96 protein-coding genes and 2 tRNA genes (2 of these 98 running past the window's edge) are annotated in these 115,343 nt (G+C 43.9%); 51 read left to right on the top strand and 47 right to left on the bottom strand.

The features are described from left to right. On the bottom strand, positions 1-577 hold the 5' portion of the coding sequence (locus OQY15_RS11445; protein WP_265791732.1) for an isoaspartyl peptidase/L-asparaginase. Its footprint begins 464 nt before the window's first position; only the first 577 of its 1,041 coding nucleotides appear in the window; the start codon lies at positions 575-577; the stop codon falls past the left edge of the window. A 71-nt stretch (positions 578-648) separates the two neighbouring features. On the opposite strand from OQY15_RS11445, the gene OQY15_RS11440 reads away from it, so the two are divergent. The 5 genes from OQY15_RS11440 (at position 649) to OQY15_RS11420 (ending at position 10,530) form a co-directional block, all read left to right on the top strand. Further along, positions 649-4,581: a hybrid sensor histidine kinase/response regulator gene (locus tag OQY15_RS11440; protein ID WP_265791730.1), complete on the top strand. Its 3,933-nt coding sequence runs from the start codon at positions 649-651 to the stop codon at positions 4,579-4,581. A 63-nt stretch (positions 4,582-4,644) separates the two neighbouring features. Further along, entirely contained in the window at positions 4,645-5,340 is a 696-nt protein-coding gene (locus OQY15_RS11435; protein ID WP_265791728.1) for an ATP-binding cassette domain-containing protein, read from the top strand. Positions 5,341-5,353: 13 nt separating this feature from the next. Further along, a complete protein-coding gene (locus OQY15_RS11430) occupies positions 5,354-7,687 on the top strand; it encodes a TonB-dependent receptor (RefSeq protein WP_265791726.1) in 2,334 nt (777 codons plus the stop codon). Positions 7,688-7,708: 21 nt separating this feature from the next. After that, complete coding sequence (locus OQY15_RS11425) at positions 7,709-9,151, top strand: DUF3526 domain-containing protein (RefSeq protein ID WP_265791723.1); 1,443 nt, start codon at positions 7,709-7,711, stop codon at positions 9,149-9,151. After that, a complete protein-coding gene (locus OQY15_RS11420) occupies positions 9,046-10,530 on the top strand; it encodes a DUF3526 domain-containing protein (protein ID WP_265791720.1) in 1,485 nt (494 codons plus the stop codon). The genes OQY15_RS11425 and OQY15_RS11420 overlap by 106 nt, the downstream gene beginning before the upstream one ends. Positions 10,531-10,588: 58 nt before the next feature. On the opposite strand, the gene OQY15_RS11415 is transcribed toward OQY15_RS11420, so the two are convergent. Continuing rightward, positions 10,589-11,113 (bottom strand): DUF2911 domain-containing protein, encoded by a 525-nt coding sequence (locus OQY15_RS11415; RefSeq protein ID WP_265791718.1) that lies wholly within the window; start codon positions 11,111-11,113, stop codon positions 10,589-10,591. Positions 11,114-11,297: 184 nt separating this feature from the next. Between OQY15_RS11415 and OQY15_RS11410 the strand changes: the two genes are divergently transcribed. The 8 genes from OQY15_RS11410 (at position 11,298) to OQY15_RS11375 (ending at position 22,379) form a co-directional block, all read left to right on the top strand. Then, complete coding sequence (locus OQY15_RS11410) at positions 11,298-11,564, top strand: helix-turn-helix transcriptional regulator (protein ID WP_265791716.1); 267 nt, start codon at positions 11,298-11,300, stop codon at positions 11,562-11,564. A gap of 53 nt (positions 11,565-11,617) precedes the next feature. Continuing rightward, on the top strand, positions 11,618-12,187 hold the full coding sequence (locus OQY15_RS11405) for a sigma-70 family RNA polymerase sigma factor (protein WP_265791714.1): 570 nt from the start codon (positions 11,618-11,620) through the stop codon (positions 12,185-12,187). Between the two features lie 77 nt (positions 12,188-12,264). Then, on the top strand, positions 12,265-13,275 hold the full coding sequence (locus OQY15_RS11400; protein WP_265791712.1) for a FecR domain-containing protein: 1,011 nt from the start codon (positions 12,265-12,267) through the stop codon (positions 13,273-13,275). Between the two features lie 135 nt (positions 13,276-13,410). After that, entirely contained in the window at positions 13,411-16,827 is a 3,417-nt protein-coding gene (locus tag OQY15_RS11395) for a SusC/RagA family TonB-linked outer membrane protein (RefSeq protein WP_265791710.1), read from the top strand. Positions 16,828-16,838: 11 nt separating this feature from the next. Beyond that, positions 16,839-18,332 carry a SusD/RagB family nutrient-binding outer membrane lipoprotein gene (locus OQY15_RS11390; RefSeq protein WP_265791708.1) on the top strand — a complete coding sequence of 498 codons (1,494 nt, stop codon included), beginning with the start codon at positions 16,839-16,841 and terminating at the stop codon, positions 18,330-18,332. A gap of 32 nt (positions 18,333-18,364) precedes the next feature. Beyond that, positions 18,365-19,852 (top strand): DUF5689 domain-containing protein, encoded by a 1,488-nt coding sequence (locus OQY15_RS11385; RefSeq protein WP_265791706.1) that lies wholly within the window; start codon positions 18,365-18,367, stop codon positions 19,850-19,852. Position 19,853: 1 nt separating this feature from the next. After that, positions 19,854-21,266: a calcineurin-like phosphoesterase family protein gene (locus tag OQY15_RS11380; protein WP_265791703.1), complete on the top strand. Its 1,413-nt coding sequence runs from the start codon at positions 19,854-19,856 to the stop codon at positions 21,264-21,266. A 48-nt stretch (positions 21,267-21,314) separates the two neighbouring features. Beyond that, positions 21,315-22,379 (top strand): cytochrome c peroxidase, encoded by a 1,065-nt coding sequence (locus OQY15_RS11375; protein WP_265791701.1) that lies wholly within the window; start codon positions 21,315-21,317, stop codon positions 22,377-22,379. Here OQY15_RS11375 and OQY15_RS11370 read toward each other — a convergent pair. From OQY15_RS11370 to OQY15_RS11360, 3 genes are all read right to left on the bottom strand, one after another. Next, complete coding sequence (locus OQY15_RS11370; protein ID WP_265791699.1) at positions 22,376-22,876, bottom strand: molybdopterin-dependent oxidoreductase; 501 nt, start codon at positions 22,874-22,876, stop codon at positions 22,376-22,378. The genes OQY15_RS11375 and OQY15_RS11370 overlap by 4 nt on opposite strands. Positions 22,877-22,884: 8 nt before the next feature. After that, positions 22,885-24,891: a TonB-dependent receptor gene (locus OQY15_RS11365; protein ID WP_265791697.1), complete on the bottom strand. Its 2,007-nt coding sequence runs from the start codon at positions 24,889-24,891 to the stop codon at positions 22,885-22,887. 107 nt (positions 24,892-24,998) lie between these two features. Then, positions 24,999-28,703, bottom strand: a complete 3,705-nt coding sequence (locus tag OQY15_RS11360; protein WP_265791694.1) for an ATP-binding protein — start codon at positions 28,701-28,703, stop codon at positions 24,999-25,001. Positions 28,704-28,893: 190 nt separating this feature from the next. Here OQY15_RS11360 and OQY15_RS11355 point away from each other — a divergent pair, with 190 nt between their 5' ends. Continuing rightward, the gene (locus tag OQY15_RS11355) at positions 28,894-29,652 is read left to right on the top strand and encodes an SDR family oxidoreductase (RefSeq protein WP_265791692.1); all 759 of its coding nucleotides are present in this window, start codon (positions 28,894-28,896) and stop codon (positions 29,650-29,652) included. A 13-nt stretch (positions 29,653-29,665) separates the two neighbouring features. Beyond that, on the top strand, positions 29,666-30,571 hold the full coding sequence (locus OQY15_RS11350) for an AraC family transcriptional regulator (protein ID WP_265791690.1): 906 nt from the start codon (positions 29,666-29,668) through the stop codon (positions 30,569-30,571). Positions 30,572-30,574: 3 nt separating this feature from the next. On the opposite strand, the gene OQY15_RS11345 is transcribed toward OQY15_RS11350, so the two are convergent. The 5 genes from OQY15_RS11345 to OQY15_RS11325 form a co-directional block, all read right to left on the bottom strand. After that, positions 30,575-32,269 carry a hypothetical protein gene (locus tag OQY15_RS11345; RefSeq protein ID WP_265791684.1) on the bottom strand — a complete coding sequence of 565 codons (1,695 nt, stop codon included), beginning with the start codon at positions 32,267-32,269 and terminating at the stop codon, positions 30,575-30,577. Positions 32,270-32,277: 8 nt separating this feature from the next. Then, the gene (locus tag OQY15_RS11340) at positions 32,278-33,258 is read right to left on the bottom strand and encodes a FecR domain-containing protein (RefSeq protein WP_265791682.1); all 981 of its coding nucleotides are present in this window, start codon (positions 33,256-33,258) and stop codon (positions 32,278-32,280) included. A 6-nt stretch (positions 33,259-33,264) separates the two neighbouring features. Then, a complete protein-coding gene (locus OQY15_RS11335; protein ID WP_265791680.1) occupies positions 33,265-33,849 on the bottom strand; it encodes an RNA polymerase sigma-70 factor in 585 nt (194 codons plus the stop codon). A gap of 140 nt (positions 33,850-33,989) precedes the next feature. After that, complete coding sequence (locus OQY15_RS11330; protein ID WP_265791677.1) at positions 33,990-34,712, bottom strand: hypothetical protein; 723 nt, start codon at positions 34,710-34,712, stop codon at positions 33,990-33,992. Positions 34,713-34,737: 25 nt separating this feature from the next. Further along, the gene (locus OQY15_RS11325; protein WP_265791675.1) at positions 34,738-35,622 is read right to left on the bottom strand and encodes a DUF808 domain-containing protein; all 885 of its coding nucleotides are present in this window, start codon (positions 35,620-35,622) and stop codon (positions 34,738-34,740) included. Positions 35,623-35,806: 184 nt separating this feature from the next. Here OQY15_RS11325 and OQY15_RS11320 point away from each other — a divergent pair, with 184 nt between their 5' ends. Together OQY15_RS11320 and OQY15_RS11315 are read left to right on the top strand one after the other, a co-directional pair. Next, the gene (locus OQY15_RS11320; protein ID WP_265791673.1) at positions 35,807-35,974 is read left to right on the top strand and encodes a hypothetical protein; all 168 of its coding nucleotides are present in this window, start codon (positions 35,807-35,809) and stop codon (positions 35,972-35,974) included. Between the two features lie 81 nt (positions 35,975-36,055). Then, on the top strand, positions 36,056-36,526 hold the full coding sequence (locus tag OQY15_RS11315) for an Lrp/AsnC family transcriptional regulator (protein ID WP_265791671.1): 471 nt from the start codon (positions 36,056-36,058) through the stop codon (positions 36,524-36,526). Positions 36,527-36,826: 300 nt separating this feature from the next. Here OQY15_RS11315 and OQY15_RS11310 read toward each other — a convergent pair whose 3' ends face one another. Both OQY15_RS11310 and OQY15_RS11305 read right to left on the bottom strand, forming a co-directional pair. Next, entirely contained in the window at positions 36,827-39,277 is a 2,451-nt protein-coding gene (locus tag OQY15_RS11310; RefSeq protein ID WP_265791669.1) for a TonB-dependent receptor, read from the bottom strand. Between the two features lie 149 nt (positions 39,278-39,426). Next, complete coding sequence (locus tag OQY15_RS11305) at positions 39,427-39,573, bottom strand: hypothetical protein (protein ID WP_265791667.1); 147 nt, start codon at positions 39,571-39,573, stop codon at positions 39,427-39,429. Positions 39,574-39,822: 249 nt separating this feature from the next. Between OQY15_RS11305 and OQY15_RS11300 the strand changes: the two genes are divergently transcribed. The 5 genes from OQY15_RS11300 to OQY15_RS11280 all read left to right on the top strand — a co-directional run bounded on the left by OQY15_RS11300 (position 39,823) and on the right by OQY15_RS11280 (position 43,886). Continuing rightward, positions 39,823-40,848: a GntR family transcriptional regulator gene (locus tag OQY15_RS11300; protein WP_265791664.1), complete on the top strand. Its 1,026-nt coding sequence runs from the start codon at positions 39,823-39,825 to the stop codon at positions 40,846-40,848. A 157-nt stretch (positions 40,849-41,005) separates the two neighbouring features. Further along, a tRNA-Pro gene (locus tag OQY15_RS11295) sits at positions 41,006-41,079 on the top strand. Positions 41,080-41,215: 136 nt separating this feature from the next. Further along, entirely contained in the window at positions 41,216-41,563 is a 348-nt protein-coding gene (locus tag OQY15_RS11290; protein ID WP_265791651.1) for a hypothetical protein, read from the top strand. After that, on the top strand, positions 41,496-42,761 hold the full coding sequence (locus OQY15_RS11285) for a dienelactone hydrolase family protein (RefSeq protein ID WP_265791649.1): 1,266 nt from the start codon (positions 41,496-41,498) through the stop codon (positions 42,759-42,761). The genes OQY15_RS11290 and OQY15_RS11285 overlap by 68 nt, the downstream gene beginning before the upstream one ends. 78 nt (positions 42,762-42,839) lie before the next feature. Next, complete coding sequence (locus OQY15_RS11280; protein ID WP_265791647.1) at positions 42,840-43,886, top strand: hypothetical protein; 1,047 nt, start codon at positions 42,840-42,842, stop codon at positions 43,884-43,886. Here OQY15_RS11280 and OQY15_RS11275 read toward each other — a convergent pair. Beyond that, positions 43,854-44,756, bottom strand: coding sequence for a helix-turn-helix domain-containing protein (locus tag OQY15_RS11275; protein WP_265791645.1), 903 nt, complete (start codon positions 44,754-44,756; stop codon positions 43,854-43,856). The two genes, OQY15_RS11280 and OQY15_RS11275, sit on opposite strands and share 33 nt — an antisense overlap. Before the next feature lie 150 nt (positions 44,757-44,906). Then, positions 44,907-45,953: an alpha/beta hydrolase gene (locus OQY15_RS11270; protein ID WP_265791641.1), complete on the bottom strand. Its 1,047-nt coding sequence runs from the start codon at positions 45,951-45,953 to the stop codon at positions 44,907-44,909. A gap of 168 nt (positions 45,954-46,121) precedes the next feature. On the opposite strand from OQY15_RS11270, the gene OQY15_RS11265 reads away from it, so the two are divergent. Together OQY15_RS11265 and OQY15_RS11260 are read left to right on the top strand one after the other, a co-directional pair. After that, positions 46,122-46,919 carry a helix-turn-helix domain-containing protein gene (locus OQY15_RS11265; RefSeq protein ID WP_265791639.1) on the top strand — a complete coding sequence of 266 codons (798 nt, stop codon included), beginning with the start codon at positions 46,122-46,124 and terminating at the stop codon, positions 46,917-46,919. Between the two features lie 50 nt (positions 46,920-46,969). Next, positions 46,970-47,446, top strand: a complete 477-nt coding sequence (locus OQY15_RS11260; protein WP_265791637.1) for a VOC family protein — start codon at positions 46,970-46,972, stop codon at positions 47,444-47,446. Positions 47,447-47,495: 49 nt separating this feature from the next. Here OQY15_RS11260 and OQY15_RS11255 read toward each other — a convergent pair whose 3' ends face one another. Beyond that, positions 47,496-47,939, bottom strand: a complete 444-nt coding sequence (locus OQY15_RS11255) for a hypothetical protein (RefSeq protein ID WP_265791635.1) — start codon at positions 47,937-47,939, stop codon at positions 47,496-47,498. 272 nt (positions 47,940-48,211) lie between these two features. Here OQY15_RS11255 and OQY15_RS11250 point away from each other — a divergent pair, with 272 nt between their 5' ends. The 5 genes from OQY15_RS11250 to OQY15_RS11230 all read left to right on the top strand — a co-directional run bounded on the left by OQY15_RS11250 (position 48,212) and on the right by OQY15_RS11230 (position 56,647). Continuing rightward, a complete protein-coding gene (locus tag OQY15_RS11250) occupies positions 48,212-51,391 on the top strand; it encodes a carboxypeptidase regulatory-like domain-containing protein (RefSeq protein WP_265791633.1) in 3,180 nt (1,059 codons plus the stop codon). A gap of 631 nt (positions 51,392-52,022) precedes the next feature. After that, entirely contained in the window at positions 52,023-53,201 is a 1,179-nt protein-coding gene (locus OQY15_RS11245) for an acetyl-CoA C-acyltransferase (RefSeq protein ID WP_265791631.1), read from the top strand. Continuing rightward, the gene (locus OQY15_RS11240) at positions 53,201-54,115 is read left to right on the top strand and encodes a hypothetical protein (protein WP_265791628.1); all 915 of its coding nucleotides are present in this window, start codon (positions 53,201-53,203) and stop codon (positions 54,113-54,115) included. Before OQY15_RS11245 ends, OQY15_RS11240 begins: the two co-directional genes overlap by 1 nt. A gap of 100 nt (positions 54,116-54,215) precedes the next feature. Further along, complete coding sequence (locus tag OQY15_RS11235; RefSeq protein ID WP_265791626.1) at positions 54,216-55,748, top strand: peptide MFS transporter; 1,533 nt, start codon at positions 54,216-54,218, stop codon at positions 55,746-55,748. A gap of 170 nt (positions 55,749-55,918) precedes the next feature. Then, a complete protein-coding gene (locus tag OQY15_RS11230) occupies positions 55,919-56,647 on the top strand; it encodes a polyprenol monophosphomannose synthase (protein ID WP_265791624.1) in 729 nt (242 codons plus the stop codon). A 3-nt stretch (positions 56,648-56,650) separates the two neighbouring features. On the opposite strand, the gene OQY15_RS11225 is transcribed toward OQY15_RS11230, so the two are convergent. From OQY15_RS11225 to proS, 4 genes are read right to left on the bottom strand one after another with little or no spacing between them, the layout of a single operon-like run. Beyond that, positions 56,651-57,157: a YdeI/OmpD-associated family protein gene (locus OQY15_RS11225; protein WP_265791621.1), complete on the bottom strand. Its 507-nt coding sequence runs from the start codon at positions 57,155-57,157 to the stop codon at positions 56,651-56,653. Positions 57,158-57,181: 24 nt separating this feature from the next. Beyond that, complete coding sequence (locus OQY15_RS11220; RefSeq protein WP_265791619.1) at positions 57,182-57,961, bottom strand: TIGR02757 family protein; 780 nt, start codon at positions 57,959-57,961, stop codon at positions 57,182-57,184. A gap of 24 nt (positions 57,962-57,985) precedes the next feature. Continuing rightward, a complete protein-coding gene (locus OQY15_RS11215; protein ID WP_265791617.1) occupies positions 57,986-59,125 on the bottom strand; it encodes a cystathionine gamma-synthase in 1,140 nt (379 codons plus the stop codon). 18 nt (positions 59,126-59,143) lie between these two features. Next, the gene (proS, locus tag OQY15_RS11210) at positions 59,144-60,616 is read right to left on the bottom strand and encodes a proline--tRNA ligase (RefSeq protein ID WP_265791611.1); all 1,473 of its coding nucleotides are present in this window, start codon (positions 60,614-60,616) and stop codon (positions 59,144-59,146) included. Positions 60,617-60,709: 93 nt separating this feature from the next. Between proS and OQY15_RS11205 the strand changes: the two genes are divergently transcribed. After that, positions 60,710-61,630 (top strand): hypothetical protein, encoded by a 921-nt coding sequence (locus tag OQY15_RS11205; RefSeq protein WP_265791609.1) that lies wholly within the window; start codon positions 60,710-60,712, stop codon positions 61,628-61,630. Positions 61,631-61,646: 16 nt separating this feature from the next. Then, on the top strand, positions 61,647-63,164 hold the full coding sequence (locus tag OQY15_RS11200) for a hypothetical protein (RefSeq protein WP_265791607.1): 1,518 nt from the start codon (positions 61,647-61,649) through the stop codon (positions 63,162-63,164). 65 nt (positions 63,165-63,229) lie between these two features. Here the strand turns inward: OQY15_RS11200 and OQY15_RS11195 are convergent, their stop codons facing one another. Both OQY15_RS11195 and OQY15_RS11190 read right to left on the bottom strand, forming a co-directional pair. Next, a complete protein-coding gene (locus OQY15_RS11195; RefSeq protein ID WP_265791605.1) occupies positions 63,230-65,038 on the bottom strand; it encodes a UbiD family decarboxylase in 1,809 nt (602 codons plus the stop codon). A 97-nt stretch (positions 65,039-65,135) separates the two neighbouring features. After that, the gene (locus tag OQY15_RS11190) at positions 65,136-65,615 is read right to left on the bottom strand and encodes a DNA starvation/stationary phase protection protein (RefSeq protein WP_265791603.1); all 480 of its coding nucleotides are present in this window, start codon (positions 65,613-65,615) and stop codon (positions 65,136-65,138) included. Positions 65,616-65,798: 183 nt separating this feature from the next. Here OQY15_RS11190 and OQY15_RS11185 point away from each other — a divergent pair, with 183 nt between their 5' ends. Continuing rightward, on the top strand, positions 65,799-67,145 hold the full coding sequence (locus OQY15_RS11185; RefSeq protein WP_265791596.1) for a LysM peptidoglycan-binding domain-containing protein: 1,347 nt from the start codon (positions 65,799-65,801) through the stop codon (positions 67,143-67,145). Next, positions 67,120-67,776 carry a uridine kinase gene (locus OQY15_RS11180; protein ID WP_265791594.1) on the top strand — a complete coding sequence of 219 codons (657 nt, stop codon included), beginning with the start codon at positions 67,120-67,122 and terminating at the stop codon, positions 67,774-67,776. The genes OQY15_RS11185 and OQY15_RS11180 overlap by 26 nt, the downstream gene beginning before the upstream one ends. Before the next feature lie 4 nt (positions 67,777-67,780). On the opposite strand, the gene OQY15_RS11175 is transcribed toward OQY15_RS11180, so the two are convergent. Genes OQY15_RS11175 through OQY15_RS11155 form a run of 5 tightly spaced genes read right to left on the bottom strand, consistent with a single transcriptional unit; the run spans position 67,781 to position 73,285 of the window. Beyond that, positions 67,781-68,440, bottom strand: coding sequence for a 3-oxoacid CoA-transferase subunit B (locus tag OQY15_RS11175; protein WP_265791591.1), 660 nt, complete (start codon positions 68,438-68,440; stop codon positions 67,781-67,783). 14 nt (positions 68,441-68,454) lie between these two features. Next, positions 68,455-69,156: a CoA transferase subunit A gene (locus tag OQY15_RS11170; protein ID WP_265791589.1), complete on the bottom strand. Its 702-nt coding sequence runs from the start codon at positions 69,154-69,156 to the stop codon at positions 68,455-68,457. A gap of 29 nt (positions 69,157-69,185) precedes the next feature. After that, positions 69,186-70,283 (bottom strand): PQQ-dependent sugar dehydrogenase, encoded by a 1,098-nt coding sequence (locus tag OQY15_RS11165; protein ID WP_265791586.1) that lies wholly within the window; start codon positions 70,281-70,283, stop codon positions 69,186-69,188. Between the two features lie 49 nt (positions 70,284-70,332). Then, positions 70,333-72,705 carry an endonuclease MutS2 gene (locus OQY15_RS11160; RefSeq protein WP_265791584.1) on the bottom strand — a complete coding sequence of 791 codons (2,373 nt, stop codon included), beginning with the start codon at positions 72,703-72,705 and terminating at the stop codon, positions 70,333-70,335. A 1-nt stretch (position 72,706) separates the two neighbouring features. Beyond that, positions 72,707-73,285: a DUF4296 domain-containing protein gene (locus tag OQY15_RS11155; protein WP_265791582.1), complete on the bottom strand. Its 579-nt coding sequence runs from the start codon at positions 73,283-73,285 to the stop codon at positions 72,707-72,709. 70 nt (positions 73,286-73,355) lie between these two features. On the opposite strand from OQY15_RS11155, the gene OQY15_RS11150 reads away from it, so the two are divergent. Genes OQY15_RS11150 through OQY15_RS11130 form a run of 5 tightly spaced genes read left to right on the top strand, consistent with a single transcriptional unit; the run spans position 73,356 to position 77,772 of the window. Further along, positions 73,356-74,042 carry a YggS family pyridoxal phosphate-dependent enzyme gene (locus OQY15_RS11150; RefSeq protein ID WP_265791580.1) on the top strand — a complete coding sequence of 229 codons (687 nt, stop codon included), beginning with the start codon at positions 73,356-73,358 and terminating at the stop codon, positions 74,040-74,042. Continuing rightward, complete coding sequence (locus OQY15_RS11145) at positions 74,043-74,501, top strand: GNAT family N-acetyltransferase (protein WP_265791578.1); 459 nt, start codon at positions 74,043-74,045, stop codon at positions 74,499-74,501. A 1-nt stretch (position 74,502) separates the two neighbouring features. Continuing rightward, entirely contained in the window at positions 74,503-75,321 is an 819-nt protein-coding gene (locus OQY15_RS11140) for a DUF3298 and DUF4163 domain-containing protein (protein ID WP_265791571.1), read from the top strand. A gap of 2 nt (positions 75,322-75,323) precedes the next feature. Then, a complete protein-coding gene (locus OQY15_RS11135) occupies positions 75,324-76,598 on the top strand; it encodes an aspartate kinase (protein ID WP_265791569.1) in 1,275 nt (424 codons plus the stop codon). Next, positions 76,591-77,772 (top strand): hypothetical protein, encoded by a 1,182-nt coding sequence (locus OQY15_RS11130; RefSeq protein WP_265791567.1) that lies wholly within the window; start codon positions 76,591-76,593, stop codon positions 77,770-77,772. Before OQY15_RS11135 ends, OQY15_RS11130 begins: the two co-directional genes overlap by 8 nt. 51 nt (positions 77,773-77,823) lie before the next feature. On the opposite strand, the gene OQY15_RS11125 is transcribed toward OQY15_RS11130, so the two are convergent. The 5 genes from OQY15_RS11125 to OQY15_RS11105 form a co-directional block, all read right to left on the bottom strand. Next, positions 77,824-78,021 (bottom strand): cold shock domain-containing protein, encoded by a 198-nt coding sequence (locus OQY15_RS11125; RefSeq protein WP_265791565.1) that lies wholly within the window; start codon positions 78,019-78,021, stop codon positions 77,824-77,826. Positions 78,022-78,101: 80 nt separating this feature from the next. Further along, the gene (locus tag OQY15_RS11120; protein WP_265791563.1) at positions 78,102-78,737 is read right to left on the bottom strand and encodes a peroxiredoxin; all 636 of its coding nucleotides are present in this window, start codon (positions 78,735-78,737) and stop codon (positions 78,102-78,104) included. Positions 78,738-78,897: 160 nt separating this feature from the next. Further along, positions 78,898-79,815, bottom strand: coding sequence for a DUF72 domain-containing protein (locus OQY15_RS11115; RefSeq protein WP_265791562.1), 918 nt, complete (start codon positions 79,813-79,815; stop codon positions 78,898-78,900). A gap of 139 nt (positions 79,816-79,954) precedes the next feature. Continuing rightward, entirely contained in the window at positions 79,955-81,055 is a 1,101-nt protein-coding gene (locus tag OQY15_RS11110) for a serine protease (RefSeq protein ID WP_265791560.1), read from the bottom strand. Between the two features lie 6 nt (positions 81,056-81,061). Then, on the bottom strand, positions 81,062-81,628 hold the full coding sequence (locus OQY15_RS11105) for a sigma-70 family RNA polymerase sigma factor (protein ID WP_265791558.1): 567 nt from the start codon (positions 81,626-81,628) through the stop codon (positions 81,062-81,064). Between the two features lie 143 nt (positions 81,629-81,771). Here OQY15_RS11105 and OQY15_RS11100 point away from each other — a divergent pair, with 143 nt between their 5' ends. The 3 genes from OQY15_RS11100 to OQY15_RS11090 all read left to right on the top strand — a co-directional run bounded on the left by OQY15_RS11100 (position 81,772) and on the right by OQY15_RS11090 (position 84,065). Further along, positions 81,772-81,990 (top strand): hypothetical protein, encoded by a 219-nt coding sequence (locus OQY15_RS11100; protein WP_265791556.1) that lies wholly within the window; start codon positions 81,772-81,774, stop codon positions 81,988-81,990. Positions 81,991-82,090: 100 nt separating this feature from the next. Next, positions 82,091-83,437: an adenylosuccinate lyase gene (gene purB, locus OQY15_RS11095; RefSeq protein WP_265791554.1), complete on the top strand. Its 1,347-nt coding sequence runs from the start codon at positions 82,091-82,093 to the stop codon at positions 83,435-83,437. A 76-nt stretch (positions 83,438-83,513) separates the two neighbouring features. Continuing rightward, on the top strand, positions 83,514-84,065 hold the full coding sequence (locus OQY15_RS11090) for a NifU family protein (RefSeq protein ID WP_265791551.1): 552 nt from the start codon (positions 83,514-83,516) through the stop codon (positions 84,063-84,065). A 60-nt stretch (positions 84,066-84,125) separates the two neighbouring features. On the opposite strand, the gene OQY15_RS11085 is transcribed toward OQY15_RS11090, so the two are convergent. The 4 genes from OQY15_RS11085 to OQY15_RS11070 all read right to left on the bottom strand — a co-directional run bounded on the left by OQY15_RS11085 (position 84,126) and on the right by OQY15_RS11070 (position 88,129). Further along, positions 84,126-84,920, bottom strand: coding sequence for an inositol monophosphatase family protein (locus OQY15_RS11085; RefSeq protein WP_265791549.1), 795 nt, complete (start codon positions 84,918-84,920; stop codon positions 84,126-84,128). Positions 84,921-84,930: 10 nt separating this feature from the next. Then, positions 84,931-86,085: a prolipoprotein diacylglyceryl transferase family protein gene (locus tag OQY15_RS11080; protein ID WP_265791547.1), complete on the bottom strand. Its 1,155-nt coding sequence runs from the start codon at positions 86,083-86,085 to the stop codon at positions 84,931-84,933. Positions 86,086-86,113: 28 nt separating this feature from the next. After that, positions 86,114-87,433 carry a tRNA (N(6)-L-threonylcarbamoyladenosine(37)-C(2))-methylthiotransferase MtaB gene (gene mtaB, locus OQY15_RS11075; protein ID WP_265791544.1) on the bottom strand — a complete coding sequence of 440 codons (1,320 nt, stop codon included), beginning with the start codon at positions 87,431-87,433 and terminating at the stop codon, positions 86,114-86,116. A 123-nt stretch (positions 87,434-87,556) separates the two neighbouring features. Further along, positions 87,557-88,129: a UbiX family flavin prenyltransferase gene (locus OQY15_RS11070; protein WP_265791541.1), complete on the bottom strand. Its 573-nt coding sequence runs from the start codon at positions 88,127-88,129 to the stop codon at positions 87,557-87,559. 405 nt (positions 88,130-88,534) lie between these two features. Between OQY15_RS11070 and OQY15_RS11065 the strand changes: the two genes are divergently transcribed. Together OQY15_RS11065 and rnhA are read left to right on the top strand one after the other, a co-directional pair. Then, positions 88,535-88,610, top strand: a tRNA-His gene (locus tag OQY15_RS11065). Positions 88,611-88,691: 81 nt separating this feature from the next. Beyond that, positions 88,692-89,165, top strand: coding sequence for a ribonuclease HI (gene rnhA / locus OQY15_RS11060; RefSeq protein ID WP_265791539.1), 474 nt, complete (start codon positions 88,692-88,694; stop codon positions 89,163-89,165). A gap of 1 nt (position 89,166) precedes the next feature. On the opposite strand, the gene fbp is transcribed toward rnhA, so the two are convergent. From fbp to OQY15_RS11035, 5 genes are read right to left on the bottom strand one after another with little or no spacing between them, the layout of a single operon-like run. Continuing rightward, a complete protein-coding gene (fbp, locus tag OQY15_RS11055) occupies positions 89,167-90,195 on the bottom strand; it encodes a class 1 fructose-bisphosphatase (protein ID WP_265791537.1) in 1,029 nt (342 codons plus the stop codon). Positions 90,196-90,219: 24 nt separating this feature from the next. Next, entirely contained in the window at positions 90,220-90,711 is a 492-nt protein-coding gene (locus OQY15_RS11050) for a metallophosphoesterase family protein (protein WP_265791535.1), read from the bottom strand. A 40-nt stretch (positions 90,712-90,751) separates the two neighbouring features. Further along, positions 90,752-91,459, bottom strand: coding sequence for a methyltransferase (locus OQY15_RS11045; protein WP_265791533.1), 708 nt, complete (start codon positions 91,457-91,459; stop codon positions 90,752-90,754). Continuing rightward, the gene (locus OQY15_RS11040; protein ID WP_265791531.1) at positions 91,459-91,842 is read right to left on the bottom strand and encodes a VOC family protein; all 384 of its coding nucleotides are present in this window, start codon (positions 91,840-91,842) and stop codon (positions 91,459-91,461) included. The genes OQY15_RS11045 and OQY15_RS11040 overlap by 1 nt, the downstream gene beginning before the upstream one ends. A gap of 49 nt (positions 91,843-91,891) precedes the next feature. Next, positions 91,892-92,722, bottom strand: a complete 831-nt coding sequence (locus tag OQY15_RS11035; protein ID WP_265791529.1) for an energy transducer TonB — start codon at positions 92,720-92,722, stop codon at positions 91,892-91,894. Positions 92,723-92,984: 262 nt separating this feature from the next. On the opposite strand from OQY15_RS11035, the gene OQY15_RS11030 reads away from it, so the two are divergent. Together OQY15_RS11030 and OQY15_RS11025 are read left to right on the top strand one after the other, a co-directional pair. After that, positions 92,985-95,168: a glutamine synthetase III gene (locus OQY15_RS11030; RefSeq protein WP_265791527.1), complete on the top strand. Its 2,184-nt coding sequence runs from the start codon at positions 92,985-92,987 to the stop codon at positions 95,166-95,168. Between the two features lie 105 nt (positions 95,169-95,273). After that, the gene (locus OQY15_RS11025) at positions 95,274-96,455 is read left to right on the top strand and encodes an AIR synthase-related protein (protein WP_265791524.1); all 1,182 of its coding nucleotides are present in this window, start codon (positions 95,274-95,276) and stop codon (positions 96,453-96,455) included. Between the two features lie 52 nt (positions 96,456-96,507). On the opposite strand, the gene OQY15_RS11020 is transcribed toward OQY15_RS11025, so the two are convergent. From OQY15_RS11020 to OQY15_RS10995, 6 genes are all read right to left on the bottom strand, one after another. Beyond that, positions 96,508-97,479, bottom strand: a complete 972-nt coding sequence (locus OQY15_RS11020; RefSeq protein ID WP_265791522.1) for an alpha/beta hydrolase — start codon at positions 97,477-97,479, stop codon at positions 96,508-96,510. A 151-nt stretch (positions 97,480-97,630) separates the two neighbouring features. Then, a complete protein-coding gene (locus OQY15_RS11015; RefSeq protein ID WP_265791520.1) occupies positions 97,631-100,804 on the bottom strand; it encodes a multidrug efflux RND transporter permease subunit in 3,174 nt (1,057 codons plus the stop codon). 22 nt (positions 100,805-100,826) lie between these two features. Continuing rightward, positions 100,827-101,990, bottom strand: coding sequence for an efflux RND transporter periplasmic adaptor subunit (locus tag OQY15_RS11010; protein WP_265791518.1), 1,164 nt, complete (start codon positions 101,988-101,990; stop codon positions 100,827-100,829). 5 nt (positions 101,991-101,995) lie between these two features. After that, positions 101,996-103,345: a TolC family protein gene (locus OQY15_RS11005; RefSeq protein ID WP_265791515.1), complete on the bottom strand. Its 1,350-nt coding sequence runs from the start codon at positions 103,343-103,345 to the stop codon at positions 101,996-101,998. A 48-nt stretch (positions 103,346-103,393) separates the two neighbouring features. After that, complete coding sequence (locus OQY15_RS11000; protein ID WP_265791513.1) at positions 103,394-103,978, bottom strand: TetR/AcrR family transcriptional regulator; 585 nt, start codon at positions 103,976-103,978, stop codon at positions 103,394-103,396. A gap of 165 nt (positions 103,979-104,143) precedes the next feature. Further along, entirely contained in the window at positions 104,144-107,530 is a 3,387-nt protein-coding gene (locus tag OQY15_RS10995; RefSeq protein ID WP_265791511.1) for a carboxypeptidase regulatory-like domain-containing protein, read from the bottom strand. Between the two features lie 336 nt (positions 107,531-107,866). On the opposite strand from OQY15_RS10995, the gene lpdA reads away from it, so the two are divergent. The 6 genes from lpdA (at position 107,867) to OQY15_RS10965 (ending at position 113,874) form a co-directional block, all read left to right on the top strand. Beyond that, positions 107,867-109,255: a dihydrolipoyl dehydrogenase gene (gene lpdA / locus OQY15_RS10990; RefSeq protein ID WP_265791509.1), complete on the top strand. Its 1,389-nt coding sequence runs from the start codon at positions 107,867-107,869 to the stop codon at positions 109,253-109,255. A gap of 79 nt (positions 109,256-109,334) precedes the next feature. Beyond that, entirely contained in the window at positions 109,335-110,171 is an 837-nt protein-coding gene (locus OQY15_RS10985; RefSeq protein WP_265791503.1) for an MBL fold metallo-hydrolase, read from the top strand. A 53-nt stretch (positions 110,172-110,224) separates the two neighbouring features. Continuing rightward, positions 110,225-111,025, top strand: coding sequence for a metallophosphoesterase (locus tag OQY15_RS10980; RefSeq protein WP_265791501.1), 801 nt, complete (start codon positions 110,225-110,227; stop codon positions 111,023-111,025). 37 nt (positions 111,026-111,062) lie between these two features. After that, entirely contained in the window at positions 111,063-111,596 is a 534-nt protein-coding gene (locus OQY15_RS10975; RefSeq protein ID WP_265791499.1) for a hypothetical protein, read from the top strand. Between the two features lie 274 nt (positions 111,597-111,870). Continuing rightward, a complete protein-coding gene (locus tag OQY15_RS10970) occupies positions 111,871-112,731 on the top strand; it encodes an RNA polymerase sigma factor RpoD/SigA (RefSeq protein WP_008242129.1) in 861 nt (286 codons plus the stop codon). A gap of 204 nt (positions 112,732-112,935) precedes the next feature. Next, entirely contained in the window at positions 112,936-113,874 is a 939-nt protein-coding gene (locus tag OQY15_RS10965) for a M20/M25/M40 family metallo-hydrolase (RefSeq protein ID WP_265791483.1), read from the top strand. A gap of 2 nt (positions 113,875-113,876) precedes the next feature. On the opposite strand, the gene OQY15_RS10960 is transcribed toward OQY15_RS10965, so the two are convergent. Further along, positions 113,877-115,343, bottom strand: partial view of a S41 family peptidase gene (locus OQY15_RS10960; RefSeq protein ID WP_265791481.1) — the 3' portion only. 186 nt of this gene lie beyond the right edge of the window; the window shows 1,467 of its 1,653 coding nt (coding positions 187-1,653); its start codon lies beyond the right edge, outside the window — the gene reads right to left on this strand; the stop codon is at positions 113,877-113,879.

Below are 115,343 nucleotides of genomic sequence, written 5' to 3'. Positions count from 1 at the left end.
GGTCTAGCACCGCTTTCGCAGAATCTTCACGGAGGGCCTTCTGCAGACCATCCCAGCGTTCTTTGGTGTAAAAATAAGAGGGATCTACAATTGCCAGTCCGGCTTGTTTCGCAAAGGCCTCTGCTCCCGGGCCTGCCATCATTACGTGTTCAGATTTTTCCATCACCGCCCTCGCCGCAGATATCGGGTTCCTGATCACGGTCACTCCTGCAACTGCACCGGCCTTCATTGTTTTGCCATCCATCACAGCGGCATCCATCTCATTCCTGCCCTCATGTGTGAATACAGCGCCCTTACCGGCGTTAAAAAGCGGGTTATCTTCAAGTGTATGAATGGTAGCTTCCACAGCATCGAGACTCGACTTTCCGGATTTTATTGCCGTATAACCTGTCTGCAAGGCCAGTTTCAGCGCCGCACGATAGGCAGCTTCCTTTTCAGGGCTCATATTTTTGCGGCTCAGGGTGCCGGCACCACCGTGGATAACCATCACATATTTTGGCCCTCCGGTTTGGCCAAATGTTACATCCGACAATAAACATAACAAAAGTACGGTAGCAGTTTTTAATGATTTCAACATAAAGATGAAGATATTGAATAATATTCTTATTTATCACACAATAACACAATTAAGTGTTATCTTGTGTCTGATTGCCAGAATCTTCCAATGGCTTCACACTAAACCATTTATTGACCATTCCATTGACCTCCAAATTTAAACCACTGCTGTTCATTTTGCTTCAGGCAATCTCTGTATTGGCATTCTCACAATCTCAGCAAATACACTTTTCTCATATCGGATACAGGAATGGCCTGTCCGAAAGAAATGTGAATTTTATTTACCAGGGAAACCGGGGTTTTATGTGGATAGCTACGCGCGATGGATTGAACAGGTACGACGGATACAGGATCAAAGTATTCCGCAACAACCCGGATGACCCCAGCACCATCAGCAACAACTATATTTCTCACATTGCCGAAGACAAACAGGGCAATATCTGGGTGGCAACAATGGGCGGCGGACTGAACAAGTTTGACCGCAGGACCAACAAGTTTACGCATTACAAACATGAGCGTGGAAATCATCGTACGATCGCCAGCAATTTTCTTCCAAAGATCACCTTTGATGAGGAAGGGAAGATCTGGATTGCTACTCAAAATGAGGGGCTCGACTGCTTTGACCCGGTATCAGCCAGAGTGATACATTACCGTAATCAAAAGCTTGACCCCGGCAGTATCAGCGGGGATAACATCATTACGGTTTTTAAGGACAGCCGCAACAATATCTGGGCGGGCGACCAAAAGAACGGGCTGAACCGCTTTGACAGCAAGACCCGAACCTTCAAAAGGTTTTTACATGAGGACCGTGTTCCGGGCAGCATCTCGGGCAATAAGATCACTTATCTTTTTGAAGACAGCGGCCGTAAGCTCTGGATCGGGACAAACGACAGTGGCTTAAACCTATATGATTACAGCATCGGTTCTTTCAAAAATTTTAAAACGGATAAAAAGGCAAAAAATTCATTACCCGGCAATAGTATACAGAGCATTGCCGAAGATGATTATAAAAATCTCTGGGTGGGTACAGAAAACCAGGGACTCAGTGTTTTCAACTATGAGAAGAACACTTTTGAAACTTATGTCCATGATGAGATCGACGAAAGCAGCCTCAGCACCAATTCCGTAGATGCGCTTTGTAAAGACCGTTTTGGCAATATGTGGGCAGGAACATTTAGCGGGGGCCTTCATCTTTATAAAAAATACAGCACCAATTTCTCGCATTATAAACACAGCCGGAACCCAAACAGCCTTTCCAACAACTTTGTGCTTAGTATTTTCGAAGACTCCGAGCACAACTTCTGGCTGGGAACTGATGGCGGCGGCCTCAATGCTTTTAATAATGCCACGGATGAATTTAAGGCCTATAAACACCAGGAAGGAAAGAACAGCATCTCCGGGGACTATGTGCTGGATATTAAAGAGGATAAACTGAAGCAGCTCTGGATAGCCACCTGGGGTGGCGGGATCAATGTGCTCGACCTGAAAACGAAGCAGTTCAGATCGTATAAACACAATAGTAAGGATGATAATAGTCTGGGCATCGATAATATTTACACCCTCCAGCCGGATGCTGACGGCAAAATCTGGATAGGTACCTTTGGAGCAGGGCTCGAGCTGTTTGATCCTGTTACCAATAAATTCAGTCACTACAGGCACAATGATGATGACCCGACAAGCATTGCGAGCGACCGTATCAACTCCCTGTTAAAAGATAGTAAGGGTAATCTCTGGATAGGCACCAATGATGCCGGACTGGATATTCTTGATATCAAAACAGGCCGCTTTAAACATTTCAGGCATAGCCCTTCCCGCACAAGCATCAGTAACAACACAGTTGTTGATATTAAGGAAGACCATGACGGCAGGATATGGCTCTGTACTTTCAATGGACTTAACTTGTATAATCCGGCGACGTCCGACTTCAAACGTTTTTCTACCGAGGACGGCCTGCAGAATGATTTCACCTATGCTATTCTGGAAGATGACCACCACAATCTCTGGGTAAGTACCAATAGTGGCTTATCAAGGTTTAACCGCAAGTCGGCTGCTTTTACCAACTTTACGGAAGAAGATGGTTTACAGGAAGATGAATTCAAACCCCATTCGGCACTGAAAAGCAGCACGGGCGAATTATTTTTTGGTGGCGTAAATGGTTTCAACAAGTTTTATCCCAGCCAGATCATGGTCGGCAAGTCTACTGCGCCACTGTTGCTCACCGGCTTTCAGCTGTTTAATAAGGAGGTGCCCGTAGCCAAAGACAGCCAGGATACTTCGGTGCTGAAGCAGGATATTTCTGAAGCCCGGTGTATCACTTTATCTTATGAGCAGTCTACGTTATCATTTGATTTTGCATTGCTGGACTTCCTCTCCCACGGGAAGAAAAATTACTCCTATATGCTGAAGGGTTTTGACAAGGGCTGGAACAATGTCGGCCGCAAAAATTCTGCTTCCTATACCAATCTGCCGCATGGCAACTACACGTTCCTGGTGAAATGCCGTAACAGCGACCAGCGCGGATCTGTAGAATCTGTCATCAGCCTTAGAGTGACTATTGTGCCGCCTTTCTGGTTAACCTGGTGGTTTAAAATGCTATCGGTCGTCATCATTTCCGGACTGATCTACCTCATCTGGTACCTCAGGGTAAACGCTATTGTTAGTCAGAAGGCGACGCTGGAGCAGCAGGTTGGCGAGCGTACCTCCGAAGTACTGAAACAGGCACAGGAGCTGCAGGCCATCAATGAAGAACTGCAGGTACAATCTGAGGAACTGCAGGCACAGTCGGAAGAACTGATGATCCAGTCCGAAGAGCTGCAGCACCAGAAGGAACAGGAACACCTTGCCCGCACCGAAGCGGATAAGGCCAACCAGGCAAAAAGTACTTTCCTCGCCAGCATGAGCCATGAGATCCGCACGCCGATGAACGGTGTGGTGGGTATGGCCTCCCTGTTAACGGAAACGAATCTTACCGAAGAGCAGAAAGAATATACAGACGCGATTATCAAAAGTGGTCAGAACCTCCTGAGTGTGATCAATGATATCCTGGATTTCTCCAAGATTGAATCCGGAAAAATGGATATCGAACAGCAGGATTTTAACCTGAGGACTTCTATCGAAGAGGTGATGGACATGTTCTCACAGAACTCTGCCCGCCAGAGGGTTAAGCTCAGATACGACATCGCCTCCGAACTGCCGCAGCAGATTACCGGCGACAGTCTGCGTCTGAAACAGGTGCTGATCAACCTGATCAACAATGCCCTCAAGTTCACCGAAAAAGGTGAAGTATATTTACAGGTACGCCTCAGCAAAATTCTTGAAGACCAGAAATTACTGATTGAGTTTAGCGTAAAAGATACGGGGATAGGTATTCCTGCAGATAAACTGAACGACCTCTTTAAACCTTTTTCGCAGGTAGATTCTTCTACCACACGGAAATATGGAGGGACCGGTCTAGGGCTGGTCATCAGTGAACGAATTATCAAACTCATGGGCGGAGAAATCTGGGTAGACAGTGTCCTGAATGAAGGTTCTGTCTTTCATTTCAATGCTGTGGTAAGGGCCAGTATGCAGCAGACATCCGCAGCGGCACAAGAGCAGACCGATGCTGCCCGCAAAAGGGAGCAGTTACTCAGCGAAAGTTTCAGTGAAAACTATCCCCTGAAGATCCTGGTGGCAGAGGATAATCTGATCAACCAGAAGCTGATTGAAAGGGTACTTCAGAAACTGGGCTACAGGATTGAGATGGCAAACAATGGTAAACAGGCAGTGGAGCAGCTGATGCTGCATCATTTTGATGTGGTGCTCATGGATATACAGATGCCTGTGATGGATGGTATGGAAGCTACAAGGCTTATCCGTCAAACCCTTCCCTATCAGCCCTATATCGTGGCGCTCACGGCAAATGCGATGCCCGAAGAACGGGAAATTTATCTGAAAGGTGGGATGGATGAATACCTGTCGAAACCCATGAGCCTGGAAAAACTGAAAGACATATTTAAAATTGCATATGAAAGTTTGAGATATTAAAGTAACTTTGTTGCATTTACAAATACTAGATGCAACATCCTGTTTTTTAATTTTTATCTCATTATGCTCAAAGCAGTATCACTGTCAAAACAGTATTCTTCGCACCTGGCGCTGGATCAACTCAACCTTGAAGTCAAAGCCGGGGAAATCTTCTGCCTGCTGGGGCAGAACGGTGCCGGAAAAACGACTACCATCAACCTTTTCCTGGGTTTCATTACGCCAACTTCAGGACAGATCCTGATCAACAATACGGAAATTACGGCCGACAGTGCCGAACGGCGTAAACACCTGGCCTATATCCCTGAGGTGGTCATGCTCTATGGTAACCTGACCGCAGTAGAAAACCTGGATTATTTCAGCAGACTTGCAGGATTCAGCTATCAGAAGGAACAACTCACAGCCTTTCTGTCGCAATGCGGATTACAAAAAGAAGCACACTATAAAAACCTGGCAGGTTTCAGCAAGGGTATGCGCCAGAAGGTTGGCATCGCGATCGCCCTGGCAAAAGATGCCGAGGTAATCCTGATGGATGAACCTACCAGTGGTCTGGACCCAAAAGCCACCAATGAGTTTACAGCGCTGGTAAAAGAGCTGGGCCAGCAGGGAAAATCTGTGCTGATGGCCACGCATGATATCTTTAATGCTGTTAACGTAGGCACCGATATCGGCATTATGCGCAAAGGACAACTGATACACACGCTGAAAGCGGCAGATATCAATGCCAGTGACCTCCAGGAACTGTACCTGCAAACTATCTAAGTGATCTCTCTCCATGATTAAACTCTCTCCATCTTTTGATAAAATATTCGGGCTGCTTTGCCTGCTGTTCATCTGCAATTTCAGTCTTTCGGCACAGGTTAAGGATAGCCTCCGTGTGGATACAGTACCCAGAAAGGCTGTCCCTGCCATTCAGAAAGATACGGCAAGGAAGCTGGCCGAAAACCTGCAGACCGTAGAAATAGTGGGTAACAAGGGACGCAAGTACTTTACCGATTATTCCTTCTCCGCTACAAAAATTGCTGCTGTGAACAAGGAAATACCACAGGCTATTTCTACGGTTTCCAAGGAACTGATCGTCGACAGACAGGCGTTTACCCTGGCAGACGCAGTAAAGAATGTGGCCAGTGTATCACAAAGCAGCTTTTACAACCAGTTTACCATCCGCGGTATCAACCAGAATGAAGAAGGTTCCATCATCAACGGGATGCGTACGCGCCAGCCTTTTTTCAACCAGCCATTAACCAGCAACCTGGAAAGGATTGAGGTGATCAAGGGCCCTGCCAGTGCTAACTTTTCCAGTGTTGACCCCGGTGGAAGCATCAACATGGTCACCAAAAAGCCGCTCAATGAGGACAGAAAGCAGATCAGCGTTTCTGCCGGCAGCTTTAGCACCATCAGGTCTGCCCTGGATTTCACGGGTCCGATGAATGCAGAAAAAACTTTACTGTACAGGCTCAACATCGGGTATGAAGACAGCAAAAGCTTCAGGGATCTGCAATTTAAAAAGGCCTATCTGATCGCTCCGTCGTTTTCTTATATACCTGATGCCAACACCAATATCAATGTGGAGCTGGTGCTGAACAATAATAAGTCGAGGCTCGACCGCGGGCAGGCGATCTTTGGTGCCATAGCGGGAAAAACTGACCTGAACAGTACTCCCTCCAGCTTTAACATGGGGGCCAGCAATGACTATTACCATGCGCAGGACCTGATGCTGATGACCAACATGTCGCACACCTTCACACCAGACATCGTGTTCAATGTGGCCTACATGAAGCAAACGATGAACGACGACCTGATCGAACACCGAACCACGAATGCTTTCGCCGTTGATGAAAACAATATCGCCATTCCCAGCCTCGCTGCGATGCGGGCGATACAACGGCAGCAAAAATGGAGCACAGATAACCTGAGCACCTATTTCAGCATCAATGCCAATACAGCTGCGGTAAACCAGAAACTGGTGATCGGGTACGACCTGATCAGCACGCAGAAATACCGCGGCAACGGCGAAAACGGCGCCGCAGGCTACAGGCTTAAGGATGGTACCATCGCTGCAAGGTATGACCCGGCAAAGAAAGACCTGTACCAGCTGCAGGTAATCAATGGCGTTAGCGGACCGGTACCCAATGTGCCACATTTCAATCTCTCCAGTCCCAGTTATACTATCCGCAACCTGAGCGACTATATCTTTACGAAGACTGAGATACCTCCATCCTATTACCTGGTAAATGCCCTGTACCTGCAGGATCAGATCAAATACAAAAAACTGACGGTAACGCTGGGCCTGAGACAGGAATGGTATGAGGACTACAGCAACTACAAGCTGAGCAATGAAAGTAAGATCTCCCGACATAAATTGTTGCCGAGGGCAGGCATCACGTATGCAGCTACCTCACACATCAATATTTACGGTACTTACCTGCAGGGTTACCAGCCACAGGGCAATACCTCGGCACTGGTCATCGTTCCGCCACCTGCGGGCAGCAATTACAAACCACTGGAGAGCAACCTGAAAGAGATCGGCGCGAAATCAGAATGGTTTAACAATGCGCTGATGGTCAATGTAGCTGTGTTTGAGATCAACCAGAAAAACCTGTTGCTGAACGCCAACGACCCTGTAGATGTAAACCTGCTGGTAGAACGTGGCGCACAGCGCAGCAGGGGGATTGAGTTTGAAGCTTCGGGATTTATCCTGCCCAACTGGCAGTTTAATGCCAGCTACAGCTATATCGATGCGGTAGTCACAAAAGATAACGACAAAACTTTAATCGGTCAGCGGGTACAGAATACGCCGAAAAACAGCGGCAGCGTATGGACAAGATATGATCTGCGCGATAACAAGCTGCTGAAGGGTATCGGCTTTGGTGCCGGACTGCAGTATAGCGGCGACAAGCTGCCGTTGTACATACGCAATTTCAACCTGCCGGCTTTTACCATTGTAGATGCCGCGGTTTACTATTCACCGGAAAAAAGCAATGTACAACTGGCTATGAATATCAACAACGTGTTCGACAAAACCTATTGGGTGGGCGCCCAGAATTACCTTCGCCTGTTCCCGGGAACGCCGAGAAACGTGATGTTCAATGTGATATACAAATTTTAAGGAAAACCAAAAAATATACAAATGAATCCAATACTGATCATAGCAGCGAGGACATGGAAAAATGCCTTTCAGAACAGGGCCACCCTGGCACTTACCCTGATCCTCGGACTGGCGCTGTGCCTGGCCACCTATATTGGCTGGCAGAATTTCAGCGCCCAGAATGCCCAGCGCTTAAAATACAAAGAGATTGTCCGCGAGCAATGGCTGGCAAAGCCTGATAAACATCCGCACCGCATGGCACATTATGGCTACCTGGCTTTCAGGAACAAACATGAACTCAGTTTCTTTGATTTCGGTATAGAAAGTTTTGCCGGAGTTTCCATATTTCTGGAGGCGCACAAGCAAAATACGGTAAATTTCAGTGAAGCGGGTTTCTCCAACGGGATGTTACGCTTTGGTGAGATGAGTGTAGCGATGGTGCTGCAGCTGCTGGTACCGCTGCTGATCTTCTTTATGGGGTACAGCAGTATCTCCGCAGAACGTGAAACGGGCACACTGAAGATCCTGCTCTGTCAGGGCATCAGCTGGCGGCAATTAATGGCAGGAAAAACTTTAGGGATCATTGCACTGAGCTTCAGCCTGTTTATCCCGGTGATCCTGCTGACGATCGTTCTCTGGGCTGCGTTGAGCAACTGGCAGGTGTCGGCAGATGCTACACTTCGCCTCTTGCTGCTGATCCTGGGCTATGCAATGTACTTTGTGATCTGTTCCGGCATTGCCGTACTGGTATCTGCTTTTCATCAGACTTCGAAAGCGGCATTGACTACCCTGCTGGTGCTCTGGGTATTTTTTATGATTGTGATGCCCAGGATTACACAAGCTGTAGGAGCAAGTGTGTACCCTGCCCCATCCAAAATAGAGTTTGGTGCCGCGATAGAATCGGATCTGCAAAAGCAGGGCGACAGCCATAACCCGGACGACCCGCATTACGCAAAATTTAAAGCGGATATCCTGAAAAAATATAAGGTTGATGACGTGAAAAAGCTGCCCTTTAATTACGGGGGAACGGTAATGGCCGAAGGGGAAAGAATCTCGGCAGAGATCTATAACCGTCATCAGAAAGAGCTGATCGGAACATTTGGCAAGCAGAATAGCTTTGCGGTAGCCGCCAGTTATTTTAACCCCTTTCTGGCCATCAAAAACTTGTCGATGGCCCTCACGGCAGCGGATTTTAAAACCTATACAGATTTCCAGGACCAGGCTGAAGCCTATCGCTATGAGCTGGCGCAGCATATGAACCAGCTGCAGATTGATCATATCAGCAATGAAAAACCCGGTGAAAAAGACAAACCGCTCAGCATCAGCCGCAGCAACTGGGCTTCACAACCGGACTTCAATTATCAATTTAAGACGATCGGATGGGTAATAGATCAGCAGCTGATGACGATCCTGTCGCTTCTTTGCTGGTTTATCCTGGTGATTACCGGGATTGCAGTTTCATCAAAATGGGTAAAAACCTTATAGATTATATTATGAATAACAGTACATATCAATTAGAATTCAAAATATTCTTCCGCAATAAAGCAGTGTGGTCGGGCATACTGATCCTCCTGATCAGCGGTTTCGCAGGTCTATACTTTGGTAAAACCTTTATAGAAAAACAGGAAGCAGTGATCGGAAAGGCCAATGCCTTGCAACAGGAAAAAACACAGCATAACATTGATCTTCATTCCGAAGACCTGGGGCTGCTGCTCTTTTATAACAAGTTCTCGATAGCAAATATGCCCAGCCCATGGGCAGCTTTTGCAAATGGCCAGCGTGATATCAATCCCTACCTGATGTCGGTCTCTATACTCGGACTGGAAGGACAGATGTATGATACCGACCTCAACAATCCCACAACCCTGCTGCTGGGTAATATGGATCTGGCCTTTGTGATCATCTTTCTTTTTCCGCTGGTGATCATTGCGTTCAGCTACAATATCGTATCGGCAGAACAGGAATCGGGCATCTGGGGACTGGTCAAATCTCAGTCGGGATTGCCGCTGAGCATTATTCTCCGCAAGTTTTCTATCCGGTTAATCACTGTGTTCGCCACCTTACTGATCCTCATGGCCGCAGCAGTTGTTTATCTGCAGCTGGCGGTCGACCGCCACTTTATGATGGTGCTGATGGTGGTGAGTTTTTATCTACTCTTCTGGTTTGCACTGTCCTTCTGGGTAGTTTCCAGGAACAAATCCTCCAGTTTTAATGCTGTAAGCCTCATCGCCTGCTGGGTAGTATTGAATATTATTGGTCCGGCAGTGCTCAACGTATGGCTGACGAAAAAGTACCCCATTCCTGAAGCTATGGAAACCGTGATCCATCAGCGCGAGGGGAACCACGAGAAATGGGATAAGGAGAAACATGTCACGATGGACAAGTTTTTTGAACACTATCCGCAGTTTAAAAAATATCCCTTCCCATCAGAACTTACATTTAGCTGGTACTGGTATTATGCCATGCAGCAGATGGGTGATGATGAAGCTGCAGAAAGTGCAGGGCACATGATGAAAAAACTGGAAGAGCGCCAGGGTTTCAGTTCGATCAGCGCGCTGCTGTTCCCCGGTATACAAACCCAGCTGGGACTGAACGAGCTGGCAGGATCAGATTTACAGAGTCACCTCAACTTCCTCAAAGCCCTGAAGGCTTATCACGAGAAGCTGCGCTTGTCCTTTTATCCTGTGATCTTTACCAACGGAACGGCGAAGGATATCGACTGGAAAAAGATTAAGGCAGAACACCATGTTAATGCGGTAGAAAGCGGAAAAGTAGTGCTGAACTTATTTGTGGTGGCTATCTTTTCCCTGCTGCTGGCTATGGCAGGTTTTTACAACTTCAGAAAAAAACTGCATACCTTTTAAATCAAAAGCCCGCTTTTCTCTATTGAAAAAAGCGGGCTTTTTTGATCAGTGAATGATCTTATTTGATCGGCACAAGCACCGATTGGTTTTCCCATGCCAGTGTAAATCCTTTTGGTGTTACATCATATTTCAGACGCTCTACCAGTTCAGGAGTTTTAGTCGTTTTTACGTCGATCGTCAGCACATCTTTCTCAGCAACTCTTGTAGATCCTGTTCTTGAAGTACCCCATTGACCGGTTTGAGAATTAAGAATTACCTTCCATGATTTTTCAGAAGGAATTACATAAATACTGTAAGCACCTGGCTCAAGAGGAGTTCTTCCTACCATTACCTTTTTATCGGTTTTAAATACTGTAGCCTCATTTGCACCCGCTCTCCACACCTTCTCATAAGGTACAAGTTCGCCAAAGATCTTACGGCCTTTTACCGCAGGGCTGCTGTAGCTGATGGAAATATTTGCGCCATTGATGGTTCCCGTAGCTGTTGCTGCCGGACTAGGTTTGCTGTCCTGTGCGCGCATAGCGGTGGCCGACAGGATTAAGGCCAGGGCCAGTACCCCGGATTTGATTGTTTTGATAGTCATATGTCAGTTTTTGAATTGTTGCTGTAATGATAAATAAATAATATCATAGATAAGATCAACAGCATGTAAAATCTATGGGATGTGGTTTAACGCAATCAATTTACGTATTTACCACATGCATAAAAGGTATTTATACCCTGCAATAATCTAAAATATCCCAATATATTTGCTATAACGTAATCTTATGGCCAAACAGCAGCCTCTACTTGATCCCATTGAGCAATATACTATTGACGTTACCATTATGCTCAGACGGAAACACAATCTCAAACAAAGTGATATTGGTAAAATCATCAATACCAAGACTTCTTTTATTGGAAACGTGGAAAATTATAAAAATCCTGCCAAGTATAACCTGAAGCATATCAATGCCCTGGCGAATTATTTTGATATTACTCCCAAGTTCTTTCTTCCTGAAAAGCCCCTGACTAAAACTGAGGACTTACGTTAAGCTTAATATTAAGTTAATATCACAACTCTAGTTTTGTAGAAACAATACTGGGTATGTATCCTGAACTTACTGATGAAGCTTTAACGGATCTCTTACAGAAAAATGACCACCTGGCTCTTGAAACACTTTTCAACCGCTACTACAAACCGTTGTGCCAGTTTTGTGCCGTATACACCCGTGAATATGTGATTGCTGAAGAGATCATTGCCAACCTCTTTATCAGGGTATGGGACAACAGACAGGAAGCGGTCATCCTGAACATCAAAAGTTATCTTTTTATATCTGCTAAAAATCAGGCACTCAACCATCTCCAGAAAAAAAAGGAGCCTGTGGATTTTATTGAGGACATCCAGATTGATCATTACAGCATCCAGGATCAGCATAATCCTTTTCAGCTGATGTCCAGCAGAGAGTCCTACAAGGGGATCCTGAGTATCATTGACACTCTGCCTCCCGGGCAGCGGCAGGTGCTCCTGATGAGCCATATCGACAGTCTGGACAACCGTCAGATTTCCGGCATTCTGGGTATTTCCGTACGCACGGTAGATACCACTTTGTATAAATCGATCAAAAAGCTGCGCCTGCTCCTCAAAGATTTCCGTCGTCCTGCTTCGGGAAATTAATGATTTGTTAATATAAGCTTAACGCTTCCGGATACGTAAAGCTGATCAGAATTCTGTCTTTCCCTATAGAGACAGTAATGGAAGATAACAGCTACAAATTAATTATTGCATATTTTGAGAAGACCATCAGCGATGAAGGTCTTACCCAGTTACAGGAATGGATCGAAGCAAGTCCGGAGAACCTTACGCAGTTCAGTGAGACCATCCATATCCTTGAAGCATCAAAGTCCTATTTCAAACAGCCCCTTCATCCCGAAAATGCCTGGGCAAAGGTACAGGCACATATCGACCGCGAAGAAACATCAATGCCGCAAAAAAAGCGCAGATGGATACCATTCCTGGCAGCATCCCTGATCTGCTGCATCCTCGCTTCGGTAGTTTACCAGTATCATTCGGCCACTACGGAGGAATATGTGCTGCTGAGCAATACCAATGGGAGGCAGGCCCGATACCTGCTGCCGGATTATTCTGTGGTTTACCTCGGCGGCGGCAGCAAGCTAAAGTACCTGAAAGATTTTACAGGGAAGACGCGCAAAGTGCAGCTGGATGGGGAAGCTTTTTTTGATGTGGTACACCAGGAGGAACATCCCTTCAGCGTTGCTACGGGCGACATCACGACGGTGGTGCTGGGTACCTCCTTCAATATCAAGGCCTATGAACATGAAGAAAAAGTTGCGGTAACGGTAAAAACCGGGAAGGTAGCCGTGATGGCAAAAACAAAAGGCCATAATGAAGTGATCAGGTACCTGTTGCCGGATGACCAGATCAGCATCAACACCCGCAATGGCTTGTACACATTCAGTGAAACCGATGCCGATGAAGTAGTTTCATGGATCAACCGTGATTTCATCTTTTACAATACCTCCTTGCAGGATATTGCCACATCGCTGGAGCACCATTATGGCGTAGAGATCGAATTTACTGACCCGGAGCTCAGCAAAGTGCGCCTGACGGCAAAATTTAAGAATATCTCACTCACCGAAGCGATGGAAAACCTAACCATCCTGTCGGGACTGGCCTATACACAAAACGGAAATCACCTGTATATCTCAAACAACAACCAAAAAGGAGGAAAGATCATGAAATAAGATTACTCAAGGAAGGCAAGATCATTAAGCCCGGAATTGCGCTAACAATCCCAGGCAAGACATTTAAACTCACCGCTAAGCAAGAATAAATTACATAAACATATGAAACATTTGTGGTTTTGTACCATACTTTTAATGCTATATATCCCCTTTGGGGTCTTCAACGCAGACGCACAGCCTGTAAGCAATAAAAAAATCACCTTCGGGGCGGAGCGAATTCCGCTCAAAAATGCATTTCAACAACTGGAAAAGGCGGGTGGTATTACCATCAGCTATAACAATACACTGGACGATAACCGTGTGGTTAGCCTTGCCAGAGCCAGCCGCACAGTAGAAGAAACCCTGGGGCTACTGCTAAAAGGCACGGGATATACCTTCAGACAAACTGCGGGTCAGAACATCCTGATCGTTCCTCAGGCACAGGGCAAGGGCCGCATTACAGGTAAGGTGATGGACGAGCAGGGGAATACCATTCCCGGTGCATCTATCCGCATCCGCTCCGCAGGTGTTGCCGTGATGTCTGTAAACGATGGCAGTTACAGCCTGAGCGCTGACGCCGGGGTCTACAACATCGAGTTCAGCTACCTCTCTGCGGAAACTAAAATCATGAATGGGATTTCCGTAAGAGCCAATGGAACAACTACACTCGATGTGACACTGAAAGAAGCTGATAACAGTCTGACCGAGGTTGTCGTTACTGCACTGGGTATCAAACGTGAGCAGAAAGCCCTGGGGTATGCTGTAACTGAAGTGAAGGGCGAGCAGCTGACCAATGCACTGTCCGGCAACTGGACGGACGCTTTGTCGGGCAAGGTAGCAGGATTAAATCTGGTACGCTCAAACAGCGGTCCTGCAGGTTCCAACAAGATCATCCTGCGTGGCGAAAACAACCTGACAGGCGACAATGAAGCGCTGATCGTGGTAGACGGGGTGGTTATCAACCAGGGTAGCGGCAGGCGTACTTCCAATGCGGGAGAAACGGCCTACGGTACGGGCAGCGACAACATGCCGGCGGATTACGGAAGTAACCTGAACGACCTGAACCCTGAAGATATTGAGAATGTAAGTGTGCTGAAAGGCCCTGGTGCAGCCGCATTATACGGACAGCGCGGAGCCAACGGTGCGATCATCATCACCACCAAATCCGGTATGAAAAGAAGCGGACTGGGGATTACCTTCAATTCCAATACCTCTATGGAGTCTGTAAACCGCTGGCCGGATATGCAGTATGAATATGGACAGGGCACCGGCGGATCAAGATACTACTCCTATGGTGCAGGGCCTGATGGGGCGAGTACCAGCGGAACCAGCTCTGCTTACGGACCTAAGTTTGACGGACAAATGTTCTTCCAGCTGGACCCGCTGACACAAAAACAGGGTACGGTAAGAACACCATGGGTACCTTACAAGAACCAGAGCCGCGACTTTTTTGATGTAGGACGTACCTATACCAACTCCATCAGCGTGGATGGCGGGACGGACAAAACATCAGCGCGTTTCTCGGCCACCAATGTGACCAACCACTGGATTACACCAAATACAGGATATACCCGTAACAGCATCGCGCTGTCGGTAAATTCGAAGATCAACGACAAGCTGACGATCAGCTCCAAAGTAAACTATAACAATAAAAACAGTGCTAACCTGCCCGGCGCGGGATATGGTAACCAGTCGATCATGTACTGGTATATCTTCTGGCAACCGAGTGCCGACCTGAACTGGCTGAAAAACTACTGGGTGAACGGTATGGAGGACAGAAAGATCTTCTACCCCTTCAGTACTTTCCCTGAAAACCCGTATGCGATCTCAGAAGAATTCATCAACAGGTCGAACCGAAACTCGGTAACGGGTAACGTACAGGCCGAATATAAGATTACCGACGCATTGAGCTTCCAGGTAAGGGCTACGCTCGATATGGGTTATGAGCAGCGTGCCCAGGAACGTCCATATGATGCAGGAACGAAATACCCGAAGGGATCTTTCCGCACACAGAACATCTATTCACAGGAAGCCGGCGGCGATTTCCTGTTGCGCTATAACAAAAAGGTAACGCGTGATTTCAATGTGACGGCAACAGGTGGTGGAAGCATGCTCCGCAACAATTACAACAGGGATGAAACCCGTGCAGACTCACTGGTATATCCGGGGGTGTACACGATGGCCAATAATGCAGGGCCGCTGATCACCGCACCTTACAAGTCGAAATATGCGATCAACAGTTTCTACGGATTATTATCGACCAGCTTCAGAGATTACCTGTACATGGATTTAACGGCGCGTCAGGATTGGGTAAGTACGCTTGCCACTGCCAACAGAACCGATCAGGTGGGTTTCTTCTACCCTTCGGCAAGTTTAAGTTTCATCGCCAGCGAAGCGTTTAAACTTCCGGAAGCGATCAACTACGCCAAAGTAAGGGCATCCCTTGCTGGTGTGGGTAGCGGAACAACAAATCCTTACCAGACAACATTTAACTATGTGACTGCCGGCAGTACCTATGCCGGAGGATTGCAAAATCCGCGTATCCTGGCGAACCGGGATCTGAAACCTTTGCGTACTACTACTTTTGAGCTGGGTGCAGAGATGAAGTTCTTTAAAAGCCGCTTAGGGTTCGACGTAGCAGTATACAGCGGTAACACCAAAAACCAGATCCTCAACCGCACCATCGATCAGTCCTCAGGCTTTAGCCAGGCGGTGATCAACGTGGGCAGGGTGAACAACAAAGGTCTGGAGATCTCACTGAACGGGGTACCGGTACAGGATCCGGGGATCTTCAGCTGGTCGGTTTTCGGTACTTTCAGTGCGAACAGGAACAAGATCCAGCAGCTGGCAGACAGCGCTGTAGTGTTGCGTAACGGCCCTACAGGTGGCGCACAGATTGTGGCCCGCGTAGGTGGTAGCATGGGCGATATGTTTGGCCGCGGTTACCTGCGTGCGCCGGACGGACAGATAGTATATGACGCTGCTACGGGTTTTGCGAAGCTGTCCAATGACCTGGTTTACCTGGGTAACACGACTGCGAAATGGAAAACGAGCATGGGCCACGATTTTAAGTACAAGCAGTTTGGCCTGCACCTGTTGTTTGATGCACAGTTTGGTGCTTCTGCATACTCACTGTCAAACTATAAACTGGCAGAACAGGGTAAAACTACCAACACCCTGCCGGGAAGATACAATGGAATTATCGGTAACGGGGTGATTCAGAATGCCGATGGTACCTACCGCAAGAATGATGTGATTGCTACTGATGTGGATGGCTACTACCGTTCGCACTACGGAATTGACAATGCTGAAGGGAACACCTTCTCTACCAACTTTGTGAAGTTCCGTGAAGCAAGGCTTGATTTCAGCATCGGCAAAAACCTCACACATCGCCTGGGTATACAGCGTGCCACGGTAGGGGTTTATGGAAGGGACCTGTATATATGGTCGAAATGGCCAATTTTCGACCCTGAATTTGGAACGCTGGAAGGCAGTGACATTGTACAGGGCTTCGAGGTTGCCCAGTTCCCTTCAACACGCACATTTGGTTTTAACCTGGTTATCGGTATCTAATATTTAAGAAAATGAACACAAGTTTTAAGATTATAAGTATCCTGATGTTAGTCGCCCTTGGACTATCATCCTGTAAAAAAGACTTTGAGGAACTCAATACAGATCCCAATGGTACGCCAAATGCTCTGCCGCAGCAGTTGCTGGCACCGGCACTGGTGAATACTGTGGGCACCAATATGCTGCGCAACAGGAATTTCAATAACGAACTGATGCAGGTGACGGTGGATTTCGGCGATGGTGAAGGCAGGGTTTTCCGCTACGACATCAGACGTACCTGGGCAGATTATACCTGGAACAACTGGTATACGCAACTGACCAACTTTAAAGATATTTATACCGTGGCAAGTCAGCCGCTGACATACAGCAAAGCGTATATGGGTATTTCCCTGATCTGCCAGTCCTGGGTATACTCCCTGCTTACGGATACCTATGGCGATATCCCCTATTCTGAATCCAATATGGGCAAGGAAGGTAATTTTACGCCAAAGTTTGACAGACAGAAAGATGTATATATGGACATCTTTAAGAAGCTGGAAACTGCGGACACGCTGCTGATTGGCGCGACGAACGTCAATGGTGCGAGTGACCCGGTGTTTAATGGCAATGCTGCGAAGTGGCGCCAGTTTGGGAACAGTCTTTACCTGCGTTTGCTGATGCGTCTATCGGGCAAGGCCGAAGTATCTGCAGCGTGTATCGCCAAGATCAAGGAAATTGTAGACACCAATCCTGCAGCTTACCCGATCATGACCAGTAATGCCGATGCAGCGATCCTGCGCTGGACGGGTGTGGGTTCATTGACTTCACCTTTCATTGGCGGTGTGCGTGAGCAGGACTGGCGTTCGCTGGGTATCACGGAGTTCTTTATCAACAACCTGAACCGCTGGGCTGATCCGCGACTGACACCAAACAACCGCTTCTCCATAGCGACCTGGCAGGGTAGTTTTGCGGGTGTGCCGAGCGGATATGCACCGGGACAGGGAGCAGCGATCAAATCTTACTTTTTGTCGACCACCTCTACCACGACTACGCTGATGAATGAGCCTTTGATGGGTAACATCATGAACTATTCGGAGCTGCAGTTTATACTGGCAGAGGCCGCTGCAAAGGGATGGATATCCGGTGATGCCAGGACCTATTACAACAACGGTACACAGGCAGGAATCTCCTTATGGGTACCTACATTTACCACTCCTATAGAGACGTATCTTGCCAATGCAGATATCAGCTGGAACCCTGCGGCAACGCTGGACCAGAAGATGGAGCTGATCCATGCGCAGAAGTACTATTCGATGTTCGCGACAGATTTTGAGCAGTGGTTTGAGTACCGCCGCACTGGGCACCCGGTGCTGCCAAAAGGTACCGGCCTGGTGAACAACGGGGTGATGCCTGCCCGTTTATACTATCCCGTATATGTACAATCTGCAAACCCTGACAACTACAGGGCAGCAGTAGCAGCACAGGGAGCAGACGAAATCAGCACGCAGGTGTGGTGGCAAAAACCGTAATCAATCAAACAGAAATCCAGATCATTCAACAAATGAAGAAGATATATTTATTCCTTACGCTTACTGCCATGGCTGCATTCTCGGGATGCAAAAAGAACGAGTATGCAGAAGGAACGCTAAGCCCGGTAATTGCCGTGGTAGATTTAAAAGACTTATATAAGGGCAGCGACCTGACCCTTAACGCTGCAAACCTCTCGGGTGCCAAACAAATTGGCGGTGTGGTGATCTCCGATCCCCGGGGCGCAAACACACAGGCGGGAGTGATCGTAGTGCAGAACCTGCGCCGTAATGCCCTGCGGGGTATCGCCATTGAGATGGGTGCTGCCGCAGCAGACTATAAAGTGGGCGACTCCCTGAGTATTGAAGTCACAGGCGCGACGCTGACAAGGGTAAACGGCAGTATGCGCCTCAGGGGTGTAGCTGCCGCTGCAGTGAAGAAGATAGCGGAACTGAAGGTATTAAACATGAGAACCGTACAGTCGCGCGTGCTGATTGCCGATCCCGATGCCTATGAAAATACGCTGGTAACGATCAGCAAAGCCGTTACAGAACCGGAACCCCAGCCGGGAGATACGTTCAGCGGTGACAAAACGATCAATGATGGTTTTGGGAAAGTGACAGTACATACTGAAGCTACGGCGGGATTTGCCGGGGAGGCTTTCCCTGCAAGTGCGAACTTTACGGGTATCCCAGTGATTGCAGCATCAGCTGTGCAGCTGTGGCCGCGTACCATCAACGATGTTTTTGAGCTTCCGCTGATCAAACCTTCAGCGGTGATTATCGCAGGATACCTGACAGACCCGAATGGTGCCGACGGAAATTATGAATACATACAGCTGATGGCCACTCAGGATATCGATTTCGCGGTTACGAATTATGCGGTGGTGACCTGCAACAATGCCGGAACAAACCCTGCTCCTGCCAATGGCTGGGCAGTGGGTGCGACACGCAGCTACAAGATCAACCTGGTAGCAGGAAAAGTAACCAAGGGGCAGTTCTTCTATGTCGGGGGCAACAAAAATATCTGGGGCGCAGGCTCTACGGATATCAGCGCAGCACCATGGATCAGCAGCACGCAGTATGCAAATGTTGCGGGGGCCGACTTTGGGACAGCGACATCGAACCTGCTGGCAAACAGTGGTAATGTGGCGGGTATTGCGGTATTCCGTGGTATTGTGGTGAATGCGACGACTGTGCCGCTGGATGTGATCATGTACGGTGGTAATGGTACGGTATACGCACCGGGGCCTCCTGAAATTGGTTACCGCATTACAAATACGGACTACTATAGTACGATCAACCCGGCGACGCGTTTAACACAGGGTTTCTATGGCGGCGGAACGAACACGTCGAAACTGACGCTGCCGGCAACGGGCGCCTTTACGCAGCTGGGCGGTGTATACGACGCTGTTACAGGACAATGGGTTGCGGGCAGAACGGTGACGAGCATTCCGCTGACAAGAACATCGCCGCTGAGCACGATTGAAACAGGTACAGGATTTACTACATTACAAAACTAATATGAACAGAAGAGATTTCCTCCGCAGTGCGGGACTCATTGCGGGAAGTGCATTTATTGCGCTGAACACAAATGCCTTCGGACTGGCAGATTCGGCGACGATGATCAGAGGCAGGGTAACTGCCGGAAAAAAGGGCATCAGAAATGTGGTTATTTCTGATGGCTTTACGGTGGTGCTGACGGATAAAAACGGCCGTTATGAGCTGATGCCGAATGAAAAGGCGAAGAGTGTGTTTATGAGTACACCTGCGGGATATCAGTTTAAAAATGATTACAACATCGCAAAGCAGTATGAAAAGCTGGGTACTGCAGCACAGTATGATTTTAACCTGCAGGTGCTTTCTGTGGATGACAATCATCACCACTTTATCATCTGGGCAGACCCGCAGGTGAAAAACAAAAAGGATGTGCAGCAGATGATGGAAACATCGGTACCGGATACGATTGCAACGATCAAATCTTTGGGAAAGGACGCACTCGTACATGGGATCTGTGTGGGAGATATGGTGTGGGATAACCACGGCCTCTTTCCAGATTATAACGCGGCGATCGATAAAATGGGTATTCCCTTTTTCCAGGTGATCGGCAACCATGATATGGATTACCGCATGGGGGGTGATGAGACTTCAGATGTGACGTTCAAAAACTTTTATGGTCCGACCTACTATTCCTTTAACCGCGGCAAGGCGCACTACGTTGTCTTAGACGATGTGCGTTACCTGGGAACGGAAAGGAACTATGACGGGTATATTTCTGAGGAGCAGCTGGCATGGCTGGCGAAAGACCTGCAGCATGTGGCGAAGGATCAGCTGGTGGTCATCAATCTGCATATCCCGGTATACCTGGGGGTGAAGAATAATGCTGCTTTTTACGAGGTGCTGCAGGGCTTTACAAATGTTCATGTGATGTCTGGTCATACGCATTTCCATGAAAACAATATCACCAATGGGGTTCATGAGCATAACCATGGTACGGTATGCGGAGCCTGGTGGACGGGGCCGGTTTGCACCGACGGTACACCAAGGGGTTATGGGGTATATGAAGTAAGCGGTACCGACCTGAAAGGTTATTACAAATCTACGGGTTTACCCAAAGAACATCAGCTGAGCCTGCATATAGAAAAACAGGACAGCGGGTTACGCCTTACGGCCAATGTATGGAACTATGAACCAGCCTGGAAACTGAAGTATTTCCTGGATGGCCGCGATGCTGGTGAGTTAACACAGGAAAGGGGGTTTGATCCGCTATCGGTGGAGCTGTACCGTGGCGAGAATAAACCTGAGGGTCGTCATTTTGTTGAGCCCCATGAAACAGGGCATCTTTTTACCGCGCAGATTGATGCAATGGTGAAAAAGGTAAAGGTTGTTGCTACTGATCCATTGGGAAATCAGTATTTTAGCGAAAAGAATATATAACAAATCAAACAGCCCCGTATTGGGGCTGTTTTGTTTGCATCGCTGGAAATGGGTTTTAGTAAAGTACGCAGAATCAAGATAGTTATCATGCTGGTCATGGCTGGCTTTGTGCTGGGGATGTCTTCTTACAGGACTCTGAGCACAAGGGATGGCGATCCGGAGCTGATGGAATTGCGATTGCCGGCCAACTTTCCGAAACCGGTGTATGACTTTGAGAAAAATCCAGTGACCAAAGCGAGGTTTGAGTTAGGAAAAGCCCTGTTTTATGCGCCCGTCCTTTCATCTGATCACAGGATTTCCTGCAGCAGCTGCCACCAGGCATCGGCAGCCTTCGCCAATCTGAATACAGCGATCAGCAGAGGTGTGAACGACTGCCTTGGAGAACGCAACGCACCTCCCCTCTTTAACCTCGCCTGGCAGAAAGAGTTTATGCTCGACGGCAGGATCACCAACATTCTTGAAGTACCTACCAATGCCCTTACCAACCCATGTGAGATGAACAACCATCCTGACAGCATTTTGAAGGTGCTGAAGAAAGATCCGGATTTCCCGCTGTTGTTTGAGAAAGCTTTTGGCAGCACAGGCATCAGTACAGAAAATATACTTACGGCCCTGACTCAATTTACGGTGATGATGATTTCGGCAGATACAAAATATGACCGGTATATCCGGAAAGAACCGGGAGAGCAGCTGACACCGGATGAACTCAGAGGTTACACACTATATAAAGAAAAATGCAGCTCCTGCCATACAGAACCCCTGTTTACTGATGGTTCATATCGCAACAATGGCCTGGATGAACTGTCGAAGGACAGGGGCCGTGACAGCCTTACTCACCTGAGCACTGATCAGGGTAGATTCAGGGTACCGACATTGCGCAACATCGAAATCACCAGACCTTATATGCATGACGGCAGGTTCGGCTCCCTGAAAAAGGTGTTGCAGCATTATGCTGCAGATGTAAAAAATCATGCGAATCTTGATCCCATTCTGAAAAAAACAGGATCAAGAGGTATCGCATTATCGGCGGCAGAACAGGCAGAGCTGATCAGCTTCCTGAAAACCCTGACAGACATCAATCTGATGAACGACCGCCGCTTTATTAACTTTTAAGGTTTTCTGGCATCCAGCACCTCTATCGAGGTTACCCGCATTACGCTTCTTGCAGGTTTCTTATCGCCCGGAACAATCAAACGGTATGGACCCAGGTTGGCGGCCAGTGCTTCGCCATCTTCTTTATCGGCCAGCACAATCACCCTATCGGTAAATGCAGGATCAAATTCGGGAATGGCCAGTACCACCTGATAGTTATCTGCGGCAGTGATCAAAACGAATTTAGCCATAGTTTTCCCCTTGAGCATGTTGCCCGGTACAGCCTCGGCTTTGCTGATGATATCATACAGTGACACCCCACTATAGTGATGATCCTTCGCATCGTGATCTTTCACCGTCACATCCACCTTTTTCAGGGTTGAGAAAGTAGCTGCGTTGAGATTGTAGGGCTTGCCTACACTGCCCGCCACACTTACTTCAGCAGTTTGGGCCTGTACCGCAGATAAGCTGCACAGCAAGATCGCCAGCGTGCTTGTCAACAGAAATTTTTTCTTCATCGTGTGTATTAAAAAATGTAATGTAAGTTAGCAAAATAATTCCTTCCTGCCTCGGGAAAACCTTCTACCAGCTGATAGTTGCGGTCGAAGATATTGTTTACTCCCCCATCCACAGAAAAACCTTTGATCAGCTCTATCTGTACCCTGGCATTCGTCAGGTAAAAGCTGCCGGCAATGGTGCCATAGCTGGTGCTGTATCGTCTGGAATTGTATTCTTCTGAAGCAATTACAGATACGCGTTTCACAGGCTGATAAGATACCGATGCAAACACCTTATTTTTTGGCACATCTGTAAGGAAGATCAATGGGTTACTTTTGTTTTTGCGGATGGTGAGGGTATAGTTTGCATCCATTCTCAATGCAGGCATCAACTGATAGCCCAGTCCCGCTTCTGCTCCGTAATATGCTGCCCTGCCCACATTTTGTGCCTGTGCCAATGCCACATTCGTTATAGGATCTACAGCTACGTTACTCACGCTCTGAATGGTATTTTGCAGTTTACTGTAGAACGCGGAAGCCTCCAGCGACAAATTTCTGAAGAAATGACCCTGGTACACCAGATTATAATTCAATGCATTTTCTGCTTTAAGATCCGGGTTGGGCAGCGCTGTACCCATACGGTACGAATAGCGGTCTTTGATGGTAGCGAACCTGGTTTTCCTGGCTACAGAGAAACTCAGCAGTTGCGTGCTGTCGATATCATACTGTACCAGACCCTGCACATTCCAGGCGCTGTTTTTATTTTCCGGCAGGTTGGAAACTACTTTTGTCGTACTGTTGTACTGCTCTGCACCATCGCTTTGCCTGTCCATATAACTCACACCTGCATTCAGCTTCAGTTTCGGCGTCAGGTGGTAGGTATCTTCAGCGCCGAAAGTATAGTTCTGGTCGGCCGCCCGGCGCGTAGGTTCTCCCACATTATGTTCGCGGTGCACATCCTGCTTAAAATGCCCGGCAAGGCTAAAGTTATTGTTTTTGATATCCGTATTTTCATAGGTAACACTTGTTCCCAGGGTATAGTCATCATAAATACTCGTAAAAGCATATGGCCTCAGCATCGTAGAATACTCTGCGTTGTCATAACTCTCCAGCTGGTTTTTGAACTGGTTATAATACCAGCGTGTTTTGATCACATTGGTTTCATTGATCTTGTTATTACTCAGCACATAGAGACTCTGCGTATCCCATTTGGGCCATTTCCAGAAACGGGGATTCCTGAACAGTGCGTTTTGGGTATCTGTACCCGTATAGACAGGTGTTCCTTTTTTACCGTGCTGGTAACTGTATCCTACCACATATTCCTGGTTTACGGTTGGGGTAAAGCCGATTTTTCCACTGAAGCCGATATCATCGCGGTAAGAATTGTTGCGGCGGCCGCCATCTTCATTTGCTGTAGCATTGAAGTCGCGCGACATCGGCACATAATCCTGTTTCAGCTGCGAAGCGGATAACTGGTAGTAGATCTTGCCGAAAGTGGAACCGATATTAGTACTAAGGCGGTATCCTCCGTTGAGCCATCCTGCTACGACATCTGCTTCAAAAGGATTAACAGGCTTGCGCGTAATCAGGTTGATCGCTCCTCCTTCGGCATTTGGGCCGTATAATACTGAGGAATATCCTTTGGCGACCTGGATCTCGGAGAGGTTGAAAGTGGTATAGCGTGCCAGATCCACGTAACCATCATAGGGAACGTAAAGTGGCATCCCATCCAGGTAAATGGGTACCTGGCGCATATCAAAACCATGGATACTTACCGCAGATTCGTTACGCGGGCCAACGGCCGAAAGGGTTACTCCCGGCATGAGGTTGAGCGCCCTTGACACATCCATACGGTTGTAGCGGCTGATAATTGAAGAGCCAATCTTGTTGGAGCGGAGGCTGTCCCGATTTCCTTTGATAGAGATTTCTCCAAGCCGGAATACCCGGCTGAGAGTGTCGGCCTGTTGCGCCTGAACTGTTTGAGCAAGTGCTGAAGCAAGTCCCAGCAGCACGAAAGAGCGTAAATATTTGTTCATAAATCTGATTACGTTATACATATCAATGAATAACGAAAGTAAACAGATAGTTTCGCAAATAAAAGCTGCGATTGTCAGGTTATTATACCATTTTTACGGTTTAGCTATTACTGGAGTGGCAGTTCTACATAAAATGTAGAGCCCTTGCCTATTTCGCTTTCTGCCCAAATTTTTCCATCATGCCTATTGATAATCTCTGCACATAAATACAGGCCGATTCCAAACCCGCTGATATGCTCCATCTGTTTGTTTTCTGCACGGTAGTAGCGCTCGAACAGCTTTTGCAGATCCGCTGCTGCAATGCCCATACCTTGATCTGTCACACTGATCAGCACCGAATGTTCTTTTACGGTACTGCTGACCTCAATCTGCAGCGCGGCGGGTGAATATTTCACCGCATTGCTGAGCAGGTTGGACAGCACGGTACCAATTTTATCTCTGTCGGCCACTATATTCACGTCTTCACCGGGCAGGAAGTTAATCTGATGTGTCTCAGAACGGAGACCCAGGTCATCGATCGTTTCGCAGATCAATGCATTCATCATAAAAGGCTGCTTATTGACCTGGATCTTACCTGATTCAAGTCTGCTCACATTGAGGAAACCATTGATCATGGTACTCATCTTTTTCACCTGACTGAGCACCTTTGCAATTTTATCCTTTGCGAAGTCGTCATTCGTGCGCTTTGCGTGTAAACTCAGGATCTGCGAATACCCGGCAAGGGAGGTTAATGGTGTTTTAAGCTCATGGCTCACTATTCCGATGAAATCATCCTTCCTGAGATCATCTTCCTTTGCTTCGGTAATGTCCAGGATCGTACCGATGACTGCCTTTACACTACCGTCATCATTCAGTTCGACCTTTCCGGTGGTGTTGAGCCATTTTTTTCTGCCTCCGTTATAAGGCTGGATCTGGTAATCTTCATCAAATCTACCTTTGGTATCTACAGCCTGTTGTATGCTCTGTACCACGCGCTCGCGGTGTTCAGGAATAATCATTTCTACCGATTGCTCAAAAGAAATTTCCAGACCATCGGGCAAGCCGTGGATCAGCCTTGTCTGCTGCGAGATCTCCAGGTTTCCTTCGCCGATAACAGATAGCCAGTTACCCATCCCCGCAGCGTCCATCGCGAGCTGAAGCGTATCTGTAGTTTTCTCCAGTTCTTTCCGTGCAATCACTTGCTCAGTAACATCGGCTGCCACTGCCATCGTTCCGATGATGACACCTTCATCATTTTTCAGTGGCTCGAGTGTGAGACTGGTATATACAATATCAATGTGGCCATAGCGGTTCACTGTGATAGGGATTTCGTTGATGGTATAACGTTGTCCGGATTGGTTCATGCGCTCCATCAGTCGCTCAAAGCCCTGGCTTCTCAATTCCGGAATGGTATCGAACAGCGGTTTATTAAATGCCTGCTCTGCGGTACGTCCCCAGTATTGCAGCATCCTTTCGTTGGCCATTTCTACCACATGCTCTTTCCCGCGGTAGATGGCAATAGCCACCGGGGCCTGCATCAGGAGATCTCTCAGCTGCTGCTCTGCGAGTCCCCTGGCAGTGCTGATTTTAATCTGGGCCCTTACCTTGGTCAGTAATTCTGCAGCGGAGAAGGGTTTTACCAGGTAATCATCGGCCCCTGCCTCCAAACCAAAAATACGAGCTTCCTCCCCTGCCCGTGCAGAAAGAAAGATCACCGGCAACCTGGAGCTGGAAGGATTGGCACGGATATGTTTGAGCATCGTGGTGCCATCCATAATGGGCATCATGATATCGCTGAGTACGAGGTCGGGATTTAAATGTTCAATTTTAGCGAGTGCATCTTCGCCATTAATGGCAAGTACAATGGTAAAATAGGGATCGAGCAGACGGCGCAGGTAATCCCTCATATCGACATTGTCATCCACAATGAGGATACGTGTTTCTTTGCTCTGCGTGACATCCTGTGTTTCCAGGCTTTCAGCAGTTTTTGTAGACTGCACATCAGGGTGCGACAGCTGGTCCTGCAGCAAGGTATAGGCTTCTTTAATAAATGCACCTGTCAGCGCCGTAGAATCTACATCCTTTGCCTGCTGCAATACCTGTTCCTGCGGGAGATGTGCTTTTCCAAGCGGAATTCTTACGGTAAAGGTACTTCCCTCAGCTTCCACACTCTGCACGGAGATCGTGCCGCCATGCAGCTGAACGAGCTCATGCACCAGTGAAAGACCAATACCGGTGCCTTCATGGGTACGCCCTGCGGAATTTTCAATGCGGTGGAAACGCTCAAACATATGAGGGAGTTCCTTTTCGGGGATACCTACCCCCGTATCTATGAGGTTGAGCACTGCGAAATTACCTTCCTGTTTTAAGGAAACCTCTATGGAACCTTCCAGGGTATATTTAAATGCGTTGGACAACAGATTGAGGACAATCTTTTCCCACATCTGGCGGTCGGCATACACCTGACCATTGATCTCCTGGCAATCTACGCTGAGCGTCATACCAGCTTTCTCGATGATCGAGCGGAAGCTGCTGGCGAGATCTGTAGTGAGTTCTGCCAGGTCGAGCTGCTGATAGGCAGCCTGTGCGCGACCAGCCTCGACACGACTGTAGTCGAGCAGGTTATTCACCAGCTTTAACAGACGCACAGCGTTACGGTTTACTGCATCCAGGGGCTCCCTGACCTCTTCGGGCAGGTTTTCCTTGTGCAGGATATCGTCCAGAGGTCCCAGCATCAGCGTCAGCGGTGTGCGGAACTCATGACTTACATTACTGAAAAATGCAGTTTTTGAGCGATCGATTGCTGCCAGTGCCTCGGCGCGGTTCTGCTCCTGCACATATGCATATACGCTGGAAACCGCAGTATTATAAGTATTTACTAAGAGATCATAAAAGCTCAGGTATTCCTGATCCAGCGCACGCCGGGCACTGATGCCCGCCACCATGAACCCAAAGATCTCCGGTTGTCCGGAAATCCTGAGCGGAAGCACCATCGCCTGTTTTGGCGGTTCAGGAAAAGGGCCGACAGTAGAGTTGCCGATCCATTGCTGCACATCCGTTTGTCCGCTGAGTCCCGACTGCAGTATTTCATATAGGTTCCAGCTGTTTGCGGGATCATTGATATCGATATGGTCAGGGATCTGAAGCTCAGTTTCCGGGATACCGGCGCTGCTGACCAAACGGGCTTCCCCGCTGGTGTAATCGATCTGATACAGCAGCAGAAAAGGAATATCATTGAGGTAATCTTCGTATTTGTCTGCTGTCATCTGCCCGATCTCCAGCACGGATTTTGCCTTGGCCAGATCGGCGCCAAGCTCTCTGAGCACTTTGGTACGTCTGGCGTTGAGCATCTTTTCCGTAGATTCTGTAATCGGGTGGAAGATTCCTCCGACACCGCCAGACTCATCCCTGATGGGCGCAAAGGAGAAAGTCATGTATGCCTCTTCCATGTAACCATAGCGGTCGAGGAACATCTGCTGGTCCTTGATATACGTGCCCTCCCCCTCCTGTCCGCGGGTAAAGGCGTCACCTACTACAGGCAGGGCCGTTTCCCAGCAAATACGGAAGTTCTGCCCCATCGATTCCGGGTGTTTTGCCCCACAGATGGGACGATAGCTGTCGTTATATATTTGTATAGTTTCCGGTCCCCAGGCAATGAGGATAGGAAAAGTTGAGGACAGGCAGAGGCTGACAGAAGTACGTAGACTTTGCGGCCAGTCTTCAACCGGCCCGAGGGCAGTTTTTGACCAGTCCATGGAGCGTATCAGCTTTCCCATCTCTCCGCCACCGGAGAGGAATTGTTCAGTGTTGGTGGTGTGTTCGTTGGTACTCATCCGAAAATTTCTGAGTAAAGATATATAATATATCAATATCACAATAAATTTCCATTCTCCCCTGCTGGTTTTACTAACTGCATATGTGTGGATTAGATTGATTGAAATTCTCAAACATCCCTTTGATTTCAGCAAACACAGCATCCTGCAGCCGGGTAACTTTGTCTTAACAATTTCAAAGACATTTAAAATGGCAACACATAAAATCGCACTGATTACAGGTGGCAGTCGTGGTCTCGGCCGCAATACCCTCCTCAACCTCGCAAAGAGAGGTGTAAACTCTATTTTCACTTACAACTCCGCAGCTGATGAAGCAGACAAAGTAATCGACCTTGCCCAACAGGAAGGTGCACAGGCCATAGCCCTGAAACTCGATACCGGCGACAGCAGCACATTCGATGGTTTTGTATCGCAGGTAAAAGAAATCCTGAAAGACTGGGCTGCTGAGGGGATAGATTACCTGGTCAATAATGCTGGCACTTCGCATCACAACTCAATTTTGAAGACCACAGAAGAAGAACTTGATCTCTTGTACAACGTTCATTTCAAAGGCGTTTTCTTTTTAACCCAAAAGCTGCTGCCCCTCATCAATGATGGCGGAAGCATTGTCAATATCTCCAGCGGCCTGACACGGGTTTGTGTTCCTGAAAGCGGGGCCTATGCAGCCGTAAAGGGTGCCGTGGAAGTGCTCAGCCGTTATATGGCTAAGGAACTGGGGCCCCGCGGGATCAGAGTAAATACCGTAGCGCCGGGCGCCATCCAGACAGATTTCAGCGGAGGTATTGTTCGTGATAACCCGGAAGTGAATGCTATGGTTTCCAGTATTACTGCTTTGGGCAGACCGGGATTACCTGACGATATCGGGCCAATGATCGCCGGCCTGTTATCAGATGATAACCGCTGGGTAAACGGGCAGCGGATAGAAGTTTCAGGAGGTATGTTTTTATAGTATCTTTACAGAAATGACCAATACCTCACTGGACGATTTTTATAAACGGAACGACGCTGCCCAACCTGGAGGCATGCTGAAGGAGATTGGTCATTTCAATATTTTTGAAAGCGAAAAGCTTTTTAATCAGGATGGCAGTCGCGAGATGCCCTACAGTCGTCGTGCCTATTACAAGATCAGCTGGCTGAAGGGCAATAGCAGGGCAGAGTATGCCGATAAGGTAATAGATATCCAAGGCAATGGCTTACTCTTTGCCACGCCCAAGATCCCTTATCACTGGATTCCGGAGAACAGCCAACAACGAGGTATCTTCTGTATTTTTACCCCTGAATTTTTAGGCTCTGGTAAAACAGGCATACAGCTGGATGAGCTGCCGATCTTCCAGGCCGGACAGACGCCAATATTTGAGCTCAGCGATGAAGAACAGCAGGAGATTGAATACATTTTCAGAAAAATGCTGAAAGAGATCGGTTCTGACTACAGGTTTAAATATGACCTGCTGAGAACCATGGTACTGGAACTCATACACTATGGTCAGAAATTGCAGCCTATGGCGGTATTGGCCAGCACACAAAATGCATCTGAGCGCATCTCCTCGTTGTTTCTGGAACTATTGGAGCGCCAGTTTCCACTTGATTCTACGGAGCAGCGCCTGAACCTGCGCAGTGCGAAGGACTATGCTGACCGTCTGGCGGTCCATGTAAACCACCTGAACAAGGTTTTAAAAGATATTACGGGAAATACCACCACGAGACTGATCAGCAACCGTGTGGTCACCGAAGCAAAGATCCTGCTGAAGCAGACCAACTGGAACATTGCGGAGATTGCCTATACCCTGGGCTTTGATGATCTTGCACAGTTTTCGAATTTCTTTAAAAAGGAAACCAGCTTTTCACCAAGTTCGTTCAGGACCATTTGAGCATTACAGGAAGGACATCCCTACAGTCCATCCTATCCAGGCCTTATTCTTCCCGATATTCATCAGCACAGGTTTGTTTTTTGTGATCTCCTCACGTTCGGCCGCCAGTCCTTCATTGTGCAACAGATTGAAAGAAGGTCCTGCAAATAAGGAAAGACTGCGGTACGCTTTATAGGTAAACACTGCGCTCAGCCGGTCCACAGAATACGTTTGTTTCCAGTGACTTGCCAGCAGGTTGTTAGAAGACAGTTCCGTAGCGATGAAGGAGCGCTTATTGAGCACAAAATCATGTCCTATGCCCCAGCCCAGGTTGAAATAGGTTGTATTTCTGCCCGGGTTGACCCCCGCAGAGAATACGGAATACAGTCTGTGGTTGCCGGATTTGAAACCCAGATTGAACGGTGCCAGGTCACTTGAATAAGCCATGATTTTATGATCGCCATTTTTTGATAAGTTCAGTACCCCCAATGCATAACCGTTGAGGGTATCAGCAATATTAATAAGACCAAAGGTAAATCCATTCATGACCCTGGCTTTATTCAGGATTCCTGCGATTTGTGCCCCCTTTGCGGTATCGCCAGTGATATTCGCTATGCCTGCGAAGCGGAAGCCCGAACTGTTTCTGCCTGCATAATTCAAGACTGCAGAAAGCTGCAGGCCATTGACACTGCTTTTGGTACTGTTGAAAATCCCTCCTACCTGCATTCCTTTTACGCTGTCGGTCACCATATTATAGGTAGAGGCCAGCTGCAGCCCGTTCACCTTTTTCAGCACATTATTTCCTATGCCCCCGATCTGTACACCCTGGAAGTTTCCGCCGGTGACGTTGAAGAGTCCGGCCACCTGGATATACCTGACGTCAAGCCTGTTGATATTAAAGATATAGGCAAACTCCACCCCGTCCAGTCCGGCCGTATACCCTCCGATTACATTGAGTGATAGATGGTTGACCACCTGGCTGCTCATCATCCCCCTTGAACTTAAACCAGGTGTAAGGGAAGTCTGAAAAGGCGCATTGGCAAAGTAGTTCCTGAGGTTTACCCCCTGCTCTCTCAGTTTTGAAGATACAAATATCCTACCCAGCCAGCTTCTGGCCGCCTGATCCGGGTTCGATTCTTTGTTATAATCAGGTTCCCTCGGCTTGAGGCCAATGGTGACATCACTGAGAAAATTTAAGCTGGCATCTTTGTAATACTCCTTACTCACTGTGAGCGTGATCATGCCCGCGGTTTTGATCCTGATCTTAAAATATCCCATATGATCGCTGAGCGTAGATACCAGCAGCCTCTTCTCATAAATACTCGCATTGGGGATACCGAGGCCTGTACGTTCATCCAGGATATAACCGCTGATCACATAGCTTTGTTCCTTACCGGTGACATTTTCCGCTTTGATTGTGAGGTTGTTAGGTGCCAGCCGAAGGATCACATATCCGGGACTCTCCTTATATTCTACATCTCCTTTGAAAAGAGAGTCTAAAACCGTCCGCAATGGCTGATGATCAATTGATATATTCACCAGGCTATCGGCATTGATCTGATCGTTGGAATAAGAAAAATAAAAGCCATTCCTTTTCCCGAGGGTATCAAGCAAAGTTGAAAGCCGGGCATGTTTTATATGGATGCTGATATCCTTATCCAGTTTACTCTGAGCCTGGGCCGTGGATATCAGCAATATCAAAAGACAGATATACTTCATACGCAAGACTACCGGATGATAATTTTATCTGCCTCATGTACAATTTGTGCATTGAAAGCGATGGCAATGATATCCAGGATCGGATCCAGGCTTCCCAGACGTAGCGTCGTAGTAAGCTGTCTGTTGGCCAGGTCGCGGTCGGGCACCTGTATATTCACTTTATACACATCATTTAATACTTCTACAATACGCCACAGCGGGGTTTTATTGGCAACAAATTCTTTTGTGCGGTAGTAGTTATAAAACTGATCAGGATTGATACTTTTTTTCAGTTCATTTGTCCGATAGTTGATCTCAGCTTTTTCTGCGGGCTTCAGTCTGACGATGACCTTTTTCCTGCTGACTTCCACAATGCCGGTCTCTACAATTACCTCTGCCTGGTCCGTATGATTGCGGATGTTAAAGGAGGTACCCACTACCTTTACAGCCGCATCCCTTACATGCACGATAAAAGGTTTTTTTCGGTCATGCGCGATATCAAAAAACGCTTCACCGCTGAGCAGTTTCATTTCCCTGGTGCTGCCGGAAAATTTCGTCGGATATTCTGCCCTGGAGTTTTTGTTCAGTGTGATCACTGAGCCATCGGATAAGGTATCTGACTTTACCGTATCAAAACTCTGCAGCGTTAATAATTCCGGCTCTGCGGGAAAATAGCGGCTGAATAAAAACGCCGCAGTACCCAGAATGACCAGCCATGTAGCTGCAATCTGAATCCAGCTTTTTCCTTTTTTCAGGGTGTAAACAGGTGGTTGGTGACCAGCCTCCTTTTGACCATGTTCCCTATCGCTGCGCAACTGTTTGAATTCCTGCCAGCTGGAATCTTCGTCCAGTGTACTCTCCGGCTGCAGCGTTTTGCTAGTTTCCCAGATCAGCCTGAAATGCTCAAGGTACTTTTCATTCGCTTTATTTTCTTTTGTCCATGCGAGAACCTGCTGCTCTTCTGCTGCTGTAGCTTCACCAATGACAAATTTTACTAAAATCTCGTCCATATCCTTCTAATTAAATATGATAAACTGGTGGCTGATCAGCCAGATGATCACAGGCAGATAATCCACCAGTTCGTGCCTGAGTATTTTCAATGCTTTGCCCATCTGTGCCTCTACTGTTTTCACAGAAATCCCCATCTGATCGGCAATTTCCCTGTATTTCAGCTCTTCGAACCGGCTCAGCTGAAACACCGTCCGGCATTTCTCCGGAAGATTATTCAGCACCTGCTGCAATTTGTCCTTTAAGTCGCTGAACTCAATTCCCTTGTCTTGTTCCTCGGTATTTTTCATCGTGTAAACCAGATGATCCTGGTGGTTGAGCTTAACTTTCTCGTGACGGATGTAATTGAGACATTCATGATAAACAGCGCTGTACAGATAGGCCTTGATGGAGCCGTTAAAGTTAAGTGTATGCTTTCGTTCCCATAACTTCAGGAAGATATTCTGTACGGTTCCTTTTGCCGCCTCTTCATCCCTGAGAATGGTAATTGCATAACTATGGAGGGGCTTCAGAAAATGTTTATACACGCTTTCGAAAGTACTTTCATCGCCTGAAAGCAAGAGTGGTATAAGCTGTTCGTTATTCAAATCCAAAATTCCAGCGTTTAGGGTTAAGCATTGTTTAACAATTATAGTTATTTGCCAGGAAAGGATATTCAGTTTTCCCTGTCTGCTTATCAAACACGCCAGAATGGTTTTACCCTTACGCGGGTATCAAATATTTTTTTAGAAGATCAGCCGGCAGTTAATACCCTGTAGATGACGATACATCCCACTGTCGCCGATCCTACCCCTGCGATGCCGTTGATCCATTTAAATACGAACATATTTTTTTGCAGGTACCTGCTCATGGTGGATATCAGAATATAACTATAGATGCTCATGGCCAGAATGATGCCGGCAGATTCAATAATCAGCACCATAATGGAAGCCTGAATGGTAGTGGCGCTGATCACAAGCGCTGTAGTCAAGGCCCCACCGGTTCCGGCGAGGCCGTGGATCATGCCCACCCAGAAGGAACGTGTTAAAGGATTCACCGGGATTTTTGCGCCATTTTTTCCATGAACGTGTACCGAAGGCCGGCCCACATGCGTATGCTGAGGGGCTTCTGCTGTTTCATTGGCTTTGATCAGGTCGTCGATTTTGGAGTTGCTCCTGAGTGCTTTTACACCCAAAAAGATCATGATGGGACCAACCGCAATCTCTGCCCACTCGGAAATATTGGTGACATACTGGTGCAGGGAAGCCTTGAAAGCAAGGGCGATACCGCCAAAGATCAGCAGAGTTACTGAATGCCCCAGCGCCCATTGAGAGGCTCTGAAGATCACGCCCCAGGATATTTTCTTTTTCCTGATCGCCTGTTCTGAAGCTAGCACAGATACCGCAGTGATATGGTCAGGCTCAAATGAATGTAATATACCCGCCAGTAAAGGACGGCTGAAATTAATGAAACTCATACTTTTCGGTGGGCCGAATTTACCATTATTGTTTAGCTAATGCAATGACTTTTTTGACGAGTGTGAAGAGGCCGACGGCAAGTAAACCTGCAATTAATCCAAAACCAAACTCCTTGATGATGGAAGGTACATTCGGAAAAAGATCATGTATGTAGTGGATATTATGTACAAAAATACCGCCTGAAACCAGGATAAGAGCGATTGTACCGACAACGCTAAGGACTCTGATGATCACTGGTAAAGACTTCACCAGCAGATGCCCTAGCTTTGCTACTACTCCCTTATCATTTGTCCGGGCAATTAATTTCAGTCCGGTATCATCCATGCGAACAATCAGCGCAACAATTCCATAAACCCCAATTGTAGCCAGTATGGCAACGATGGAAACTGTTGCGATCTGCAACATCAGGCTTTCTTCCAGCACTGTACCCAGTGCGATGATGACAATTTCAACCGAGAGGATAAAATCTGTGGTCACTGCAGATTTTATCTTCGTTTTTTCTGCTTCATTGTCATCCTGTTTCTGATCAGGAGCTTGAGCAGCTGTTACAGCTACCCCTTGTGGCGTATGAGAACGGTGGAACAGGTACTCTACAATTTTTTCAACTCCTTCAAAAGCAAGATAGAAACCTCCGAGAATCAGGATTACGGTAATCGCTACAGGAAAAAAAGCATTGAGCAGCAGGGCGACGGGAACGATGATAATCTTGTTAATTAACGAGCCTTTGGTGATTGACCACAATACGGGCAGCTCCCTTGAAGACACAAAGCCTGTAGCTTTTTCGGCATTCACCGCAAGGTCATCTCCCAGTATACCCGCAGTTTTTCTGGTAGCTATTTTCGCTGTCAGTGCGACATCATCCATTAAAGCAGCTATATCATCTAAAATCGCAAAAAAACCTGACGCCATATTTAATTATTATCTGCCTGCAAATTATACATATCATTTGATTTATAAGTCATCCTTTACCAATTGATAACATGAATTTATATTTTGCCTTAAACAGCCCCCGGCGATTTTAGTTTTAAATCTTATGTTTTGAGCCTTAGCAGGTATTTTGTTATTTTGTGCAAATTCCTATAAATCAATAAAGATGACAGAAAGTGATTTCCTGGTTTATTGCCAGAGCCAGGTAAAAGGTCCGCTAAAAGACGAAGATATTATTTTGATGCTGACAGCCTGGGGCCAGATCAGTTATAATCTGGGTTACAATCAGGCACTAAAAGAAAAAAATGGCGATGCCGAAACTCAACAAGAATAAAAAAATATATTATATTTGATACACCAACCAACCGCATCATCAACCAAATAAACCTATTCAAAGTTAAAATCGATTCAAAAGATGAACCCGCATTTAGACCCTACGGATTTGGGTATATTAAATCTTCTGCAGGAAAACGGAAGGTTAACTAATAAAGAACTCGCATATAATCTCAACAGGACAATTTCTCCGATATTTGACAGAAGAAAGCGTCTGGAAGAGATGGGATATATCAAAAAATATGTTGCTGTGCTGGACAGGGAGAAGATCACTTCAAGTATGGTTGCATTCCCTCAGATTGTCCTGAATAACCACAGCGAGGATTCCCTGGCCTCTTTTCAGAGAAGTGTGATTGTTTTTCCTGAAGTCCTGGAATGTTATCATATCACGGGTAATTTTGACTTCATGCTCAAAATTATCATTCCGGATATGCATGCGTATAACGCTTTTCTCAGACAGAAGATTGCAACGCTTGATAATGTAGGGAATGTACACAGCTCCCTGGTCATCTCGCAGGCAAAAGCTGAAATTGGCTTACCTATTTTACTATAAAGGCCGGAGAATTCCGGCCTTTATCGATTATTAACTATTATTTACCTATTACCTCTGGCATCCGCCCTCGGGCAATTTTCTTTTGTCTATCTGTGATGATGTTCTGTATTTATAACGTAAAGTTGGTAAGAGAAATTATAAAAAAATAGTCTTCTTTTCACTTTAGTAAATTTTTCTGCTATGAACACTTCTGGTAGTAGAATTTTCCGATTTGAGTATCCCAAAACAGAGAAAGCAAAATAAAATTATTCTCCCTTTCAGTCAGATAGCGTTTAGGGGGCATTTGGGACAGCATATTCTTTATCCACCCGATTTTACACGACTCTGTTCTGCTGCAGAACCTTTGCTGCGCTGTCTTGCACCTTTGATATCGCTGCTGCCAAACCTGTAGGTACAGGTAAATCTGAATACTCTGCTCTCTTCCTTCTCATTCACGGTATAGTTCTGACCCGGCAAGGCGCTGGTGATGCGCCATCTCTGCAGATTGAACACATCATTTGCGGCAAGTTTAACCATCAGTTTTTTGTTGATGAAAGACTTGCTCAAGCCCAGATCGATGCCATACTGAGGTTTCATTGCCAGGGTACCCTCGACCAACGATGACTGATAAAAACCCGACATTTCTATGTTGGTACTTGGGTTAAGGGTAATGGTGTGGTTTGTGTTCGCATTGAAGGCCAGTTTACCACTGCTGTAAGGAGAACCAAGCAGATTAGGTGTGCTGAATTTGTTGTAAAATACGGTCAGGTTATTATTGGTAGTCCACCATTTGAATATATTCAGTGGTGAGTTGATATTTAGGTTATAAGCATCTTTTACAGCGAGGTTTCGCGAAGTAATGAAAAGCGTTTTCTGCACAGTATCTGATAACAGTACCCGGGTAATCGCATCACTGGTATGGCTATAGCCAAGCGTTGCATTGATCGTCTTTTTGAAGGAGTATGATAATTCAAAAGAGTTCGTATACTGCGGATTGAGGAAAGGGTTTCCAATACCATAAGTATAGAGATCCACAAAAGAGATGAAAGGGTTCAGGTCTCCGTAGTCGGGTCTGTCTATTCTTCTGCTATATGAGAAGCCGACCTCGTTGTTTTTTGATAACACCTGGTTGACGAACAAGGTTGGGAACAGGTTAAAATAGTGTCTTTTGGACACAATCTGCTCGGTGATAGAGTTACCTTTTGAATTGGTCTGCTCCCCTCTCAGTCCTAGCTGAACGGTGGTACTTTTAAATTCCCGTTTCAGATTCACATAGGCTGCATTGATGTTTTCATCGTACTGGAACTGGTTTGTACGCAGCGCATCAGTCTGCCAGCTGTTGTTTAAGAAATTCTCAAAGAGAATATTGTTATCGGTGCTGACCACACTGCTTTTAAGTCCTGCATCGAGTTTCATCTTTTTGCTGAAGGGATAGGTGTAATCTGTTTTTACAGCGAAGACATTGACTTCTGAAGGGGCCGCACTCCTGAAGATCCCGGGAGCTTTATATGGTTGTCCGTTGATATCAAGAAAGTTGTTCTCATAATAATTGTCATTGTTATTTTTATACCTGGAATAATCAATGTCGGCAGTAATCTCCTGACCGGCAGTGTCCAGTGTACCTTTATAATTCAGATTGTACGTGGTACCGCTATAGGTCCAGCTATTTGGGGTGCTGGCTTTTACAGAAGAATCTGTACGCATAGGCTGGCTTCCAATCAGGGTTAACACTTTTGTTTCATTGTTGCCACCTCCATTATATCCGTTTATGGCGAGCCCAATCGTATTTAAACTATCAATAAAGTAATCGAGTCCGGCTTTAAAATTGTAGTTACGTCTTGGTCCAATCCCCTCGCTGGTCTGATCGAAATACGTTTGATCTGTAGCAGTCTCATTTACGCGTCGGATATCAAGGTTATGGAACTGTTTGCGCCGTGAGTAGTTAAAGTCACCAAAGGCATTGAATTTCTTTTCCCTGTGGTTGAGGGAGATACCAGTATTAGCTTTGTAGTATCTGCCATATCCCGCTCCTGCGTTTACCGAACCATTGGTGCCGTAATTTTTGTTTTTCTTGAGCTTGATATTGATGATTCCCGAATTACCTGCCGCATCATACTTTGAGGAAGGATTAGTGATCAGTTCGATAGACTGCACGGCGTTTCCTTCAGTAGATCGTAACAGGTTGGCAATTTGCTCGCTGGACATGTAAGTGGGCTTGCCGTCCAGCATCACCAACACCCCTTTTTTACCACGTAAACTGATGTTACCATCTTTATCCACAGTTACTCCAGGGGCTTTCTGAAGGATTTCCAGGGCAGTATTGCCCGCCGCTAAAACGCTGTTTTCGATGTTCAGGACGGTCTTGTCGACTTGTCTTTCTACCAGTGGTTTACGACTTGTGATTTCAACTCCTTTCAGCTGTTTGGAGGTAGGTACCAATTCCACCTGATCTACGGTGTAGCTTTTGTGGGTATCGTTGATCAGGTATGGTCCTTTCAGCACTTTTGCATAACCAACCATGTTGATGGCGATAATATACTGCCCCGCAGCTAGACTGGAAAATTCGTAGGTGCCGTTATCTTCCGTTATGGATCCTTTGATGACCGTAGAATCCTTTGCTTTAAGCAGGCTTACTGAGGCATAAGACAGATTAGCATGTTTCTCATCGAGCACTTTTCCGGACAGTTTTCCATAGCCGGTTTGGGCATGCGCCAGGGGCATGATACACAGGCACATAAGGGACATCAATATTAAGGGAATTAAATTTTTCATCTTCAAAGCATTTATATCTATAAGATGTCAATTGATGATAAAACGTTACAGCAGCTTGCGAATTAAATCACTTGTATTTGATTATCAATATTTTACAAAACAAAAAAGGGCTGCAGTTAATTGCAGCCCTGATAAATCTTAGTAGTTGTTTAGTGTCCGCGGTGCCATCCTGGTCCGCCGTGTCTGTGACCGTGACCATGTCTGTAGTGTCCGCGCCCCCTGTTATCCTGAACGTAACATGAGCTTAACAATGATGCCGTCACCAACAGCAGCATTAAATTTCTGAATGTTTTCATTTGCGTGTTGTTTTAATGTTTTCCTAACTTCAAATACATAGACTGCAGCAATTCTTAAAGGATTAAAACAGGATTAAAATATCCGGAGGTTTTTGGGCCATTTGTCCTGTCTCATCACTGATCAAGAATCAGGAAAACGTTTTAACTCATTACCGATAAGCTCGTTCAAGAATATAAAAATATTTTCAAAAATTCCATTAAGTTGTGGGATTCTTTACTTTCATCTACCAATAAGCACGAGGTATTACCATGAACAACATTCAAAACATTGTCAGGATTGACGAGTATTCGATGACACCGAAGTACCTTCAGCTGATCAACTCGATCCTGGAGGGTATGCAGTCGGGACATATCAGGAAAGATGACGTGCTGCCTTCTATCAATGAGCTGAGCTGTGTGCTCGAAACAGCCAGAAGTACCATTGAAAGGGCCTACAATGAGTTAAAAAGAATGGGACTGGTAGCATCAGTAGCTGGAAAAGGATATTTTATCGTGCATACCTGTTTCCACAAACCGGCGAAGGTGCTGCTGCTGTTTAACAAACTGAGTATCCATAAAAAGATGATCTACGATGCTTTTGCGGCAACACTGGGCGACAAAGCGGCGATTGATTTTTACATCTATAACAATGACTTTGAATTGTTTAAAAAAATCATTGAGGAGAAATCCGGTTTTCATGAGAAATGTGTAATCATCCCTAATTTTAGTGACGATAAAGATTTGGGTTACGAACTGATAGACTCGCTGCCAAAGAAAAAGCTGATCCTGATGGATAAACTTGCGGAGGGTATCAGTGGTAATTTTGGTGCTGTATACGAGGATTTTGAAAATGATATTTACACAGCTCTCCAGCAATTGGCGGATCGCTTAGGTAAGTACCATACCCTGAAACTTATTTTTCCGCAGCAAACTTATCATTCCCAAAAGATCATCCGGGGCTTCCGCCGATTTTGCCGTCAGTATGATTATAAACACGAGATTCTACATTGCCTGCAGCATGAGCAAATAGAAAAGGGCTGTGTTTATATCAACCTAGTTGAGGATGACCTTGTGATACTAATTGAGAAAATGATGGAGGGCAGGTTTAAAGTAGGTACAGATGTGGGGGTGATTTCTTACAATGAGATACCCATCAAGAAAATTATCCTGGATGGTATTACGACGATTTCTACTGATTTTACGCTGATGGGTGAAAAGACTGCGGAGCTGATTCTGCGGAATTCTGCCGATCGTATTGCGATTCCTTTTAAAGTGACGGTGAGAAATTCACTTTAATCATCAGTATAACAACATTTTGGCTATTTTTATTTAGTTGAGCTGCGAATTTTATCAGTAGAAAATGAAAATAAATTTGCGTACTAAATATATTGTTGTACTTTTGCAATCCCAACAACAACGAAGGTTTTTAATAACCGGACTTGTTGGTCAAGTTCGGGGTGTAGCGTAGCCCGGTATCGCGCCTGCTTTGGGAGCAGGAGGTCGTAGGTTCGAATCCTGCCACCCCGACTTAAAAATTCAAAAAGCCTTTAAATCATATGATTTAAGGGCTTTTTTGTTTTTCTAAACATATCCGGCCACAACTTCATTTTTATATAGATAAAGGTTCTTTATCTTAGCAGTACAACCAATCAACTTATTGATTATGAGTACTTATACAAAAACACGGCTCATCATTCTGCTGAAGATTATCATTTTTTTTAGCTCATCTGCCAGCGCACAGGTATCACTGAAGGAAATCGGTCTTCATCCTGGCCACTATCCGGTAGGTTTTCGGCATGAAACAGCCTTTGACAGCACCAGGTTGTACAAACGCAGTGGGGATTGGAATAACCTTTCGATACCCAGACCTATACCCCCTCAGTGTCTGGTACCCCGCAGACCTGTCGACAGTAAAAACAAGTCCGGTAAAAGTCCTCGAGTATATGAAGGTGCTGAAAGAAGAGGAAGAATGGGAATATCTGCCCGACGACAGGATACTGGATTGGTTTAGCTACTCCAATACAGCCAACAACCGGGCGCACCTCAACGAAAATAGCCAGGCATACAAAGGGGTCCCGGCTACCAAAGGTAAGTTCCCTGTCATCATTTATGCAGCTAGTTATCAGGCATCTTCAATTGAGAACTTTGCCCTTTGCGAACTCCTGGCGAGTCATGGATATCTGGTAATCGCGAGTCCTTCCCGGGGTACTGAAACCCGTATGATGGGCGCAGGGACAGAAAAGGATATGGATACCCAGGCACGCGATATCGAATACCTGATTGCAAGGTGTTCCTACTACCCATCGGCTGACGACAGCAAAATTGCAACGATGGGCTTTAGTTTTGGCGGACTTTCTAACGTGCTCAGTCAGATTCGAAATGCAAAAATAAAAGCGATCGTCAGTCTCGATGGATCTATTCGTTATCAATACTCAATCCTTAAAAAATCTGCTTACGCAAATATCGAAAAGATGAATGTGCCATTTTTGCACATGGCCCAGAAGGATATTCCTGCTGCTGTGCTGGCAGAGGACAAACTGGATTCAGCGCTAAACAACAAATTTGAGTTTTATGATGACCTGATTTATAGTGAGGCCTACAGTTTCAAATTCCATCACATGACTCATGCCTATTTTAGTACCCTTGGGATGTTGTTTCAGGATAGGGATAAACGACAGGACAAAAGTGATCAGGAAATCATGACTTCTTACCGCTGGACAGCAATTTATGCGCTTAATTTTCTCAACGCCTACCTTATGAGGGATAAAAAATCATTGGCTTTTATCCAGGCTGATCCTACAGCTAACGGAGTCTCACAGGGTCTGATATCGCAAAGGTATAAAGCTGCTAAAGCTACAACATTCAGCTTTGAGGATTTCAATGAACTGGCGGCAGCTCAGGGATATTCGGGATTGCAAACACTTTACAAGGCTCTTGTGGCCAAGCATCCGGAATTTAAGCCAGACGAAGGGAAATTCAACAATCTCGGATTACAACTACTATTTAACAAAAAGACTTCGCAGCATGGTGTAAATGTTCTTTTACTGGGCACCAGCCTATACCCCGCCTCTGCCAATTTATTTGACAGCCTGGCGGAGGGGTTCTTATTTACCTCGCAGAAAAGTTTAGCGAAAAAGGCATTTCAGACATCCTTAAAACTTGACCCCAGAAATGAAAATGCTATTCATAAACTCAAAGAATTGAAATAATGTTAAATCCATTGTAAAATACTAAACCAATTTAGCATCAGGATGTTTAACATATATTGATTCAATAGCACCGACCAAATGACTGAAGTAAAAGTTGCAGTATTGTACCAGAAAAACCAGCCCCCGGTTAAAGAGGGGATTTTAAAACCCATGAAACCCGGCGGATATTCCGACAGTGGCGCAGACATCGCTTTTTCGCTTCGGAGCAAGGATATTGAGGTGATCACTCCGGTAGAACAGCCTGCTGAGGAAAACGATTTTGACTGGGTATTTGCGGACGATGAGGAGGGTATTGAAGCGGCGCTCGCGAAGGGTGCCAATACTTTCTGGCTCAACACAGTGTTGTATGAAGGGCATCCTATTCAGCAATATGCAGGATCAGTAAAAATTGTTGGTCAGCGACCCGGAGATGTAGATAAATACGATGATAAATGCTATACCAATAACTTGCTGAGGGAAAATGATCTCCCGGTACCTGATTCACTGGTTATTGACGCAAGCAATCAAGGTAATTTTCAGGTTGAATTTTCTTTTCCTGTAGTGGCGAAACCTATCCGGGGTCGCGGAAGTCAGGGTGTTTCTTTAGCTCAGGACAAGGAAGAACTGGACAACATATCGAAAGATATGTTCGATGCTGATCTTTATGGTACAGCAGTATATATAGAGCCTTATCTGAGCGGGCAAGAGCTTACACTTACCATAATGCCTCCCGGCATCTATCAGATTCACGGAGCACCAGTTATCAAAGATAAGCACTGGGTGCTGCCCGCTGTTAAAAGGTTCAACCATGAAAATGGTATTGCCCCCTACAATGGTGTGGTAGCTATTGTACACAATAGTGCTGTTCTGGAAGGGGACGAGGAAAGTTCAGAAGCGGTGATACAGCTGGGTATTCAATGTGCCAGAGCGGCTGCCATTATCGATGCCAAAGCACCGATCAGGATAGACTGCCGGGCAGATGATCAGGGCAATTACTTTCTCTTCGATCTCAACATGAAACCCAATATGACGGGTCCCAGCAGAAATCACAGACTGGATCAGGACAGCCTCAGCGCACTGGCTGCAAGAAAAATTGGCTGGGATTTTAGTTTATTACTGCTCAATATGCTGGCTCAGAGATGGTGAGAGGCTGTCTGAAGCCATACGATCAGTCATTACAGGTTGCTGCGCCCGGTATTTAGTTCTAAAGCTTTGCGGAGAAGTAGACACCTGACTGGTAAACAGTCGTATAAAATAAGAAGGATCATCATAACCCAGTTTATATCCAATTTCTTTTACACTCATGGAAGTGTGTGCCAGCAGCCTTTTTGCTTCCAGGATAATCCTCTCCTTGATGATCTCATTCGGGCCCGAGCGGTGTGCTTTTCCAATGCGCTTGTTCAAGGCTTTTGGGGTGATTTTTAAGAGCTCAGCATACTCAGCTACGGTATGATGCTTGTAATAGTTCCATTCTACGAGCTGACTGAATCTTCTGAAAAACTCCGCCTCATGACCTATCTCGTCGCCAATGATCATGTTCTTCTGTTTCCAGATCCTGGTTCCAATGATGATGACCTTCTTGAGTAAGATCCGCAACATCTCCTCCATGGTAGAATCCTGATGGAGAAATTCCTCTCCCAGCTCTTCAAAGATGGAGGACATGCGTGCCGACTGAACTTCGTCGAGGTAGACCACCGGTATGTCGTACACATTGTGAAACAGGATGCCATCACAGGCTACCTCCTTGTCATGGATCTCTATACAATAGAAGTCGCGGTTGTAGTACAACATCTTCCCTTCAGCCTGGTCACCCAGTTCGTTAAATTGTCCCGGACTGATAAAAAACAACGCATCCTGAACCAGGATATATTCCCGGAAGTCAATCGTTACTCTTCCACCAGCCTTGATATACAGGATCTTTACAAATGCATTTAGCTCAGTCGCAGTACCAGGCGGGGCGGCAGGCAGATCAACCAATCCGATTTTCTTGAAGGCAAACTCTTTGAAGGATGACATGTCGTTTTACTTAGTGCAAAGGTAAGGATTAGCACTTATCTGCCTATTTTCTCGTTATACAAAACGTCAGCTTACTGTAATAACATTCCTTAAAACTCTGAAAAGCCCCGGAAATATCTCCCGAGGCTTCAACCCTTGTAATTTCAAGACTTACTTCAGCGCTTTTCTAATTTCAGCAGCAGCATGCAGCATCACAGATTGCGTTCCGGGAACTGTTGCAAGTGGGTTTAACAAACCCCAGTCGTGGATCATCCCATTATATCTTACAGAAGTTACCGTTACTCCTGCCTCATCCAGATGACGTGCATAAGCTTCACCCTCATCACGCAGTACGTCATTCTCTGCTACAGCTACGAAAGCAGCAGGTAAACCTTTTAACTGATCTTTACTTGCCTGCAGCGGCGAAGCATAGATCTCTTTTCTTGCCGCAGCATCCGGAGCATAGTTATCCCAGAACCATTTCATCATATTTTTGCTTAAGAAACGTCCTTCTGCAAATTTGTTATACGATTCTGTATCAAAAGCAGCATTTGTTACCGGCCATAACAGCACCTGCAATTTTATTTGAGGACCCTGTTTGTCTTTTGCCATCAGTGCAGTTACTGCGGCCATATTGCCCCCAACGCTATTACCAACTACAGCAAGTTTTTTTCCGTCGACACCAATTTGTGCTCCATTCGCAGCAACCCATTTGGTGGCCTCATAAATTTGGTTGATCGCTACCGGATAACGAGCTTCAGGAGATGGTGTGTAGTTTACAAAAATTGCGGCTGCACCTGAGTTAACTACAAGGTCTCTAACCAGTCTCTTGTGCGTTGGAAAATCTCCGAGTACCCAACCACCACCATGGATAAAGATAAACACCGGAAGGATGCCTTTTGCATTTGCAGGTTTTACAATATTCAGCACTACAGGTCCTGCAGTAGAATTGATTGTTTTTTCAGTTACCCTGATATCACTATAATCGAATTTTACCGATTCCTGGGCACCTTTCAATACGGCTCTCGCTTCTTCTGGCGAAAGCTCTTCAATTGGCTTGCCACCACCTGAGTTCAGTACATTCAGAAATGCTTTTACATGGCTTTCAATTTGCGGATCTTTTGCGGGATCGACTACTTGCTGTGCAAAAACGTTAGTGCCTAAAAATACTATCAATACCAGGGCTAATGCGGATTTTAAGAGTGTTTGAGTTTTCATGATATTTTAAAAATTTGTTTCTTGATTTTTGATATTCAAAGGTACTGCCGCCAGCAGCCCCACTCAATGCACGGTTGGATAAACAAACAGGACTTTTTTCCCCTGATGCCTTAATGATCAAATTAGGAATACTTATATTTCCCGCTGTGATGATAAAATCGTTATATAGTGGATATCAGGAAATATTATACACCAATCCAGCCTTCCGTAAAATTTGACACTGCGGATGTCAGTTATGTGGAGTTTCTCCCTGATGCCCGGCTGCAGCCCTACATTTATTGTTACTGGCAACGGAGCAGAACTGCTGCCATTACTGAGAATTTTACCTACCGGGTGGTGGCCGATGGTTGTATAGATATCTTTTTTGAGCAGGACAGCAGCCAACACTGTGATGTAATGGGATTCTGCAGTAAGTTTACAGAGTTTCCCCTCGAAGGCAGGTTCTGTTATACAGGAATCAGGTTTTTTCCATCAATGATTTCACAGCTTTTTGGGATTGATGCGAAAAAGCTGAGCAACAGAACTACTCCCCTACAGGATGTTTTACCTGATGCAGCGGCATTTATCACCCGGCATGTGCATGCGGATATGGATCTTCCGGAGATCAGCACGCAGCTGGACAAGTACTTTCTCCAGGTTTTATCAGGGCGTGAGATTGATCCTGACAAGAGATTTTACAACGCGTTGGAACTGATCTTCTCACATAAAGGCGTCATTGATATTGATAAGGGGCTCGATACCGGACTCAGTCCCCGGCAGCTGCGCAGGCTTTTTGAGCGAATGACCGGCACAACCGCAAAGACCTTCTCACAGGTAATACGGTTTCAATCGTTACTCAAAGAAACACAATCGGGTAAATCTGCCAGTCAGGTTTTTTTGAGTATGGGTTACTATGATCAGTCGCACTTTATCAGGGAATTCAAAAATCTTTACGGCTTAACTCCTGCAAAGGCGATGCAGATTTAATGTCCGATTATTACAATTTTCAATGATTCAGGTGCAGTACATTTGCTTTCATGATCAAGGTATTAATGACGTTCCTGCTGGCACTATGCCTGGGAACTATAGTAAAAGCACAAACAAAACCCCGGAATAAAATGAAATTAAATGCAGGAATAGTAACCACAAAGTTCTCAGAGAGCAAGGCTTTTTACACCGGGGTACTTGGCTTTGGTGTACGTTTTGAAAATGAATTTTATCTTTTGTTACATACCCCGGATGGAAATGATGAACTGAGCTTCCTCCTACCCAATCATCCCAGTCAGCAGCCCTTATTTCACAAGGCATTCCAGGGTAATGGGGTGTACCTAACGATAGAAGTTGAAGATATTGATCAACTCTACAAAGAGATCAAAGCGAAGAAGGTAGCGATCATAATCGATATCAGGGATGAGCCCTGGGGAGACCGGCACTTTGCGATACAGGATCCTAATGGAGTTGGGATCGATCTGGTGCGGTATGCAGAACCAGACATAAGTGTTTACAAACCATGAATAACAAAAAAGCCTTAGATCAATCTAAGGCTTGATGCAAAGTCTATCTTCACTCAACCTTATGATAAATCTTCCTCACACCGCCCCGCACGGTCCTCTCCAAAGTTTTGCCCTGCGACTTCACAAAAATCCGCTTTACTTCGTTTGTTAACGGATCAGTGATTCTGAGGGTAGTGTCACTTGTCTGCAACATGGCCACCTCAACCCCTTCCGGTCCATAGTTGTTCCAGTCGCCAGCAACCTTGTTTTTGTTGGGCCGCAAAGGATTATCCATTTTTGCAGCCGACCAGTGTGCGATAGTCTGCACATCAAAATGCCCATTGTCGCGCAGCTTAATTTCCAGTGTATCCCTGAAGCTATCATACTCGTCCTCACCTTCAGAAGCATACTTACCCACCAGACTTTTCTTTAATTCTTCTGAGGAAGTGCAGGCCGCAAATAAAACGCACATTACCAGGCTCGCGTAAATGCCCTTATTACCTAAAGCTTTCATAATAAATGTATTAAGATCAATAATTCAACCCTTTCTTAAATTTAAGAATTTGAAAAATGACTTGCAATAGCGATAATTGACCATTTTTTGAACCCTCTGGATCAGTTATCTTTTGAACCTCCAAACATCCCTTGAAATCAGCACGACCAGGGCGCTGCAAAACCTGATCAAACACCAAAATACTGCGATAAAATTCATTTATTAACATTAACTCACAACCAGCTTAACACTAAAGCAACATCTTCGTGCCGTAACCAATTTAACATTCAATTATGATACGAAATTTACTTGTTGTACTAGTAATGCTGTGCTTTTGTGTGAAGAACCCTGTTCTGGCACAGACTACGCAGGCCTCTATTTTCGGTGTGATCACCGATCAGGAGAAAAAACCTATTCCGGGCGCATCGGTGCAGGTGAGAAACAATTCTACGGGATTTACAACCAAGACCCTTACAGATAAAGAAGGAAAATATACTTTCAAAGAGCTTCCATTGGGCGGTCCTTATTTGGTAAAAGTTATGTTTATGGGCTTTGGCGATCAGACAATGAATGTCCTGGTGCTCAATTTTGGGGATGCGGTAAGAGCAAATGCTGAAATGCAGGAAGCTTCACAGACGCTAAAATCAGTTGAAGTTGTAGGAACAGGCCTGCAGAACAAGGTGAAAAACTTTGGGGCATCTACGGAAATCTCTGCTAAAACGATGAATCAACTGCCGATCAACGGACGAAACTTCTCAAACTTAATGGATTTATCTCCATTGAGTCGCGGAAATGGTATCGCTGGTCAGCTTGCATCCTCTACCAACTACACCATCGATGGTATGAACGCCAAGAACCCTACCTCATCAGGTAGTACAACCAGCCGTAGTGGTGCTCCCTACTCCATCTCTATCGAGGCCGTACGTGAGTTTAAAGTGGTAACGAATCAGTATGATGTGACTTTCGGAAGATCAGGCGGAGGTTCAGTAACTGCAGTTACAAAATCAGGAACCAACACTGTTAGTGGTAGTGCATTTATGTATGGCCGTGCCGACTGGTTATCGAGTCCTTATGATATCAGAGGCATCAAACGTGATAATGACTTCTCAACATACCAGTATGGTTTCACATTGGGTGGTCCGATTATCAAAGATAAACTACATTACTTTATTGGTTTGGATCACCAGAAAGATTCACGCCCACTGATCATTGCAGATGTGAATGGCGCTGAAGACGAAGCAAGATTTAGAATTACAAACAGCACTTTATCAAATTTTATTGATATCGCGAGAGCAAAATATGGTGTTGCCAATACTCCTCAGTATGGTACATTCGACAAAAAACGTGGTAGTGATGCTGCATTTGCACGTATCGACTGGCAGATTAACGACAGGAACTTGCTGACTGTTCGTGATAACTATACCAACGACAGAAACCCGCTGGGTCTGGCAGATAATACAGCTATCAACATGTATGAGAGTTATGGTAATGATAAAAACGTTGACAACAGTTTGCTGGCAACGTTACGTTCAACTATTACTCCCAAAATTACCAATGAGCTGAAAGTACAGCACTTATATACTTTCCAGGCCAGTACACAAAATGATGAATTGGGTTTTGCTATTCCCCGCGCCATCGTAAACAACGTACAATCAACTTTATCTGACGGTTCTTCTGCCGCAACGGCAATCCAGATTGGTGGTCACCGTTTTGGTCAGGAGGGTTTTACGAATAACGTATTCCAGTTAGTTGACAACTTATACTATAATACTGATAAGATCAACTTTACATTTGGTATGGACGTAATGTATACCCGTGCTAAATCCTTGTATGGCAGTGAAGTGAATGGACGTTTTGAATTTATTAATAATACAGCCGGTTCTTCACTGGACAACTTTAATAATCTATTGCCTAACAGATATTACCGTGAGGTGCCATTAGTTGCTGATCCTACTGTAAGAGCTGGCATCTGGAATGCAGCATTGTATGGTCAGATGCAAACGAAACTGGCAGCGGGGCTTGATTTCACAGGTGGTTTACGTGTGGATTATAGCGCTTATCCTACCTCGCCACTTAACCAGAGATTACTCGATGAAACTGGTGTAAGAACTGATAACAAATTAAAACAGTTCCTTGTACAACCAAGGATCCAGTTTGACTGGGATATCAACGAAAACAGAACTGACTTTGTACGTTTTGGAGCGGGTATTTTTGGATCTGACGTCAATAACTATGTAACTATTAACAACCTGACTTTTGATGGTACGCACCTTGCCACTGTGGATGTCATCAATACCGGTGTACCTACACCAAATTTTGCTGGTTACAGAAACGGTACTGCGTCTGCTCCAACCCTGGAAGCGCAGCAATTACCTACTATCAATACATATGCTGAAGATGCTAAAATACCAGTGGTTTATAAAGCAAACTTATCATACAACAGACTAATCACAACGGGATTAAGAGTGGGTATTACAGGTTATGCATCACTGGGTAGAAATAACTATATGTACGTAGACAGGAACATGGTTGCAGCTCCATTTTTCACATTACCAAATGAAGATAACAGAGGTGTATTTGTTCCTTCGATAGCGCCAAATGGTTCATCTGACTGGAAAACTGGCCGTATCAGCAACAGTTTTGGACGAGTGCTTGAGCTCAACAGCCAGGGTAAAGTAAACCAATTCGCTGTAGTGCTTGACGCAACCTGGAAATATTGGAAAGACGGTGAGATCTCTGCTTCCTATACCTGGAATGATACTAAAGATAATACCTCATACAATGGTAACGTAGCCAATTCAGCGACCCTTTCCCTTCCGGTAAAGGATGATCCAAGAAACCTGAGCAACATGACATATTCTGATAATCAGTTCAGAAATAAAATTGTATTCTACGGTACATTGCCAACTTTCTATGGTGTCAGTGTGGCTGTTCGTTATTCAGGTATTGGTGGTACACGCTATAGCTTATTGTCGGGTGCAAACAATAATGGTGATTTCGTAGGTACAAATGATTTGGCATTTATCTTTGACAGAAATAATACTAACGTTCCACAGAACGTACGTACAGGTTTACAAACTTTGCTGGATAATCCAAATGCAAGTCAGAGTTTGAAAGATTATATCAACAAATATTCTGGTCAGATCGCTCAGCGTAATGGAGGTGTGAATGATTATTTTGGCGTGGTTGATATCAGGGTTTCAAAGAAATTCAAAGTGTATAAAACACATACATTTGAAGTTTCTGCAGATATATTCAACTTTACCAACCTCCTTAATAAAGAATGGGGTGTAAACAGGAGCCTAGGTACACAGGCTTTATATGCACTGAATGGTAATGCAGCAGCAGTGCCAGCCACAACAAATTACGATGCAGCAACAAGATCTTTCAACTACCGTGTGAACAACTCAGGTGTACCAAATCCATCAGGTACTCCATACCAGTTCCAGATTGGTTTGAGATACGGATTCTAATTGCCGCGTTTGACTTAAATATTGTCTGATGCTTTGAGGCCGCCCTGTAAGAAATTATGGGGCGGTTTTTTTTTAAAAACAAATAGCCGATGCTGCATCCACACACATCGGCTATTCTAATTAACTATTATTTACCTAAACATGTCTGCCGGACGGGCGTCCGTAAAACAAGATCTTTATACTATTTATTATGTTTCCTAAGCTACTCTCCTGAGCAGTTCATGAATACTATCAATCCAGTAAGGAACAAACAAAATCAATGCCGCCCTCAAGAGCGCTTTCTTTCCTTTTATCGGCCAAAATACAGGCTGGATGATAGCAGGATAGGCTAAAACTTTTTCATCTTACGGCATGTTATCAAATGGTTATCAGTTGCTTATCATTTGTTAATTATAGACCAATGATAAACAGTTTTTTATCATTCAACAATACTGTTGAAGAGATAATTTATTCCTAAAACGAGTAAAAACGATTTTTCATTATCATTTTCACAGAATATTTTTTTCACTTTTACACCAATAACTGAAGTGGTCTTATGGTGAGGAGCCGGGAAATTGCTGAACTAAAAAAATAGCAGCCGGGCGAATTAAAAATTACTAACTTTGCCATTAACCAAATTTAATACAGATAAATGAGAGAAGTAGTTATCGTATCAGCACTGAGGACACCAATTGGTAGTTTCGGAGGTGCACTGTCAGGCTTTACCGCAACCCAGCTGGGGGGTATCGCTATCAGGGCTGCAGTAGCCCGCGCGGGTATTCAGCCGGATCAGGTGCAGGAAGTATTTATGGGTAATGTATTGTCAGCTGGTTTAGGCCAGGCACCAGCCACGCAGGCGGCTAAATTCGCCGGCTTACCGGATATTCCGGCAACTACTATCAATAAAGTATGTGCTTCGGGTACCAAAGCCATCATGCTTGCAGCACAGAGCATCGCCCTCGGCGAAAATGATATCGTGGTGGCAGGTGGAATGGAGAGCATGAGTAACGTACCTTATTACCTGGACAAAGCAAGGACGGGATACCGTCTGGGGCACGCTCAAATGATTGATGGCCTGGTTAAAGATGGTCTTTGGGATGTATATAACGACTATCATATGGGCTCTGCGGCAGAATTATGTGCTGCAACCTGTGAAATTACCCGTGAAGATCAGGACAGATATGCGGCAGCTTCTTACAAAAGGACACAATCCGCTATTGAATCGGGTAAATTTACAAATGAGATCATCCCCGTTGAAGTAACCGACCGAAAAGGTAATATTACGGTGGTTGATAAAGATGAGGATCCTTATACCGTGAATTTTGATAAAATGCCGGGATTAAAACCCGTTTTCAAAAAGGATGGAACAGTAACCGCAGCCAATGCCTCTGCCTTAAATGATGGTGCAGCTGCTTTGGTGTTAATGAGTGCTGAGAAGGCAGCGCAGCTTGGCCTGAGCGCTTTAGCGCGCATCATTGGCTATGCTGATGCACAGCAGTCGCCCGAATGGTTTACTACCGCTCCTTCTAAAGCTATCCCGCTGGCATTGAAAAGAGCCGGCAAAAATCTGGATGAGGTAGATTTTTTTGAGATAAATGAAGCTTTTTCAGTAGTTTCACTCGCTAATAACAAAGAATTGGGTTTATCCGAAGATCTTGTAAACATTAATGGTGGCGCTGTAGCGATGGGGCATCCCCTGGGTGCTTCAGGTGCACGCATTGTCGTGACACTGCTATCGGTATTGAACCAGAACAAAGGGAAAATTGGTGTTGCCGGAATTTGTAATGGTGGTGGCGGAGCAAGCGCATTGGTAATCGAAAACTTGAATTAATGAAAAAGGTATACTTATACTTTTTGATGATTTTTATCTGTACGCTCACAACAGTGACAGCACAGGTAAAACCTGATGCAGGAAAAAGTACACTTAATAAATATCAGGATACCCTGCTGCGTTATAGCAAAAGCATGTTTACTGCCACGGGGAACATCCAGCGCTTTGACCAGAATGCCAGGTTTATCAAAACGCTGGTTGCCGCTTTAAAAACTCCGGGATCATATGGTTTTGCTTTTGATTCCCTAAAAACCATCTCTATTACTGCATCGCCCGACCGGGCTTTCAGGATTTTCAGCTGGTATATTCCTACAGAGGAAGGAACTTACCGTTTCTTTGGCACGATCCAGATGGCTACTACGGACGGAAAACTGAAATTATATCCACTGATCGACGATACGGAACATTTTACAGATGATAATATCATCACTACCAACAAACAGTGGTATGGTGCCCGTTACTACGAGGTTGTGCCGCTGATTGCCACCGGACAAAAAACCTGTTACGCATTGCTGGGATGGAAAGGCAACAACAGCAAAACTTCTAAAAAAGTAATCGACATTCTGTCTTTTGATGAAAATGGGGCCACATTTGGCAAACCTATTTTTGAAGGCCCTAAAAAAACTCCCCTTAAAAACAGGATTGTCTTTGAGTATAATAAGCTCAATACGATGACACTGAGGCTCGACAAAAAAGAGCAGCTGATTGCATTTGACCACCTCGCTCCTATGGACTCGACCATGGTTGGCAATTTTGAATACTACGCTTCTGATTCCAGCTTTGATGCTTACCGTCTGGTGGGTGCTAAACTGAAACTCATCGAAAATATCGAGCTCAACAATGATGCAAACGAGCTTGACGAGTTTTATATAGACCCCAAAAAGAAGGATATCCCTGTGTCCAAAAAATTCTAATTTCCCTAATTATCAGGATAAACGAATAAAATGGATTATTTTCGCAGATTAACTGTTAAAACACCAAACTTTTTTTAATTAAATACTATAATACAACATTATGGATCAATCTGAAATCCTTAAGCCGGAGTTGCTACACGATACTCCAAAAGGCCATCCTAAAGGATTATATGTACTGTTCGCTACCGAGATGTGGGAGCGCTTCAACTACTACGGTATGCGGGCCATCCTGGTACTGTTCATGACCAAAGCCCTGCTCTTTGATAAAGCATTTGCCTCCAATCTTTACGGAAGTTATACAGGTCTCGTTTACCTTACGCCATTAATCGGTGGTTTTGTGGCCGACAGGTACTGGGGAAACCGCCGTTCTATCGTTACCGGCGGTTTGCTCATGGCACTGGGAGAACTCTTTATGTTTGCCTGTGCTTCACTCTATCAAAGCAATGCCGACCTCTCTGCTTTCCTGTTCTTTTCGGGATTAGGATTTATGATTGCCGGAAACGGTTTCTTTAAACCGAATATCTCTTCGATGGTTGGACAATTATATCCGGCAGGTGATAAACGCCTGGATGCAGCTTATACGATCTTCTATATGGGTATCAACGTGGGTGGAGCATTAGGGCCATTCATTTGCGGATATGTGGGTGATACGGGTAATCCTGCGGATTTTAAATGGGCTTTCCTTGCCGCTGCCATTGCCATGGTGCTCGGCGTACTCGTGTTCATCAATCTGAGAGATAAATATGTAAAAAACCCTGAGGGTGTACTGCTGGGTTTGAAACCCGAGCAGACCGGGAAAGAGGTATCGCCGGTATTGGTTTACCTGGCGCTGATGGTATTTTCAGGTGTGTGTGTTGGCTTATTGTATATTGATGCAAGGGTTTACAGCTATCTGAGTTATCTGCTACTGGCTTCAGTATTGGGAATCGCGTATATGATTTTCAGTGATAAAAAACTGACTGGGGTTGAGAAGAAAAAGATCTCGGTAATTTTTGTCGTTGCGTTCTTCGTGGTATTCTTCTGGAGTGCTTTTGAGCAGGCAGGAGCATCATTAACGTTTTTCGCTGAGGAATCTACACAACGGGACCTGGGCTTCTTTACAGTTCCTGCCAGCTGGTTCTCTTCATTAAACTCGGTATTTGTGGTAACTTTTGCTCCTCTTTTGGCCTGGTTATGGGTTAAGCTTGGAAAAAAAGAACCTTCTGCTCCTACCAAAATGGCTATCGGTCTGATGCTGCTTGCTATCGGATATTACGTGATTGCCATGGGTGTAGACAACGTAGGATCTGGTGTAAAAGTAAGTATGATGTGGCTGATCGGAATGTATGCCTTCCATACCTGGGGTGAATTGTGTTTATCACCAATTGGCTTGTCGCTGGTGAATAAACTGGCCCCACTGAAATTTGCTTCATTGCTGATGGCGGTTTGGTTTCTGGCCAATGCTGGTGCTAACGTACTCAGCGGGAAATTAAGTTCACTCTATCCGGATACCAAAACAACGAATTTCCTGGGTTATGAGATGCACAACCTGCATGAGTTTTTCATGCTGTTTGTATTCATGGCAGGTACAGCTTCAATCATCTTGTTTTTCTTAACCAAATGGTTACAAAGAACAATGAACACAAAAGGATAATACGATATTATTTTACTGGAAAAGGCCGTCTTATCTTATATAAGGCGGCTTTTATTATAATTAACGGCGAATACATTGCAATTAAAAATCTGTTAAAATCTTTCAGAACTTATAACCTTTCATTTATATTCAATACTTTCGCGGAAGTTTAATCAGAATTATTTTTTAAAGTGTCAGACAGCTTAATCATCATCCCTACCTATAACGAGAAGGAGAACATTGAAAGGATTATCCGCAAGGTATTTAATCTCAATTTTCCCTTTGAAATTTTAATTATCGATGACGGATCTCCTGATGGCACAGCTGATATTGTAAAAAAACTTCAGCAGGAATATTCAGGGCTGCATCTTGAACAGAGAATAGGGAAACTCGGCCTGGGGACTGCCTATATCCATGGATTTAAATGGGCTCTGAGACATGGTTATGACTATATCTTTGAGATGGACGCAGATTTCTCTCACAATCCGGAAGACCTTTACAAGTTATACCAATCCTGCGTAAACGGTGCCGATGTATCCATCGGTTCACGTTATGTAAACGGGGTAAATGTGGTTAACTGGCCGATGAGCAGAGTTCTGATGTCTTACTTTGCCTCAATGTATGTGCGCCTGATTACACGTATCAATATCCAGGATGCCACTGCAGGCTTTAAATGTTACAGGAGGATCGTGCTGGAAACGATTCCGCTGGACAAGATTAAATTTGTGGGTTATGCCTTCCAGATTGAAATGAAGTTTACGGCCATCAGGTATGGCTTTAAGGTGGTTGAAGTTCCGATTATCTTCACAGACCGTACTGAAGGAACATCTAAAATGAGCACCAAGATTTTCAGGGAAGCCTTTCTTGGAGTGATCCAGATGAAGATCAGCAGCTGGTTCAGGAATTACGACAGAAAATAACTCTCAGCTTTCTTTATTGCTCCTGATCATTGCCCCGAAATCCATTTTTTTATCCATTGCCACAACGATCTGCGTTAAACGCTTGATCCGTGTAGGTTCTGTCTTTGCGGTATTGAGCCAGTTGATATAATAATTCTGGTGCCCCTTTGGTAAGGACATAAAGTTTTCCATACAATGCTTTTCTTCCAGCAGGCAAAGTTCCAGATCAGCGGGCATCTCTACCTTGAACTCTTTGTCTTCTTCCAGCTCAAGTCGCAGGATAGCCCCCTCTTCCTTTTTCAGTTCTTTACGAAGTGCTGCCTTTAACGCAAGGATAAAGTTCCCCTCTCCCATTGGCGTCAATGCCATACCTTTGATCTCTACTGCATCCAGTCGCCCTCTCACCCGGTAACTCTTTTTACAGTCGGCTTTGATCTGCTGAGATACCGCTGCAGGAACAAATACGAAAGTCCAGCCGGTTTTTTCGCCCATCTTCTCGTAACGTTCTATTTCTGCTTCAAATACGATCATGAAAAACTAATTTAAGAATATTATCTAAAATTTCTCCTCAACACCTAAGCCAAACAGTGCAAAATCATATTTCACCGGATCCTGCGGGTCAAATTTACGCAGTTCCTCTGTGAGCTCTACAGCAGTTCTCCAGTCGGTCTGTTTGCGGTTAATCAGATGGAGCCTTCTGCCCACGCGATCCACATGTACATCACAGGGACAAATGAGGTCTGAGGGATGAATGGTATTCCAGATACCGAAATCAACTCCCAGCTCATCTTTACGCACCATCCAGCGGAGAAACATATTCAGGCGCTTACAGGTTGATTTCTGCAGTGGCGAAGAGATATGCTTGACTGTCCTTCGTGGAGCATCCGGCAGGCTGAAGAAGTATGACCTGAAATGATTGAGTGCATGCTCTGCCGTAAAGTTTTCGCCGCTGGCAAAATCATCCGGCAGGAAGGCAGCCTCCAGACTATCCGATTTGCTGTAATGGTGTTTAAAGAATGCTGTAAAATAAAGCAGATCGGTATCATTGAAGGTGCGGTGTTTAAAATCGAGCAAGCGCTTCAGGTCAGCATCACCATGATATAGCATGAAATTATAAGGATCATTATCCATGCGCTCAAAAAGCTCTGTGCATTTGTTGATAATGGTTTTGCGTTGCCCCCAAGCCAAAATTGCCGCAAAAAATGCGGCAATTTCGATATCCTGTTTTTTAGAAAACCTGTGGGGAATACAAATCGGATCATTGGTAATAAAAGCCGGCCTGTTGTACTGCTCTACCTTGTGATCCAGAAAATCTTTTAATTCTAAAAATTCCAATTCTTCTGTATAAGTTTTATGAAACTATTTCAGTGCCTGCTCCAGATCGGCCAGCAGATCGTCAATATCCTCTACCCCTACACTCAGGCGTAAAAGGTTATCCGTCACCCCTACCTTTTCACGTTCTTCTTTCGGGATGGAACCGTGAGTCATGGACGTGGGGTGATTGATCAGCGATTCTACACCGCCAAGAGATTCTGCAAGCGTGAAAACCTTGAAGGACGAAGCAACCCTGAAAGTCTCTGCCAGATCAGCATCTTTCAATGTAATTGAAACCATACCTCCGAAACCACGCATTTGCTTTTTAGCAATATCATGGTTAGGATGATCTTCGAAACCAGGCCAGTAGATCTTATCAATCTTTGGATGATTTTTAAGATACCGGGCTACTTTTTCTCCGTTTTCGCAATGTGCTTTCATCCTGAGGTGAAGTGTTTTTATCCCTCTCAGTACCAGGAAAGCATCCTGAGGCCCGGGAGTAGCACCACAGGCGTTATACACGAACCAGAGGTCTTTATATAAAACATCACTGTTGGTCAGCAGGGCACCCATCACCACATCAGAGTGTCCGCCAATATATTTGGTTACGGAGTGCATCACGATATCCGCGCCCAGATCAATAGGATTTTGCAGGTATGGCGAAGCAAAAGTATTGTCGACCGTTAAGATCAGTCCCTTTTCTTTTGTAATCTTTGCGATCCCCTCGATATCCACAACCTGCATTGTAGGATTGGTAGGTGTCTCAATCCAAACCTGTTTGGTGCTGGAATTAATATAGGGCAGGATATTCTCAGGTTTTGACAGGTCGATAAAGTGAAACTTGATACCGTATTTTGCGTAAACCTTGGTAAAAATACGGTAGGAACCACCATAAAGGTCATTTCCGGTAATGACCTCATCACCCGGCTGCAGTAGTCTCATTACAGCATCGGTAGCTCCCATTCCTGAAGAAAAGGCCAATCCATATTTCGCATTTTCCAATGCTGCCAGACATTTTTCCAATGCCTGACGGGTAGGATTTGTGCCTCTTGAATATTCAAAACCCTGGTTGTCTCCCGGGGCTTTCTGCCAGTATGTAGAGGTCTGATAAATTGGGGTCATTACCGCTCCTGTTGAAGGATCAGGTTCCTGACCTGCATGTATCGCTTTGGTTGCAAATTTCATGTTAATGCTTTTTAATAGTTAATAAGCGCGGGCAAATAAAACGCGCTGAACTGATGGTTTGCCTGAATAGATGCAAACACCATCTTCCAATGGATTATCTAAAGGAATACATCTGATCGTAGCTTTTGTTTCCTCTTTTATTTTTTGCTCTGACTCTGGCGTGCCATCCCAGTGTGCAGAAATAAAACCTGCCTTGGTATCCAGCAGTTCTTTAAACTCATCGTAAGAGTTGGCTGGAGTAATGTGTTCAGCTCTGAAATCGGAAGCCTTCTTGTAGATATTAGCCTGGATATCGCCCAGCAACTGCCCGATATACATATCCAGTCCTTCCTGACTGACAGTACTTTTCTCCCTGGTATCTCTTCTTGCCAGCTCAACGGTTTTGTTCTCCATATCCCTGCCGCCGATAGCCAGACGAACCGGTACACCCTTCAGCTCGTATTCTGCAAACTTGAATCCCGGGCGCTGTGTGTCCCTGTCATCATATTTCACAGAAATACCCAATTTCCTTAGCTTAGGTATCAGTTCATTGACGAATAATGAAATATTCTTCAATTCTTCATCATTCTTATAAATCGGAACGATGACCACCTGGATAGGTGCCAGCATTGGTGGAAGTACCAGCCCCTGGTCGTCACTATGCGCCATAATCAGCGCACCGATCATACGGGTTGAGACACCCCATGAGCTTGCCCAGACGTGTTCCTGTTTTCCTTCTTTGCTGGTGAACTTCACATCGAAAGCCTTCGCAAAATTTTGTCCCAGAAAGTGGGATGTACCAGCCTGAAGAGCTTTTCCATCCTGCATTAATGCTTCGATACAGTACGTATCCAGGGCACCTGCAAAACGTTCATTGGCGGTTTTCTTCCCTTTTACCACTGGCATTGCCATCCAGTTTTCGGCGAAATCTGCATACACATCCAGCATTTTTTCAGTTTCTGCAATTGCTTCTTCTGATGTAGCATGTGCAGTATGCCCTTCCTGCCATAGAAATTCTGCCGTTCGCAGGAACAAACGTGTGCGCATTTCCCATCTCACTACATTTGCCCATTGGTTGATCAGTAAAGGCAGGTCGCGGTAAGACTGAACCCAGCCTCTGAAGGTATTCCATATGATAGTCTCAGACGTCGGCCTGACGATCAGTTCTTCTTCTAACTTAGCTTCAGGGTCAACAATAATGTTGCCTTCGCCATCATTTTTAAGACGGTAATGTGTCACAACTGCACATTCTGTCGCAAAGCCCTCCACGTGTGCCGCTTCCTTTGAGAAAAATGACTTAGGGATGAATAAGGGAAAGTAGGCATTGCTGTGTCCTGTATCTTTAAATTTCTGGTCTAAAACGGCCTGCATTTTTTCCCAGATTGAATAGCCATAGGGCTTTATGACCATACAGCCTTTTACAGCTGAATGTTCTGCCAGATCGGCTTTTATAACAATGTCGTTATACCACTGGGAATAATCCTCGTTCTTACTTGTAATACCTTTGCTCATAATTGTTTGGAATGCTTTTTGTGTTAAATAACTTGCATCGTAGGTTACAAATTTATAAATTTATGCCTACGAAAAAAATTGTTTACACACACAATGAACTCACATATTATGAAACCTAACCATTTATTATCCAGTATGCTGGTGATTGGGGCTATTGCCCTGTCCTCCTGCGGTACTCAGCAGATGGCTCAGCAGGCGCGTAACGTCGATGACGTTTATGGTAGCAAAGCACAGGCTGTAGAGTACACGGCGCCTGTTCCGGCCCAATATTCACAAACGGTTGATAACGGTTATAACGATCAGGATGATTATTATAGCAGCAACGATGAATATGCGGACATGAGCTATTCTTCAAGAATTAACAGATTTTATTACGGTAGCCCATACAGAGGTTACTACGATTCATTTTACGGCGGATATTCTCCTTATTATTCTGGCTTAGGCTGGGGCGGCGGATGGGGTAACCCATGGTATGGCGGCGGTCTTGGCTGGGGCGGTGGTTTAGGCTTTGGCTGGGGTGGCGGTTTTGGCTACGGCTGGGGCGGTGGTTTCGGCGGCTGGGGTGGCTACGGCGGTTTCTACGATCCTTTCTTCTCTCCATGGGGCTGGGGTGGTCTCGGTTGGGGCGGCTATGGCGGCTTCTACGGTGGTTACTACGGCGGCCTTTGGGGCGGCGGACGTTACCTGAGCAACAGTACTTACAGACCAAGAGGCGGCAGGGGCTCAAGCTCGGGCTACAGCAACAGATCTGGCTACAACGGTAATGGTTCAAGGTCTTACAATGCCAATGGTGCATCAGGATATGGTGGCAGAGGCGGAAGAGGCAGTGGTGCTATTTACAACAACAACAGAAGCTCTAATGGCAGATCAAGAGGTCAGCAAAGTTACACTCCTGAAAGAAACAATTACCAGCAACAACCACAATCCAGCGGTGGCAGAACATCTGGATTTGGTGGCGGAGGCGGCTACAGCGGTGGCGGCGGAGGCGGCGGTCGCAGAGGAGGACGTAATTAATAATCTAAAAATCTAAATGAAAAAAATCATTCAACTATTGGTAGTAGCTATAGTAGGTACTACAGGTAATATATATGCCCAAAACGGAACTTATGCAGGAGATGCACTCAGGTTTTCACGTACTGATTACGGATCCTCTTCAAGGTTCAAAGGTTTGGGTGGTGCGCAGATCAGTTTAGGTGGTGACATCAGTTCTATCGGTGGTAACCCTGCAGGTTTAGGTATGTTTACCCGTTCGGAATTTAGTATCACTCCGGAGTTTAACAGCATCCAGTCTAACGCCAGCTTCCTGGGCCAGCAATCAAAATCTACTAAAAACCAGCTGAACCTGAATCAGGCTGGTGTGGTATGGTACAACCCTGTGGTAAAACCAAAAGGTTCAGACCTGAACAAGGGAGTACTGAGTTTTGTATGGGGAATCGGTTATAACAGAAACAACGATTTCTATCAGAATACTACCTATCAGGGTAGAAACACCAGCAGTTCTATCGCAGATGCATGGGCAGAACGTGCCGGTGGATTTTCTCCTGCTGACAACCAGGGATTCATAGAGGGCGATGCCTACAATGGCTATTTACTTAACCATTTAGGTGGCAACAACTACGCTCCTACCACAAGCCTGACAAACAACCAGGCACAAAGCGAAATCAGACAAGGTTCAACTTCTGAATTTAATTTTGCCGGTGGTATGAACATCTCAAACAAATTGTATCTGGGTGCCAGTATTGGTTTTGTAGATGTACGTTATACAAATGATAAGTTATATACTGAATCCGGAACTGTTGCTACAGCGATTATTCCGGCTCCGGGAGATACAGACATCCCGCCAGCTGTTGGCGAAGGATACAACCTTGCTTACAGAACTTTCCAAAGCACCAGCGGATCAGGTATCAACGCCCGTCTGGGAGCGATCTACAAACCTATTGATATTGTAAGGATTGGTGCGACATTCCAGTTACCTACATGGATGCACGTGGAAGAAGATTATGCTGAAATACTGGAAACCAGTTATTCGGGAGGTGCCTTCTACAATGGCAATACGATCAACTCTAATTTCAATTACAACCTGCGTACTCCTTATAAAGGATCCTTGGGTGCCAGCGTAATCATCGCGCAAAATGCTTTGTTAACTGCTGATGTGGACTATGTAAATTATGCAAGTACGCACTTCTCGGTTAGCGATGGTTACAGTGCTCAAATTGCTGACAACAATGCTTTTATCAAAGAAAACTATGGTAGTGCATTTAACTACAGAGTTGGTGGTGAATACAGAATCCAGGGCTTTAGCTTAAGAGCTGGTTACGGTGTAAATGGCAGTCCTTATAAAAATGACTTCGGTACTGATTTCAAGATTAAAACTTACTCAGGAGGTATCGGTTACAGATTTGCTTCATGGTATGTTGATGCAGCTTATCAGCGTGCTGAAAGCACTAGCGAATTCAGTCCTTATGAACTGGAGGATTTCAGTGAGCCTATTGCTACTTCTAAAATAGCGAGAAACAATGTTTTCTTAACACTTGGAGTGAAATTCTAAGTTAAAGATCTTCTATAAAAAAGTCCCTTCTGAAAATTCAGGAGGGACTTTTTTTATGATCCAGATTAAATACCAAAACGATCAATTCTTTTCTCCACTTCAGGATCTTTGATGAGTTCCGGTGCGTGCTGAGGTTTCTTGCGTGCATCTATGATTACCGGTCCTGTACAGCCCCAGTGTTTGTCTTTCGTAAATGCATTGATACCATATATGTCTGCTGCAGGATTGCTCCTTGTGAATGTAACCCACACAAAATTGTTGATATTCTCAGCTGTGAAAGCGGCATCATCACATAACACCAGTAAGATTAATCCTTCCAGCGTGATTTTACCAATGCTCTCATTAAGTAAGGCTACCAAACTTTCTGTTTCTTCTCCGCTCACAAAGGCCGGAGCTTTGATCGCCAGCACACCAGGCATCACCATGTGCTGATCTGCAAAAACCGCAGGCAACTGAAATCCAGCCGGCAGTTTCGAAGAGAGTACACGTTTCAGCTCCCCCGCCGCAGCAAATACGACCTTGGAACCACTGTTTAAGCCTTCTCCACTGTAGTCGAGTGTATCTATAGTTGTCTGCGTATGGAAATGCAGGTCTCTTTTTGGGTCTATCCTCGATAGGATATGGTGTAAGAAAACTTCAATATCATGAGTATTCAGGTCTTCGTTATCCTCACGTGCAGCGATGAAAACGTATTTCGCCAGACTGAGCTGGTTTTTCCCCAGAATATGGTTAGCAATAGTCAGAATCTCCTGTGGCCTGCGCTCTTTAAGAAATGGGGTATAACGTTCACTGCCAATTGCAAACAATAAAGGGTGTACACCGGCAGCGTCAACGGCATTCACCTCTTTCAATCCATGAATCTCTTGTGGCAAGGCCGAACCAGTGATCTCATGAATTAAGGCTCCAAAGCTGGTATCTTCCTGCGGCGGGCGGCCCACTACGGTGAAAGACCAGATGGCATCCTTCTTATGATAAACGTTATGTACTTTTAATAAGGGGAAGGGATGCGTAAGACTGTAATATCCCAGGTGATCACCAAAAGGGCCCTCAGGTTTATTCTCACCGGGCTCTACCGTTCCGGTGATGATAAAATCAGCATCTGCCGAGATACAAAATCCTTCGTCATCATAAAAATAACGGAACCTGCGGTTTCCCAAAGCACCGGCAAAGGTCATCTCTGACAATCCTTCAGGCAGCGGCATCACCGCAGCCAGCGGATGTGACGGAGGGCCACCCACAAAAATACTCACCTTAAGAGGTAATCCTTTAGCATTCGCTTTGCTCTGGTGTACACCGATCCCCCGGTGGATCTGGTAGTGCAGACCAATCTCTTTATCCTTTATATACTCATTTCCAGCCAGCTGAATCCGGTACATACCGAGGTTAGCATTCATGACTCCAGGTTTGTCTGCATCTTCAGTATATACCTGTGGCATTGTGATAAAGGGACCACCATCCATTGGCCAGTTGACAATCTGGGGCAGCTGACTGATTGTTGTTTTCTCAAAGGCCGACTTAAACATCTGCTGCTGCAATGGTAATGCAGAAAGTGCCGTTAATCCCGAACCGGCAAATTTAAAAGGATTCTTTAAAGCTTTTACCGGGTCAGACCTAAGATCTACCAGCTGACCTACACTTTGCAGGCTGTCACGGAACATAAACTTTGAGCGCTCCAGAGTCCCGAAAAGATTAGACACGGCAGGAAATGGGCTTCCTTTGATCTTCTCAAAAAAAAGGGCAGGTCCCTTTTGCTCATATACCCTCAAATGTATGGCCGCCATCTCCAGATAAGGGTCCACTTCTTCTTTAATACGTAACAGATGGCCATGCTGCTCTAAATCAGCAACACATTCGGCCAGGCTTTTATATCCCATCAGGTGTAAAGGTATAAAGTATTTTTATTGGTATATTCTGTAAAAAGAAAAACCATGCGGGTAGCATGGTTTTTTAGATCACAAAGAAATGGTCTGCCTATTTTTTGCCCGCAAAAGAGCGTAACATCCAGGTATTTTTCTCTTTATACTGCATAAACTTGTTTACCATATCATTGGTACCATCATCTCCGGCTTTCTCAGAAGCTTCCATGATATCACGCTCCAGCTGAATCAATACAGACATATCATCCAAAAGTGCATCCACCATTGCCAGGTCCTGCAGACCGATGGTATTGATTTCTTTAATTACAGATTCGCTGATATAATCAGAGAAACGGCTATGCGGTGGTTTACCCAATGTCAGCACACGTTCAGCGATTTCATCGATTGTCTCCTGCGCGTTGGTATACAATTCTTCGAATTTAACATGCAGGGTGAAGAAATTCTGCCCCTTAACATTCCAGTGGCAACCTCTTAATTTTTGGTAATGAATGTGATAGTTTGCAAGGTAGTCATTCAGTAAATCTACAACTGGTTTCACCTCTTTTTCAACCAAACTAATTTCTTTTGCGTCCATAATATATTATTATTTTATTTTGTTTTATTAACCTATGATCAATAAACAAATATAGATATCAAATGGTTTTTTTAAAAGCAGGCCTATGACAATAGACACCTGCAATTGTCGTTTAATATTCATAATGCAGGCTCTTATATATTATTCGTATAATTGCCTAACTAATCATTCATAAGGACATTAATGCATAGATATTATATACTGGCAATATTTGCTGTTTCTCTGAATTTAGCGACTGCTAAAGCCAGCGAGCTGAGAGATTCAATAGGCGTTGAAAATGCAAAAGGAAAAAAGGTCATTCTTCACCAGGTAGTTGCCAAAGATACTTACTACTCCATTTCCAGAAGGTACAACATCAGCCCCAAAGTGATCATGACCTACAACAATGATAAATACTTATCATTAGGGGTGATCATTAAAGTTCCTACCGAACTTCCGTTTTCAGGAAATGAGCAAACTTCAAAAAAACCGGCAGCGGGAAATGTTTCGCAGAATAGCCCGGCTACCAGTCCTGCTGCCACACAGAGCAATCCTGCGGCCTCAAACAGTCAGGAAGAAAATACAAACCTGATTGAACATGCCGTACAGCGTAAAGAAAACCTGAATATGCTGGCGAATAAATATGGAACTACTGTTGACGAGATCAAAAGAGTGAATAACCTGAGATCTATCAATCTGCAGATTGGCCAGGTATTGAAAATTCCCGCGAAAGAGGGAACTGCAACGGAGGAAACTTCAGCAGCCACAACTACGGCAGCTGCTCCGGCGACTACGGTAGCTCCTCCTGCCCCGGCTTCTTCAAAAGCTTCTGCTTTAGGAAATGCTGCTGCCTCTGCCACTCCGCCACCTGCAACTACCAACTCAGCTAGCCCTGTAAGCACAACTTCTCCACAGGGCCAGAACAAAAAACCTGACACTTCAAAAAAGGCTGAAACAGCACAGATTGCAAAACAGGTTGTTCCCGCTGCTGCGCAGGAAAACCCGGCGGGAAAAGATCCTTTAGTGGTGCATACTGTTGCCGGCAATGAGACCATGTACTCTATCGCCAGCAAGTACAACCTTACTTTAGATCAGCTGAAAGCAAAAAACAATCTGAGCAATAACTCCCTGTATGTGGGACAGAAGTTGCTGATCAGCGGGCAGTACCCTGTAAAAGGTGATACTACTGAGATGGTTGATCCGGACTCTACCGATGTAATCAAAAACCCTTCACTGCGCCTGCCTCCAAGCCGGTACGGATTAACCCAGATGGACGAAAAAGGCACCGGAGTATGGATCATTGATCCGGATCTGGATTCGTCGAAAATGCTTGTTCTGCACCGTACCGCTCCTATCGGAACGATCATGAAAATCACCAATCCGATGAGCAACAGATCTACATTTGCGAAGGTTGTTGGTAAATTTACAGAGCATGAGTCCACAAAAGATGTTATCATTGTAATGACAAAAGCAGTGGCTGATGCATTAGGTGCATTAGACAAGCGTTTTTTGTGCAATTTAACGTATGGTGGACAAGCGAATGAACAATAACAGGCCTTATATTATAGGTGTTGCAGGGGGAAGCGGCTCTGGTAAAACTTTTTTTCTAAAATGTTTTCTACATCATTTTACAGCAGAAGAAGTATGTCTGATTTCGCAGGATGATTACTACAGGGCAAAGGAGCTCCAAAAGATTGATGAAAACGGATGGATCAATTTTGATGTACCGGAAGGGATAGACGATGAGAAGTTATTGCATGATCTGAAGTTGCTGATCTCCGGAGGAACAATTGAGAAAAAAGAGTATACCTTTAACGTCAATGAAGAGAATGCGCGGCTGCTGAATATCACCAGTGCCCCCATCATCATTGTCGAGGGGCTTTTTGTATTCCATTACCCTGAAATAGCAAAACTCTTCGATCTGAAGATCTTTATGGATGCTGATGAAGAAATCACATTGAACAGAAGGATCTCACGTGATGAAATCGAACGCGGATATACGCGTGATATGGTGATGTACCAATGGGTAAATCATGTCATGCCGGCGTACAAGCAATATCTGTTACCTTATAAAGAATCTTGTCAAAAGGTCATCATGAACAATAAACATGTGGCTGATGATATCATTACGATCTCCAAGGAAATATCAGATGAATTAAAAGAAACCGTACTGATCCCCTAGGGGATCAGTTTAAGTCCATTTCTTTGACATCCGCATCAGCGAAAAGTTTCCCGGCAGTAGATTGAACAATAAAATCAACACTCACTCCCGGCGCCCGCTCAATGAGTCTGAAACCGCCTTCAGGTAAAATATCCAATACTGCCAGTTCGCTCACTACCTTTCTGATGCAATTTACTCCTGTCAGAGGCAATGTACATTTCGGCAGCAATTTACTCTCCCCCGCTTTATTGATGTGCTGCATAGCAACAATGATATTCTTTGCAGAAGCTACCAGATCCATTGCACCTCCCATTCCCTTTACCATTTTACCCGGTATCTTCCAGTTGGCAATGTCTCCATTTTCTGAAACTTCCATGGCACCGAGAATTGTGAGGTCGATCTTCTGGCTTCTGATCATTCCAAAGCTCATCGCAGAATCGAATACTGCCGAACCCGGCAGCGTAGTAATTGTCTGTTTACCCGCATTGATCATATCCGGATCTTCATCCCCCTCAAAGGGGAAAGGCCCCATGCCCAGTAATCCATTTTCCGACTGTAACACAACATCAATTCCATCAGGGATATAATTGGCTACAAGAGTAGGAATGCCAATCCCAAGGTTGACATAATAACCGTCTTTTATTTCCTTAGCGATGCGTCTCGCTATTCCATTTTTGTCTAACATAAAAATCTGATTGCTTAGCTGCGTGGCCTGGTGGTACGTTGTTCGATTCTTTTTTCATAGGCGGTTCCCTGGAAAATACGGTGTACGTATACCCCGGGAGTGTGGATATGGTCTGGGTCGAGCATGCCCGGCTCCACCAGTTCTTCAACTTCAGCAATGGTGACCCTGCCTGCCATGGCCATCACAGGATTAAAATTTCGGCTGGTAGAACGGAAGATCAGGTTCCCGGCAGTATCGCCCTTCCAGGCTTTTACCAGCGCAAAATCAGCATCAAATGCATATTCCATCAGGTAATCCTTACCATTAAAATTCCGTGTTTCCTTTCCCTCCGCAACCTCGGTCCCTACTCCGGCAGGAGTAAATATTGCCGGCATTCCATATCCGGCAGCCATACATCGCGTAGCTAATGTTCCCTGCGGAATGAGTTCTACTTCCAGCTCGCCACTCAGCAGCTGACGTTCAAATTCGGCATTTTCCCCTACATAGGAGGATATCATTTTTTTGACCTGCCTGGTTTTGAGCAGCAGTCCGATTCCAAAATCGTCTACCCCGGCATTATTAGAAATACATGTGAGTTCCTTAACCCCCTTGCTCACCAGTGTGGCGATGCAGTTTTCCGGGATACCACAAAGTCCGAAACCACCAAGCATCAGCGTACTGCCGTTGGTGATATCGCGAATAGCCTCGTCGGCCCCCGATACTTTTTTGTTGATCATATATTTGGTTTGGCAACTAAATTATAGATTTATTTTGAAGATACCTCTATAATTTTATCATTGGATCCGTTGCTGGTAGCGAGATAGATTCTGCCTTCGGGCGACTGACATACTGCTCTGATCCTGCCGAACTGATTGAGGAAAAAATCTTTGCTCTCGATCACCTTTTCACCAGCATCGTCAAGCTTTAGTTGTACCAGCTTGGTGCCTTTCAGGGTGACCATCAGGAGGGAATTTTTCCACTGCGGCAATAAATCAGAATTGTAATACGTCATACCTGAAGGGGCAATTGTAGGTGTCCAGGCTATAAGCGGCTCTGCCACATCATTCAGCGCACAGAAAGCCTGTTCTTCAGTGGTATTGCAGAGGCCTTCGATATTTGGCCAGCCATAGTTTTTGCCTTTCACAATCAGGTTAACTTCATCGTCATTATCAGGCCCGTGTTCAGAGGAATATAATTTGTTATTAGCCAGCACGAGTCCCTGGGGATTACGGTGTCCGAAGCTCCAGACCGGATTATTTGGGAAGGGATTATCTTCTGGAATCGTCCCGTCCAGGTTAAGCCGCAGTATCTTACCTGATAAACTATTTTTATCCTGTGCATTAGTGGCGACACTGGCATCACCTGTAGTGATCAGCAGCTTTTTGTCGGCGCTGATCAGCAAGCGCGATCCATTGTGTACAGAAGATGCAGGAATCTGGTCGAGCAGCACCAGTGGTTCTATCAGCACCCCATTGTTGAAAGTGAAACGTACAACCTTGCCCCTATAGTTTCCCGCATTGCGGTAATCATACACGACGTATACATATGGGCTGGTGGTAAATTCGGGATGTAAAGTCATCCCAAGCAAACCACCCTCTCCTGTACTCGTTACATCAGGAATGGTGTGCACCAGCGCAATCACCCCATTTCTGGGATTCAGACGGCTGATCTTGCCACCCCGTTCGGTAAACCAGATATAGCTATCGGGGCCATAGACCAGCTCCCAGGGGAAGATCAGCGATTGCGTAAGTACTTCAGTTTTTATTTCGGCATCAGGCAGCACCTTTCCGCCCCCCTCGCCCTTGTTTTTTTCACAAGCCGTAAATACAAACAAGCTGAAAATCAGAGTAAAAAGTTTTTTCATAGCAGAGGGTTTCTACTACAACAGCTCAGATCAGGAAATGTTTATCTAATCAGTTGAAATACACGTAAGTTATCCCGTCTCCTCCTCTGTCGGCATGCTCATCTTCAACTCTGTTTACCTCCCGGTATTTTTTCAGGTATTCGCGAATCAGTTTTCTGAGTATACCATCCCCTTTTCCATGGATCAGTTTTATAAAAGGAAAACCGAGCATGATCGACTTATCCATATACTTTTCGACTTCCTGTATCGCATTTTCTCCCCTCATTCCACGCAGATCCAGCTCTGCATTGAAGCTGCTGATGGCTTCAGAAATCCTTCCTGAAAAGGAATTGCTCTGCACTGCCTTTTTTGCCTGCTTGTTGCTGATTTTTTGTACACGGTCTTTTTTCACCACCGAGCGCAGATCTCCTAAAGCCAGCACGAGGTTGCCCCTGTTGATCTCGAGCACCTGACCAGTAGTTTCTGAATTGAGTAACTGCACCCAGTCGCCCACCTCTATAGGCGTACTCAGCGGCACAGCTTTTTCAGGCTTCTTCTCTTCCTTCACCTGATGCTCAACCAGTTTTTTCTGCAGATTTTGTCTCAGCTCTTTGGTTGCCACTTTATCGGCCTGGTTTTCCTTGATACCTGCAATCGTATTCTCCACCAGCTTATTGGCATTTTTGATAATTGCCTGTGCTTCAAGTTTAGCCTCCTTGATCAGCGTTTTCCTGTTCTCATCCAGGAACACCTGCAACTTTTCATTTTCTGCCACCAGGTTCTTTACTTTATTCTGCTGATTGGCCAGGTTGATTTTAGTATCATAAATCTGTTTCTTTTCCCTCTCCAGATCGACCAGCAGGCTGTCGATACGGTTTTGATTGGTACCTGTTTTCTCTCTTGCCAACTGAAGCACTTCTTTTTGCAGGCCGATATTCTGTGCGATTTCGAAGGCGTAGGAACTACCAGGTTTACCGATTTCCAGCACATAGAGTGGCTTCATCTTATCGTTATCAAACAGCATTGATGCATTTTCAAGTCCTTCGGTATTACCGGCAAACAGTTTCAGATTGGAATAGTGCGTTGTGATTACACCTCTTACTTTCTTATTGTTCAATACTTCCAGCACAGCCTCAGCCATGGGGCCGCCAAACTGCGGATCAGTACCGGTACCAAACTCATCGATCATCACCAGCGTTTTTGGGGTAGCATGGGCAACAAAATGACGCATTTTGGTCAAGTGCGCACTGTAGGTACTCAAATCGCTCTCGATACTCTGATCATCACCGATATCGGCGAAGATATTGTCGAAGATACCCATCTCACTTGATTCATGTACAGGAACCAGCAGCCCCGACTGCATCATGAGCTGCAGCAAACCAACCGTTTTCATACAAACGGACTTCCCACCGGCATTTGGTCCGGATACCAGGACAATCCTCAGACTTTCATTCATGTGAATATTGAGCGGTACAACCGTTTTCTTATCCTCTTTAAATGATAAATATAATAAGGGATGACGGGCATTGATCAGTCTGATCCTGGGTTCTGCAACCAATACGGGCATATCTGCCTCCACTTCGATGGCAAACAAAGCTTTTGCCCTCACAAAATCCAGCTTGGTCAGGAAACCATGATAAGAAATAAGCAGTGGCTGGTAGGGTCTCAGATCGTCCGTCAGCGCAATTAAGATCCTGATGATCTCACGTCTTTTATCAAATTCCAGGTCCCGGATTTTGTTGTTGAGTGTAAATACTTCTTCCGGTTCGAGATACACTGTCTGACCACTGGCCGATTCATCATGGATAAAACCTTTGAGCCTTCGTTTATGGTCTGCTATGATGGGGATACACATCCTGCCATCACGGATGGTCAGACTGCCATCTGCAACCCAGTTGCTGGAAACAGCCTGTTTGTAGATGCTGTCCATACGCTTGCGCACTTCCTGCTCTCCCTTAGCGATATCGGTAGTAATCTCCTGTAACTTCGCGGAAGCATTGGGCTTAATCTTGCCTTTGGCATCCAGTACCGTTTCAATTTTCTTAAGAATATTCTTCTCTACAGGGATATGTTCAAAGAGCGCCTCCAGATTAGGGTACACTCCTGCCCTTTCCTCGAAGAAACGAAGAACAGAGAAAACGGTTTGCAGGGACAGGTAAATCTGGAACAGCTCTTCTTCCAGGAGGTACGTGCCTTCAACCCTGATTTTGTCTGCGAGCGATTTGATATCAAAAAAGCTGCTGATCTGCAGGGGTTCCTGGTTTTCCAGGATATTTTTAAATTCTTTGGTCTGTCTTAAAAATTTGTTGATCTGATCATATTTGGTCATCACCTGCATCTTACCGATCATATATTGTCCCATCGGACTGAGGCAGTGCTTATAGATCAGTTGCTTGACTTCATTAAAGCCAAGTCTATCTAAACAATTATCGGGATATATCATTTTATATTACCTTTTTAGGCGCAGCATCTTTCTTCACACTCTTCTGTTTCGCTTTTTCCGCGCTGTCTTTCTTTTCTTTTTTGACAGCCATTTCTTTCGCTTTTTTCTCCAGGTCTATTTTATCAAGGCTGTCTTTTTTAACTTTTTTCAGAGAATCTGCCCTGGCAATTACCCTCTTGGGATCGGCTTTGTCTGCACTGTCTTTCTTAAACTTCTTTATAGCTTCTTCTTTCTTAAGGATCTTAGCCTGGACCTTGTCCATACTATCTTTTGATTTCTGAAGATTTGCTGTTACGTCTTTGTAAATAGAACTCAGGGACTCCACGTGATCATAATAGTAATTCATACTCCTCGTATACTTGGCAGAATCTATACCGTATTTTTTGTAGATCGCATTATAGTAAGAAGCAGCCACCTTCCTGGCTGAGTCAGGGATGGGGATAGTAGAGACGTAGCCATCAGCAACATGCATATCATATAAGACCAGACGTATATCATGCGGCTGGATAATATCCTTTGGGATTACGGGCTTACACCCTGCAATCAGGAATACCAGGCCTGCCCAACAAAATCTTCTCATCGTACGTAAAACATTATTTTTTCTTAGCAATTTGAACTAAGGTTGTTAATTTTACCAAAAATACTGATAAATGAGCATAGCAGACAATTTAATAAAATATAAAAAGGAACTAGAAGGGGAAAATGTTGAATTGATCGCCGTCTCAAAATTCAATGATGCGGCAGCTGTTTTGGAAGCATACAATGCAGGCCAACGTATTTTTGGGGAGAATATCGTACAGGAGTTGGCAGAAAAAGCAGAGGCACTCCCAAAAGATATCGAATGGCATATGATTGGCCATTTACAAACCAACAAAGTAAAATACATTGCTCCTTTCATCAGCCTTATCCAGTCGGTGGACAGTCTTAAACTGCTGACAGAAATCAATAAGCAGGCTGCAAAGCACAACCGTATAATCGATTGTCTGCTACAGGTATATATTGCTGACGAAGATACCAAGTTTGGACTTGACCATGCCGAGGTTATCGAACTGTTAAGGTCTGAAGAATACCTGGCGATGAAAAACATTCGCATCACCGGACTGATGGGGATAGCAAGCAACAATGCGGAAGAGAAACAAACAAAAGATGAATTTCAGGAGTTGAAAGTATTATTTGATGGCATTAAGGTGAGTTTTTTCAGAAAAGAAGATTCTTTTAAAGAGTTGTCCATGGGTATGTCAGGAGATTACAAACTGGCAATTGAGGAAGGCAGTACCATGATCAGAATCGGAAGCAGCATTTTTGGTGTCAGAAAAATCAAACATTACAAAGCATAGATGGATATTCAATTGAGATTTGCGGTAGAAGCAGACTGCCCGCGCCTGCTCGAGCTTATTCATGAGCTGGCAGTGTATGAGAAAATGCCTGAAGAAGTTACTGTTACCCTTGCGGAGTTTGCTGAAGCAGGCTTCGGGGAGCAGCCGGTCTGGAAAGCTTTTGTCGCGGAGAATGATAATGGAATTATTGGCTTTGCCCTTTACTACACAAGATACTCTACCTGGAAGGGCTGTCGTTTATATCTTGAAGACTTCCTTGTTACCGAAGCAGCCAGAGGTAAGGGTGTAGGGAAACTCCTTTTTGAACGCGTGATGAAAGAAGCCAGGGATAAAAATTATAATGGTATGTCATGGCAGGTGCTCGACTGGAATGAGCCGGCCCTGAATTTTTACCGTAAATATGAGTCACAACTGGAAGACGGATGGTTAAATGCATCTTTCAGTAAAGAACAATTATAAGATGAAGAAAATAGTACTGGCACTTGTGGCAGTTACAGGAATGTATGCCTGCAGCCAAAAGAAAACGGAGAAGGTTATTGATTCTGCAAGTACTGCAGTTACTGCGGCAGATACCGACTCTCTATCCTATTCCTATGATTCTGTAAAAGTTTATGGTAAAGCCCGGGTCTCTAGCAATAAACTGGTTACTGATACAGCAAAGGCTGTAGTAGTTTATCCGGTTTTCCAGGACCAGACGGTGAATAAGTTTCTGGAGGACCGTGTGATTGGTATCTCAGGAAAGCAGGGCCTGAGCAAAAGTTATAAGGAGCTGACCACAGGATTTATCAAAGAATACGATACGTACATCGCAGCCAATAAAGGGTCGGAAGAAACCTGGTTTCAGAAACTGGACATGAAGGTAAAAGCTAACTACCCCAACTATATCTCGGTGCTGCTGGTGTTCTCAGATTATAAAGGCGGTGCACATCCAAATTATCTCTTCACGTATTTTAACTATAATCCGAAAACATACCAGACGATCACCCTTGATTCGATCATTACTGCTGATGGGATGCCAAAGCTGAGGGCTATCGGCGAAAATATTTTCAGAAGAAATGAGAATCTGGCTCCAAATGCGAGTTTATCTGAGGGGTATTTTTTCGACCAGGGGGTGTTTACCCTGCCTGAAACATTTACTCTTACAAAAGAAGGCATCAAATTCCTTTATAACCCTTATGAGATCAAGGCCTACGCTGCCGGTACAACAGAATTACTTGTGCCTTTCTCAAAAATCAATGACATCATGAAAGAAAGTTCCGTTTTAATCAATTTCAAATAAACATGGAAGTATACAAATTTGGCGGTGCTTCCGTTGTAAATGCGCAGGCGGTGAAAAACCTGGCAGAAATTATTAAAAAGGCTGCACAGACTCAGCTACTGATTGTAATCTCAGCGATGGGAAAAACAACCAACAAATTGGAAGAACTTTCCAATGCTTATGTTTTTGGGCAGGATAATACGCATGAACTGCTTGAAGATATTAAAACTTATCATTTTGATATTATAACGGCGCTTTTCAGTGACCATCAGCATCCCGTTTATAATGACGTAGCCAATTCTTTTGTTGAAATAGAATGGTTGCTCGAAGAAGAGGCTAATGACGCCCCTGATTATATTTACGATCAGATTGTTTCTATCGGCGAACTGCTGTCTACAAAGATTGTTGCTGCCTACCTAAAAGAAAACGGGCTGCCTGTGAGTTGGGTTGATGCACGTAATTTTATCAAAACAGACAATACTTACCGCGAGGGAAAGGTAGACTGGGATAAAACCTCTGCAGAAGTCCAGAAACATCTCAAACCTGTGCTGGAAAAAGGAATTGCAGTTACCCAGGGATTTATTGGCAGTACGAGCGAGAATTTCACCACGACCCTTGGAAGAGAAGGATCGGATTATTCAGCAGCGATATTCAGCGCCTGTCTTGATGCAACTGCGGTGACCATCTGGAAAGATGTGCCGGGCGTACTGAATGCGGATCCGAAATGGTTTGACCAGACGGAAAAAATTCCGCAGCTGTCTTACCACGATGCTATAGAGCTGACGTATTACGGTGCTACAGTGATTCATCCAAAAACTATCAAACCTTTACAGAACAAAAATATCCCTTTGTATGTGAGATCTTTCCTACATCCTGAAGGTGAGGGAACTCAAATAAACGGTGAGAACTGCCCGCTGCCGGTACCATCTTTTATTTTTAAGGTGAACCAGGTACTGATCTCGATCTTTCCAAAGGATTTTTCATTTATCATTGAAGAAAACCTGAGTGATATCTTTAACCTTTTCCACCAGCACAAGGTGAAAGTAAATACAATGCTTAATTCTGCGATCAGCTTTTCCGTGAGTGTGGATAATGACGAAGAAAAAATCAGCAACCTGATCTCGGATCTGTCGGTCTTATACAAAGTAAAATACAACAAGGGGCTTGAATTAGTCACTATCCGATATTACAACCAGGATACGATCAACAGGGTGAGTACCAATAAAGAGATTTTGCTGGAGGTAAAGAGCCGTCACACCTGCCAGATGGTGATGAAAGATAAATCAGCCCTTGAATAAGCTTATTACTGATAGCGAAGTTCAGGATTACATCCGGGAGCATCTGCATGCCGATGTGCATAAGATTGCAATGGCAAAAAGTCCTTTTCCCGGTATTTCCGGACAGGAGTTGTCGGCCCAGATTGCAGCCATGAAAAAGTCTGCAAAAAAACTTCCTGCCTGGTTTGCTACAAAAGGTATTTACTACCCCCCGCTTTTGTCTGTAGAACAATGTTCTTCTGAGCTCACCGCGGCTTACAAAGCCGGATTGAGCAAGGGCGGCCGCTTGATTGACCTCACTGGTGGTTTCGGTGTTGACAGTTATTATTTTTCAAAAGTAAACGAGGCAGTTGTTCATTGCGAGATCAATGAGGAACTATCAGCAATTGCCAAATATAACGCGCCTCTTCTTGAACAGGAACATACCAACTTTATTGCTGCCGATGGCATTGCATACCTGAGAGAACATGAGGAGAGATTTGCAACCATCTACATAGATCCTGCAAGAAGAAGCAGTGCTGGAAAAGTTTTTATGCTAAAAGACTGCACCCCAGACGTTGTCAGTAATCTGGACCTGTTGCTGGATCACACGAACCGCCTGCTGATTAAAACAGCCCCCCTTTTAGATATCAGTGCCGGGCTTAAGGAATTAAGACAGGTAGCAGCCATTCACATTGTGAGCGTTAAAAATGAGTGCAAGGAACTGATCTGGATACTGGAGAAGGAATATACAGGTCCTGTACAAATCGTGTGTACCACCTTAAATACCACTCAGAAGCACTTCGAATTTTCGATCGGTGATGATGGGCCAGTGGTAATCAGCAGTACTCCTGAAAAAGGACAGTATTTATATGAACCTGATGTAGCTCTGTTAAAAAGTAGTGCATTTAATCTTATTGCGGAGAGATATGGACTGAAGAAATTCCATGCTCAAACTCAGTTATATCTGTCTGATGAGATGAATAATGCATTTCCCGGCAGGATATTTAAAATTGAGGAGGTACTATCTGCGGCAGCAGTTAAGAAAGAAAAAAATCTGCGGGGGAATGTAATCGTAAGAAACTATCCTGAGAAGGCAGCCAGTCTGGTAGAAAAATACCAGATCAAACCTGATGACACACAATTTATGATCTTCAGCCAGTCAGCGCATGGGGGCAAAATCATACTAAAATGCAGTATCCAGCAGCATTACTAACAATAAAGCTTCCCTGCCCCGGAAAGCTTTATTGTTAGAGTTAAAAGTAAATCAGACTTTTTTCACCTTTACTGCCTGTAATCCTTTTTTTCCTTCGGCTACGTCAAACTCAACTTCGTCGTTCTCCTGGAGGCTGTCAATTCCTCCCAGGACGTCTTTAAAATGAACAAAAATATCTTTGTTGCCATCGTAGACAATAAAACCGTACCCCTTCTGTTTATTAAACCACTTAACTTTTCCGTTACTCATAAAATTCCAATGTATAAATTAATATTTCTTTATAGTTCTCAGCTATATCAAACTTAAAGAAAATCAATAAGTTTTAAAAATTATTTGTTCGGTTGCGGGGTGGTTCTGAGGTAAGGTTTAATAACTTTGTGACCTTTGGGAAATTTGTCCGGTATATCTTCTGTCTTGATGCTGTTCATTACGATTACATCGTCACCATCCTGCCAATCTGCCGGTGTAGCCACAGTGTATTCAGCAGTCAGCTGAAGTGAATCTATTACCCTCAGAATTTCATTGAAATTTCTACCTACTGAAGCTGGATATACAATGATAAGTTTCACCTTTTTATCTGGCGAAATCACGAATACCGATCGTACTGTCTGCGTTTCAGAGGCATTCGGATGAATCATATCATAAAGATTAGAAACAGTCCTGTCTTCATCAGCGATGATAGGGAATTCTACAGTGGTATTTTGTGTTTCATTGATATCGCTGATCCATGACTGATGTGATTCAACAGGGTCTACACTTACAGCGATCACTTTTACATTTCGCTTTTCGAACTCGCTTTTAAGTTGTGCTGTACGCCCAAGCTCAGTAGTACAAACCGGGGTATAATCTGCAGGATGTGAAAAAAGTACTCCCCAGCCGTCGCCCAGGAACTCGTAAAAATCAACATCACCAATTGAAGTTTTAGCTTTAAAATTTGGAGCAACATCTCCGATTCTGATACTCATAGTCTTCTTATTTAATTTAAAATACCTGGATATTATTTATTTAACTTACAGGCGACCTATTCAAAAGCAGCAACAATTCAGTTGGCAAACACAATTATTGACTCCCAAAACCGGTGACACCGCTTATAAGACTACTAATATAGTAGATATTTCGCTGATGTCAAATAAATAAGCTGGGCTGCAACTGTATTTCCGGAATTTGACTTCCCAATGTTTGATTGAAGGATTTTACTGTATGAGCAGCCAGACGAACAGATTCAAGCTCGTCATGCTGGTGCAAAAAGAAATAGACCTTTTTCAGCCCCCTGTCCTGCCAGGTTTTGATACGCTCTGCCCAGGCATCAATCCGTGCATAATCGGCCTCCCTGAAGGCTGCCCCGTTGCCAATGAACCTGATAAAAACCTCGGGAATAGTTACTTCCATATGCAAAACATCTCTTCGGCCGGCTACATCAGTAATCACGGCACCATCATGTAAACTGCTGAAAAGTTCAAATACCTGTTTGCGGTATGAAGGATCTGAAAACCATTCCTCATTCCTTAACTCCGTAAACACATTCAGGTCTTCTGGCAGAGAGCGGAGAAAATCAGCGAGCGTACTTAAACTGTTAGGGCCAAAGCTATCGCTCATCTGCAGAAAGCAAGGCCCCAGACTTTCCCCAAACTCCACAACAGAGGCAAGAAACTCATCTGTAGCACTTTCAGCTCCTTTTAACCGCTTATGGTGACTGATCGTTTCAGGGAACTTCGGGCAAAACAAAAAGCCGTTTTTCGCATTTCCCGCAGCTTGTTTCTGCCATTTCCGTACAGTTTCAATACTGGGGATCTTGTAATACGCAGCATTTAATTCAATAGAATTAAAGTGCCTGGCATACTCAGGCAGAAAATTCGCGGCTTTAGTTTTAAGCGGATAAAGAAAGCCTACCCATTCCGGTAAGCTCCATTTGGCACAGCCAATAAAGATATCTGCAGTGGCCTCATTTTTTTTATTTAATACTTTTGAATTTTGCTGCCCGTCTTCAGGTAACTTAAAGTTGATTGACGGAACGTCTTCAGGTCTTACTTTTCCAAACTCCATACAAAACAGGATCAAATACTAATCCAAATACAATATTAACAATATGATCAGATTTTGAACAATTTTCTATCAGGAATTACCGGTACATAAAAAAGCCCCTGAATACTTAAATTCAGGGGCCTTCAATACAAGGAGAACTCTAATTATATACTTTGATCATATACACGAAGTCCTGGATCTTATCAATTTGTTTAGTTCTGTTAAGCCCCTGCAAGGGGTTCTTTTTTGACAGTACCACTTTTCTGCCCAGAGAATCAGAAGGAATAGCGTTTAAAGCTTCCAGAATATGTTTTGATTTCACTGCAAATGCAGCACCTTCAACCTGATTTTCTTTAGCTGTGATCATACCTACGATATTACCATAGTTATCAAATACTGCTCCACCACTATTTCCAGGATTAATTGGAATAGATACCTGGTACTGAGTAGTATCACCGTTATGTCCTGTTCTTGAACTCACATAACCCTCACCCAGAACTGCATCATCCTTTGGAAAACCAAGTGTATATACATCCTCTCCCATACCCACGCCATTTCTTTTCAGCTTGTAGGGAAGGTTTGATAAAGGCGTGAAAGTATTATCAATGATCTTGAGAATAGCGATATCATACTGAGCATCAAAATACGCAACTTTCACCTTGAATGACTCCCCGTTCTTTTGCACGTATATAGAATCAGCATCCCTGATCACATGGTAATTGGTACACAGGTAACCATTTGCTGTCAGGGCAAAACCACTACCCCCGAATTTAGCCAGACCAGACGGTCCTTTTCTTGTTTTCGGTGCAGGACCGTTTGAGTTCAGTGTCCTGACCAGTTTATTCTGATTGTTTCTGATATTCGTGATTTCACGGCGCATCACCTCATAAGTGCCATTTTGTTTGCTGTTATGCTGTATAGAGTACACCGAAAATATAGTCAGCAACAGGAAGGATGCCGCAATAGCCACGGCCGACTTATTTTTACGCCATAGATTGACGATGAAAGAAGGATGCGGCCTCATTTTTTCAGCCATTGCTTCTACATCTATCTGTGCATGTGCGTTATCCATCTGCTGTTTCAGGGATAAAACTTTACCGTATTGTGTGAGTGTCTCCAGAAAAGCCTTATGTGCAACTACCTTATGGTCAACTACAGGGTCATTAGTTCTCAGTTGCTCAAAAGCTTCCGCTTCAGCAGCTGTAAGATTACCTTTCAGATAATCCTCAATCATCGCGTCCAACTCTATATCGTTCCTCATTGCGTATTAGGTTTGAAAAAATAATTTCTTTAACCGCTGCATACATTTATACTTTTGAGTCTTGACGTTATCCGTATTGGTGTAGCCAAACTTCTCGCATATATCCTGCATGGAGAGATTATTAATATAAAAATCCTGAATAATCGTTTTGCATGGTTCTCCGAGGCTGATCAGGGCTGAGCCCATTTTCTCAAATAGGAGCTCCTTCTCTTCGTGCTGTTCCAGGTCTACTTCTACTGCTACTACGTCATCAAGTTCTGACAGGTTAGTGGTTTTCTTACTTTGCTGTGCAAGTTTTTTTAACCATATCCGCCGGCATACTGAATATATATAGGTCTTTAATTTACTGCTTAACTCAAAATCACCACTCCTGATTTTATTATACAAAACAATAATCGCTTCCTGATAAACGTCTTTCGCATCATCTTCGTCACCGTTATTATTCATGATAAACTGTAAAATCATCGGGAAATACCCTGTGTACAGCCTATTGAGTGCATCTTCTGAGTTATTTAGTATTCCTAAAACAACCTCTCTATCTGTTGGAACTGAACTGCTTAACTTATTACTCACTAATTAATACGTTTATGCGTGAATGGTAACCCAATATTAGACAAAAAAAATATTCTTTGGTTTTTTTTTAAATTGGTGGGTTACCTTTTAAAGATTGTGGTATTAATCTGTAAAATTAATTAATTATTTTAAACAGAATTCAAATGAAAAACTTATTCAAATTAGGCTTCGCAGCATTAGCAATCACTTTATCAGTTTCAGCTTGTTCAGGTGAGAAAAAAGCAGAAGGTACTGATACAACTGTAACTGATTCTTCAACTATCACTACTGATGTTGATACTACAGTTAAAGATTCAACTGTAAAAGATACTACAGTTAAAGCTACAACTACTGAAGTTAAAGCTGATACAGTTAAAAAATAGTCTTTACTCAAGACTCTATAAAAGGGCTTTGGTTTATCCAAGGCCTTTTTTTTGTGCCTGAATTTCGGTACATTTGCATTTTGCAAAACCATTCTAATTCATGAATTTATCTCCATTACAAGCGATATCACCAGTTGATGGCCGCTACAGAAATACCACACAAAACCTTGCCCAGTATTTTTCTGAATCTGCACTGATCAGATACAGGGTATATGTTGAAATTGAATATTTCATCGCACTATGTGAAACCGGCCTGTCTGGATTATCGGCTTTTGATAAGTCTAATTACGCGAGCCTGCGTGCTATCTTTAATGATTTCAATGATCAGGATGCACAGGAAGTTAAAGACACAGAGAAAATTACCAACCATGATGTGAAAGCTGTTGAATACTTTATCAAAAAGAGATTTGATAACTTAGGACTGCAGGAATATAAAGAGTTCATCCACTTTGGACTGACCTCTCAGGATATCAACAATACCGCGATTCCATATACATTCAAACTGGCTCTATCTGAAGTTTACTACCCGCAAATCAGTCAGCTGATCAGCAGGCTGCAGGAACTTGCAGGCGATTGGAAAGATGTTCCCCTGCTGGCGCATACCCATGGACAACCTGCCTCTCCTACTAAACTGGGCAAAGAATTTCTGGTTTTTGCTGAAAGACTGGAGATCCAGTTGAATAATTTAAAGAGCATTCCAAACAGTGCCAAATTTGGTGGGGCTACAGGTAATTTCAATGCACATCATATCGCCTATCCAGGCATCAACTGGGTAGATTTCTCCAATAATTTTGTCAATAATATCCTGGAGTTGAACAGGGCGCAGCATACCACGCAGATTGAACATTATGATCAGTTTGCAGCTCAATGTGACGCCTTAAAAAGGATTAACAATATTATTATCGATCTTGACAGGGATATCTGGGCCTATATTTCCAAAAACTACTTCAAACAGAAGATCAAAGAAGGTGAGGTTGGTTCATCGGCTATGCCGCACAAGGTAAACCCTATTGATTTTGAAAATGCCGAAGGAAATGCAGGAATAGCAAACGCATTATTCGAATTCTTTGCAGCGAAACTTCCTATTTCACGTTTACAACGGGATCTTACAGATTCAACTGTTTTAAGAAATGTAGGCGTACCTATGGCACATACAATTATCTCTATTACTTCTACACTGAAAGGGCTGAACAAACTTTTATTAAACAATGACGCCATTGCGGCCGATCTGGAAAATAACTGGGCGGTAGTTGCCGAAGCTATACAAACGGTGCTGAGAAGAGAAGCCTATCCCAATCCTTATGAGGCTTTAAAGGATCTTACCCGTACCAACGAGAAAATCACTGCTCATACCATGGCCGCCTTTATTGACGGACTGCAAATTAACGAAGACCTGAAGCAGGAATTAAAGCAGATTACACCATTCAATTACACAGGTGTGTTTTAACATATAATGACCTAAAACAGACACCGATATCTGGATTTGATTTATGAATTCTATATTTTTGTAAGAAAAAGAGATCATGACTATTAACGTATATACAGAACAAACCCCGAATCCTGCTACTATGAAGTTTATGGTAAATAAACTTTTGATCAATGGCAGTGAAGATTTCGCCAGCAGGGAGAGCGCTGAGCATTCCCCATTTGCGAAGGAGTTATTCAAGTTTAATTTTGTAAACGGAGTGTTTTTTGCGAGTAACTTCGTTACCATTACTAAAACGGAGGACGCTGAATGGGCAGATATCGAACCGATTTTAAAAGAGTTTGTTAAAGGTGCTGTTGAATCAGAATACAAAATTAAAGAAGCTACTGCTGAAGAAATGCCGGATTTTGAAGGCTCAGACCTGGAGGTGAAAATCCAGCAGATCCTGCATGACTATGTTCGTCCTGCTGTTGAACAGGATGGTGGAGCAATCAGCTATAAATCTTTTGAAGAAGGTGTTGTTACAGTAGAACTCCGCGGTTCATGCAGCGGCTGTCCTTCCTCAACCATCACTTTAAAATCAGGTATCCAGAACTTGCTTCAACGTATGGTTCCAGAAGTTAAAGAAGTTGTTTCCAACGCTTTATAAGTTATAACAAAATTTACAAAAAAGGTGACCACATGAATATGGTCGCCTTTTTTTATGTCTTTAGCTATTGAAGTTTCTCTGCAGCGCTTCAAGCATTTCCTCATCCAGCAGCGCATTGGTAGCCAGGATCTCACGCTGGTTGATAAACTCATCGCCACCGCTGAAATTCATAATCCTTCCACCCGCCTGCTGCACGAGAAAAGCTCCTCCCGCAACATCGTACGAATTTAGATTATACTCAAAGAAAGCATCAAACCTTCCGGCAGCAACATAAGCCAGATCCACTGCTGCTGATCCGATTCTCCGCAAGCCATGCGTTTTCTGCATGAGTTCGGCCAGTAACTGCATATATTGTGGCTGCTTATCAAATTGATAGTAAGGGAAGCCCGTTGCAAGTAAGCTATCTGAAAGATGTTTCCTGTTAGAAACCCTGATCTCTTCATTGTTTAAAAATGCCGGGGCATCTTTGTAACTGTGAAACATCTCAGCCCTGTTAATCTCATATACCACACCTAAAACGGGTTTTTCTTCTTCATAGAGAGCAATACTGATCGAATATGTTGGCAGGCCGTGAATGAAATTGGTAGTACCGTCCAGCGGATCAATAATCCAGTTATAAGTTTGTCCCCTGCTATTTACCGTATCCTCTTCAGTTTCAAAACCTGCGCCGGGTAAAAGTCTGGAAAGATTGTCCACCAGTTGCTCTTCAGCCGTTTTATCCACGTAAGAAACAAGATCGTTCAATCCTTTCAGCTCAATAGCTGCTGCATTGAAGTTCATGGATTCTTTCCGGATAAAATTGCCTGTTAAGCGTGTGATTGCAATAACTTGTTCAGTAAGTAATTCGTAATTCAAATCTTTTAATTTAGTAGTTCGCGTGTTTTTCTTTATTTCTTACAGCAAACACAACAAGGAGCAGGCCACAAATGAACAACAGCGATGAAATCAGCTCTGCCTGAGTGAAAGAAAGACCACCAACATGGTATCTTGTATTCACACGGATCAGCTCCACACTAAACCTTTCCAGACCATTCATCATCAGATAAATTCCGAACATCATTCCCGGCAGTTTAATATGCCTGCGAATACGCCATAGAATCAGGAACAGAATAAAACAAACTATCACCTCATAAATTGGTGTAGGATATACGGGTAAAGGTAGCACGTTACAGAAACGACCAGTACATCCCGGAATAGGCACACCTTCCATGGCTACGTTATTTGGATAAGTGTATGCCCATAGCCAGTCGGGCAGCCAGCCAAAAGGCTTCGGATTCAGATTCACAATTCCCCAGTCGCCATCTCCGGACAAATGGCAGCCAATGCGACCTACACTATAGGCGAGCATCATTCCTGGTCCGCCAACATCCAGCATATGAAGCGGCTTAATCCCATTTTTCTTTGCGATATACAATACTGCAGCTCCACCGCAGATGAGTCCTCCATAAAAGGTCAGGCCACTGAAAGATAGCAAACTGCCGATAGGATCTTTAACAAAACTATCCCAATGCTCCAGGTTATCAAAAATCTTCGCACCAAGAAGTCCCCATACCGCTGCCCATACGATCATATGACCAGTCAGTTCATATGGATGTTCTGTTACTTCCACCTTTTTAGGCTGACTCAGCTTAAACTTACTTTTTTCTTTGTAATCCCAATAGGCGAACACAGCCGCAAAAAACAATCCCCCCAGGAGACTTCCCCTTGACGAAAGCAGGATCCCCTGCGAATCATTCACAAACTGACTGTAGTTTAAAAAGGCATATACCAATTTATAACCGATGAGGAAACCAAACAAGGCATTCATCAGGATTTCATTAGTAGTAGCGGGCTTACCAACGATGATCGTTTTCTTTACCGCGTGCAGTATTCCTAAAGCCTCTTTACGTTTCAATTCTTCTGCAAAAGCCCAGTATCCTGCTACAAAAGCAAGCGCGACAAGCAGTCCAAAAGTATTCAGGGGTAAAGGAATCTGTACACCGAAAACATATTCAATAAAATGGGATACCGTAGGGAACATTTGCGTATTTTTTTACGCGAATATAGGATTAATGTGCTAAAACTTCTTCTGTTTCCATAACTTCTACTTCGCCGTCGGGAGTCATTTCTACAAGCTTTACAGTTTTAATCTCATTGACCATCACAGGATCATATTTTGCTTTTACCTTCACATAGTTTTTGGTGAAGCCATGCATAAATCCATTTTTCTGATCATCCTCGAAAAGCACTTCTGCGACTGTTCCCAATTGCGATTGGTAAAAAGCCCTGCGTTTTTTATCCGACAAAATATGAAGCATTTTACTTCTGTCTGCACGGGCACTTCCTGCAACCACACCGGCCATCTCTGCGGCCTCTGTTTGCTCACGTTCAGAATATGTGAAGACGTGTAAGTAAGAAATATCCAATTCATTCAGGAACTGGTAGGTATCGAGGAAATCGTCATGTGTTTCACCAGGGAAACCAACAATGACATCTACTCCAATACAGCAATCCGGGATCAGTGCTTTAATGGTTGCTACACGCTCGGTATATAAGTCCCTGCGGTAACGTCTTTTCATCAGCCCCAGGATCTTATCAGAACCCGACTGGAGAGGAATATGAAAATGCGGGACAAATCTTTTTGACTGTGCTACAAAGCTGATGATCTCATTGCTCAGCAAGTTAGGTTCTATAGACGAAATGCGGATTCTTTCAATTCCTTCCACCACATCCAATGCCTTTACCAGGTCAAAGAATTTATCTTCACGTTTTCCGTCTCTGATACCAAAATCGCCAAGGTTAACGCCGGTGAGCACAATTTCTTTTACACCACTTTCAGCGATCTGTCTGGCCCTGTTGACAACATTTTCGATGGTATCACTCCTGCTCCCACCTCTGGCCAGCGGAATAGTGCAGTAGGTACATGGGTAGTCGCATCCGTCCTGTACCTTAAGGAAGGTTCTTGTGCGGTCGCCTATCGAATAAGCAGCAATAAAATTATGGTTAACTTTCTCTATATTTTGCTGATGAACAACAACTTTGGGTAATTTGGTAAGATCAGAGATATACTCTACTATCCGAAACTTTTCAGCAGCCCCAAGCACCATATCTACCCCTTCAATCTCTGCGATCTCTGCCGGTTTAAGTTGTGCATAACAGCCAACGATAGTAACGTAAGCATTCGGAGCATACTTTAAGGCCTCTTTTACCACCTTGCGGCACTTATTATCGGCATGTTCCGTAACTGAACAAGTATTGATGACATATACATCGGCACCATCGGTAAAATCTACTACAGCATAACCTGCATCAATAAAAAGACGGCCAATAGTTGAAGTTTCTGAAAAATTCAACTTGCAACCTAATGTATAAAATGCTACTTTTTTCATCCGTATATCATTGCTTATCCGGCTGAAATGTATTTATTGACAGCATACCGGAACTATCCAAAATGCAAAGATAACTTTTTAGACGCGCATATAGACACCAAACAATTAGCTGATTGTCAAATTTTACGAATTATCCTCATTCCAGCGGTAGCTTTCCTGCTCCAGGCCTGCAAGATCAATCACACGGCTCACTACGGTCTGGGCTACTTCTTCAATGGATTTGGGGATACTATAAAATGATGGATTGGCCGGACAGATGATTCCACCAGCCTCTGTAACGGTTTTCATATTATTGATATGAATCAGGCTGAATGGCGTATCTCTGACAACTGCGATCAGCTTTCTGCGCTCTTTTAAGATCACATCCGCAGCCCTTGAAATCAGGTCGTTCGAGATACCATGTGCTATCCGCCCCAGGGTTCCCATCGAACATGGAATAATGATCATGGTATCAAACTTAGCGGAGCCTGAAGCAAAAGGTGCATTGAAATCCATTTTCTGATAGAAATCAAAGGGGTAATGATCATAATCACTGTTTCCCAGTTCAAAGCGCCATACTTCCTTAGCGTTATCTGACATCACTACACCCACTTTTTCAATTTGTGATGAAAGTGACTGCAAATTGTCCATCAATAGTTTAGCATAGATAGAACCACTGGCGCCGGTAATTGAAACGATGATTTTCTTTTTCTTCATAAGGTGGCTAAAGATACATAACCTGCAGGAACAAAAAAGGGCCGAAAATAAATTTTCGGCCCTACATCTACCTATGAAAAACATACCCTTGAAAGGGTAAGCCCAAATGTAATATTCTTTTCGAATAAAACGAAAGTTTGAACATTCTTTTTTGGAGAATATTAAATATTTAACATTTCAATGTTAATTCAATCACATCAGCCATTCTTTCTAAATCTGCGCATACTGCTTAGATTCGCATTTTAGCGGACATTTTAGCCCCTTTAGTCCGGCCAGCAATTTTTTTTTATTTTTTTTCATTTGCAAGAAGCTGTTTATGAATTGTTTAAAAATTATTTCAAATTCTTCTTCAAAAATATTTGCAGAGACACATTAAAAGTGTACTTTTGTCAAACTGAAAAACATGGTGGTTTTAGCTCAGTTGGTTAGAGCATCGGTTTGTGGTACCGAGGGTCGTGGGTTCGAGCCCCATATTCCACCCAAGTTTTAAAAGCAGCCAGAAACGGCTGCTTTTTTTGTTTACAGACAAATTTTAGTTCATCACCAACCAGGAATATAAAAAATGATTGAGATTTATACCGACGGCGCAGCAAGTGGCAATCCAGGTCCTGGTGGATACGGAGTAATCCTGCGTTCCGGCAGTCATTATAAAGAGCTAAGCGGTGGTTTTCGTATGACTACCAATAACCGCATGGAACTTCTTGCAGTGATCGTGGGTCTGAATGCGATCAAAAAACCCGGAGAACAGGTTACTATATATTCCGATTCCAAATATGTTGTGGACTCTGTAGAGAAAAAATGGGTTTTCGGATGGGTAAAGAAAGGCTTTGCAGGAAAGAAGAATAAGGATCTCTGGATGCGTTTCCTGGCGGTATACAAACTACATGATGTAAAATTTATCTGGATCAAGGGACACAATGCTCATCCAGAAAACGAAAGATGCGATGAACTGGCTGTAGCAGCGGGCAAGAAAAGAGAAAGCCTCGAAATCGATGCAGAATTCGAGGCTGAGAGAAATAGAAGTACTTTGCTGTAAATTATTGATTGATCTGACCCGCTTCGAGAGCAAATTCTGTCATCATCTGTTCTGCCATACTCACCATTTTCCTGGAGCCAATAAAAATGGACGACCGCTGGTGCAGTTCTACCGGCTCAATTTCCAATATCCTTTTAAATCCATCTGAAGCAAATCCACCCGCCTGTTCCACAATGAAGGCCATGGGATTACATTCATACAGCAACCTCAGCTTTCCATTAGGTGAACTGGCCGTAGTCGGATAGATGTAAATGCCGCCCATAATCAGGTTGCGATGGATATCTGCTACCATAGAGCCAATATATCTGGACGTGTATGGTCTGTTTGTAGCTCTGTCATGTACCTGAGCATACTTAATATACTTTTTCACGCCTTTTGGAAAATGCACATAATTGCCTTCATTAATAGAATAAATATGACCGTCTTCAGGGATTTTCAGATCGGGATGAGAGAGGCAGAATTCACCTATGGAAGGATCTAAAGTAAAACCGTTCACTCCTTTGCCGGTAGTATAGACCATCATCGTAGAGGAACCATAAATCACATACCCTGCAGCCACCTGTTCTGTACCTCTTTGCAACACATCGGTGATGGTAGCCATGCCTTCAGTAGATTTTCTTCGGTAGATAGAAAAAATGGTACCCACTGCCACGTTTACATCTGTATTGGAAGAGCCGTCAAGCGGATCTATACATACAATGTACTTGGCATTCTTTGATACCGGGGAATCTATGGGTACAAAATCATCCTCCTCTTCTGTAGCAACTATACAACATTCTCCCCCACTGGTTAATGCAGAGATAAATTGTGTGTTCGCAAAGATGTCCAGTTTTTTCTGCCCCTCCCCCTGGATATTGACCGTACCTGCATCGCCAAGAATATTAACCAGACCTGCCTTGTTCACTTCCCGGTTCACGATCTTGGCCGCGATACCTATATCTCTTAATAATCTGGAAAGTTCGCCTTTGGCGTACGAGAAATCAGCTTGTTTCTCAATGATGAATTGTCCTAGTGTTTTTATTCCTGACATAATTTACTTAGTGTATTTAATACGTTATCTATTACCTAATTCTATTGCCTCTAAGGTATGTATTTTTTCATCTGAAATACAGAAACGTATTAAAGTTTTCACTTTATGCCATCCGGATCTTCCTGCTGCTCCGGGATTTATGTGCAAACATTGAATCTTGGGATCGAACATAACTTTTAAGATATGTGAGTGCCCTGTGATAAATAGTTTTGGGGGCTTATTGTATATTTCCGTCTTTACAGAGGGCACATATTTGCCCGGATAGCCACCAATATGAATCATAAAAACATCAACCTGTTCACAGCTAAATCGTATTTTCTCAGGAAATTCATTCCTGATCAGTTCGTCATCAATATTTCCGTATACTCCTTTCAGTGGTTTAAAGGCGGCGAGTTTTTCAGCTACATCCGGACCAAAATCTCCGGCATGCCAGACTTCATCGCAGGCATCAAAATGCTTAAAAACGGCGTCGTCTAAATACCCATGGGTATCAGATATGAGTCCAATTTTTTTCATAATATTTTTTTTTAAATCTGCTTAATCTGTAAAATGGTATTTAAAATGCCAGGAAAAAATCCTTCAAAAGTTTTTTATACTGTACGGTGTACTCTCCCTGAGACTGATAAATGTAAACATGCTCTTCCTTCAACAGTTTACTGCTATCGAAATCCAGGCAGATGATCCGTCTGAATTCCTGCTTAGATTTATCGGAGTAGATATGAATGACCACAGAGAGATGTAATTTGTAAAGAATCGCATTCACAACGACATCTTCTGCTTGTTTAACAGGCAGGATCATCCATAAAAAACCATTGTTATGGAGCATCGATGCCGCATTACGCAGCATCAGTCCAAAGAAATCCTCAGATGCATGTCGCGCAAGTTCCTTTCTTTTTTCATTATTCTTCAGGTCGTTGACAAAATAAGGAGGATTGGAAATAATCAAATCATATTTTGCTGTTGCTGCAAATTTTTCAAAAGCTACCGGATAAACGCGCATCCTATCAGCAAAGGGAGAATGACTGAAGTTCTGTGCAGCTGCTGCAGCGGCAGAGGGATCAATTTCAACAGCATCTACTCTGGCGGATAAATAACGTTGGGCCATCATCATTGCAATCACCCCGGTTCCTGTGCCGATGTCAAGGATATTGCCGGGCTGCTGCTGAACAGCAATGGCGCCCAAAAGGACGCCATCCGTATTTATTTTCATTGCACAACCATTCTGGTCGACTTCAAATTGTTTAAACTTAAAGATACTGCCCATCAGGATTGATAGATTTCTAATGGCAAACCATCAGGGTCAGTAAAGAAAGTAAACTTGTTCCCCGTATGTTCGTCAACCCTGACATCTTCAGTTAGCACCCCTTTGGCATTCAGTTCAGCGGCAACTGCTGCAACATCGTCAACTTCAAAAGCAAGATGACGTAATCCCCTTGCTTCAGGTCCGGAAGCTCGTTCAGGTGGATTCACAAAAGAGAAGAGTTCAATCTGATATAACCCGCCTACAGAAAGATCCAATTTATATGATTTTCTTTCTACCCTGTAAACTTCCTGCACAATCTTTAGTCCCAGGATATTGACATAGAAGTTTTTGCTGGCTGCATAATCGGAGCAAATAATTGCCACGTGATGGATTCTTTTTAACATGAAGCAAATATAAACAAAGAGCCGGCAAATGAAGCCGGCCCGGTGTTTCTTACTTACTGAGTGTGAAAGACAGAGGCATATTATACCGTACCCTCACCGGAAGATTATGCTGCATTCCAGGTCTCCACCGCGGTGATTTTTTGATCACGCGAATGGCTTCTTCATCACAGCCCCCTCCTATTCCTTTGACCACAGTAACATTTGATACGGTACCATCCTTCTCCACTACAAAACTGACAAAGACCTTACCCTGTGTTTCCTGCTCTACAGCCATTTCGGGGTAGCGGAGATTGCGCTGTATAAATTTGGACCAGGCGCCCATCCCACCTTCGAATTCCGGAAACTGGTCTACACCGCCCGTGTCATACACCGCATTGTCTTCAGCGGGTACTGTACCATGCCCCTCACCAGTGCCAACAACCGGACTAACAACGTCATGGCTGGCTTCTCCAGCCTGGCTTACCTGTCCGATCAGGGCATCCTCTATTTCTTTGATACTTGGCGGTGTCTCATCCAACTGAGGCTGTTCGGTTACTATGATCTTTGAAGGCAGCTTTACTGTTTTCAGCTTTTGCTGTGAAGGCTCTGGCGCCGGGAGTTCATTTTTTTGTACCGGGGGTTTGATCTCTGCAGGCTGAACGGTAGTCACCTCAACAGGAGTACTCATCATTGGCTGCTCTAGCTGGATTTTAAATACTTTCCTGTACAGCACCGGACCGGCAAACAGCAGGATAAAAGCGGGTGCTACAATCAGAAGCGATCGTATTGTAATAGATGAGGATTGTGCACGTAGCTGATAGGCACCATAAGCTTTGTTTCTGTTTTTAAACACCAGTTCGGTCCAGCTTGATTTGTAAAGATCGGATGAAATATTAATCATGATATTTAGAATTAGGTTCAGTAACATGATGACATAAATTATCCAATTCCATAACGAAAAAACATTAAATCAAAAGAGATTTTCGGCCTTAGAGATCAATATAGGATAGCTGGAAATTGCTGTAAATCTGTTAATCTGAAGTACGGATAAGTAATGAAACAAAGATGCTCTAACAAAGTTGCAGAATTTTGAATTTTTTACATGAAATTGTTGATCATTTAATAATTAATATTCTATTTTTGGTCAAATTTTAAAGAAACTAATGAAAAGCTTAAGAACAAATGCATTAAAAGAAGCACAAAATAGAGTTTCCCCGGAAGTTATAGCCCCATCGGTTAAGATTTCTGAGTTTTTCGGCTCTAATGTGTTCGATAGAAAGAAAATGAAAGATTTCTTATCGAAAGACGTTTATGAGAAATTGGTGTCGGCAATCGAGCAGGGTGAGTTAATCAATTCTGACGATGCAAACCAAATCGCGACAGCGATGAAACACTGGGCGATGTCTAAAGGTGCAACCCATTATACTCACTGGTTTCAGCCGTTGACAGGTTCAACAGCAGAGAAACATGATTCATTCTTTGAACCAAGCAGTGAAGGTGCAATTGAAAAGTTTGCTGGTAGTGCATTAGTACAACAAGAGCCTGATGCATCAAGTTTCCCTAACGGCGGTATCAGAAATACTTTCGAAGCCAGAGGTTATACTGCATGGGATCCTTCTTCACCCGCATTTATCATGGAAAGCAAAGCTGGAAAAACATTATGTATCCCTACAGTATTTGTAGCTTATACAGGCGAAGCCCTGGATTATAAAGCACCTTTATTGAAAGCATTAAATGCACTGGATAAAGCTGCAGTAGATGTTTGTCAGTATTTTGATAAAGGAATTAATAAAGTAACTGCCTCTTTAGGTATCGAGCAGGAATATTTCCTGGTTGATCTTGCATTGTTCAATGCACGTCCTGACCTGGCATTAACCGGCCGCGCTTTGTTTGGTCATATGTCTGCTAAAGGACAACAATTGGATGATCATTATTTCGGATCTATTCCTGAGCGTGTATTCACTTTCATGGTAGACTTCGAAAATGAAGCCTTGAAATTAGGTATTCCTCTTAAAACTCGTCACAACGAAGTTGCGCCATTGCAATTTGAATGCGCTCCTATATATGAAGAAATCAACCTGGCAATTGACCACAATCAATTGTTAATGGATGTAATGGAAAAGGTTGCCCGCAGACATAACTTCAAAGTGTTATTGCACGAGAAACCATATGCAGGTATCAACGGTTCAGGTAAACACAACAACTGGTCATTGATTACAGATACTGGTAAAAACTTACTTGCTCCTGGAAAAACTCCAAAAAACAATCTGATGTTCCTGGCTTTCTTTGTAAATACGATCAAAGCTGTACATGAGCATGCAGATCTTTTAAGAGCAAGTATTGCTTCTGTAAGCAACGATCACCGTTTAGGTGCAAACGAGGCTCCGCCAGCAATTATCTCTATCTTCCTTGGTCAGCAGTTAAACGAAGTGTTAGATGAAATCGAGCACTCACGCATCAGCAAAAAAATCAAAGAAGACAATGCTTTATGGTTAGGTATTCCTAAGATCCCACAAATCCTCTTAGACAATACTGACCGTAACCGTACTTCACCATTTGCCTTCACTGGTAACAAATTTGAATTACGTGCTGTAGGTTCTTCGGCAAACTCTTCTGCTCCAATGACTGTGTTAAACACAATCATGGCAGATCAATTGATTAAATTCAAAGTTGACGTAGATAAGCTGATTAAAAAAGGAGAGAAAAAAGATATCGCTCTTTTAACGGTTATCAAAAAATACATTAAAGAATCTAAAGATATCCGTTTCGAAGGAAATGGTTACAGCCAGGACTGGGAAGATGAAGCTGCTAAACGTGGTTTGGCCAACATCAAAACTACTCCTGTAGCTCTAGATGCTTACATCTCTGACAAATCAACTGAGCTTTTTGAGAAAACTAACGTTTTCACTAAACGCGAATTACATGCACGTCATGAAATCCTTTTAGAAGACTACTATAAAAAACTTCAGATCGAAGCAAGGGTAATGGGCGAGGTAGCCAATACCATGATCATTCCTGCTGCGATATCTTATCAGAATGCATTATTAGAAAATGCAAAGAGCCTGAAAGAAGTTGGTTTAGCAAAGGAGACTTTAGATGTTCCGGTAGCTATTATCAATAAATTATCTGAGCATTTATCTGTTGTAAAAGGTAGTATTGATGCGATGCTTGAGGCACGTAAAGTTGCTAATGGAATCGAAGACCACAGAGAAAAAGCGATCGCTTATGATACTCAGGTTAAATCTCATTTTGACAACATCCGTTACCATGCTGACAAACTGGAGCAATTGGTTGATGACAGCGTTTGGCCATTGCCTAAATTCAGAGAATTATTATTTTTAAAATAAAATATCCTCATTTAACTAATATAACCTCTGCCCTTAAAAAGCAGAGGTTATTTTTTTTCAGCCTGAATCGTCTACATTCATGCGTTTCCCTATCTTTGCAGCAATATGAGTGATAACCGGTACAACCAGCGTGGCGTCTCTGCCTCGAAAGAAGATGTGCACCAAGCCATCAAAAACATAGATAAAGGTATTTTTCCTCAGGCTTTTTGTAAGATCATCCCTGATATACTGGGTAATGACGACGCTTTCTGCAATATTATGCATGCTGATGGTGCCGGAACAAAATCTTCACTGGCTTACGTTTACTGGAAAGAAACGGGAGATATCTCGGTTTGGAAAGGTATCGCTCAGGATGCGATCATCATGAACCTGGACGACCTGATCTGTGTAGGTGCTACAGACCATATCCTTTTATCTTCTACCATCGGCAGAAATAAAAACCTCATCACCGGTGAAGTGATTGCTGCTGTGATCAACGGAACAGAAGAAATTCTTGCAGAGCTGCGCGAAATGGGCATTTCTATCTATTCTACGGGTGGTGAGACCGCAGATGTCGGCGACCTGGTGCGTACGATCATCGTAGATTCTACTGTTACCTGCCGCATCAAACGGGAAGATATTATCAGCAACCACAAGATCCAGCCAGGTGATGTAATTATAGGCTTATCTTCATCCGGACAGGCAACTTATGAAACGGAATATAACGGAGGCACGGGCTCCAACGGCCTAACCTCTGCACGTCATGATGTATTTGATAAATCAGTTGCAGATGCCTACCCTGAGAGTTTCGACCCTGCTGTGCCTTATGACCTGGTATTTTCAGGTGGTAAAAAGCTGACTGATAAAATCAGGATTGATGAAAACACTGAAATCACAATCGGAAAGCTTGTCCTATCTCCTACCCGTACCTATGCACCAGTGATCAAACAGGTACTGGAGACCCATCGAAACCAGATCCACGGGCTTGTACATTGCAGCGGCGGAGCACAAACGAAAGTTCTTCACTTTATCAATGACGATATCCATGTGATCAAAGATAATCTGTTTCCAGTTCCACCCTTGTTTGAGCTTATCCAGGAGCAATCTGGCACTGCCTGGGAAGAAATGTATAAGGTATTTAATATGGGTCACAGAATGGAGCTATATGTACCTCAGGAAATCGCGGAAAGTATCATAGCCATCTCAAAAAGCTTTAACATCGACGCACAGATCATTGGTCATGTAGAAGCGGCTGATCACAGGCAAGTGACGATTAACAGCGATAAAGGAACCTTTAATTATAAATAAATTAACTAATAGCATGAAGACATCTACATCTGTCTTCATGCTATCTTGCTATCTAGAGAAAACTACTTTCGAGGGAAGCACCAACATCATCAATCAATTTTTTTCCGGCGTCCAAGACACCTGCCAAAGATGCAAATCCATGAATCATACCCGGAAACTGCTTCTCTGACACCTTGTTATCAGACTTTCTAAGTCGTGCCGCATATTCAGTACCTTCATCACGCAAAGGATCTAATTCAGCCGTGATAATTAATGCCGGCGCAAGTCCAGCCAGGTCTCTAGCGAAAAGTGGCGATATCTTAGGGTTTTCCCTGCTGAATGTGGAAGGTATATAATGGTCATACCATCTGTTCATTTCCTGTAGACTTACCAGGTATTCCCCGCTGCCCAGCTCTTTCCATGAATCACTTGAATTTGTAGCATCAAGATTTGGGTAAAGTAAAACTTGCAATGATAATTTTAATCCATCCCTAGCAGCTTGCTGTGCCATTAAGGCGGCGAGCATTCCTCCCGCGCTGTCTCCCCCTACGGCTATTTTCCTCGCATCGGCATCGAGAACATCTGCATGTTTTGAGATCCACAAGAGCGCCGCATATGCATCCTCCGTAGCAGCTGGAAAGGGATGTTCTGGAGCAAGTCTGTAATCAACGCTAACAATCAAACAATCTGCACGGTTACACAGAGCCCTTAAAAAAGTGTCACTACTGTCTAAATTACCAGCAATGAATCCGCCTCCATGAAAATACACCAGCACAGGCAATACAGTTTTGTCAACAGGTTTGTAAATTCTGATGGGCAATGGTCCTCCCGGACCAGGTATATTCAGATTTGTAATGTTCAGGACCGTTTCTGGCAATCCTCCAAGCGGAATCAAATCCGCCATGTTTTGTCGAAGTGCAGTAATTTCCTCTTCTGTAGAAGAGTAATTGAGCTCCGCATTATCCTGCGCTGCAGCTGACTTAAATTGATTTAATAAAGCTTCTACCTGTGGGTCCAGCTTACTGTTTGATTTTTGAGTTTCCATAATAAACTACGTTTTAATAATTATCATAGAAAGGGGTGCGTTTTCTAAGAATTGTAACGCATAGATAACAGTATTATTTTCAACATAAAAAAAAAGCCGCATCATAATCATATGATGCGGCTCTTTTTGTTGACCGTATTACCCTGCAGAATTAATCTGCATGCAGGGTATCCTGATGATCTTCAGGTTTGTAATTGGCCTCAAGCTCTGCCAGTTTTTTCTTACCGTAGGCGATCTTGGTGATCAGTACAAACAATACCGGTACAATAAACAGCGCCAGGATCGTTGCCGAAAGCATCCCTGCAGCAACTGTCCAACCGATTGTCTGACGTGATACAGCACCTGCACCAGTAGAGATGATCAGCGGGATAACACCCAGGATAAACGCAAGGGATGTCATGATGATTGGTCTCAGCCTTAATTTCACTGCCTCAATCGTTGCAGCAATCAGCTCCATACCCCAGTCAACACGCTCTTTCGCAAACTCTACAATCAGAATCGCATTCTTGGCCGACAAACCGATCAGGGTAATCAGACCTACCTGAGCATAGATATTGTTATCCAGCTTAGGAAGGAAAATCAGCGCGAGAATCGCACCAAATAATCCCAGTGGTACGGCCAACAGAATTGAGAATGGTACAGACCAGCTTTCATATAGTGCCGCAAGCAGCAGGAATACAAAGACGATAATCAGTCCGAAGATTAAGGTGGTGCTGTTACCCGCTTCAGTTTCCTCCAAACTCAAACCAGAGAAGTTATAAGTATATCCCGGTGGAAGTGTTTGTGCAGCTACCTCACGCAAAGCCTGTAGTGCGTCACCGGAACTGGCTCCCGGCTTAGCCGATCCACCGATCTCGATAGATCTGAACAAGTTGTAGTGATTGATAATCGCAGCATTTTCAGTGATGTTGGAACTCACAAGCGTATTGATTGGAACTGGTACGCCTTTATTATTCTTCACATACAGTTTACTCATATCCTGGATACTGCTTCTGAAATTTGTATCCGCCTGCGTTACTACCCTGAAACTACGTCCGTATTTGGTAAAGTCGTTCACATAGCTACTACCCAGATAGGCAGAGATCGTGCTGTATACATCACCTATGGAAACGCCCATTTTCTTGGCCTTATCGCGGTCTACATGGAACTGGTAATTTGGAGTTCTGGCGTTGAACAGCGTATAAGCCATTCCTATCTCCGGACGTTGATTCGCCGCAGCAAGGAACTTACCTACTACCCCTTCAAACTTCTTAATATCTCCTGTTTGCTGTTCCTGGATCTGCAGGGTAAAACCACCACTGATACCTAAACCTGGAATTGGCGGAGGAGTTACGGCAATCAGACTACCTTCCTTATCACCTGCAAACATCGTAGAGACATCAGTGAGCACACTCTGAATATCATTATCACGTTCATCCCAGTTTTTCAGCTGTACGAAAAACGTTCCTGCATTCGATTTAAATGACCTATTCAGGATGTTGATACCATTGATCGCAGAGATATTCTGAACCTCAGGGTGTTTTTTCATGATACTGTCTGTAATCCTGTCCATGAAATGGTCAGTTCTCGCAGATGATGAACCCTCAGGAAGTGTTACTCCCATGATAAAGATACCGGCATCCTCCGTAGGAATAAATCCTGAAGGTTTCTTAACAAAGAGACCAACTGTACCTACATAAATACAGGCAAGGATGATCATCACCAATGGCGCTTTTTTCAAAGACCATTTTACCCCGTTAGAATATTTATCCGTTACTCTGGCAAACCAGGTGTTAAATTTAAAGAAGAACTTATTCAGTCCCCTGCTGTCTTTGGATAAGTTCATTGGTGTTAACAGCAATGAACAAAGTGCCGGGGTAAGTGAAAGTGCGATAAATGCAGATAACAATACCGACACTGCGATAGTGATTGCAAACTGCTGATAAAGCAATCCTACCATACCCGGAATAAATCCTACCGGAATAAATACCGCTGCAAGGATCAGGGCGATCGCAATAACCGGCGCTGTGATATCTTTCATCGCTTTGCGTGTTGCATCAGGGGCAGACAGGCCTTCGTGGTCCATATAATGCTGGACAGCCTCTACCACCACAATCGCATCATCCACCACAATACCAATGGCGAGTACAAATCCGAACATCGTCAGTACGTTGATCGAGAAGCCCAGTAGCGTAAAGAGAATGAATGTACCAATGATCGACACCGGAATAGCCAGTACAGGAATCAGGGTAGCTCTCCAGCTTTGCAGGAAGAAGAATACCACAATTGTAACCAGGATCAGGGCTTCAACCAGCGTATGTACTACCTCATTGATGGAAACTTTTACAATGGAAACGGTTTCATAACCCACTTTAAAGTCTAAATCTTTAGGGAAATTCTTTTTCAGTTCCGCCATTGCCTGATCGATACCTTCAGCAGTTTCTACCGCGTTACCGCCCGGAGTCTGGTTGATGGCCATCAGTGAGGCAACTTTACCATTCACCTTCGACGTAGTCGGGTAAGAGAACTCACCCAGTTCAACCCTGGCTACATCTTTCAGATATACTGGTGAACCATCTTCACCGGTTTTAATCACAATATTTCTAAATTGCTCTTCAGTGTTTAGATCACCGTCCATCACCACAGAGAACTCAAATGTTTGTGAACTGCTCTGAGGCCTGCCGCCGATGCTACCACCCGGAATACGCGTATTCTGCTCACTAATCGCTGCAGAGACTTCCGCCGGTGTGAGTCCTAACCTGCTCATTTTGTTGGCATCAAGCCATACACGCATACTGAAAGGCTGACCAAACGCCTGCACATCACCCACACCTTTGATACGCAAAAGCGCATCTTTAATGTACAAGTTGATATAGTTGGAGATAAATTTCTGATCGTAGGTACCATTTGGAGAGTACAAACCAATTACCATCAGGATATCGTTGTTGGCCTTTTTGGTAGTAATACCCAGACGTCGTACCGCCTCCGGTAAACCTGGCTCAGCGATACCCACCCTGTTCTGCACGTCGAGGGCTGCGATATCAATATTTGATCCTACATCAAAGGTTACTGTAATTGCAGAACGTCCGTCAGATGTACTGTTGGATTGCAGGTACTTCATTCCTGGCGTACCATTGATCTGGCTTTCGACCTGCGTGGTTACTGTTTGTTCAACAGTCTGTGCATCGGCACCTGTATAGGTACCTGTTACAGTAACTGTTGGCGGCGCAATACTTGGGTACTGACTGATAGGTAATGTGGTGATCACAATAGCCCCTACCAGCACAATTAATATGGAGATGACGATTGCCGTGACCGGTCGCCTTATAAATACTTCTGATATCATATGCTTGAAAATCTTTTATTCACTATTTTTTAGTTGGTGCAGCTGCGCCTGCAGGCTGGTTAGCTTCTTCCGGAGAAACAGCTTTTACTACAGCTCCTGGTCTTACATTCTGAACTCCGTCAACCACAATCACTTCACCTACTTTCAATCCGCTCTTTACTACAATGTTCTGGTCAACCTGTCTTCCAACCTTAATTACTTTTGGCACAGCTTTGCTGCTGTCACCCACAGTGATTACGTTGAACTCTCCCAATTGCTCTGTTACAGCTTTGTAAGGGATAACCACCTGATTTCCTGCTTCTTTATTTAAAGCCAGCAAGTTCACATTCATTCCTGAAACCAGTGTACCACCTTCATTAGGATAGCTGATCCTTACTTTAATTGTACCGGTTGTAGGATCTACAGCACGATCGATCGCTACAATTCTTCCACGGCGTTTGTAAATGCTTTTATCAGGCATCTCAATGCTGAACAATGAATCTTTAACTGCAGAAGTGCTTTTTTGAAGTTCAACAAAACGTGGTATCTCTGCCTGGGCAACCGCAATATCTACAGCGATCGGATCATTGGTAGATACAGTATTCAGTAGCGTAGTGCCTGCCGTAGCAAGTGCACCAAGTTTAACCTGTGAAATACCAATAGTACCTGTTAAAGGAGAAACGATTACGGAGCGCTGGTAGTCGTTCGCCGATGAGGCCAGTGCAGCCTGTGCAGCTGCAACTTGAGATTCTGCATTTGCAAGATCAGTCAGTGCATAATCTACACGCTGTTTGGCCACAGCTTCCTGTTCTGCCAGCTTTGTGTAACGGTCAGCATCCTTTTTTGCTTTATCACGATTTGCCTTTGCTACAGCCACATCAGCTTTCGCAGCATTGTAGGCAGCAAGATATTTAGTACGGTCAATTTCGTATAATTTCTGTCCCTTGGTTACTTTTTGTCCGTCTTTAACGTAAATCGCAGTGATATATCCACCAACCTGAGGGCGTAATTCTACCTCATTCAGGGCGATAACATTACCGGGATAAGTATCTGTTGTTGTAACGGGTTGCTCTGCGACAGTATATGTACTTACAGGTGTCGCCGGAGGAGGCCCCTGTTGCTGGGCAGCTTTATCTCCGCCACCGCATGATGCCAGTGTAACGGAACCAAGAATTGCAATGCTTAATTTTATGTAATGTGTGTTCATGTCTGTTATGGGTTAACTGTTATGGTTCCTAATGCTTGTTGTACGTCTAGTTTGGCAGATAGCAGGTTGTATAATGAGTTCAGATAATTGATCTGTGCGGTACGCAGGTCAGTTTCTGCAGTCATCAGATCCAGGTAAGTTTTAATACCTTCATCATACTGTAATTTAATGGTGTTATAAACTTGCTTTGATAAGTCTACGTTCGACTTATTCGTATTCAGATCATTACGTCCTGCCTTGTAGGTCGCCATCGCTGCCTCATACTGGCTGTTGATCTGGTTCTTGGTATTTTCCAGATCGTAATCTACCCTTCTTTCCTGAAGCTTCGCCTTACGGATCTCCTGTGTTCTCTTACCACCCTGGAAAATCGGGATATTCAAGGTAAGACCAACCACTGACGAGGGATAGTTATTGTCGTACAAATTCTTGATCGATGAATTCAGGTAGTTGAAACCATAATTGTAGAAAGCAGAAAGGCTTGGCATGTAGGCTAATTTATTATAGCTGGTATTGATTCGCTGCAATTCTCTTTGGGTTTGCAGTAATCTGTACTCTACGCGATTTTGATAGGTCATACCCTGAGTACTGTCCACATCAATTTCTTTCTCCATGGCATTGGTTTCATACGATAGGCTAAAGTCCTTGTTGGCATTGTAACCCATCAGTTCACGGAGGTAGGCATATTTGTATTTCAGCAGTTCCTCAGTGCGTTTCTTGTCGGCTTTGGAATTACCAAGGCTGATCTGGGCACGCTGAAAGTCAGTTTTATCAACCAGGCCAGCTTCATACTGCGCACCGGCATCCTTCAATTGTTTTTCAATCCTCGCAATGTTCTCAGCAATGATATTTAATTGCTCTTTGCTGGTCAATACGTCATAAAAAGCTTTACTTACTTCTACAATTGTAGTGATTTTAGTGTTTTCAGTACTTTGTTTGTATTGTTCCCTGTAATACTTAGCAGTTTTTGAAGCCTGGATCAGGCCTGCATCAAGAATCTTCTGATCAGCCTGAAGTAATAACTGAGAGTTATTTTTAGCACCAAAGGTGAGCAGTGAAGTAACACCATTGGTGGTAAGCACTTGTGTCTGCTGCTTAAGGTTATGGTTAGCAGTACCGGTTCCATTGATCTGGGGTAACCAGCCAGATAATGCCGACTTAATATCGGTCTCTCCGATCTCCTGATCAATCAGCGCCTGTTTAACTCCGGGACGGTTGCCGAGCGCATACTCAATGCATTGCTCAAGCGTGGCGTTTGAAAGTGTTGGCTGCTCTTTGACTGTTGTCTGCGCATATATCGCCCCTGGCAGAAGAAGCGTTATGCAGAAGAGCATCGTTAGTAAATTGTAGTGTTTCATATATATATTAAAGGGTATTGATTGGATTCAGATTCTTGAGCAGTTTTTCTATTGTCGTTTGATACCGTCCCAAACGATGTTTATAATTTCGATCAGGTCTTCCTTTGAAAATGCACTGTATTGTGATAACTGAAAATTGGCAGCGGCAACTAATGTACCCTTAACTGTGGGCGCTAATAAACGGGGATCAATATTCCGGAAGTAAGCATTTTCTATGCCATAATTAAAAAACGTATGTACCTTATCCTTAAATAACTGGCTATCCTTTTCTGGGTAGTTCTTTGCAAAGGGTGAGTTCACATATTGTTCGAGAAAAAAGAAGACGTCGGGGTGTTCGATATAGAAGTTGTACTGATTGATCATGAAGTTGAAAAAGCGGTCTTTATAAGGCAGATCCTTATTATCATTGCCCAGCATTGCCCCTGCTAATCGTTCCTTCACATGGATGTACAATTCCACAATTAACGTGTCCTTAGAATCAAAGTAGTGATAGATAGTGCCCGCAGCTACGCCCGCATGTTTTGCGATCATACTCATAGGTGTACCATGGAACCCATGTTCCTTTATCAAAGCAAGTGTACTGTTTAATACAGCTTCTCTCTTTCCGCTATTGTCTTCTAATTGAACGTTCATTCGGTACAAATAAAAGTAAAAAATAGCGCCCCTGACTGCGTATGAATTCAATATGACAAAAAAGTGATCAACATCACTCTTTTGTTAAAGCAATAGAAAGTTATCTTAAACAAAAAAGCCTGACGGATATCCGTCAGGCTTTTTTGTTTAAGAACTAAATTCTGATTATTGGAATAAATAACGTACTCCGAACTGCATGTAATATGTAGAAGAAATAGTTTGAGTTGTTCCAAAAGATTCTCTTACCACATCGTTAGCTACAGGATTTAATCTGAACAGAGGACGTTGGGTAGGACTTACAGGGTTAGCTGCTGTGTTGGCAATCGTAAGCAACTGAGAAGAGTTTACGAAACTTCTGTTTCCCCAGTTTCTGTTCAACAGGTTACCCACGTTGAAGATATCCATTGTAAACTGGAATGAGTTTTTGGTATCGCCGATATTTCTGAAAACCTCTTGTGTTAATCTGAAATCAACATTGTTTCTCCATGGCAATTTTGCTCCGTTACGCTTAGACAATTCACCTTTGTGTTTGCTCAGGTATGGATCCTGATCAATAAAGGCCATGAAAATATCTTTTTGCTGCTGAGCAGTGTATGTGGTTGGAACGCCATTCTTAGTTACTGTCAGCGCGCCTGAGAATTCAATATCTGAAGCATCTCTAGGAATATAAAGCAAGTCGTTTCCAGCTACACCATCACGGTTTAAGTCACCTACATAAGAGTAAGAATAACGTCCCTGAGATTCACCTTCATAAATCAGGGAAACTGAAGTAGCAAGGTTTTTCAGGTATTCTTTTCTGTATGAAGCAGAAGCAACCACACGGTGTGGATTCAGATTGCTTGAGTAGCTTAACTGAGGAGAGTTAGGGCTTCCGCTTGTTAACGGCAGAGACCATAAGTTCAACAGCTGATCACCACTCTGATCACCAAAGTTACGGCCATCAGCTCTGGTATAAGCTGCCATCAATGACAGACCCTGAGTGAAATTCTTGGTTAACTGAGCAGTAGCAGACCAGTTATAACCGCCTTTAGTGTTATTCATTTTGATCGCATTCACGGTAGCAGTACCGTTTGCAGAAGGAATACCTGCTGAAGTAGTATTTACCTGTTGTCTCTGATTTGCAGTTGCAGCAAAGAACGGACGGGTATCACCGTATCCAGCTATACCCTGGAACAATGGATCTTTTAAGTTCACATTTTTAGCAGTTGCAGCATATAAATCTTTGCTGTAGATACCTTCTAAAGTACCTACGATACCCCATGGTAACTGAACGTCAAATGCTAAACTTGATTTCCAAACTTGCGGGAATCTTAAATCTTTAGACATTGCACTTATCGTACCCGGAATTGTTGTACCAACCGCACCTTGAGGAGTAGTTAAGTTTGGAGCGATGCTTGGGTTGAAGAACGGAACATCAGCACCTGTGTAAGTTTGTGTGTATTGTAATAAACCAGCATCACCTGATTGTGATACGATCCATACAAATGGAATTCTTCCGGTGAAGATACCTGAACCACCACGAACTTGCAGGGTACGGTCTCCTTTAACATCCCAATTGAAACCAAATCTTGGCGACCAGTTGATTCTGCTTTTTGGTAACTCACCTGTATTGATGGTCTCACCATTATAAAAAGTTTGTGCAGCAATCAGCGGGTGAGTTCTGATTTCGTCAACACCAGGGTAAGTTGCAATTTCTGCACGCAAACCCGCAGTCAGTTTGAATCTGTCAGTTACGTTAAATTCGTCCTGAATATAAGCAGAATACTGAGCAAATTTGAAAGTAGGGAATGCTTGTGAACCATCTGCAGTTAATGGATAAGTAATTGTATACTGTAAAGGTTTCGCTCTGTTAACCGCATTCGGGCCTGCATTCATGAAGTCTTCGAAAGTATTGAAGGTATAGAAACCTGTACCGAAACGTTGGAAACCATTTTTAGTAGTACTGAATTCAGCCTGTGCACCGAGAGTTATGTTGTGTTTACCCAATGCTAAACTAACATCATCACTATAAGTAAAAGTTTTTACATCTCTTAAGTTACCGTAGCTGAAAGGCTCATAACCAAATGTAGTTAATACACTACCCAGGTTAGTTCCGCTTGTAGGTTTTCCATCAAGGATATCTACCAATGGAAAAGGTGAACCATCTGTAGTTCTAGGGTCATTCTGGTGAGAGTATGTTGCACGTAAAACGTTTGATACTTTGCTACCGAAGTTTGAGTTCAATTCAGCTACCCCAGAATATAAGTTTTGTGCCTGATAGTAGTTTGAATTTGAGAAAGGTAATCCTGCATTCAGGTTAGATCCAGATCTTTGATTTACATATGCAAAGTTTGTAACAGATCCGATTGCAGAACCACTTGTTGACGTACTTGCAGAAAAAGGACTTTGACTTTCTACACTGTTATAACGTACGCTGAAACGGTGATCTTTATTGATGTTCCAGTCTAAACGAGCGAAGATTTTTTCATTGTTACTGATATTGCTGTAACCCTGGTATACTCCCGGATCATAACCATAAGTATTGATCAGATAGTTTTTAACACGGTCAAGGTAAGAAGCTTCAGCCTGAACCACATTGCTTATACTACCATATGGTAATTGTGGAGTTGCAGCAATTCTAGCTGTACCTGGCTGAGTGATGTTTCTTCTTTCATAGTTTACAAAGAAGAATAATTTATCCTTGATGATCGGACCACCTAAGCTAAAGCCAAAGTTCTTTTCATCATATGGCTGTACCAATGCATCACTAAGTTTGAAACCATCAAGTTTTCTACCTTGCAGATCATCGTTACGCATTGTATAGAATGCACTACCAGTAAATTTGTTTGTACCGGATCTTGTTACAGCTGTAACAGAACCACCTGTAAAACCTGTCTGACGAACATCATAAGGAGTTACGTTTACAGAGATCTGCTCCAATGCATCGATAGAGATTGGTGATCCGCCTGCAGGGATGTTCTGACCGATACCAAACTGGTTATTGAAGTTTGCACCGTCTACAGTAAAGTTATTTGAACGGTAGTTACCACCACCAATGTTCTGACCGCTCGACTGAGGTGTTAAACGCGTAATATCGTTTACACTTCTTGACATTTGAGGAAGAACCTGGATTTGTTGTCTCGTCACAACTGTAGATGTACCGTTTCTGTTAGAGTTCATTACAGAATTTTTGTTGGTACCTACAACTTTAACCTCACTTAGGTTAGAAGCATTGTCTGAAAGAACTAGGTTTACAACATAAGCCTCACCTAATTTAAGGTTAACGCCTTCAATTTTCTGCGGGGCAAAACCAACGAAGCTCACTTCGATAGTGTATGGCCCGCCTACACGCATACCACCGATAGTGAAACGGCCATCAGCATTGGTTGTAACACCATAAGCTGTACCTGTGGGAGTGTGGATTGCTTTCACGCTTGCTCCCGGGAGCGGCGCTTTAGCGTCTTTGATAGTTCCGGTCATGGAAGATGTAGTAACTTGGGCATTTGCAGAGAAGATTGTCCCGGCAACAGCAAAAATGAGCACTACAAATTTTAGTAGTAGACTTTTCTTCATACTTTTTGAAGTAAAACGTTATAAGTAATGTGCACCACGCACTTAAATAGTTAATTGCCAGCAAAAATATGGATTAAAAATACATTTATCCGGCATCCAATGTTAAGAAATCATTAACTACGTCATTTATTTATCAACATTTAACAGTAATAACACAAGCTTAACTCACAGTTCAGCAGTTATTTACTCACAAAAATCCATTTTGACAGTATATTAAGGTCTGCATTATTACTATTCCTTTACAGAAAAGAGCTACACAAAAATCTAATTCGCGGTTTTAACGAACATTTTTTTTTAATTTTGGGCTTTACTTAGTTAATTCCCATTTAGAAAGATATGAACTACGATGTAATTATAATTGGTAGCGGTCCCGGCGGATACGTTGCTGCAATCAGAGCGTCACAGTTGGGTTTAAAGACTGCAATTGTAGAACGTGAATCATTAGGAGGCATCTGCCTTAACTGGGGTTGTATTCCAACCAAGGCATTGTTAAAAAGTGCTCAGGTATTTGAATATATCAATCACTCTGCTGATTATGGTATCACAACTTCAGGTGCAGATGTAGACTTTGCCGCAGTTATCAAACGCAGTCGCGGTGTAGCTGACGGAATGAGTAAAGGCGTTCAATTCTTAATGAAAAAGAATAAGATTGACGTGATCATGGGTACTGGTAAAGTAAAACCAGGAAACAAAGTAGAAATTAAAGGTGCTGATGGAGCCACAAAGGAACTGACAGCAAAAAATATTATTGTAGCTACAGGCGGTCGTTCTAAAGAACTGCCAAGTGTAAAACAGGATGGTAAAAAAATCATCGGATACAGACAGGCAATGGTGCTTCCTGAATTACCAAAATCAATGGTAGTTGTAGGTTCTGGTGCTATCGGAGTTGAGTTTGCCTATTTCTACGCAACTATGGGTACGAAAGTTACTGTGGTAGAATTCATGGATAACATTGTTCCTGTAGAAGACGAAGATATCTCTAAACAATTACTGCGCAGCTTTAAAAAAGTTGGTATTGAAGTGATGACTTCTTCAAGCGTTGAATCTGTAGATACTTCTGGCAGCGGATGTAAGGTACAGGTGAAAACCTCGTCAGGTATGCAGACTATAGAATGTGATATCGTTCTTTCTGCTGCAGGTGTGGTTGCCAACATTGAAAACCTTGGTTTAGAAGAAACTGGTATCAAAACTGAAAAAGGAAAAGTTGTTGTAGACGAATTCTACAATACTACTGTTAAAGGTTACTATGCAATCGGTGATATCGTTAGCGGACAAGCCCTGGCTCACGTAGCATCTGCAGAAGGTATTATCTGTGTAGAGAAAATTGCGGGTCATAGCCCTGAACCACTCGACTATAATAATATCCCGGGATGTACTTACTGCACACCAGAAATTGCTTCTGTAGGTTATACCGAAAAAGCGGCCAAAGCTGCAGGTTACGAATTAAAGATCGGTAAATTCCCATTCTCAGCTTCAGGTAAAGCAAGTGCTGCAGGTGCAAAAGACGGTTTTGTGAAATTAATCTTTGATGCTAAATACGGAGAATTATTAGGTGCACACATGATCGGTTTCAACGTTACAGAAATGATTGCTGAGATTGTAGTTGCCCGCAAACTGGAAACAACAGGTCATGAGATCATCAAATCTGTTCACCCTCACCCTACCATGAGTGAAGCAATTATGGAAGCTGCAGCTGATGCATACGGTGAAGTGATTCACCTGTAAGAAGCATAATAAATTCTACTAAAAACCCGTTGATATCATCAGCGGGTTTTTTAATTTTACAGAAAAGCAATTTCAGGTTATGACGCTACATACAATAGACACCGGATTTTTCAAACTTGACGGAGGCGCCATGTTTGGCGTTGTTCCAAAATCAATATGGCAGAAAACCAATCCTGCAGATGAAAATAATATGTGCACCTGGGCGATGCGCTGCCTGCTGGTGGAGGAGGGCGACCGCCTCGTCCTGATAGACACCGGCATTGGCAACAAACAGGATGAGAAATTTCTCCGCCACTATTACCTGCATGGAGATGATACACTGGAAAAATCACTTGATGCCAAGGGATTCAATGCTGACGATATCACAGACGTTTTTCTTACTCATTTGCATTTTGATCATGTTGGCGGGGCAATCATACGTGAAGACGAAAAGCTGCTGCCTGCGTTTAAAAATGCTGCCTATTGGAGCAGTGAAGACCATTGGAACTGGGCAGTGAATCCCAATCCAAGGGAGAAAGCTTCTTTTCTCAAAGAGAACATATTGCCTATACAAGAAAGCGGACAATTGAATTTCGTAGATCTGGACAAAAATCAATTTATGCCCGGATTTGAGTGGAATTTTGCTTTTGGACATACTGAAGCAATGATGATCCCTAAACTGAAATACAAGGACCGTACAGTCATTTATGCTGCCGATCTCCTACCCTCTACCGGTCATATTCCCTTACCGTATGTGATGTCCTATGATATGTTTCCACTGCAAACATTAATTGAGAAAAAAGAATTTCTGGAAGAAGCAGCAGCAAATGATTATGTAATTTATCTGGAACATGATCCTGTAAATGAATGCTGCACGGTGGAGCAGACTGAAAAAGGAATCAAATTAAAGAATATCTTTAAATTGTCAGATTTATAGAAATTACCCATTTGAGCTAAACATTTAAGATTTTCCTTCGTTTTAAATTCATAATGCGAAGAAATATATTGATTTATCTGCTCCCTATATTCTTATTGAGTTGTGGGACAGCAGAGTTTAGTCCGAACCAGAGATTTAATTCAGGTTCTCCCCAAAATGTTAATGCTACACAAATTGCAAAACTAGCGCAAAAAACTCCTGGCGCTGTCATCAGGATTGCTGTATCCAGTGATACGCATACTGCTTATGACGACAGCCGCGACTTTGTGAAATATGTGAACTCTACGGGTGGTTTTGATTTTGCTGTGCTGAATGGTGATATCACAAATTTCGGATTACTTACAGAATTTGAAGGTATTGAGAAGATATATGAAGGGTTGAATATTCCTTTCGTAACCGTAATCGGCAATCATGATGAGAATGCTGAAGGAAATTCGGTTTACCAGCGGATGTTCGGAGAAAAGAACTTTACCTTCAGTTATGGCGGAATCAAATTCATCTGCCATGATACCAACAGCAGGGAACACAGCTTTGACGGTACCGCGCCGGATATGGACTGGCTGAGGAAAAATATGGTTCCGGATGCCAATCATCCATTTTTAATCGCATTTTCTCACGTCCCTTCTTTTGATGGCGATTTCGACCCCAGTCTTCGCCAGCCATACGAACAGCTTTTCAACACTACATCAGGCGTACTGGCATCTGTACATTCACACAGGCATTCTACCGATTCTATTTATAAGCCCGACAGTACCAGCATACCTTTTATCGTTACCAATACTATCCTCAACAGAACCTTTACCGTTATAGAAATCTCAAATGGCCAACTTAGCACACATCCCGTTAGTTTTTAGAATACTCGTGCTACTTAGTTGCTGCAGTTCAGGACTGATGGCACAAGGTCGTTTTGTAAAGGCGATTATTCCTGATCAGGCGATTATCCAATACGCAGGAAGTATAGGTTATCTTAGTGCAGGTATCGGTTACAATTTCTTCAAAGAGAAAAGTACGCTCAGCTTTCACTATGGCTATGTACCAAAAAATAAGGGTGGAGAGCTCAACATCGCTGCGCTGAAGTTCGATTATAAACCTTTTGCCATCAAAATTGGTGATCAGCTGGTATTCCATCCTGTCAATCCCGTAGCATTTGTATCCTATACTTTTGGTCAGCAATTTGGCTTTGAGTTCGATTCTCAGGTTTACGAGGATGGCTATTACTGGTGGTCGCCGGCACTGAGGCAGCACCTGGGCATCACCTCAGAACTCAAAATACTGGGAGACGGAAGTTCCAAAATCAAATCCATAAGTCTGTATGCAGAAGCAAACACCAATGATTTGTATGCCATCAACTGGTATCATGACATAAAAGGGATTCCTTTTACAGACATATTCCGCCTTGGCTTTGGCATTAAGATGAATTTTTAAAATATATCTATTCCTGAGACCTGAAAATCCGCGACAACGAAAAAAACGTAATATATTATAAAACAACTAATTATTATTGATTAATAATAAAAAAACAATAAATATGAGTATATAACAGCGGGCATGACAAAAGGACTTTGGAATAATTTTTGCTGTTTAATTATTCCATAACTAAGCATTGTAAACTGTAACGTTTTCAGGAATTTATGATTTAAATTGCCTTTTAATCCTTACTTTTGCACGTTCAATACATAACGAGTACCAAAGCACATCAATGAGACAACTCAAAATCACCCAATCCATAACCAATCGCGAGAGCCAATCTCTAGACAAATATCTTCATGAGATTGGTAAAGTAGATTTAATCACCGCAGAAGAGGAAGTAATACTGGCCAGAAAGATACGTGAAGGTGACCAGGCTGCTTTAGAACGCCTTACCAAGACGAACTTACGTTTTGTGGTGTCAGTGGCGAAGCAGTACCAGAATCAGGGACTGACTTTAGGTGATTTAATTAACGAGGGTAATCTTGGTTTGATCAAAGCGGCCAAACGTTTTGACGAAACTAAAGGTTTTAAATTCATTTCCTATGCCGTGTGGTGGATACGTCAATCGATTTTGCAGGCTATTGCAGAGCAAAGCCGCATCGTGCGTTTGCCTTTAAACCAGGTTGGTTCATTGAGTAAGATCAGTAAAGCATTCTCTAAATTAGAGCAGGAATATGAGCGCGAACCTTCTCCGGAAGAACTTGCTGATATCCTTGAAACTACCGTAGATAAAATATCTGATACTTTAAGTAACTCAGGAAGACACGTATCCATGGATGCTCCTTTCGTACAGGGAGAAGAGAACACGCTTCTTGATGTTTTGGAAAACCATGAACCAAACACAGACAGCAGCTTAATTAACGAGTCGCTTTCCGAAGAGATCAAACGCTCACTGTCTACTTTAACAGAACGTGAGAGAGAAATCATCGTTCTCTTCTTTGGTCTGAGCACCAATCATCCGCTCTCTCTTGAAGAAATTGGCGAGAAATTTAACCTTACCCGCGAGCGTGTTCGTCAGATTAAAGACAAAGCGCTGCAACGCCTGCGTCATACATCACGTAGTAAAATATTGAAATCATATTTAGGCTAACAGAGCCATCCTTCATGTCATACGAGGCTGTCATTTTATTATGGCAGCCTCGTTGCGTTTTGAGGAACATAAAATTTCTCGTTATCAATCAATGAGATACCTCAACAAATTTAATTTTTTTCATTGTCCCTTGATGTGTCATTAATTTGTAATATATTAGGCTTTACCAAATACAGTAAATAGCTACGACTAATACCTATTGTTATGAAATTATATCTTCTCTTGCCCCTGGTAATGACATTGGGTTGCCATGCGGTAAAAACATCTAACCTTCCGGCGCATTCAGATCAGTTATTAAAGGATGTACAAACGCTTTCGTCTGATGCTTATGAAGGTAGAAAGACAGGTACAAAGGGAGCCGAAATGGCCAGAACATATATCACGAAGAGGTTTAAAGAAATAGGACTCAAATCCTTCCCTCTCCTCAACACCTATCAGCAGGCATTTTCTTTCTCAGGAATTGATGATCCAAAAATTCAGGGTAAAAATATGATCGGTTATATCGCCGGTTCCAGTAGCAAAGTGATTGTGATCTCCGCTCACTATGATCATCTTGGCGTCATTAACGGCAAGATCTTTAACGGCGCTGACGATAATGCCTCGGGCGTAGCAGGGATGCTGAAGATAGCTGCTCATTTTGCTAAAAACAAGCCGAACTATACATTGATATTTGCGGCATTTGATGCTGAGGAATTTGGCAGAAAGGGATCTGAACATTTTGTCAGTCATCTTCCGATTGATATTAAAAGGATTAAGCTGAATATCAATTTGGATATGATCAGCCATAATGACAAAGGCGAGCTATACGCAACGGGCACTTATAAAAACCCGCAGCTAAAAAATTATATCGTAACTACCAATCCTGATCTAAAGATCCTTTTTGGTCATGATAATCCTAAACTGGGGGTTGACGACTGGACGGAACAAAGTGATCAGGCTGCCTTTAATAGCAAGAATATTCCATTTGTGTATTTTGGTGTTGAAGATCACCGTGATTATCACAAAAGCACGGATACTTTCGAGAATATCAACCAGCAGTTCTTTATCAATGCTGCCAACAGCATCTTAGAGATTGTTGACAACTTTGATAAAGATCGTACTGTGCAAAGGAGCTTTAGAGAAAAGTTGCAGTCGAGGAGATAAGGTTATTTCCTGATTCTTGTTCTATTCTCAATCATCCCGTTAAACTCGCTGTTCACTGGTTTCATATCTGTAAAATTCAGTGAAGCAGCTCTGGTTCTTTCTGTAACAGTGCTGGTGGCACTCTGACTCGTAGATCCCGGAGCAATCAGGTTCAAAGCGGCAGCGAGATTGCTCTCTCTTTCATCGCCAAAAGGATAGGTAGAATTGTCACTTACTGTTGTTCCCGGCACCATTCCCGTATAATATCCCCCCTCTTTGTTTGCGTTTTGTGTTTCAAATAAAGGCATATAAACCTCATACCTGTTTTCGAGTGTGATCGGGAAAAAGCCCACCGGTTTTCCATAGGTAGTGCGTCCTACCAATTGCACATTCATGTAAGGTTTGAGCGCATTGATTAACAACTCACTTGCTGATGCTGTGCTGGCACTTACAATAAATACAACATTGGTCACACTATTCAAAGAGCCCTTCTTCGAGAAGTTGGTAGTATTTCCTGCCGGAGTATAATCAAGATCATCATATGTGACAATTTTACCTTCTTGTCTTTGAATCTTCCCATCTGAAGTTAACAGGGGTTGATTACTTAAAATGGTTTTTGTTGTGCGAGCTTTTGCTTGCATCGTGGGGTTGTATATCTCTGTAAACATTGTTTTACCTGCAACACCTGCCGGAGCAATTAAATTTGCGAGATACTCAGCAGTATTGATATACCCACCCCCATTATAACGAAGATCAACAACCAGGTCTGTAACTCCTGCTGCAGCAAAACTCGCAAATGCAGGATCAAGATTGGCGTCACTTGGTGCACTCAGATTCGTTAGCGTTGAGAACCGTGCAAAAGCCAGATAGCCGATTTTTTTACCCGCTCTGGTAATCACTTTGGATGTATACACAGGGCTACTTTTGTAGGACGTCTTAGTTAAGGTGACACTAAAAGGCACTTTATCTACATAATTAACACCTTCAATTTTCACAGATGCACCATCTAAAGAATTTATGATAGATGCATTCTCAGTAGAATAGCTAATACCTGAAATCGAATTTCCATTTATTTTTTGAATCTGCCAGCCACGCTGTACACCATTAGCAGCAGCAGATGAACCTGGATATACAGCAGTAATCAGAAGCACGAAGCTACCGTTTTCACGACTATCACTGGTGAGATAGAAAATTGGTCTGATACCAATATCAAAGCCATTACCTTCAGTATCCACACTTGCGCGGCTATTTATACTCGCACTGGCATCAGGGTTATCTTGTGTTTTATCATTAATATAAGAGTACTTAGGATATAGATTTCCTTCACCACTATATTCAAAGGGTTTATTTGTTGTTGGATTATTCGAATACTGGCTGATTTTATACAACTCATCATCATAATTATCCAGGTCCGCAGACTTACCAGAAAATTGTCTTGGATTAAACGCACTATACTCCGGCAATGCATCATTCCAGAAATAGATCTGTTT

Source organism: Pedobacter sp. MC2016-15, assembly GCF_026239695.1.
Taxonomy (GTDB): Bacteria; Bacteroidota; Bacteroidia; order Sphingobacteriales; family Sphingobacteriaceae; genus Pedobacter.
Note: the sequence above shows the minus strand (reverse complement) of the source record. Positions and strands in the feature narration are given on the sequence as shown.

Excerpts from the sequence above, each read along its gene's own strand:
- OQY15_RS11435 (WP_265791728.1), top strand. The coding sequence starts at position 4,645 with ATGCTCAAAGCAGTATCACTGTCAAAACAGTATTCTTCGCACCTGGCG.
- OQY15_RS11430 (WP_265791726.1), top strand. The coding sequence starts at position 5,354 with ATGATTAAACTCTCTCCATCTTTTGATAAAATATTCGGGCTGCTTTGC.
- OQY15_RS11425 (WP_265791723.1), top strand. The coding sequence starts at position 7,709 with ATGAATCCAATACTGATCATAGCAGCGAGGACATGGAAAAATGCCTTT.
- OQY15_RS11420 (WP_265791720.1), top strand. The coding sequence starts at position 9,046 with ATGGGTAATAGATCAGCAGCTGATGACGATCCTGTCGCTTCTTTGCTG.
- OQY15_RS11415 (WP_265791718.1), bottom strand. The coding sequence starts at position 11,113 with ATGACTATCAAAACAATCAAATCCGGGGTACTGGCCCTGGCCTTAATC.
- OQY15_RS11410 (WP_265791716.1), top strand. The coding sequence starts at position 11,298 with ATGGCCAAACAGCAGCCTCTACTTGATCCCATTGAGCAATATACTATT.
- OQY15_RS11405 (WP_265791714.1), top strand. The coding sequence starts at position 11,618 with ATGTATCCTGAACTTACTGATGAAGCTTTAACGGATCTCTTACAGAAA.
- OQY15_RS11400 (WP_265791712.1), top strand. The coding sequence starts at position 12,265 with ATGGAAGATAACAGCTACAAATTAATTATTGCATATTTTGAGAAGACC.
- OQY15_RS11395 (WP_265791710.1), top strand. The coding sequence starts at position 13,411 with ATGCTATATATCCCCTTTGGGGTCTTCAACGCAGACGCACAGCCTGTA.
- OQY15_RS11390 (WP_265791708.1), top strand. The coding sequence starts at position 16,839 with ATGAACACAAGTTTTAAGATTATAAGTATCCTGATGTTAGTCGCCCTT.
- OQY15_RS11385 (WP_265791706.1), top strand. The coding sequence starts at position 18,365 with ATGAAGAAGATATATTTATTCCTTACGCTTACTGCCATGGCTGCATTC.
- OQY15_RS11380 (WP_265791703.1), top strand. The coding sequence starts at position 19,854 with ATGAACAGAAGAGATTTCCTCCGCAGTGCGGGACTCATTGCGGGAAGT.
- OQY15_RS11375 (WP_265791701.1), top strand. The coding sequence starts at position 21,315 with ATGGGTTTTAGTAAAGTACGCAGAATCAAGATAGTTATCATGCTGGTC.
- OQY15_RS11370 (WP_265791699.1), bottom strand. The coding sequence starts at position 22,876 with ATGAAGAAAAAATTTCTGTTGACAAGCACGCTGGCGATCTTGCTGTGC.
- OQY15_RS11365 (WP_265791697.1), bottom strand. The coding sequence starts at position 24,891 with ATGAACAAATATTTACGCTCTTTCGTGCTGCTGGGACTTGCTTCAGCA.
- OQY15_RS11360 (WP_265791694.1), bottom strand. The coding sequence starts at position 28,703 with ATGAGTACCAACGAACACACCACCAACACTGAACAATTCCTCTCCGGT.
- OQY15_RS11355 (WP_265791692.1), top strand. The coding sequence starts at position 28,894 with ATGGCAACACATAAAATCGCACTGATTACAGGTGGCAGTCGTGGTCTC.
- OQY15_RS11350 (WP_265791690.1), top strand. The coding sequence starts at position 29,666 with ATGACCAATACCTCACTGGACGATTTTTATAAACGGAACGACGCTGCC.
- OQY15_RS11345 (WP_265791684.1), bottom strand. The coding sequence starts at position 32,269 with ATGAAGTATATCTGTCTTTTGATATTGCTGATATCCACGGCCCAGGCT.
- OQY15_RS11340 (WP_265791682.1), bottom strand. The coding sequence starts at position 33,258 with ATGGACGAGATTTTAGTAAAATTTGTCATTGGTGAAGCTACAGCAGCA.
- OQY15_RS11330 (WP_265791677.1), bottom strand. The coding sequence starts at position 34,712 with ATGAGTTTCATTAATTTCAGCCGTCCTTTACTGGCGGGTATATTACAT.
- OQY15_RS11325 (WP_265791675.1), bottom strand. The coding sequence starts at position 35,622 with ATGGCGTCAGGTTTTTTTGCGATTTTAGATGATATAGCTGCTTTAATG.
- OQY15_RS11320 (WP_265791673.1), top strand. The coding sequence starts at position 35,807 with ATGACAGAAAGTGATTTCCTGGTTTATTGCCAGAGCCAGGTAAAAGGT.
- OQY15_RS11315 (WP_265791671.1), top strand. The coding sequence starts at position 36,056 with ATGAACCCGCATTTAGACCCTACGGATTTGGGTATATTAAATCTTCTG.
- OQY15_RS11310 (WP_265791669.1), bottom strand. The coding sequence starts at position 39,277 with ATGAAAAATTTAATTCCCTTAATATTGATGTCCCTTATGTGCCTGTGT.
- OQY15_RS11305 (WP_265791667.1), bottom strand. The coding sequence starts at position 39,573 with ATGAAAACATTCAGAAATTTAATGCTGCTGTTGGTGACGGCATCATTG.
- OQY15_RS11300 (WP_265791664.1), top strand. The coding sequence starts at position 39,823 with ATGAACAACATTCAAAACATTGTCAGGATTGACGAGTATTCGATGACA.
- OQY15_RS11290 (WP_265791651.1), top strand. The coding sequence starts at position 41,216 with ATGAGTACTTATACAAAAACACGGCTCATCATTCTGCTGAAGATTATC.
- OQY15_RS11285 (WP_265791649.1), top strand. The coding sequence starts at position 41,496 with ATGAAGGTGCTGAAAGAAGAGGAAGAATGGGAATATCTGCCCGACGAC.
- OQY15_RS11280 (WP_265791647.1), top strand. The coding sequence starts at position 42,840 with ATGACTGAAGTAAAAGTTGCAGTATTGTACCAGAAAAACCAGCCCCCG.
- OQY15_RS11275 (WP_265791645.1), bottom strand. The coding sequence starts at position 44,756 with ATGTCATCCTTCAAAGAGTTTGCCTTCAAGAAAATCGGATTGGTTGAT.
- OQY15_RS11270 (WP_265791641.1), bottom strand. The coding sequence starts at position 45,953 with ATGAAAACTCAAACACTCTTAAAATCCGCATTAGCCCTGGTATTGATA.
- OQY15_RS11260 (WP_265791637.1), top strand. The coding sequence starts at position 46,970 with ATGATCAAGGTATTAATGACGTTCCTGCTGGCACTATGCCTGGGAACT.
- OQY15_RS11255 (WP_265791635.1), bottom strand. The coding sequence starts at position 47,939 with ATGAAAGCTTTAGGTAATAAGGGCATTTACGCGAGCCTGGTAATGTGC.
- OQY15_RS11250 (WP_265791633.1), top strand. The coding sequence starts at position 48,212 with ATGATACGAAATTTACTTGTTGTACTAGTAATGCTGTGCTTTTGTGTG.
- OQY15_RS11245 (WP_265791631.1), top strand. The coding sequence starts at position 52,023 with ATGAGAGAAGTAGTTATCGTATCAGCACTGAGGACACCAATTGGTAGT.
- OQY15_RS11240 (WP_265791628.1), top strand. The coding sequence starts at position 53,201 with ATGAAAAAGGTATACTTATACTTTTTGATGATTTTTATCTGTACGCTC.
- OQY15_RS11235 (WP_265791626.1), top strand. The coding sequence starts at position 54,216 with ATGGATCAATCTGAAATCCTTAAGCCGGAGTTGCTACACGATACTCCA.
- OQY15_RS11225 (WP_265791621.1), bottom strand. The coding sequence starts at position 57,157 with ATGATCGTATTTGAAGCAGAAATAGAACGTTACGAGAAGATGGGCGAA.
- OQY15_RS11215 (WP_265791617.1), bottom strand. The coding sequence starts at position 59,125 with ATGAAATTTGCAACCAAAGCGATACATGCAGGTCAGGAACCTGATCCT.
- proS (WP_265791611.1), bottom strand. The coding sequence starts at position 60,616 with ATGAGCAAAGGTATTACAAGTAAGAACGAGGATTATTCCCAGTGGTAT.
- OQY15_RS11205 (WP_265791609.1), top strand. The coding sequence starts at position 60,710 with ATGAACTCACATATTATGAAACCTAACCATTTATTATCCAGTATGCTG.
- OQY15_RS11200 (WP_265791607.1), top strand. The coding sequence starts at position 61,647 with ATGAAAAAAATCATTCAACTATTGGTAGTAGCTATAGTAGGTACTACA.
- OQY15_RS11195 (WP_265791605.1), bottom strand. The coding sequence starts at position 65,038 with ATGGGATATAAAAGCCTGGCCGAATGTGTTGCTGATTTAGAGCAGCAT.
- OQY15_RS11190 (WP_265791603.1), bottom strand. The coding sequence starts at position 65,615 with ATGGACGCAAAAGAAATTAGTTTGGTTGAAAAAGAGGTGAAACCAGTT.
- OQY15_RS11185 (WP_265791596.1), top strand. The coding sequence starts at position 65,799 with ATGCATAGATATTATATACTGGCAATATTTGCTGTTTCTCTGAATTTA.
- OQY15_RS11180 (WP_265791594.1), top strand. The coding sequence starts at position 67,120 with ATGGTGGACAAGCGAATGAACAATAACAGGCCTTATATTATAGGTGTT.
- OQY15_RS11175 (WP_265791591.1), bottom strand. The coding sequence starts at position 68,440 with ATGTTAGACAAAAATGGAATAGCGAGACGCATCGCTAAGGAAATAAAA.
- OQY15_RS11170 (WP_265791589.1), bottom strand. The coding sequence starts at position 69,156 with ATGATCAACAAAAAAGTATCGGGGGCCGACGAGGCTATTCGCGATATC.
- OQY15_RS11165 (WP_265791586.1), bottom strand. The coding sequence starts at position 70,283 with ATGAAAAAACTTTTTACTCTGATTTTCAGCTTGTTTGTATTTACGGCT.
- OQY15_RS11160 (WP_265791584.1), bottom strand. The coding sequence starts at position 72,705 with ATGATATATCCCGATAATTGTTTAGATAGACTTGGCTTTAATGAAGTC.
- OQY15_RS11155 (WP_265791582.1), bottom strand. The coding sequence starts at position 73,285 with ATGAGAAGATTTTGTTGGGCAGGCCTGGTATTCCTGATTGCAGGGTGT.
- OQY15_RS11150 (WP_265791580.1), top strand. The coding sequence starts at position 73,356 with ATGAGCATAGCAGACAATTTAATAAAATATAAAAAGGAACTAGAAGGG.
- OQY15_RS11145 (WP_265791578.1), top strand. The coding sequence starts at position 74,043 with ATGGATATTCAATTGAGATTTGCGGTAGAAGCAGACTGCCCGCGCCTG.
- OQY15_RS11140 (WP_265791571.1), top strand. The coding sequence starts at position 74,503 with ATGAAGAAAATAGTACTGGCACTTGTGGCAGTTACAGGAATGTATGCC.
- OQY15_RS11135 (WP_265791569.1), top strand. The coding sequence starts at position 75,324 with ATGGAAGTATACAAATTTGGCGGTGCTTCCGTTGTAAATGCGCAGGCG.
- OQY15_RS11125 (WP_265791565.1), bottom strand. The coding sequence starts at position 78,021 with ATGAGTAACGGAAAAGTTAAGTGGTTTAATAAACAGAAGGGGTACGGT.
- OQY15_RS11120 (WP_265791563.1), bottom strand. The coding sequence starts at position 78,737 with ATGAGTATCAGAATCGGAGATGTTGCTCCAAATTTTAAAGCTAAAACT.
- OQY15_RS11115 (WP_265791562.1), bottom strand. The coding sequence starts at position 79,815 with ATGGAGTTTGGAAAAGTAAGACCTGAAGACGTTCCGTCAATCAACTTT.
- OQY15_RS11110 (WP_265791560.1), bottom strand. The coding sequence starts at position 81,055 with ATGAGGAACGATATAGAGTTGGACGCGATGATTGAGGATTATCTGAAA.
- OQY15_RS11100 (WP_265791556.1), top strand. The coding sequence starts at position 81,772 with ATGAAAAACTTATTCAAATTAGGCTTCGCAGCATTAGCAATCACTTTA.
- purB (WP_265791554.1), top strand. The coding sequence starts at position 82,091 with ATGAATTTATCTCCATTACAAGCGATATCACCAGTTGATGGCCGCTAC.
- OQY15_RS11090 (WP_265791551.1), top strand. The coding sequence starts at position 83,514 with ATGACTATTAACGTATATACAGAACAAACCCCGAATCCTGCTACTATG.
- OQY15_RS11080 (WP_265791547.1), bottom strand. The coding sequence starts at position 86,085 with ATGTTCCCTACGGTATCCCATTTTATTGAATATGTTTTCGGTGTACAG.
- mtaB (WP_265791544.1), bottom strand. The coding sequence starts at position 87,433 with ATGAAAAAAGTAGCATTTTATACATTAGGTTGCAAGTTGAATTTTTCA.
- OQY15_RS11070 (WP_265791541.1), bottom strand. The coding sequence starts at position 88,129 with ATGAAGAAAAAGAAAATCATCGTTTCAATTACCGGCGCCAGTGGTTCT.
- rnhA (WP_265791539.1), top strand. The coding sequence starts at position 88,692 with ATGATTGAGATTTATACCGACGGCGCAGCAAGTGGCAATCCAGGTCCT.
- fbp (WP_265791537.1), bottom strand. The coding sequence starts at position 90,195 with ATGTCAGGAATAAAAACACTAGGACAATTCATCATTGAGAAACAAGCT.
- OQY15_RS11050 (WP_265791535.1), bottom strand. The coding sequence starts at position 90,711 with ATGAAAAAAATTGGACTCATATCTGATACCCATGGGTATTTAGACGAC.
- OQY15_RS11045 (WP_265791533.1), bottom strand. The coding sequence starts at position 91,459 with ATGGGCAGTATCTTTAAGTTTAAACAATTTGAAGTCGACCAGAATGGT.
- OQY15_RS11040 (WP_265791531.1), bottom strand. The coding sequence starts at position 91,842 with ATGTTAAAAAGAATCCATCACGTGGCAATTATTTGCTCCGATTATGCA.
- OQY15_RS11035 (WP_265791529.1), bottom strand. The coding sequence starts at position 92,722 with ATGATTAATATTTCATCCGATCTTTACAAATCAAGCTGGACCGAACTG.
- OQY15_RS11030 (WP_265791527.1), top strand. The coding sequence starts at position 92,985 with ATGAAAAGCTTAAGAACAAATGCATTAAAAGAAGCACAAAATAGAGTT.
- OQY15_RS11025 (WP_265791524.1), top strand. The coding sequence starts at position 95,274 with ATGAGTGATAACCGGTACAACCAGCGTGGCGTCTCTGCCTCGAAAGAA.
- OQY15_RS11020 (WP_265791522.1), bottom strand. The coding sequence starts at position 97,479 with ATGGAAACTCAAAAATCAAACAGTAAGCTGGACCCACAGGTAGAAGCT.
- OQY15_RS11015 (WP_265791520.1), bottom strand. The coding sequence starts at position 100,804 with ATGATATCAGAAGTATTTATAAGGCGACCGGTCACGGCAATCGTCATC.
- OQY15_RS11010 (WP_265791518.1), bottom strand. The coding sequence starts at position 101,990 with ATGAACACACATTACATAAAATTAAGCATTGCAATTCTTGGTTCCGTT.
- OQY15_RS11005 (WP_265791515.1), bottom strand. The coding sequence starts at position 103,345 with ATGAAACACTACAATTTACTAACGATGCTCTTCTGCATAACGCTTCTT.
- OQY15_RS11000 (WP_265791513.1), bottom strand. The coding sequence starts at position 103,978 with ATGAACGTTCAATTAGAAGACAATAGCGGAAAGAGAGAAGCTGTATTA.
- OQY15_RS10995 (WP_265791511.1), bottom strand. The coding sequence starts at position 107,530 with ATGAAGAAAAGTCTACTACTAAAATTTGTAGTGCTCATTTTTGCTGTT.
- lpdA (WP_265791509.1), top strand. The coding sequence starts at position 107,867 with ATGAACTACGATGTAATTATAATTGGTAGCGGTCCCGGCGGATACGTT.
- OQY15_RS10985 (WP_265791503.1), top strand. The coding sequence starts at position 109,335 with ATGACGCTACATACAATAGACACCGGATTTTTCAAACTTGACGGAGGC.
- OQY15_RS10980 (WP_265791501.1), top strand. The coding sequence starts at position 110,225 with ATGCGAAGAAATATATTGATTTATCTGCTCCCTATATTCTTATTGAGT.
- OQY15_RS10975 (WP_265791499.1), top strand. The coding sequence starts at position 111,063 with ATGGCACAAGGTCGTTTTGTAAAGGCGATTATTCCTGATCAGGCGATT.
- OQY15_RS10970 (WP_008242129.1), top strand. The coding sequence starts at position 111,871 with ATGAGACAACTCAAAATCACCCAATCCATAACCAATCGCGAGAGCCAA.
- OQY15_RS10965 (WP_265791483.1), top strand. The coding sequence starts at position 112,936 with ATGAAATTATATCTTCTCTTGCCCCTGGTAATGACATTGGGTTGCCAT.